The 115343-nt window shown below is 37.0% G+C and carries 110 protein-coding genes, 2 tRNA genes, 1 pseudogene and 4 other annotated features (1 of these 117 only partly in view); of the genes and pseudogenes, 98 read left to right on the top strand and 15 right to left on the bottom strand.

Annotated features, from left to right (window positions below; all coding sequences use genetic code 11):
- The 9 genes from AC1DMU_RS03915 to AC1DMU_RS03875 form a co-directional block, all read left to right on the top strand.
- Positions 1–558, top strand: the end of a protein-coding gene (locus AC1DMU_RS03915; protein ID WP_088064519.1) for an MFS transporter. Its footprint begins 765 nt before the window's first position; only the last 558 of its 1323 coding nucleotides appear in the window; its start codon lies off the left edge, out of view; its stop codon occupies positions 556–558.
- Between the two features lie 210 nt (positions 559–768).
- Positions 769–1578: a glutamate racemase gene (gene racE, locus AC1DMU_RS03910; protein WP_088064518.1), complete on the top strand. Its 810-nt coding sequence runs from the start codon at positions 769–771 to the stop codon at positions 1576–1578.
- Between the two features lie 131 nt (positions 1579–1709).
- Entirely contained in the window at positions 1710–2759 is a 1050-nt protein-coding gene (gene gerM, locus AC1DMU_RS03905; protein WP_088064517.1) for a spore germination protein GerM, read from the top strand.
- A 128-nt stretch (positions 2760–2887) separates the two neighbouring features.
- Positions 2888–3625, top strand: coding sequence for a ribonuclease PH (gene rph / locus AC1DMU_RS03900; protein ID WP_001261765.1), 738 nt, complete (start codon positions 2888–2890; stop codon positions 3623–3625).
- An 11-nt stretch (positions 3626–3636) separates the two neighbouring features.
- The gene (locus AC1DMU_RS03895) at positions 3637–4245 is read left to right on the top strand and encodes an XTP/dITP diphosphatase (RefSeq protein WP_000815937.1); all 609 of its coding nucleotides are present in this window, start codon (positions 3637–3639) and stop codon (positions 4243–4245) included.
- A 13-nt stretch (positions 4246–4258) separates the two neighbouring features.
- Positions 4259–4762 carry a metallophosphoesterase gene (locus tag AC1DMU_RS03890; protein ID WP_088064516.1) on the top strand — a complete coding sequence of 168 codons (504 nt, stop codon included), beginning with the start codon at positions 4259–4261 and terminating at the stop codon, positions 4760–4762.
- 109 nt (positions 4763–4871) lie between these two features.
- Positions 4872–4945 (top strand) — tRNA-Gly (locus AC1DMU_RS03885).
- A 1-nt stretch (position 4946) separates the two neighbouring features.
- A tRNA-Arg gene (locus tag AC1DMU_RS03880) sits at positions 4947–5020 on the top strand.
- A gap of 412 nt (positions 5021–5432) precedes the next feature.
- A complete protein-coding gene (locus tag AC1DMU_RS03875) occupies positions 5433–5633 on the top strand; it encodes a hypothetical protein (protein WP_000124458.1) in 201 nt (66 codons plus the stop codon).
- A gap of 85 nt (positions 5634–5718) precedes the next feature.
- On the opposite strand, the gene AC1DMU_RS03870 is transcribed toward AC1DMU_RS03875, so the two are convergent.
- Positions 5719–6333 carry a PH domain-containing protein gene (locus tag AC1DMU_RS03870; RefSeq protein ID WP_000473869.1) on the bottom strand — a complete coding sequence of 205 codons (615 nt, stop codon included), beginning with the start codon at positions 6331–6333 and terminating at the stop codon, positions 5719–5721.
- A 518-nt stretch (positions 6334–6851) separates the two neighbouring features.
- Here AC1DMU_RS03870 and AC1DMU_RS03865 point away from each other — a divergent pair.
- From AC1DMU_RS03865 to ysxC, 7 genes are all read left to right on the top strand, one after another.
- Positions 6852–7100 (top strand): hypothetical protein, encoded by a 249-nt coding sequence (locus AC1DMU_RS03865; protein WP_001983650.1) that lies wholly within the window; start codon positions 6852–6854, stop codon positions 7098–7100.
- Positions 7101–7297: 197 nt separating this feature from the next.
- Positions 7298–8296 carry a hypothetical protein gene (locus AC1DMU_RS03860; protein ID WP_000358261.1) on the top strand — a complete coding sequence of 333 codons (999 nt, stop codon included), beginning with the start codon at positions 7298–7300 and terminating at the stop codon, positions 8294–8296.
- A gap of 309 nt (positions 8297–8605) precedes the next feature.
- Complete coding sequence (tig, locus tag AC1DMU_RS03855) at positions 8606–9883, top strand: trigger factor (protein ID WP_000729261.1); 1278 nt, start codon at positions 8606–8608, stop codon at positions 9881–9883.
- Positions 9884–10147: 264 nt separating this feature from the next.
- Positions 10148–11407, top strand: coding sequence for an ATP-dependent protease ATP-binding subunit ClpX (gene clpX, locus AC1DMU_RS03850; RefSeq protein WP_000472285.1), 1260 nt, complete (start codon positions 10148–10150; stop codon positions 11405–11407).
- Positions 11408–11513: 106 nt separating this feature from the next.
- Positions 11514–13184, top strand: coding sequence for an ATP-dependent protease LonB (gene lonB, locus AC1DMU_RS03845; protein ID WP_000119166.1), 1671 nt, complete (start codon positions 11514–11516; stop codon positions 13182–13184).
- A 184-nt stretch (positions 13185–13368) separates the two neighbouring features.
- Complete coding sequence (gene lon / locus AC1DMU_RS03840; protein WP_000097312.1) at positions 13369–15699, top strand: endopeptidase La; 2331 nt, start codon at positions 13369–13371, stop codon at positions 15697–15699.
- Positions 15696–16292 (top strand): ribosome biogenesis GTP-binding protein YsxC, encoded by a 597-nt coding sequence (ysxC, locus tag AC1DMU_RS03835; RefSeq protein ID WP_000869124.1) that lies wholly within the window; start codon positions 15696–15698, stop codon positions 16290–16292. The genes lon and ysxC overlap by 4 nt, the downstream gene beginning before the upstream one ends.
- Positions 16293–16328: 36 nt before the next feature.
- Here ysxC and AC1DMU_RS03830 read toward each other — a convergent pair whose 3' ends face one another.
- Together AC1DMU_RS03830 and AC1DMU_RS03825 are read right to left on the bottom strand one after the other, a co-directional pair.
- Positions 16329–16745: an organic hydroperoxide resistance protein gene (locus tag AC1DMU_RS03830; protein ID WP_048541345.1), complete on the bottom strand. Its 417-nt coding sequence runs from the start codon at positions 16743–16745 to the stop codon at positions 16329–16331.
- 2 nt (positions 16746–16747) lie between these two features.
- Positions 16748–17200: a MarR family winged helix-turn-helix transcriptional regulator gene (locus tag AC1DMU_RS03825; RefSeq protein WP_088064515.1), complete on the bottom strand. Its 453-nt coding sequence runs from the start codon at positions 17198–17200 to the stop codon at positions 16748–16750.
- 415 nt (positions 17201–17615) lie between these two features.
- On the opposite strand from AC1DMU_RS03825, the gene hemA reads away from it, so the two are divergent.
- From hemA to pheA, 32 genes are all read left to right on the top strand, one after another.
- The gene (gene hemA, locus AC1DMU_RS03820) at positions 17616–18950 is read left to right on the top strand and encodes a glutamyl-tRNA reductase (RefSeq protein WP_000547847.1); all 1335 of its coding nucleotides are present in this window, start codon (positions 17616–17618) and stop codon (positions 18948–18950) included.
- A gap of 17 nt (positions 18951–18967) precedes the next feature.
- The gene (locus AC1DMU_RS03815; RefSeq protein WP_000008998.1) at positions 18968–19801 is read left to right on the top strand and encodes a cytochrome c biogenesis protein; all 834 of its coding nucleotides are present in this window, start codon (positions 18968–18970) and stop codon (positions 19799–19801) included.
- Between the two features lie 15 nt (positions 19802–19816).
- Positions 19817–20746 (top strand): hydroxymethylbilane synthase, encoded by a 930-nt coding sequence (gene hemC, locus AC1DMU_RS03810; protein WP_088064514.1) that lies wholly within the window; start codon positions 19817–19819, stop codon positions 20744–20746.
- 2 nt (positions 20747–20748) lie between these two features.
- Complete coding sequence (gene hemD / locus AC1DMU_RS03805; protein WP_476941470.1) at positions 20749–21501, top strand: uroporphyrinogen-III synthase; 753 nt, start codon at positions 20749–20751, stop codon at positions 21499–21501.
- 20 nt (positions 21502–21521) lie between these two features.
- A complete protein-coding gene (gene hemB / locus AC1DMU_RS03800; protein ID WP_476941469.1) occupies positions 21522–22511 on the top strand; it encodes a porphobilinogen synthase in 990 nt (329 codons plus the stop codon).
- On the top strand, positions 22511–23800 hold the full coding sequence (gene hemL / locus AC1DMU_RS03795) for a glutamate-1-semialdehyde 2,1-aminomutase (protein WP_088064511.1): 1290 nt from the start codon (positions 22511–22513) through the stop codon (positions 23798–23800). The genes hemB and hemL overlap by 1 nt, the downstream gene beginning before the upstream one ends.
- 109 nt (positions 23801–23909) lie before the next feature.
- Positions 23910–24887 (top strand): stage VI sporulation protein D, encoded by a 978-nt coding sequence (gene spoVID, locus AC1DMU_RS03790; RefSeq protein ID WP_048541357.1) that lies wholly within the window; start codon positions 23910–23912, stop codon positions 24885–24887.
- A 62-nt stretch (positions 24888–24949) separates the two neighbouring features.
- Positions 24950–25975: a spore coat protein YsxE gene (ysxE, locus tag AC1DMU_RS03785; protein WP_088064510.1), complete on the top strand. Its 1026-nt coding sequence runs from the start codon at positions 24950–24952 to the stop codon at positions 25973–25975.
- 158 nt (positions 25976–26133) lie between these two features.
- Positions 26134–26366: a binding site (T-box leader), on the top strand.
- A gap of 38 nt (positions 26367–26404) precedes the next feature.
- Positions 26405–29050: a valine--tRNA ligase gene (locus tag AC1DMU_RS03780; RefSeq protein ID WP_088064509.1), complete on the top strand. Its 2646-nt coding sequence runs from the start codon at positions 26405–26407 to the stop codon at positions 29048–29050.
- 92 nt (positions 29051–29142) lie between these two features.
- Positions 29143–30444 (top strand): bifunctional folylpolyglutamate synthase/dihydrofolate synthase, encoded by a 1302-nt coding sequence (locus AC1DMU_RS03775; RefSeq protein WP_088064508.1) that lies wholly within the window; start codon positions 29143–29145, stop codon positions 30442–30444.
- 165 nt (positions 30445–30609) lie between these two features.
- A complete protein-coding gene (locus tag AC1DMU_RS03770; protein WP_088064507.1) occupies positions 30610–31572 on the top strand; it encodes a stage II sporulation protein B in 963 nt (320 codons plus the stop codon).
- Between the two features lie 221 nt (positions 31573–31793).
- Positions 31794–32369 (top strand): Maf family protein, encoded by a 576-nt coding sequence (locus tag AC1DMU_RS03765; protein WP_088064506.1) that lies wholly within the window; start codon positions 31794–31796, stop codon positions 32367–32369.
- A gap of 47 nt (positions 32370–32416) precedes the next feature.
- The gene (gene radC, locus AC1DMU_RS03760; RefSeq protein WP_087957065.1) at positions 32417–33094 is read left to right on the top strand and encodes a DNA repair protein RadC; all 678 of its coding nucleotides are present in this window, start codon (positions 32417–32419) and stop codon (positions 33092–33094) included.
- 157 nt (positions 33095–33251) lie between these two features.
- Complete coding sequence (gene mreB / locus AC1DMU_RS03755) at positions 33252–34271, top strand: cell shape-determining protein MreB (protein ID WP_000466737.1); 1020 nt, start codon at positions 33252–33254, stop codon at positions 34269–34271.
- Positions 34272–34312: 41 nt separating this feature from the next.
- Positions 34313–35164, top strand: a complete 852-nt coding sequence (gene mreC, locus AC1DMU_RS03750; RefSeq protein WP_088064479.1) for a rod shape-determining protein MreC — start codon at positions 34313–34315, stop codon at positions 35162–35164.
- Positions 35165–35178: 14 nt separating this feature from the next.
- Positions 35179–35724 carry a rod shape-determining protein MreD gene (mreD, locus tag AC1DMU_RS03745; protein WP_000975757.1) on the top strand — a complete coding sequence of 182 codons (546 nt, stop codon included), beginning with the start codon at positions 35179–35181 and terminating at the stop codon, positions 35722–35724.
- Between the two features lie 35 nt (positions 35725–35759).
- The gene (gene minC / locus AC1DMU_RS03740) at positions 35760–36446 is read left to right on the top strand and encodes a septum site-determining protein MinC (RefSeq protein ID WP_000391511.1); all 687 of its coding nucleotides are present in this window, start codon (positions 35760–35762) and stop codon (positions 36444–36446) included.
- Between the two features lie 2 nt (positions 36447–36448).
- Positions 36449–37246, top strand: coding sequence for a septum site-determining protein MinD (minD, locus tag AC1DMU_RS03735; protein ID WP_000503312.1), 798 nt, complete (start codon positions 36449–36451; stop codon positions 37244–37246).
- Positions 37247–37379: 133 nt separating this feature from the next.
- Positions 37380–38126 carry a stage IV sporulation protein SpoIVFA gene (gene spoIVFA / locus AC1DMU_RS03730; RefSeq protein WP_088064478.1) on the top strand — a complete coding sequence of 249 codons (747 nt, stop codon included), beginning with the start codon at positions 37380–37382 and terminating at the stop codon, positions 38124–38126.
- Positions 38119–38979 (top strand): stage IV sporulation intramembrane metalloprotease SpoIVFB, encoded by an 861-nt coding sequence (spoIVFB, locus tag AC1DMU_RS03725; protein ID WP_088064477.1) that lies wholly within the window; start codon positions 38119–38121, stop codon positions 38977–38979. Before spoIVFA ends, spoIVFB begins: the two co-directional genes overlap by 8 nt.
- Positions 38980–39046: 67 nt before the next feature.
- Positions 39047–40435: an Rne/Rng family ribonuclease gene (locus AC1DMU_RS03720; RefSeq protein ID WP_088064476.1), complete on the top strand. Its 1389-nt coding sequence runs from the start codon at positions 39047–39049 to the stop codon at positions 40433–40435.
- Positions 40436–40512: 77 nt separating this feature from the next.
- Positions 40513–40590 (top strand) — a sequence feature (ribosomal protein L21 leader region).
- Positions 40591–40604: 14 nt separating this feature from the next.
- A complete protein-coding gene (gene rplU / locus AC1DMU_RS03715; protein ID WP_000270907.1) occupies positions 40605–40913 on the top strand; it encodes a 50S ribosomal protein L21 in 309 nt (102 codons plus the stop codon).
- A gap of 11 nt (positions 40914–40924) precedes the next feature.
- Positions 40925–41269, top strand: a complete 345-nt coding sequence (locus tag AC1DMU_RS03710; protein ID WP_001973720.1) for a ribosomal-processing cysteine protease Prp — start codon at positions 40925–40927, stop codon at positions 41267–41269.
- A 3-nt stretch (positions 41270–41272) separates the two neighbouring features.
- A complete protein-coding gene (rpmA, locus tag AC1DMU_RS03705) occupies positions 41273–41563 on the top strand; it encodes a 50S ribosomal protein L27 (protein WP_000944957.1) in 291 nt (96 codons plus the stop codon).
- Between the two features lie 63 nt (positions 41564–41626).
- A complete protein-coding gene (locus AC1DMU_RS03700; RefSeq protein WP_088064475.1) occupies positions 41627–42175 on the top strand; it encodes a sporulation initiation phosphotransferase B in 549 nt (182 codons plus the stop codon).
- Positions 42175–43458, top strand: coding sequence for a GTPase ObgE (obgE, locus tag AC1DMU_RS03695; RefSeq protein WP_000497119.1), 1284 nt, complete (start codon positions 42175–42177; stop codon positions 43456–43458). The genes AC1DMU_RS03700 and obgE overlap by 1 nt, the downstream gene beginning before the upstream one ends.
- A 137-nt stretch (positions 43459–43595) precedes the next feature.
- The gene (locus AC1DMU_RS03690; protein ID WP_000276710.1) at positions 43596–44303 is read left to right on the top strand and encodes a response regulator transcription factor; all 708 of its coding nucleotides are present in this window, start codon (positions 43596–43598) and stop codon (positions 44301–44303) included.
- Positions 44293–45375 carry a HAMP domain-containing histidine kinase gene (locus tag AC1DMU_RS03685; RefSeq protein ID WP_046956287.1) on the top strand — a complete coding sequence of 361 codons (1083 nt, stop codon included), beginning with the start codon at positions 44293–44295 and terminating at the stop codon, positions 45373–45375. Before AC1DMU_RS03690 ends, AC1DMU_RS03685 begins: the two co-directional genes overlap by 11 nt.
- A gap of 93 nt (positions 45376–45468) precedes the next feature.
- On the top strand, positions 45469–46245 hold the full coding sequence (locus AC1DMU_RS03680; RefSeq protein WP_000114530.1) for an ABC transporter ATP-binding protein: 777 nt from the start codon (positions 45469–45471) through the stop codon (positions 46243–46245).
- Complete coding sequence (locus AC1DMU_RS03675; RefSeq protein WP_088064474.1) at positions 46220–48142, top strand: ABC transporter permease; 1923 nt, start codon at positions 46220–46222, stop codon at positions 48140–48142. The genes AC1DMU_RS03680 and AC1DMU_RS03675 overlap by 26 nt, the downstream gene beginning before the upstream one ends.
- 49 nt (positions 48143–48191) lie before the next feature.
- Complete coding sequence (locus AC1DMU_RS03670) at positions 48192–50105, top strand: ABC transporter permease (RefSeq protein WP_088064473.1); 1914 nt, start codon at positions 48192–48194, stop codon at positions 50103–50105.
- A 96-nt stretch (positions 50106–50201) separates the two neighbouring features.
- A complete protein-coding gene (gene pheA / locus AC1DMU_RS03665; protein WP_088064472.1) occupies positions 50202–51053 on the top strand; it encodes a prephenate dehydratase in 852 nt (283 codons plus the stop codon).
- Between the two features lie 112 nt (positions 51054–51165).
- On the opposite strand, the gene AC1DMU_RS03660 is transcribed toward pheA, so the two are convergent.
- The 3 genes from AC1DMU_RS03660 to AC1DMU_RS03650 all read right to left on the bottom strand — a co-directional run bounded on the left by AC1DMU_RS03660 (position 51166) and on the right by AC1DMU_RS03650 (position 53581).
- The gene (locus AC1DMU_RS03660) at positions 51166–51813 is read right to left on the bottom strand and encodes an MOSC domain-containing protein (RefSeq protein ID WP_048541383.1); all 648 of its coding nucleotides are present in this window, start codon (positions 51811–51813) and stop codon (positions 51166–51168) included.
- A gap of 83 nt (positions 51814–51896) precedes the next feature.
- On the bottom strand, positions 51897–52439 hold the full coding sequence (locus AC1DMU_RS03655) for a transcription repressor NadR (RefSeq protein WP_000812272.1): 543 nt from the start codon (positions 52437–52439) through the stop codon (positions 51897–51899).
- Positions 52439–53581 carry an IscS subfamily cysteine desulfurase gene (locus tag AC1DMU_RS03650; protein WP_088064471.1) on the bottom strand — a complete coding sequence of 381 codons (1143 nt, stop codon included), beginning with the start codon at positions 53579–53581 and terminating at the stop codon, positions 52439–52441. The genes AC1DMU_RS03655 and AC1DMU_RS03650 overlap by 1 nt, the downstream gene beginning before the upstream one ends.
- 152 nt (positions 53582–53733) lie before the next feature.
- On the opposite strand from AC1DMU_RS03650, the gene nadB reads away from it, so the two are divergent.
- The 5 genes and pseudogenes from nadB (at position 53734) to AC1DMU_RS03625 (ending at position 60274) form a co-directional block, all read left to right on the top strand.
- Positions 53734–55263, top strand: coding sequence for an L-aspartate oxidase (gene nadB, locus AC1DMU_RS03645; RefSeq protein WP_088064470.1), 1530 nt, complete (start codon positions 53734–53736; stop codon positions 55261–55263).
- Between the two features lie 19 nt (positions 55264–55282).
- Positions 55283–56116: a carboxylating nicotinate-nucleotide diphosphorylase gene (nadC, locus tag AC1DMU_RS03640; RefSeq protein ID WP_088064469.1), complete on the top strand. Its 834-nt coding sequence runs from the start codon at positions 55283–55285 to the stop codon at positions 56114–56116.
- 30 nt (positions 56117–56146) lie between these two features.
- Positions 56147–57253 (top strand): quinolinate synthase NadA, encoded by a 1107-nt coding sequence (nadA, locus tag AC1DMU_RS03635; RefSeq protein WP_088064468.1) that lies wholly within the window; start codon positions 56147–56149, stop codon positions 57251–57253.
- A 226-nt stretch (positions 57254–57479) separates the two neighbouring features.
- Positions 57480–57636, top strand: a pseudogene (gene safA, locus AC1DMU_RS03630) (SafA/ExsA family spore coat assembly protein); the annotation flags it as partial.
- A gap of 1990 nt (positions 57637–59626) precedes the next feature.
- Positions 59627–60274 carry a YhcN/YlaJ family sporulation lipoprotein gene (locus tag AC1DMU_RS03625; protein ID WP_001093539.1) on the top strand — a complete coding sequence of 216 codons (648 nt, stop codon included), beginning with the start codon at positions 59627–59629 and terminating at the stop codon, positions 60272–60274.
- Between the two features lie 33 nt (positions 60275–60307).
- Here AC1DMU_RS03625 and AC1DMU_RS03620 read toward each other — a convergent pair whose 3' ends face one another.
- Complete coding sequence (locus AC1DMU_RS03620; protein ID WP_088064466.1) at positions 60308–60751, bottom strand: branched-chain amino acid ABC transporter substrate-binding protein; 444 nt, start codon at positions 60749–60751, stop codon at positions 60308–60310.
- Positions 60752–61184: 433 nt separating this feature from the next.
- On the opposite strand from AC1DMU_RS03620, the gene AC1DMU_RS03615 reads away from it, so the two are divergent.
- Positions 61185–61715 carry a BofC C-terminal domain-containing protein gene (locus AC1DMU_RS03615; RefSeq protein ID WP_087985316.1) on the top strand — a complete coding sequence of 177 codons (531 nt, stop codon included), beginning with the start codon at positions 61185–61187 and terminating at the stop codon, positions 61713–61715.
- 10 nt (positions 61716–61725) lie between these two features.
- On the opposite strand, the gene AC1DMU_RS03610 is transcribed toward AC1DMU_RS03615, so the two are convergent.
- A complete protein-coding gene (locus tag AC1DMU_RS03610; RefSeq protein WP_088064465.1) occupies positions 61726–62670 on the bottom strand; it encodes an iron-hydroxamate ABC transporter substrate-binding protein in 945 nt (314 codons plus the stop codon).
- Between the two features lie 188 nt (positions 62671–62858).
- Between AC1DMU_RS03610 and ruvA the strand changes: the two genes are divergently transcribed.
- Genes ruvA through yajC form a run of 6 tightly spaced genes read left to right on the top strand, consistent with a single transcriptional unit; the run spans position 62859 to position 67192 of the window.
- Positions 62859–63476 (top strand): Holliday junction DNA helicase RuvA, encoded by a 618-nt coding sequence (gene ruvA / locus AC1DMU_RS03605; RefSeq protein ID WP_088064464.1) that lies wholly within the window; start codon positions 62859–62861, stop codon positions 63474–63476.
- A 5-nt stretch (positions 63477–63481) separates the two neighbouring features.
- Positions 63482–64483 carry a Holliday junction branch migration DNA helicase RuvB gene (gene ruvB / locus AC1DMU_RS03600; RefSeq protein WP_088064463.1) on the top strand — a complete coding sequence of 334 codons (1002 nt, stop codon included), beginning with the start codon at positions 63482–63484 and terminating at the stop codon, positions 64481–64483.
- Positions 64480–64680 carry a DUF2905 domain-containing protein gene (locus AC1DMU_RS03595; protein WP_000138162.1) on the top strand — a complete coding sequence of 67 codons (201 nt, stop codon included), beginning with the start codon at positions 64480–64482 and terminating at the stop codon, positions 64678–64680. Before ruvB ends, AC1DMU_RS03595 begins: the two co-directional genes overlap by 4 nt.
- Positions 64681–64699: 19 nt before the next feature.
- On the top strand, positions 64700–65752 hold the full coding sequence (gene queA, locus AC1DMU_RS03590) for a tRNA preQ1(34) S-adenosylmethionine ribosyltransferase-isomerase QueA (protein ID WP_048541404.1): 1053 nt from the start codon (positions 64700–64702) through the stop codon (positions 65750–65752).
- A gap of 12 nt (positions 65753–65764) precedes the next feature.
- Positions 65765–66904, top strand: a complete 1140-nt coding sequence (tgt, locus tag AC1DMU_RS03585; protein ID WP_000125362.1) for a tRNA guanosine(34) transglycosylase Tgt — start codon at positions 65765–65767, stop codon at positions 66902–66904.
- A 27-nt stretch (positions 66905–66931) separates the two neighbouring features.
- Positions 66932–67192 (top strand): preprotein translocase subunit YajC, encoded by a 261-nt coding sequence (gene yajC / locus AC1DMU_RS03580; protein WP_001068064.1) that lies wholly within the window; start codon positions 66932–66934, stop codon positions 67190–67192.
- A gap of 36 nt (positions 67193–67228) precedes the next feature.
- On the opposite strand, the gene AC1DMU_RS03575 is transcribed toward yajC, so the two are convergent.
- Positions 67229–67612: a TIGR04086 family membrane protein gene (locus AC1DMU_RS03575; protein WP_000349129.1), complete on the bottom strand. Its 384-nt coding sequence runs from the start codon at positions 67610–67612 to the stop codon at positions 67229–67231.
- 103 nt (positions 67613–67715) lie between these two features.
- On the opposite strand from AC1DMU_RS03575, the gene AC1DMU_RS03570 reads away from it, so the two are divergent.
- A complete protein-coding gene (locus AC1DMU_RS03570) occupies positions 67716–68363 on the top strand; it encodes a DUF421 domain-containing protein (protein WP_000455380.1) in 648 nt (215 codons plus the stop codon).
- Positions 68364–68392: 29 nt separating this feature from the next.
- On the opposite strand, the gene spoVB is transcribed toward AC1DMU_RS03570, so the two are convergent.
- Entirely contained in the window at positions 68393–69952 is a 1560-nt protein-coding gene (spoVB, locus tag AC1DMU_RS03565; RefSeq protein WP_048541409.1) for a stage V sporulation protein B, read from the bottom strand.
- A 186-nt stretch (positions 69953–70138) separates the two neighbouring features.
- Here spoVB and AC1DMU_RS03560 point away from each other — a divergent pair, with 186 nt between their 5' ends.
- The 11 genes from AC1DMU_RS03560 (at position 70139) to AC1DMU_RS03510 (ending at position 84682) form a co-directional block, all read left to right on the top strand.
- On the top strand, positions 70139–70423 hold the full coding sequence (locus AC1DMU_RS03560; RefSeq protein ID WP_000890214.1) for a post-transcriptional regulator: 285 nt from the start codon (positions 70139–70141) through the stop codon (positions 70421–70423).
- Positions 70424–70693: 270 nt separating this feature from the next.
- A complete protein-coding gene (secDF, locus tag AC1DMU_RS03555; protein ID WP_088064462.1) occupies positions 70694–72958 on the top strand; it encodes a protein translocase subunit SecDF in 2265 nt (754 codons plus the stop codon).
- A 156-nt stretch (positions 72959–73114) separates the two neighbouring features.
- Positions 73115–74008 carry a cation diffusion facilitator family transporter gene (locus AC1DMU_RS03550; RefSeq protein ID WP_000409733.1) on the top strand — a complete coding sequence of 298 codons (894 nt, stop codon included), beginning with the start codon at positions 73115–73117 and terminating at the stop codon, positions 74006–74008.
- A gap of 101 nt (positions 74009–74109) precedes the next feature.
- Positions 74110–76449, top strand: coding sequence for a single-stranded-DNA-specific exonuclease RecJ (recJ, locus tag AC1DMU_RS03545; RefSeq protein ID WP_088064461.1), 2340 nt, complete (start codon positions 74110–74112; stop codon positions 76447–76449).
- A 47-nt stretch (positions 76450–76496) separates the two neighbouring features.
- Entirely contained in the window at positions 76497–77009 is a 513-nt protein-coding gene (locus tag AC1DMU_RS03540; protein ID WP_000346221.1) for an adenine phosphoribosyltransferase, read from the top strand.
- 210 nt (positions 77010–77219) lie between these two features.
- Positions 77220–79403 (top strand): GTP diphosphokinase, encoded by a 2184-nt coding sequence (gene relA, locus AC1DMU_RS03535; RefSeq protein ID WP_001262796.1) that lies wholly within the window; start codon positions 77220–77222, stop codon positions 79401–79403.
- Positions 79404–79420: 17 nt separating this feature from the next.
- Positions 79421–79861: a D-tyrosyl-tRNA(Tyr) deacylase gene (locus AC1DMU_RS03530; RefSeq protein WP_001266955.1), complete on the top strand. Its 441-nt coding sequence runs from the start codon at positions 79421–79423 to the stop codon at positions 79859–79861.
- Positions 79862–80130: 269 nt separating this feature from the next.
- Positions 80131–80307, top strand: a complete 177-nt coding sequence (locus AC1DMU_RS03525; RefSeq protein WP_001242605.1) for a hypothetical protein — start codon at positions 80131–80133, stop codon at positions 80305–80307.
- Between the two features lie 54 nt (positions 80308–80361).
- Positions 80362–80592: a binding site (T-box leader), on the top strand.
- Positions 80593–80661: 69 nt separating this feature from the next.
- Positions 80662–81933: a histidine--tRNA ligase gene (gene hisS / locus AC1DMU_RS03520; RefSeq protein ID WP_033656406.1), complete on the top strand. Its 1272-nt coding sequence runs from the start codon at positions 80662–80664 to the stop codon at positions 81931–81933.
- A 12-nt stretch (positions 81934–81945) separates the two neighbouring features.
- Positions 81946–83721 (top strand): aspartate--tRNA ligase, encoded by a 1776-nt coding sequence (gene aspS, locus AC1DMU_RS03515; RefSeq protein WP_046958824.1) that lies wholly within the window; start codon positions 81946–81948, stop codon positions 83719–83721.
- A gap of 193 nt (positions 83722–83914) precedes the next feature.
- A complete protein-coding gene (locus AC1DMU_RS03510) occupies positions 83915–84682 on the top strand; it encodes a tRNA threonylcarbamoyladenosine dehydratase (RefSeq protein WP_000903181.1) in 768 nt (255 codons plus the stop codon).
- A 429-nt stretch (positions 84683–85111) separates the two neighbouring features.
- Here the strand turns inward: AC1DMU_RS03510 and AC1DMU_RS03505 are convergent, their stop codons facing one another.
- Complete coding sequence (locus tag AC1DMU_RS03505) at positions 85112–85753, bottom strand: RsfA family transcriptional regulator (protein ID WP_088064459.1); 642 nt, start codon at positions 85751–85753, stop codon at positions 85112–85114.
- Between the two features lie 37 nt (positions 85754–85790).
- The gene (locus AC1DMU_RS03500) at positions 85791–87077 is read right to left on the bottom strand and encodes a replication-associated recombination protein A (RefSeq protein WP_000812941.1); all 1287 of its coding nucleotides are present in this window, start codon (positions 87075–87077) and stop codon (positions 85791–85793) included.
- Positions 87078–87369: 292 nt separating this feature from the next.
- Between AC1DMU_RS03500 and cymR the strand changes: the two genes are divergently transcribed.
- From cymR to AC1DMU_RS03465, 7 genes are all read left to right on the top strand, one after another.
- Positions 87370–87786, top strand: a complete 417-nt coding sequence (cymR, locus tag AC1DMU_RS03495; RefSeq protein ID WP_000704116.1) for a cysteine metabolism transcriptional regulator CymR — start codon at positions 87370–87372, stop codon at positions 87784–87786.
- Positions 87787–87821: 35 nt separating this feature from the next.
- Positions 87822–88967 (top strand): cysteine desulfurase family protein, encoded by a 1146-nt coding sequence (locus AC1DMU_RS03490; RefSeq protein WP_000439914.1) that lies wholly within the window; start codon positions 87822–87824, stop codon positions 88965–88967.
- 16 nt (positions 88968–88983) lie between these two features.
- Positions 88984–90099, top strand: coding sequence for a tRNA 2-thiouridine(34) synthase MnmA (mnmA, locus tag AC1DMU_RS03485; protein ID WP_001038022.1), 1116 nt, complete (start codon positions 88984–88986; stop codon positions 90097–90099).
- Between the two features lie 110 nt (positions 90100–90209).
- Entirely contained in the window at positions 90210–90869 is a 660-nt protein-coding gene (locus AC1DMU_RS03480; protein ID WP_000066396.1) for a tetratricopeptide repeat protein, read from the top strand.
- 96 nt (positions 90870–90965) lie between these two features.
- Positions 90966–93302: an SF1B family DNA helicase RecD2 gene (gene recD2 / locus AC1DMU_RS03475; protein ID WP_088064458.1), complete on the top strand. Its 2337-nt coding sequence runs from the start codon at positions 90966–90968 to the stop codon at positions 93300–93302.
- 127 nt (positions 93303–93429) lie between these two features.
- Positions 93430–93618, top strand: coding sequence for a hypothetical protein (locus AC1DMU_RS03470; RefSeq protein ID WP_000469281.1), 189 nt, complete (start codon positions 93430–93432; stop codon positions 93616–93618).
- Between the two features lie 18 nt (positions 93619–93636).
- Positions 93637–93765, top strand: a complete 129-nt coding sequence (locus AC1DMU_RS03465) for a YrzQ family protein (protein ID WP_001053553.1) — start codon at positions 93637–93639, stop codon at positions 93763–93765.
- 35 nt (positions 93766–93800) lie between these two features.
- Here the strand turns inward: AC1DMU_RS03465 and AC1DMU_RS03460 are convergent, their stop codons facing one another.
- On the bottom strand, positions 93801–94013 hold the full coding sequence (locus AC1DMU_RS03460) for a hypothetical protein (RefSeq protein WP_000242555.1): 213 nt from the start codon (positions 94011–94013) through the stop codon (positions 93801–93803).
- Positions 94014–94189: 176 nt separating this feature from the next.
- On the opposite strand from AC1DMU_RS03460, the gene AC1DMU_RS03455 reads away from it, so the two are divergent.
- Complete coding sequence (locus AC1DMU_RS03455; protein WP_048541428.1) at positions 94190–95257, top strand: AI-2E family transporter; 1068 nt, start codon at positions 94190–94192, stop codon at positions 95255–95257.
- Positions 95258–95295: 38 nt separating this feature from the next.
- On the opposite strand, the gene AC1DMU_RS03450 is transcribed toward AC1DMU_RS03455, so the two are convergent.
- Positions 95296–95640 (bottom strand): PH domain-containing protein, encoded by a 345-nt coding sequence (locus AC1DMU_RS03450; protein ID WP_060488234.1) that lies wholly within the window; start codon positions 95638–95640, stop codon positions 95296–95298.
- A gap of 211 nt (positions 95641–95851) precedes the next feature.
- Positions 95852–96071: a binding site (T-box leader), on the top strand.
- Between the two features lie 40 nt (positions 96072–96111).
- Between AC1DMU_RS03450 and alaS the strand changes: the two genes are divergently transcribed.
- The 12 genes from alaS to AC1DMU_RS03390 all read left to right on the top strand — a co-directional run bounded on the left by alaS (position 96112) and on the right by AC1DMU_RS03390 (position 108200).
- Positions 96112–98754, top strand: a complete 2643-nt coding sequence (alaS, locus tag AC1DMU_RS03445) for an alanine--tRNA ligase (protein ID WP_088064457.1) — start codon at positions 96112–96114, stop codon at positions 98752–98754.
- Positions 98755–98830: 76 nt separating this feature from the next.
- A complete protein-coding gene (locus tag AC1DMU_RS03440) occupies positions 98831–99097 on the top strand; it encodes an IreB family regulatory phosphoprotein (RefSeq protein ID WP_000348590.1) in 267 nt (88 codons plus the stop codon).
- 3 nt (positions 99098–99100) lie between these two features.
- Positions 99101–99514 (top strand): Holliday junction resolvase RuvX, encoded by a 414-nt coding sequence (gene ruvX / locus AC1DMU_RS03435; RefSeq protein ID WP_001221204.1) that lies wholly within the window; start codon positions 99101–99103, stop codon positions 99512–99514.
- Positions 99515–99526: 12 nt separating this feature from the next.
- A complete protein-coding gene (locus AC1DMU_RS03430) occupies positions 99527–99805 on the top strand; it encodes a DUF1292 domain-containing protein (RefSeq protein WP_000392245.1) in 279 nt (92 codons plus the stop codon).
- Positions 99806–100025: 220 nt separating this feature from the next.
- Positions 100026–101096: an endolytic transglycosylase MltG gene (mltG, locus tag AC1DMU_RS03425; RefSeq protein ID WP_087985288.1), complete on the top strand. Its 1071-nt coding sequence runs from the start codon at positions 100026–100028 to the stop codon at positions 101094–101096.
- A 202-nt stretch (positions 101097–101298) separates the two neighbouring features.
- Entirely contained in the window at positions 101299–101940 is a 642-nt protein-coding gene (locus tag AC1DMU_RS03420) for an O-methyltransferase (RefSeq protein ID WP_046956307.1), read from the top strand.
- A 7-nt stretch (positions 101941–101947) separates the two neighbouring features.
- Entirely contained in the window at positions 101948–102877 is a 930-nt protein-coding gene (locus tag AC1DMU_RS03415) for a peptidase U32 family protein (protein WP_000742789.1), read from the top strand.
- An 18-nt stretch (positions 102878–102895) separates the two neighbouring features.
- Positions 102896–104176 carry a peptidase U32 family protein gene (locus AC1DMU_RS03410; RefSeq protein ID WP_000217969.1) on the top strand — a complete coding sequence of 427 codons (1281 nt, stop codon included), beginning with the start codon at positions 102896–102898 and terminating at the stop codon, positions 104174–104176.
- A gap of 18 nt (positions 104177–104194) precedes the next feature.
- Positions 104195–104833 (top strand): uridine kinase, encoded by a 639-nt coding sequence (gene udk, locus AC1DMU_RS03405; RefSeq protein ID WP_000537082.1) that lies wholly within the window; start codon positions 104195–104197, stop codon positions 104831–104833.
- 279 nt (positions 104834–105112) lie between these two features.
- Positions 105113–105589, top strand: a complete 477-nt coding sequence (gene greA / locus AC1DMU_RS03400; protein ID WP_000179964.1) for a transcription elongation factor GreA — start codon at positions 105113–105115, stop codon at positions 105587–105589.
- A 92-nt stretch (positions 105590–105681) separates the two neighbouring features.
- Positions 105682–107436, top strand: a complete 1755-nt coding sequence (locus tag AC1DMU_RS03395) for a peptidoglycan D,D-transpeptidase FtsI family protein (RefSeq protein WP_088064456.1) — start codon at positions 105682–105684, stop codon at positions 107434–107436.
- A 116-nt stretch (positions 107437–107552) separates the two neighbouring features.
- Entirely contained in the window at positions 107553–108200 is a 648-nt protein-coding gene (locus AC1DMU_RS03390; RefSeq protein WP_476941468.1) for a YrrS family protein, read from the top strand.
- 34 nt (positions 108201–108234) lie between these two features.
- Here AC1DMU_RS03390 and AC1DMU_RS03385 read toward each other — a convergent pair whose 3' ends face one another.
- The gene (locus AC1DMU_RS03385) at positions 108235–108450 is read right to left on the bottom strand and encodes a YrzA family protein (RefSeq protein ID WP_000010984.1); all 216 of its coding nucleotides are present in this window, start codon (positions 108448–108450) and stop codon (positions 108235–108237) included.
- A 136-nt stretch (positions 108451–108586) separates the two neighbouring features.
- Here AC1DMU_RS03385 and AC1DMU_RS03380 point away from each other — a divergent pair, with 136 nt between their 5' ends.
- The 6 genes from AC1DMU_RS03380 to AC1DMU_RS03355 all read left to right on the top strand — a co-directional run bounded on the left by AC1DMU_RS03380 (position 108587) and on the right by AC1DMU_RS03355 (position 115295).
- Complete coding sequence (locus AC1DMU_RS03380; RefSeq protein ID WP_088064455.1) at positions 108587–109225, top strand: class I SAM-dependent DNA methyltransferase; 639 nt, start codon at positions 108587–108589, stop codon at positions 109223–109225.
- A gap of 14 nt (positions 109226–109239) precedes the next feature.
- Positions 109240–109935, top strand: a complete 696-nt coding sequence (gene mtnN, locus AC1DMU_RS03375; protein ID WP_048531328.1) for a 5'-methylthioadenosine/S-adenosylhomocysteine nucleosidase — start codon at positions 109240–109242, stop codon at positions 109933–109935.
- A gap of 82 nt (positions 109936–110017) precedes the next feature.
- Entirely contained in the window at positions 110018–110941 is a 924-nt protein-coding gene (locus AC1DMU_RS03370; RefSeq protein WP_088064454.1) for an O-acetylserine dependent cystathionine beta-synthase, read from the top strand.
- Between the two features lie 3 nt (positions 110942–110944).
- Positions 110945–112078 carry a bifunctional cystathionine gamma-lyase/homocysteine desulfhydrase gene (locus AC1DMU_RS03365; RefSeq protein ID WP_046956311.1) on the top strand — a complete coding sequence of 378 codons (1134 nt, stop codon included), beginning with the start codon at positions 110945–110947 and terminating at the stop codon, positions 112076–112078.
- Between the two features lie 259 nt (positions 112079–112337).
- The gene (gene adhE, locus AC1DMU_RS03360; RefSeq protein WP_088064453.1) at positions 112338–114941 is read left to right on the top strand and encodes a bifunctional acetaldehyde-CoA/alcohol dehydrogenase; all 2604 of its coding nucleotides are present in this window, start codon (positions 112338–112340) and stop codon (positions 114939–114941) included.
- A gap of 126 nt (positions 114942–115067) precedes the next feature.
- Positions 115068–115295, top strand: a complete 228-nt coding sequence (locus AC1DMU_RS03355) for a YrhC family protein (RefSeq protein WP_048541451.1) — start codon at positions 115068–115070, stop codon at positions 115293–115295.
- The last annotated feature ends 48 nt before the right edge of the window (positions 115296–115343 follow it).

Raw genomic sequence — 115343 nt, 5'->3', positions numbered from 1 at the left:
TTTCTTCGTTTAATAGCGGTCGGATTTATAATGAATGTGGCGTTATGTGCTAGTTTATTATTACCATTGCTGTTAGGAAGAGAGCACGGATTGTCTCCATTCGTTATCGGAATTGCATTGTTTATTGCATCACTCTTTGGTATTGTATCTAGTTTTATTACTGGAAAAATTGTCCCTTCCTTTGGAAATGTGAATATGATTTATGTAGCGTCTGTCATTATGATCGTTGGCTTTTTAATTTTAGGGTTTATTCCGAATGGGAACATAGTCGTTATTGTAGTGGCGATTATTTTAACATTTATGAGTTATTCAGCTATTCAAGTATCATTAAACACATTTATACCGAAAACATTACATCCAACTAAAGTTGGAGTCGGTCTTGGTTTATATAATTTAATTAACTTTTTCGGTATGGCATTTGGACCAGCTGTAGCGAGCAAAATTATGGAATCTACAAATAGTTATCGTTTGAATTTTATTTTAATTGTCATTTTAATTTCTTCTCATTTCTTCTTATTAATAGGAATGTCTTCTTTCCAAAAAAAGATGGAGCGATAAATACGCATTTTATATAGAAGAAACCGACTTTCATATAGAAGGTCGGTTATTTTTCTGTCTTGCAAATTATGAAAAAAAGGAGCAAAATAAAAAAGGTCCTAGTCTATACAGGTACAAATGAAAATTTTCATACAGAAGCAGTTTAAGTTAGCGAACTTAAAGTGTGTAAAATATAATGATAAAAAAAGATGATGAATGAGAAAACGGGTGATGAAGTTGAATAGAGCAATCGGTGTTATCGATTCAGGAGTTGGCGGTTTAACAGTAGCGAAGGAATTAATTCGTCAGTTGCCGAAAGAGCGTATTATATATTTAGGGGATACGGCACGTTGCCCTTATGGTCCACGTTCTCGAGAAGAAGTGCGTCAATTTACGTGGGAAATGACGGAGCATTTACTAGATTTAAATATCAAAATGTTAGTTATTGCGTGTAATACAGCAACTGCGGTTGTATTAGAAGAGATGCAGAAACAATTACCAATTCCAGTGGTAGGAGTTATTCACCCAGGATCACGTACAGCTTTAAAAGTGACAAACACGTATCATGTTGGGGTTATCGGAACGATTGGAACGGTGAAAAGTGGTGCATACGAAGAAGCGCTAAAGTCTATTAATAACCGTGTTATGGTAGAAAGTTTAGCGTGTCCGCCTTTCGTTGAGCTTGTAGAGAGTGGGAATTTTGAAAGTGAAATGGCGTATGAAGTTGTACGAGAAACATTGCAACCGCTGAAAAATACTGATATTGATACACTTATTTTAGGTTGTACACATTATCCAATTTTAGGTCCTGTTATTAAAAAAGTAATGGGAGATAAAGTACAACTCATTAGTTCAGGTGATGAAACAGCGCGCGAAGTAAGTACAATTTTATACCATAGTAAAATGTTGAATGAGGGAGAGGAACAAAGTGATCATCTCTTCTTAACGACAGGAAAAATAGGCCTATTTAAAGAAATTGCATCAAAATGGTTCGGTCAACCGATTGAAAATGTGAAACATATTCATTTAGAAAAAGAATAATAGTAGAATCCATATAATTGAGCTCCTGAGAAATCAGGAGTTTTTTTGTTTATAGGAAGCACAGCTTGTTCTAAAAAGTGAAACAGCTCGTATACATAATAGTACAAACTTAGATTTTAGGGGGGAATGGCATGCCTAAATCCACTTTTAAATGGGTTGTTGGTGCTACTGTGAGCGCTGTTTTACTAACAGGGTGTGGCTTTATAAATCAGGAGAAAGCAACGGAACAAATTGATCCGCCAAAACAAGTTACGTATACAGAGGGTGGAAAGAAAGAAGTAGCTAAGAAAGATAAGCAAGGACAAACGGTGAATAGAGAACTATACCTTGTTGATAAAAATGGTTATGTTGTACCGCAAACGTTAGCTATACCTACTCCGAAAGTGAATGAGGTCATTCAGCAAACGTTAGAGTACCTTGTGAAAGATGGACCGGTAACGAATTTATTACCGAATGGGTTCCGTGCAGTCATTCCAGCGAATACATCGATGACACTAGATTTGAAAAAAGATGGGACGGCAGTCATTGATTTCTCTAAAGAAATGAAAAACTATGCAAAAGAGGAAGAGCGTCAGATGGTTGAGTCAATAGCCTGGACGTTGACGCAATTTAAAGAAATAAAACAAGTGCAGTTCCAAATAAATGGTGAGAAATTGGCAAAGATGCCTGTTGGTGGTACACCGATTGGTGAAGGGGTGAGCCGTGCTAATGGTATCAACTTCGATGATGAACAAGTAGCGGATGTAACAAATACAAAACCGGTTACACTTTATTTTATGGCACAAAATAATAATAAGCAGCAATACTACGTACCAGTAACACGCCGCGTTGTAGAAGGAAAAGAAAATGATTATGCAGCAATTATAGATGAACTTGTAAAAGGACCGATTCATCAATCGCTTCTGAATGATTTTAATCCAGGAGTTAAGTTGATTACGAATCCGAAGTTACAAGATGGAAATCTTACATTAAACTTTAATGAAAATATATTTATAAACCCAGATAAAAATATGATTTCAAATTACGTATTGAAGTCGTTAGTTTTATCTTTAACAGAAAAGAAAGGCGTGAAAAGTGTTTCTATTGAAGTAAATGGTAAAGCGAATCTTATAGATGAAAAGGGCGGAAAGTTAATAAAACCTGTCGATCGTCCAGAAAACGTGAATACAGGTAGTTTTTAATCTTCAATAATTTGATATACTTAAGTAAGAAAGGGGAATTGCTTTTTGGGTTCCTCTTCTTTTATTGTATACATATCATACATTTAAATTTGGCTATACTAACAAGTAGTTATGAGGAGGTTATTTTTATGCGAGTAGATGGTAGAGAGAAAACAGAATTACGCCATATACATATTCATACGAATTATTTAAAACATCCAGAGGGATCAGTATTAATTGAGGTTGGGGATACAAAGGTAATTTGCTCAGCGACAATTGAAGAGCGTGTCCCACCGTTTATGCGTGGAGAAGGAAAGGGCTGGGTAACAGCTGAATATGCGATGATTCCACGTGCAACAGAACAACGTACAATTAGGGAATCAAGTAAAGGGAAAGTAACAGGACGTACAATGGAAATCCAGCGCTTAATTGGACGAGCATTACGTGCGGTAGTTGACTTAGAAGCACTTGGTGAGAGAACGGTTTGGATTGATTGTGATGTTATTCAAGCGGATGGTGGAACGAGAACTGCTTCTATTACAGGTGCATATGTAGCAATGGTATTAGCGTTTGAGAAGTTATTACAAGCAGAAAAAGTATCTAAAATTCCAGTAAAAGATTATTTAGCAGCAACGTCAGTAGGAATTGTTGAAGAGCAAGGTGTTGTTTTAGATTTAAACTACGCAGAAGATTCTAAAGCAGACGTTGATATGAACGTAATTATGACTGGAAAAGGTCAGTTTGTTGAAGTGCAAGGAACTGGAGAAGAGGCGACGTTTAGCAGAGCGCAGTTAAATGAATTACTTGATGCTGCGGAACAAGGTATCTTCCAACTAATCGACATGCAAAAAGAAGCGTTAGGTGACATCGTATCTCATATAGAGTAGAGGTGGAAAGTATGAAACAAGTTGTTGTAGCGACAAAAAATATGGGGAAAGTACGTGAATTTGCTGAGTTATTTGAGCGATTTGATTTAGAAGTAAAATCATTGCACGATTTTCCTCATATTGAAGAAGTCGAAGAAACTGGTGAAACATTTGAAGAAAATGCGATCTTAAAAGCGGATAGTCTGAGTAGACAGCTGAATGCGATCGTAATCGCGGATGATTCAGGTCTTATTGTAGATGCTTTAAATGGAAAACCAGGCGTGTATTCAGCTCGTTTTGCTGGAGAGCCGAAAGATGATCAAGCGAATATTGATAAAGTGTTACAAGAATTAAATGAAATAGCGTTTGAAAAGCGTAAAGCTCGTTTCTACTGTGCATTAGCAGTGGCTTTCCCTGAAGGGGATAAAAAGCCTGTCATTGTAAACGGGACGTGCGAAGGGTATATTTTAGAGCAGCGCCGCGGGGAAAATGGCTTTGGATATGATCCGATTTTTTATGTGGAAGAATATAAAAGAGCGATGGCGGAACTAAGTTCAGATGAGAAAAATGCCATTAGCCACCGTGGACGTGCTCTTCGTAAGCTAGAAGAAAAAATCCCTGAATGGTTTTTAGGAGAATAAGGGAGAGAGATTGATGAAAGCTTTAATCTTAAGCGATAGTCATAGCTCCGTGAAGGAATTACAGCAGTTGAAAGAGAACTATGAAGGAAAAGTAGATGTCATGATTCATTGCGGTGATTCAGAGCTAACGCCTGCTCATGAAGAGCTGCAAGGTTTCCATGTTGTAAAAGGGAACTGTGATTATGCTAACTTTCAAGATGAAATTGTAACTGATGTAGATGGCATTCGTTTCGTAGTTGTGCACGGACATCGTCATAACGTGAAAATGACATTACAAACATTAGCGTACCATGCGGAAGAGGTAGGGGCGCAAGTTGCATGCTTCGGACACTCTCACGTATTAGGTGCAGAATTAATCGATGGCGTTTTATTTATTAATCCAGGCAGTATTTTATTGCCACGTCAGCGTGTAGAAAAGACATTTGCTTTATTAGAAATGGATGAAAATCAAATGGAAGTTCGTTTTGAAACATTAGACGGACAACTAGTTGAACAAGCAGTTTTTAAAAGAGGATAAGAAAAATTATCCTCTTTTAAAAAAGGTGTTGACTTTATGTATGGTTATACATATAATAAATATTGTCGATAGGGCAACAGCGCTAACGAAGAAAAATAAAATAACATATGCGGGTGTAGTTTAGTGGTAAAACAAGAGCCTTCCAAGCTCTGGTCGAGAGTTCGATTCTCTTCACCCGCTCCATGTCCCAGTAGCTCAGCCGGATAGAGCATACGCCTTCTAAGCGTACGGTCGGGAGTTCGAATCTCTCCTGGGACGCTAAAAAAACCTTGTTATCTTTTGATAACAAGGTTTTTTGTTTGTTTAAAAATTGATGTATGTGCAAGAGGTGTAAAAAATATAAAGTAACATATGATAATTATTATATACAATAGATTAAAGTGCATTAAGAAAAGAGCGCTATTTATGCGCCCTATTTCTCTTGTTTAATTTAAAGAATCAATAGGCTTATGATGAAACTTAAATCCATATCTATATTATCCCAATTGTTCACTTAGAATGTTATAAAACTTTTTACCATTCTAGTACGATTAAGCAGCCGTTATCGGAACTTATCCCCGACAGTGTGTTACAATTAATAGAAGCGGAAAACGAGAATCTCCAATTGACTGGACGTGTGATTGGTTGGACAGTTTAAGAAGGTTGTATAAAAAAGGGAGATGGCGCAAAGATGGCTAGATCAAATGAGAATGATTTAACAGAGAAATTGGCAGAAGGTCACCGGAAATATGGTGATGGCAACTTTACAGTACAGAACATCGGTGATGAAACTAACCCAGATTGGACTGTCGTAAAAAATGTGAGGAAGGGATCGGCAGGCATTCGTGAAGGAGAAGATATATTAAGACTGCGATCAAAATATATAAAATAGTACGGAAATGGGCGGAGTAGGAGTTCAAATCTCTCCTGGGACGCTAAGAAACCCTTGTTATCTTTTGATAACAAGGGTTTCTTGTTTAGTTATTAATAAACTTCTCAAATACAAAACCATAATCTTTCACGTTATATTGTTTCTTCGTATCAACGAGCCAGTTAAAGGCGATCTCGTTCATTTCTTTAAATTGTTCTGCTAAATTTACTTGTGCGTTTGAAATACGGCTGAAAGCGTTAGATGCCATATCTAGACTTTTATGTGCATACTGTAATGTAATATCGTTGTCGTATGAAATTTCTTCTATTTTAAGTAAAGCCTTATATAAATCTTTTAATTCTTCAATATGTTTTTTATGAACATCAATTGAATAATGCTCATCCCCCATCTGGAACTTAATTTCTACGTCTAAATCAATCGTTCCTGCAGTTTCAAGTGCTACGTTTTTAATTTGATACTTACTATAACTAAAGCGGCGTAGTGTACGTTTTTTACTTGTTGCACTTGTACCATCTAGGTGGATTAATCCTTTGTTTGTGAAACAATATTCATCTGATTTTGATTTGATTAAAAAATAAATTTTCTCCCCATCTTCATGCATCACGTAATCATCAGCATCAACTTTATCGTAATCTTTCGGTGTAATGACAGAACCTACATCGCTTAGCCCTAATACATCTGCAGCCATTTTTTTAAACATACATAATCCCCCTTTTAAATTAAATTCTTAATTGTATAAAAATATATTAACACGATTTCAATAAAGTGTTTTCTTATAATTAAAAACATTTGAAGGTAAGTTAAGAAAAGTAACAAATAATTATTTCAACCCTAAGTTATTTAGTAAATCTATCAGTTTAAGAGTGGATTCTCCGAAAAATAACCAGGAGAAAAAGTTAATTTTGCAAGTAATTATAGAGAAATTCCGTGAAAACCTCTCAAGTAATATGAGGTTTTTTTCTATCCATTTTGAAATCTTACAATTCTGTAAGGTAACTGTAAGGAAGTTCGATGGTAACAAATTGCTAATCCTCTATAATAAAGGTAACAACGATAAAACGAGGAGGAAGAAATGATGAAAGGATTAATTGTAACGGGTTTAACAGTTGCTTTTGGATTTGTAGCGTATGAGAAATTAACGTATGTAGTTGATGTTGTAAAACATTTAATCGCTTAGTAAAAAAACTGCCATGAGAGGGAAAGGGAATGAGTGAATGAATGGAATGGTTATTTGGAATTATAGGTACTTGTAGTGTAGTGTTATTGTTCTTTGTCCCGAGTGGTATACTTAGTTCGACAACGAGTTTGTTCTTCTTAAGTTTGTTTGCTTGTACGATGCTTATTATTATGTTTTTAATGAAGCGAAGTAAACCAATCTTCTATTTTAGCATGATTGTTATGGCAATTATTGTTCTCCAAATTATTACCCTTGTTATATACCCCACTATTATAAAAGCTTTCCATTAATGATGAATCCTCTGCTTTAATTGCTGAGGATTTTTATTTGTACATTTTTAATTTTTAGTAAGGATTTGTTTATATCGAAATATAAAAATTAAATATTTCCATATTTCAAACAAAGGGTTTTGGGATGTTGTGTTCTTATTACTCATTTGATATATTTACTTTAAAGATAATTAAAATCTAGAAAAAGAGGCGGACGTATGGATAAAAAAGAAAATACGGTCGTATTGTTTCCACAACTATCAGAGCGATATATTGATGAAGGTTTTTTAGCACTGAAAGAGCGGAAATTCGAAGATGCATTGCGCTGCTTTGAAATATTACGTCAGTATAATGCAGAAACGGAACAAACGGAACTCGCTTCTGTTATTTGTTTGTTAGAATTAAAACATATGGAAGAAGCGAAAGACAAATGTGAACAGTTACTTGAAACAGGAGCTGTATTATTTGGTGATATTCTTGAAACATATGTGACGATTTTAGTTCAAACAAATGATTATGAAGGTGTCATTGAAATCGTTGAAAAGGTTTTGCAAACGAAAGATGTAATGCCTGAGCAAAAGGAAAAATTAGCACAGCTCGCTTTATTTGCAGAAGGTATGTTAAGTGAAGTAGATACGTCACTAGTCGATTCGAATTTTGAATTGGATGAGTTTACTAATGAAATGTTTGGAGAAAACTTTGGACAAAAGCTAAGAGCGATTCAGCAACTTTCGTTAAAAGACTTGGATCTTGCATTACCTATTTTAAAGAAATTTTTAATAGACGAAAAACAGCACCCTTATTTGAAAACTTCTATTTTATATAAAATGATAGAAAATCAAATAGAAGAAGAGATAGAGGTAGAAAAGTTTGGGAATACGATTAAGGTGATTCCAGCATTTACAGGTCATAATGAGGAGCAATCCGATAACATTATACATACATTATCAAGCCGATTAGAGCAAAATTATCCCGATATATTTGATGCGATGGTTACATATTGGAAAGAATTGCGAATTAGCGTTTTCCCATTCGCTCTATTAATGGATAAAGTGGAGATTTGGGCTGCTGTTTTAGAGAGAATTGGAAGAAAGCGTTTCGGATTGACTATTGATGAAGAAGAGCTTATGACAGCGTATAATATTGAATTAGAAGAGTTTCATATTGCCTATCAATGGTTATTACGTGTTGAAAGAGAAGGATATTTGCCCGTATAATTATGAAAAAGAATCGTTCGGTTCTTGAAACGAGCATATTCTATGTTATAATGTAAGGGTTGCAAAAGGCAGAAATCTGCCTGTTTGTAAGAGAAGAGAAGTGTAAATCTCTTACTTAATATGTTTCATATTATTCTCGAACAAAATATACCGTAGTTGTCTTTTAGACAATTAGTAGATTGGAACATTATATCTGAAAGCTTTTGCTAGAGGATTATTTGTACTTTTGTTATTTCAAAAAAGAGATAATGAAGATTTTAATCTATAGAGGTATGTGCATACATTATTATAGTTGGAGGGAAAGAATAAATGGCTGCAAAATGGGAAAAATTAGAAGGTAACGTAGGCGTTTTAACAATCGAAGTTGATGCTAAAGAAGTAAACAACTCTATCGACGCTGCGTTCAAAAAAGTAGTACAAACAATTAACGTACCAGGTTTCCGTAAAGGGAAAATGCCTCGTCCGTTATTCGAACAACGCTTTGGTATCGAATCTTTATACCAAGATGCTTTAGATATCATCTTACCAAAAGCATACGGTGAAGCGATCGATGAAGCTGGTATCTTCCCAGTTGATCATCCTGAAATCAACATCGAGAAGTTCGAAAAAAATGCTAACCTTATCTTCACTGCAAAAGTTACAGTGAAGCCTGAAGTTAAATTAGGCGAGTACAAAGGTTTAGCAGTAGAAAAAGTTGAAACAACTGTAACTGACGAAGATGTAGAGAACGAATTAAAATCTTTACAAGAGCGTCAAGCTGAACTAGTTGTTAAAGAAGAAGGAACTGTTGAAAACGGTGATACAGCTGTAATCGACTTCGAAGGTTTCGTTGATGGCGAAGCATTTGAAGGCGGAAAAGGCGAAAACTATTCTCTTGCAATCGGTTCTGGTACTTTCATCCCTGGTTTCGAAGAGCAAGTAATTGGTCTTAAATCTGGTGATTCTAAAGAAGTTGAAGTATCATTCCCAGAAGAGTACCACGCTGCTGAATTAGCTGGTAAACCAGCTACATTCAAAGTAACAATTCACGAAATCAAAACAAAAGAACTTCCTGAGTTAAACGACGAGTTCGCTAAAGAAGCTGACGAAGAAGTTGCAACTCTTGATGAATTAAAAACAAAACTTCGTACAAACTTAGAAGAAGGCAAAAAGCACGAAGCTGAGCACAAAGTACGTGACGAAGTAGTAGAATTAGCTGCTGCTAACGCTGAAATCGAGATTCCAGAAGCTATGATCGACACTGAGTTAGATCGTATGGTTCGTGAATTCGAGCAACGTTTAAGCCAACAAGGTATGAACCTTGAGCTTTACTACCAATTCACAGGTACTGACGCTGACAAGTTAAAAGAGCAAATGAAAGAAGACGCTCAAAAACGCGTAAGAATCAATCTTGTTCTTGAAGCTATCATTGAAGCTGAAAACATCGAAGTTACTGAAGAAGAAGTAACTGCAGAAGTTGAAAAAATGGCTGAAATGTACGGTATGCCAGTAGACGCTATCAAGCAAGCTCTTGGAAGCGTAGACGCTTTATCTGAAGACCTTAAAGTGCGTAAAGCTGTAGACTTCTTAGTAGACAACGCTGCATAATAAAATAACAAGGCGCGATTTTAATCGTGCCTTGTTTTATAAATATAGAAATATATTTATAAAACTTTTCGATGAAGAAGGAAAACTTCCTTTACAAGTCGAATATACATATTTCAAAAGTTTTAAAATTTTTTTATTTGTACATAACTAGTCATATTATTTGTATTTCTCGCCACGTAGTGACATAATATGTATTTACATACGATACATTTATCGTGTACATACGAAGGCAAGAGGTTAGCACTTTGTAAGGGGTGTGAAAATATGTTTAAATTTAATGATGAAAAAGGTCAATTAAAATGTTCTTTCTGTGGTAAAACACAAACGCAAGTTCGAAAGTTAGTTGCAGGTCCAGGTGTTTACATTTGTGACGAGTGTATCGAACTTTGTACTGAAATTGTACAAGAGGAGCTTGCGAAGGACGAAGAAGTAGAATTCAAAGATGTACCGAAACCGGTAGAAATTCGTGAAATCTTAGATGAGTATGTCATCGGACAAGATAACGCGAAAAAAGCACTAGCGGTAGCGGTATATAACCATTACAAACGCATTAATTCTAACAGTAAAATTGATGATGTAGAATTAGCGAAGAGTAATATTTCACTTATTGGGCCAACTGGTAGTGGTAAAACATTATTGGCACAAACATTAGCGCGTATTTTAAATGTTCCATTTGCAATCGCGGACGCAACATCTTTAACAGAAGCTGGATATGTAGGGGAAGATGTAGAAAACATCTTACTAAAATTAATCCAAGCAGCTGATTATGATGTAGAGAAAGCGGAAAAAGGAATCATTTATATTGATGAGATTGATAAAGTGGCACGTAAGTCCGAAAATCCATCAATTACACGTGATGTATCTGGTGAAGGTGTACAGCAGGCACTTCTGAAAATTTTAGAAGGTACTGTAGCGAGCGTTCCACCTCAAGGTGGTCGTAAGCATCCGCATCAAGAGTTCATTCAAATTGATACAACGAACATCCTATTCATTTGTGGTGGAGCGTTTGATGGCATTGAGCCAATTATTAAACGTCGCCTTGGTGAGAAAGTAATTGGATTTGGTGCTGAGAAGAAAAATGCTGATGTAAATGAGAAGCATGTTTTATCTCACGTTTTACCAGAGGATCTTTTAAGATTCGGTTTAATTCCGGAGTTTATCGGTCGTCTTCCAGTTATTGCGAACCTAGAGCCGCTTGATGAAGATGCTCTTGTAGATATTTTAACGAAACCGAAAAATGCACTTGTTAAGCAATTCCAAAAATTATTGGAGCTTGACGATGTTGAGTTAGAGTTTGAAGAAGGTGCACTAGTTGAGATTGCGAAAAAAGCAATTGAACGTAAAACAGGTGCTCGTGGACTTCGTTCTATTATTGAAGGCTTAATGCTTGATGTAATGTTCGAACTTCCATCTCGCAAAGATATCGAGAAGTGTATTCTGACGAAAGAAACAGTAGCTGATAATGAACCGCCGAAATTGGTGTTACAAGACGGTACTGTACTTGATACAAAAACATCTGCATAGTGCGAAGAAGAAACAGCAATTTTTATAATTGCTGTTTTTCTTTATGTTTAGCTATGTTCCTCCGCGGAAATACTAAATGGTAAAACATTGCGGGAGGAAATAAATTATGAGCTGGACAAATATATTTTTACTTGTTCAACTTGTTTTTGGTGTAATTGTCGGATTGTATTTTTGGCATTTACTTCGAAATCAGCGAACACAAAAAGTTTCAATTGATCGAGAATCGAAAAAAGAATTAGAACAGCTTCGTAAAATGCGTGAGATTTCTTTAACAGAGCCGCTTGCGGAGAAGGTACGTCCTACATCCTTTTTAGATATTGTAGGGCAAGAGGACGGGATTAAGTCGTTGAAAGCGGCTCTTTGTGGTCCGAATCCGCAACATGTAATTATATATGGTCCGCCAGGTGTCGGGAAGACAGCGGCAGCACGCCTTGTATTGGAAGAAGCGAAACGCAATCCGAAATCTCCATTTCGTACGAATGCAACATTTATCGAACTTGATGCGACGACAGCAAGATTTGATGAACGCGGTATTGCAGACCCATTAATTGGTTCAGTCCATGATCCGATTTATCAAGGGGCAGGTGCAATGGGGCAAGCGGGTATCCCACAGCCGAAAAAAGGGGCTGTAACAGATGCGCATGGTGGTATTTTGTTCATTGATGAGATTGGTGAATTACATCCAATTCAAATGAACAAAATGTTAAAGGTGTTAGAAGATCGGAAAGTATTTTTGGAAAGTGCGTACTATAGTGAAGAAAATTCGATGATTCCAACGTATATACATGATATTTTTCAAAAAGGTTTGCCAGCCGATTTTCGCTTAGTTGGGGCGACGACACGTTCGCCAGAGGAGATTCCTCCTGCTATTCGGTCACGCTGTTTAGAAGTGTTTTTCCGTGAGTTAGATACAGAAGAGATTCAAAAAGTAGCGAAGAATGCAGCTGATAAAGTGGAAATGCAAATAGGTAAAAATGGTGTTGAAATGATCGGGATGTATGCAAGAAATGGACGAGAAGCAATTAACCTTGTACAAATTTCTGCTGGTATGGCAATAAATGAAGAACGTTCTTTCATTAAAGATGAAGATATAGAGTGGGTTGTTCACTCTAGCCAACTTACACCGAAATATGAAAAACGTATTTATCCTATTCCGAGAATCGGTCTTGTAAATGGACTTGCTGTATACGGACCAAATACAGGCGCGTTATTAGAAATTGAAGTAACAGCAATCAAGGCGAAAGATAAAGGGTCGGTAAATGTTACCGGGATTGTGGAAGAGGAAAGTATTGGTAGTCAAACGAAATCCATTCGCCGTAAAAGTATGGCGAAAGGTTCTGTAGATAATGTATTAACAGTACTTCGTTCTCTAGATGTGTTGCCAGAAGGGTACGATATACATATTAATTTTCCAGGTGGTATCCCAATTGATGGGCCTTCGGCAGGTATTGCTATGGCAACAGGTGTATATTCAGCAGTGCATCGTACGTATGTGAGTAATGAAGTAGCGATGACCGGTGAGATAAGTATACACGGGGAAGTGAAACCTATTGGTGGTGTGTACGCAAAAATAAAAGCTGCGAAAAAAGCAGGTGCTAAGAAAGTCATCATTCCTGCTGAAAACATGCAACCGTTTTTGTATACAATAAAAGGAATTGAAATCATTCCTGTTCGTAAGTTAAAAGAAGTATTTGAGCTAACATTTATGCAGGAAAATATGCATCGAGACCTTGATATACATACTACTGTAGACGAAACAGATGCACAATCAATGTGAGAATGAACGATAATAAAATTTGCCAGACTTCGTTTAAGTTTGTATGCTTAAGCGGAGTCTTTTTTCCTTTTTAAAAGGGAGAAAAAACGAGGGATTTACAATTGCGGAAAATCTCTGCAATTGCATCTAGATGTATTGTAATATAAAATAGTTGAACAGGAGTTTAATTTATTATGGAGGTGCTATGTCTAGTATGAATACGAATGAAAGAATCGTACCCCTCCTACCATTAAGAGGCGTTCTCGTATATCCAACGATGGTTCTGCATCTTGATGTAGGACGTGATAAATCGATACAAGCACTAGAGCAGGCGGCAATGGATGAAAATATCATCTTTTTAGCGATGCAAAAAGAAATGAATATCGATGATCCGAAAGAAGATGACATATATAGTGTAGGTACAGTGGCGAAAGTGAAGCAAATGTTAAAATTGCCGAACGGTACGCTTCGTGTCCTTGTAGAGGGTTTACATAGAGCTGAAGTAGTAGAGTTTATCGAAGAAGAGAATGTAGTGCAGGTTTCTATCAAAACGGTAACTGAAGAAGTGGAAGATGATCTAGAAGAGAAAGCTCTTATGCGTACATTACTGGAGCATTTCGAACAATATATTAAAGTTTCGAAAAAAGTTTCAAATGAAACATTTGCAACGGTAGCTGATGTGGAAGAGCCAGGAAGATTAGCTGATTTAATTGCTTCTCACTTGCCGATTAAAACGAAGCAGAAACAAGAAATCTTAGAGATTGTATCTGTGAAGGAACGATTACATACACTTATTTCAATTATTCAAGATGAACAAGAGTTACTTAGTTTAGAAAAGAAAATTGGACAAAAAGTGAAACGTTCAATGGAGCGCACGCAAAAAGAATATTTCTTACGTGAGCAAATGAAGGCGATTCAAACTGAACTTGGTGATAAAGAAGGTAAGGGCGGGGAAGTTGAAGAACTTCGTGAGAAAATTGAACAATCAGGAATGCCTGAAGAAACAATGAAGGCTGCACTGAAAGAATTAGACCGTTATGAAAAGTTACCAGCAAGTTCTGCGGAGAGCGGTGTTATTCGTAATTATATGGATTGGTTATTAGCACTTCCGTGGACAGAAGCGACAGAAGATATGATTGATCTTGCTCATTCTGAAGAGATTTTGAACAAAGATCATTACGGGCTTGAGAAGGTAAAAGAGCGCGTACTTGAATATTTAGCTGTGCAGAAGTTAACGAATTCATTAAAAGGACCTATCCTTTGCTTAGTAGGACCTCCTGGGGTCGGGAAAACATCGTTAGCGCGTTCGATTGCAACATCATTAAATCGTAATTTTGTCCGTGTATCCCTTGGTGGTGTACGTGATGAATCTGAAATCCGTGGTCACCGTCGTACGTATGTTGGAGCGATGCCAGGACGCATTATTCAAGGTATGAAAAAGGCGAAAACAGTTAATCCAGTCTTTTTATTAGATGAGATTGATAAAATGTCTAACGACTTCCGTGGAGATCCATCAGCGGCATTACTTGAAGTGTTAGACCCAGAACAAAACCATAACTTCAGTGATCATTACATTGAAGAACCGTATGATCTATCGAAAGTTATGTTTGTAGCAACTGCGAATACACTTTCAAGTGTTCCAGGTCCGTTGCTTGACCGTATGGAAATTATTTCAATTGCTGGCTATACAGAACTTGAAAAAGTTCACATTGCCCGTGAACATTTATTGCCGAAACAATTAAAAGAGCATGGCTTACGAAAAGGTAATTTACAAGTACGTGATGAAGCGCTTCTTGAAATTATTCGTTATTATACACGTGAGGCCGGTGTTCGTACGCTAGAGCGTCAAATTGCAAAAGTTTGTCGTAAAGCAGCAAAAATTATCGTTACAGCAGAACGTAAGCGTATTGTAGTAACAGAGAAAAACATTGTTGATTTACTTGGTAAGCACATATTCCGTTATGGGCAAGCTGAAAAAACAGACCAAGTTGGTATGGCAACAGGGTTAGCGTATACAGCAGCAGGCGGTGATACACTTGCGATTGAAGTGTCTGTAGCGCCAGGTAAAGGGAAATTAATTTTAACAGGGAAACTTGGGGATGTTATGAAAGAATCCGCACAAGCAGCGTTTAGCTATATTCGTTCTCGTGCAGAAGAACTTCAGATTGATCCGAATTTCCATGAGAAAAATGATATTCATATTCATGTTCCAGAAGGAGCAGTTCCAAAAGATGGACCGTCAGCAGGTATTACGATGGCAACGGCACTTATTTCTGCACTAACAGGTATTCCTGTTAGTAAAGAAGTGGGGATGACAGGTGAAATTACACTTCGTGGTCGTGTATTACCAATTGGTGGTTTAAAAGAAAAAACATTAAGTGCTCACCGCGCAGGCTTAACAAAAATTATTTTGCCAGCAGAAAACGAGAAAGATTTAGATGATATTCCAGAAAGCGTAAAAGAAAACCTTACGTTTGTGCTTGCATCTCATTTAGATGAAGTATTGGAGCACGCATTAGTAGGAGTGAAACAATGAAAGTAACAAAAGCAGATATTGTAATTAGTGCTGTTAAACCAGAACAATATCCAGACAGTGATTTACCAGAAATTGCATTAGCAGGTCGTTCAAATGTCGGGAAGTCTTCCTTTATTAATAAAATTTTAAATCGTAAAAAGTTAGTACGTATTTCTTCTAAACCAGGGAAAACGCAAACGTTGAACTTCTTCTTGATCAATGAGATGATGCATTTTGTTGACGTTCCAGGTTATGGATATGCGAAAGTATCTAAAACAGAGCGCGCAGCATGGGGCAAGATGATTGAGACTTACTTTACAACACGTGAGCAATTAGACGCAGCTGTATTAGTAGTTGATTTACGTCACCAACCAACAAATGATGACGTGATGATGTATGATTTCTTAAAGCATTATGAAATCCCAACAATTATTATTGCGACGAAAGCCGATAAAATTCCGAAAGGGAAATGGCAAAAGCATTTAAAAGTTGTAAAAGAAACGCTTGCTGTTGAAATTGGCGATGAAATCGTTCTATTCTCTTCTGAAACAGGACTTGGAAAAGAAGAAGCGTGGAAGGCAATTCATAGAATGACAAAAACAAAAAACGCGTGACGAATGTCGCGCGTTTTTTTTATTTACTAAATTTTTTTATCGTACGTTTAATGTAACCTCAATATTACCTCTTGTTGCTTTCGAATAAGGACATACACCGTGAGCGGCTTCTACAAGTTCTTGTGCTTCGTCATGAGAGACGCCAGCAACATGTACATCAAGTACAGCAGATAGGCCGAAACCACCATCTGTATCTTTTCCGATAGAAACGTGAGCAGTTACTTCTGTACTTTCTACTTTCACACGTTTTGTACGAATGACAAGTTGTAATGCACTATCAAAACAAGCGGCATAACCAGCAGCAAATAGTTGTTCTGGATTCGTTGCCTCTCCGCCTGCACCACCTAGTGCTTTCGGCATTTTTACATCAAGATTTAATATGCCATCATCTGAAATTACTTTTCCGTTTCGTCCACCTGTAGCAGTTACTGAAGCAGTATATAATTTATCCATGTTTATTCCCCTTTTCTATCATTAATTGTTTTCATTGTTTCAATTAGTTTATTTAATTGAATTAATAAAGAACGATATTCTTGTTCTGTAATTCCTAAATTTGTTGCCATTGTTGTCGGCAATGAACAAGCCTTTTCTTTTAAATCTTTACCTTGTTCTGTTAATTTAATACAAACTTTGCGCTCATCTTCTTTGGAACGAACGCGTTTTACAAGTTTTAATGATTCCATTCGTTTTAACATAGGTGTTAACGTACCGGAATCTAAAAATAGACGTTCTCCAATTTCTTTTACTGTTAGTCCATCTTGCTCCCATAGTACGAGTAAAGTAATGTACTGGGGATACGTAATACCCATATCTTCTAAATATGGTCGATAAAAGCGGGTAACTTCTTTAGAACAGGCGTAAATAGAAAAACAAAGTTGGTTATCTAGATGTAAAGAATTCTCTGTCATACATAACTCCTTTCTAATTAAGTTGTGCACAATTTAATTTTATAAAATCAATATAACGAAAAAGAAATACAATGTCAAATACATTGTATTGAGAAAGTTTGTGCTACAATTTGGAACAATCATACATATTTTTCTTCATGATGAAAGAAGATAGGAAAGATGATGTTATAATTCATATGGAATAGTTTCCATCACTTGATTATGAGGGCTTTTTTTGGTAACGTACAAATAGAGTTATTAATTTATAATCATTATAAAGTAGAAAGTCTTTATTAGTTTTACTGAATCTCCTTTATTACATACGGAGAATAAATAAAAAATAATCGGTTGTTCACACGATTGTCAGATTCATAAGAGGAAAGTTGTATTATGATAGTAGATAAAGTGATAAAACGGGTGAAGGGGGACATGCTGCGTGCATATTCTTGTTGTTAGTGTAAATTATCGAACAGCCCCTGTAGAATTTCGTGAGAAACTCACATTTCAGGCAGCAGAGCTAGAGCAAGCAATGACTACATTACAAAATCAAAAGAGCGTGTTAGAGAATGTCATTGTATCAACTTGTAATCGCACTGAGATTTACGCTGTTGTCGATCAATTACACACGGGACGGTATTATATTAAGAAGTTTTTAGCTGATTGGTTTCAGCTTGAAATAGAAGAAGTCGCACCATATTTAACTATTTTTGAACAAGACGGTGCAATAGATCATTTATTCCGCGTGACGTGCGGTTTAGATTCTATGGTAGTTGGAGAAACACAGATTTTAGGCCAAATAAAAGATAGCTTTTTAGAAGCGCAACAAGTAAAAGCGACAGGCACAATTTTTAATGAGTTGTTTAAGCAGGTGGTTACGTTAGCGAAACGTGCGCACTCAGAAACGACGATTGGTGAAAGTGCGATGTCTGTTAGCTATGCTGCTGTTGAGCTCGGAAAGAAAATATTTGGTGAGTTAACAGATTGTCATGTGCTTATTCTTGGTGCTGGTAAGATGGGTGAGCTGGCACTGCAAAACTTATATGGAAGCGGTGCTCGAAAAGTAACCGTCATGAATAGGACGTTTACGAAAGCGGAAGTAATGGCTGAGAAATATATGGGACATGCAAAGCCTTTAAGTGAATTGCAATGTGCATTATTAGAAGCAGATATTTTAATTAGTTCAACTGGTGCATCTGAATATGTCATTACGAAAGAGATGATGACAAAGGTAGAGAAAATGCGCTCTGGTCGTCCGTTATTTATGGTGGATATTGCAGTGCCACGTGATATTGATCCAGCGATTGATGAACTAGAAGGTTCTTTCTTATATGACATTGATGATTTGCAAGGAGTAGTGGAAGCAAATCGTGCTGAGCGTTTGAAAGAAGCAGAGAAAATTCAATTTATGATTGAAGAGGAAATTGTTTTATTTAAAACGTGGTTAAGTACACTTGGTGTTGTTCCGTTAATAGCAGCTCTTCGTGATAAGGCACTTGCTATCCAAAGTGAAACGATGGAAAGCTTGGAACGAAAAATACCGAATCTTAGTGATCGTGAGAGAAAAGTAATTAGTAAGCATACGAAAAGTATTATTAATCAATTATTAAAAGACCCAATTTTAGTAGCGAAAGAAATTGCTGCTGAAGAGGGAGCAGACGAAAAATTAGCGTTATTTGCAAAGATTTTCGACTTAGAAATGGAAGATGTAGAGAGTTGTGCGGAAGAAGTAGAACATAAAAGAGCGTGGACACCATCCGTTCCATCTTTATAATTTGGAAGGATGATCGGATGAGTTTTTTAAATAACAGTATTATTTATCATATTGCAATTATTTTATATGCTTGTAGCATTAGTTTATATTTTATAGATTATTTCCAAAGTAACCGAAAGGCGAACCGATTTGCTTTTTGGTTACTTTCGATTGTATGGGTTCTGCAGTCTATCTTTATGTTACTTAGGGCTACAGATTCAGAAACGAACCCTATATTAACTTTATTATCAGGGATTTATTTTTATGTTTGGCTATTGATTACGATGTCGTTAGTCATTAATCGATTTATGAGAATTGACTTTCTAGTCTTTTTTACAAATGTTGTCGCATTTGGCGTAAGCGCTTTTTCTATTTTTACACCGCTCGGAAAGATGTCGCCGGTACTGGCAGAGCAATTAGTTTCAGAACTTGTATATGTACATGTCGGTATGGCTATTATTTCTTATGCAACTTTCACTGTATCGTTCATTTTTTCTATTATGTATTTATTGCAATATCGCCTATTAAAAAAGAAAAAATGGAATGCGAGATTAAGAAGGTTAGGGAATTTACCGAAGCTAGAATCGATGTCTTACGGATTAAATTTATTTTCTGTTCCATTTTTCTTATTAGCTATTTTATTAGGATGCATATGGGGATATACGAAATTGGACAATTTCCATTGGTATGATACGAAAGTAATCGGATCTTTTGTCGTTCTATTTGTATATTGTGCTGGCCTGTATTTACGAGTGGCAGATGTGTTGCAAGGGAAGAAAATCGTGCAGTGGAACATCGGAGCATTTCTCGTAATGCTAATCAATATTTTTCTATTAAGCAGTTTATCCAATTTCCACTTTTGGTATTTATAATGAGGAGAGAGAATTATGCGCAAAATTATTGTAGGGTCACGAAAGAGTAAATTAGCATTAACGCAAACAAACTGGTTTATTGATCAGTTAAAAGCACTAGGTTTACCATATGAATTTGAAGTGAAAGAAATCGTCACAAAAGGTGATGTTATTTTAGATGTTACTCTTTCAAAAGTAGGCGGAAAAGGCTTGTTTGTTAAAGAGATTGAACATGCGTTACTTACGAAAGAAATTGATATGGCTGTACATAGTATGAAAGATATGCCGGCCGTACTTCCAGAAGGATTAATGATTGGTTGTACACCGAAGCGTGTTGACCCTCGTGATGCTTTTATCTCAAAAAGCGGAGCAGCGTTTAAAGAGTTAGCAGAAGGCGCTATTTTAGGTACGAGTAGTTTAAGACGCAGTGCACAATTATTAGCTGCGAGACCAGATTTACAAGTGAAGTGGATTCGAGGAAATATCGATACACGTTTACGTAAATTACAAGAAGAAGATTACGATGCAATCATTTTAGCAACAGCTGGGTTACAAAGAATGGGCTGGGATAATGAAGTTATTACAGAACATTTAGATGAGACGTTATGTGTACCTGCTGTAGGACAAGGTGCATTAGCGATTGAATGCCGTGAGGATGATAAGGATTTACTACAGTTGTTAGCGCATATGAATGATGCAGTAACAGAAAGAACAGTGGCGGCAGAACGAGTATTTCTTCATAAACTTGAAGGTGGCTGCCAAGTTCCGATCGCTGGATATGCAACTCTTACAGAAAATGATGCAATCGAATTAACAGCTCTTGTCGGTTCTATGGACGGTTCTATTTTATTGAAAGAGACAGTAGTAGGAACTAATCCAGAGGAAGTAGGATTAGAGGCTGCGGACCGTTTAATTAAACAAGGCGCCAAAGAACTCATTCTTGCTGCAAATAAGGGGCAACAATAAATATGAACGCTCTCGCTGGCAAAACGGTATTAATTACACGTGCCCAGCATCAAGCGAAACAAATGAGTGTAGCGGTGAAAGAAAAGAGCGGAATTCCATTGGAAATTCCGCTTTTGCGTATGGAAGGTATGTCTCRTAGGCAAATTCAACATATAGCAGGGCACCTGCATTCGTATGACTGGGTTATTTTTACGAGTAAAAATGGAGTAGCTTTTTTTCTAGATAGTTTGAGAAAGAAGCTACCCGCAAAGACTAAAATTGCTGCAGTAGGCGTGAAAACAAGGTTAGAGTTAGAAAAGCGGGGCTATCAAGTGGACTTCGTTCCAACTGCATTTGTTGCAGAAGTATTTGCAGAAGAGTTTGTAAAAAGACTAAGTGGAAACGAGTGCATTTTATTTCCGAAAGGGAATTTAGCAAGAGATGTAATTCCAGTTGCACTTCGCGAAATTGGTGTTTCTCTAGATGAGCTAATCGTATATGGTACGAAAGAGAATGTAGGGAAAAGGCAAGAGCTTATAGTAGCGTTAGAAGTAGGGAAAGTAGACATTATTACATTTACAAGCCCTTCAACTGTTACTAGTTTTGTTCGTTTACTTGAGGGTACAAACTGGAGAGAATGGACAAAAAACTGTACAATTGCTTGTATAGGGCCTATTACGGAAAAAGAGGCGATCCTTTATTTTCCACATGTTATTATGCCGAAAGAGTACACTGTAGAAGCATTACTACAATGCATTTGTGAATCTATAAAATAAAAGAATGGGGATAGAAATCTATGAACTCTTTACAATTTAATCGTCATCGTCGCTTAAGACAAAGCGGTAATATGCGTGCGCTTGTGCGTGAAACGTTTTTACATACGGAAGATTTTATTTACCCTATTTTTGTATTAGAAGGAGAAAATGTTCGTAATGAAGTGCCTTCTATGCCAGGCGTATATCAAATATCTTTAGATTTATTGCAAGCTGAAATGCAAGAGGTTGTTGATTTAGGTATTCGTTCTGTTATTGTATTTGGTTTACCTGCTGAAAAAGATGAAGTTGGATCATCAGCATACTGTGATCATGGAATTGTGCAACGTGCAATTAAGCAAATTAAAGGTGAATTCCCTGAGCTAGTAGTAGTTGCAGATACATGTTTATGTCAATTCACAAGCCATGGTCATTGCGGTGTAATTGAAGATGGTATTATTTTAAATGACGAGTCTCTTGCAGTTCTTGCGAAAACAGCTGTAAGCCAAGCGAAAGCAGGAGCGGACATTATTGCGCCATCAAACATGATGGACGGATTCGTAACAGCAATTCGCCATGCATTAGATGAAAATGGTTTTGGACACGTACCAGTAATGTCGTACGCTGTGAAATATTCATCAGCATTTTACGGACCATTCCGTGAAGCGGCGCACGGTGCCCCGCAATTTGGTGATCGTAAAACATATCAAATGGATCCAGCGAACCGTATGGAAGCATTCCGTGAAGCAGAATCAGATGTAATGGAAGGGGCAGATTTCTTAATTGTAAAGCCAGCTCTTTCTTACTTAGATATCGTTCGTGATGTGAAAAATAACTTTAATTTACCAGTCGTTGCTTATAACGTAAGTGGTGAATATTCGATGATTAAAGCAGCAGCGCAAAATGGTTGGATTAATGAAAAAGAAGTTGTACTTGAAAAATTAATTAGCATGAAACGTGCAGGAGCAGATTTAATTATTACGTATCATGCAAAAGATGCAGCAAGATGGTTACAAGAAGGAGGCGCTAAATAATGAAAAAGTTTGATAAGTCGATTGCGGCGTTTGAAGAGGCGCAAGATTTAATGCCTGGTGGCGTAAATAGCCCCGTTCGTGCTTTTAAGTCTGTTGGTATGAATCCGTTGTTTATGGAGCGCGGAAAAGGCTCTAAAGTATATGATATCGATGGAAATGAATACATCGATTACGTATTATCATGGGGTCCTTTAATTCATGGTCATGCGAATGATCGTGTTGTTGAAGCTTTAAAATCTGTTGCTGAAAGAGGAACAAGCTTCGGTGCCCCAACGGAAATTGAGAATAAATTAGCGAAACTTGTTATTGAGCGCGTACCATCAATTGAGATTGTACGTATGGTTAACTCTGGAACAGAAGCGACAATGAGTGCGCTACGTTTAGCTCGTGGTTATACAGGACGTAATAAAATTTTGAAATTCATCGGTTGTTACCACGGTCATGGTGATTCGTTATTAATTAAAGCGGGTTCTGGTGTGGCGACGCTAGGTTTACCAGATAGCCCAGGTGTACCAGAAGGTGTAGCGAAAAATACGATTACCGTAGCGTATAACGATTTAGAAAGTGTGAAATATGCTTTCGAACAATTTGGTGATGATATTGCTTGTATAATTGTAGAACCAGTAGCAGGAAATATGGGTGTTGTTCCTCCGCAACCAGGATTTTTAGAAGGTCTTCGTGAAGTAACAGAGCAAAATGGTGCATTGCTTATTTTTGATGAAGTCATGACAGGATTCCGAGTTGCTTATAATTGCGGACAAGGTTATTACGGTGTAACACCTGATTTAACTTGTTTAGGTAAAGTAATCGGTGGTGGCTTACCAGTAGGAGCATACGGTGGTAAAGCAGAAATTATGCGCCAAGTTGCACCGAGCGGACCGATTTACCAAGCAGGTACTTTATCAGGTAACCCACTTGCAATGGCAGCAGGTTATGAAACGTTAGTACAGTTAACGCCAGAATCATATGTAGAATTTGAGCGTAAAGCTGAAATGTTAGAAGCTGGCTTACGTAAAGCGGCTGAAAAACATGGCATTCCGCATCATATTAACCGTGCGGGTTCTATGATTGGTATCTTCTTTACAGATGAACAAGTTATTAATTACGATGCAGCAAAATCTTCAAACTTAGAATTCTTTGCGGCTTACTATCGTGAAATGGTAGAACAAGGTGTATTCTTGCCACCATCTCAATTCGAAGGTCTATTCTTATCGACAGCACATAGTGATGCAGATATTGAAGCGACGATTGCAGCAGCTGAAATTGCAATATCAAAATTAAAAGCTTAATTGTTGAAAGAAAATCGCTCTCCATAAGGGGAGCGATTTTTTTTATTCATAAAGTCAGCTTTCCATACATAAATCTGTAATGACATATAGTTTGGGAGGGGGAAAAGAAGTGGCAACAGATCATTCATTACGTTTTTCATTAAAAGAATCTGTTTGGTTCCAAAAAGGACAGGAAGTCGAAGAACTTTTGTCAATTTCGTTAGATCCAGACGTTGAGATAGAAGAGCTTGATCATGAAGTTATCGTGAGAGGGCAATTAGATTTAACGGGAGAGTATGTTGCGCGGCAAGATGATTCGGCTTATTCATTAAGAGATTTATCGCCAGCGAAGTCGATTGATTATGTAGAAACAAGGGAAGATGGGGTTAATGAACTTGTTCATTCCTTTCCGCTTGAAATATCAATTCCGAGAAACCGTGTGAAAGTAATTGAAGAACTATATGTATCTATTGAGGAATTTGATTATGAATTAAAGGAAAATGGTTGCTTACAATTATTAGCGGATATATCTATCACTGGTTTATGTGATGAAGAAAGGATCGAGGATGAAGAGGAAGAAACAGCGTATGCTGAGTTAGAGGCTGATTCCGCACAAGAAGATGAAAATAGACCCGCCATGCACGTAGAAGAACCAGTCTATAAGGAATCAGATGAGTGGGAAGATTACGCATTTGAACCGTTTCAACTAGAGGAAAGAAAAGAGCAGGAAGTAGAGGAAGAGGAAATAGAAGAACATGAATTTGTGGAGCGTGAAGAGGAGAAAGAATCAACGCCACAATTTGAATTGTTCGGAAGAAAAGATTTCAAGAAAGAAAAAGCGAAAAAACAAGAAGAGCAAGAAGAAGAAACGTATTCACAGCGAGATGAAAATGCACTTTATTTAACGAAAATATTTACGAAAGAACCGGAAGAAGAATTTACAAAGTTAAGAATGTATTTCGTGCAAGAAGGGGATACAATCGAATCTGTTGCAGACCGTTATGAAACGTCTGTACAAAACTTATATCGTGTCAATCAAACAGAAGATATATATTTAACTGCGGGACAAATTATTTATATTCCTGTTTCAAGGGCAAAAGCGAAATAAGTGAGTGTTTTCACTCACTTATTTTCCTAAAGGCAATGTTTTGAATAGAAAGGGTTATTCGTATGGATATTGAATTACGAAATCGCTATGAACCCATTGTAAGGCAATATAGATTGGATACACAGCATATGGAAGAGCACGGAAGTGTAACGAAAATTTACACGAATCAAGGTCCGTATGCGCTCAAGAAAATAGAAGACGGAAAGTTAGAGAGGAATAACTTTTTGCACCATATTCAATATTTGAAGGAGAACGGTTTTTCAAATTATGTACCTATATACCATGCGACGGATGGAAATTATATTTTAAGTGACGGGACGTATAATTATTATTTAATGCCTTGGTTAGAACGTGCGGAAGGCAACGGCGAGGATAATGATCAATACCATAAAATGTTTCAAACTCTCGGGACGTTACATCAAAAAACGGTGAAAGAAGAAACGTATACAGAAGAAGATTTAGAAAAACATTATACAAATATATCCGATCGCTGGGAGAATGATGGTGAGATGTTAGAAGAGTTTCTCGTAGAATCTGAAGCGAAGTGGTATATGTCTCCGTTTGAATTGCAATATTGTACGTACTATCATCATGTAATGAGGGCGCGTGAGTTTGCAATGAAGCAATTAACTGAGTGGAACGATGCGATGAAAGAAAAAGAAAAAACACGTATTACTTTTGTACATGGTAACGTATCGCTTAATCATTTCTTATTTGATTATGAACGGAATGGCTATTTTATTAGTTTAGAAAAATCTAAGTTTGCCACACCGGTGCAAGATATAGTAGGGTTTTATTCTCGGTCTTTAAATACGTATCCAATTGCGCGAAGTGATCGGTTTGAATGGTATCAAATGTACCAAAAAAATTTCCCTTTTACGAAAGAAGAGCAACTACTCATGTTTGCATATATGACGTATCCATCGCAATTTATTCGGCAAATCCAGTCTTATAAGAAAAGAAGAGAGAGTCGCAATGAGGAAAATGAACTGCTCGGAGTAAAGAGCTTACAACAATCGCATTGGCTCGTTAGCAATATAGAATATTTCCTTTCGCAATTACAAGCTGCTCAGCAAGGGAGCGGATAAAGTGATGGGGTCTTACTGCCCGCAAATAGCGGGAGAAAGAAGATAAGTAGAGGATGCTACTTATCTTCTTTTTTTGCCCAAAAAGCCGTAGTATTAAATTTATCTTGACGAATAGGGTTTCGTTTTTTACACTATTGTATATAATAATTAACAATCATATAAATGCCTTGAAGGGGAAGAGTATAACAAGAAACGTCTTCAGAGAGGAGAATCATTAGCTGGGAGATTCTCTAGATAGTTATGTTAGAAGGTAGCCCTGGAGCATCTTTTCTGAACGGAATAGTTCTCATTAGGAAAAGACGGATTTGTCCGTTATCAAATTAAGAGTATAAGCAAATTCCTGAATTTGTTTGTAAATAAAGGTGGTACCGCGATGTCCCTCGTCCTTTTTTGGATGAGGGGCATTTTTTATTTTAAGGAGGGAAAATAATGTCAAACACGGAAAAGAATTTACCAACTAAATATGATCATATGTCCGTTGAAGAAGGCCTTTATCAATGGTGGCTTGAAGGCAAATATTTCGAAGCAACAGGAGATGAGAAGAAACAACCATACACAATTGTAATTCCACCTCCGAACGTAACTGGTAAGTTACACTTAGGTCATGCTTGGGATACAACTCTTCAAGATATTTTAACTCGTACGAAGCGTATGCAAGGTTACGATGTATTATGGCTTCCAGGAATGGACCATGCGGGTATCGCAACACAAGCGAAAGTAGAAGGGAAACTTCGTGAAGAAGGTATTTCACGTTACGATCTTGGCCGTGAGAAATTCCTTGAAAAAGCTTGGGAATGGAAAGAGGAATACGCGTCTCACATTCGTCAACAATGGGGGAAAGTTGGTTTAGGATTAGACTATTCTCGTGAACGTTTCACATTAGACGAAGGTTTATCTGATGCGGTTAATAAAGTATTCGTTCAATTATACGAAAAAGGCTTAATTTACCGCGGTGAATATATTATCAACTGGGACCCAGCAACACGCACAGCTCTTTCTGATATTGAAGTAATTCATAAAGAAGTTCAAGGTGCATTCTACCATATGAACTATCCGTTAACAGATGGTTCTGGTCATATTCGTCTTGCTACTACTCGTCCAGAAACGATGCTTGGTGATACAGCAGTAGCAGTTCATCCAGAAGACGATCGTTACAAACATTTAATCGGGAAAACAGTTACACTTCCAATCGTAGGCCGTGAGATTCCGATTATTGCTGATGAGTACGTAGAAAAAGATTTCGGAACAGGCGTTGTAAAAATTACACCAGCTCATGACCCGAATGACTTTGAAGTAGGTAACCGTCATGACTTACCACGTATCTTAGTAATGAACGAAGATGGATCAATGAACGAAAAAGCTGGTAAGTATAACGGTATGGATCGTTTCGAATGCCGTAAAGCGTTAGTGAAGGACTTACAAGAAGCGGGCGTATTAGTAGAAATCGAGCCTCATATGCATTCAGTAGGTCATAGTGAGCGTAGTGGTGCAGTTGTTGAGCCTTACTTATCAACACAATGGTTCGTAAAAATGGCTCCACTTGCTGAGAAGGCAGTAGAGCTTCAACAAAAAGAAGAAGAGAAAGTAACGTTCGTACCAGAACGTTTTGAAAACACATACTTACGCTGGATGGAAAACATTCACGACTGGTGTATTTCTCGTCAATTATGGTGGGGACACCGTATTCCAGCTTGGTATCATAAAGAAACTGGTGAAGTATACGTAGGTACAGATGCACCAGCAGATATTGAAAACTGGAATCAAGATAACGATGTACTTGATACATGGTTCAGTTCAGCGTTATGGCCATTCTCAACACTTGGTTGGCCTAATGAAGATGCAGCAGACTTCAAACGTTACTATTCAACAGATGCATTAGTAACGGGTTATGACATCATCTTCTTCTGGGTATCTCGTATGATTTTCCAAGGTTTAGAGTTTACAGGCGAGCGTCCATTTAAAGATGTATTAATTCACGGTTTAGTTCGTGATGAGCAAGGACGTAAAATGAGTAAATCTCTTGGTAACGGTATTGATCCAATGGATGTTATCGAGAAGTACGGTGCAGATGCAATGCGCTATTTCTTATCAACAGGAAGCGCACCAGGTCAAGATCTACGTTTCAGTATGGAAAAAGTAGAGTCTACTTGGAACTTCATTAATAAAATTTGGAACGCATCACGTTTCGTATTAATGAACATGGATGATATGAAGTATGAAGAAATCGATTTAACTGGTGAAAAATCAGTTGCGGATAAGTGGATTTTAACTCGCTTAAACGAAACAATCGAAAGCGTAACGCGTAACATGGATAAATATGAGTTCGGTGAAGCTGGTCGTTCATTATACAACTTCATTTGGGACGATTTCTGTGACTGGTACATTGAAATGGCGAAACTTCCACTATACGGTGAAGATGAAGCAGCTAAGAAAACAACTCGTTCTATTTTAGCTTACGTATTAGACCAAACAATGCGTCTATTACACCCATTCATGCCATTCGTAACAGAGAAGATTTGGCAACATTTACCGCATGAAGGCGAATCTATTACAGTAGCAGCATGGCCAACAGTTCGTGAAGATTTACAAGATACAGAAGCTGCGGCAGAAATGCACCTTCTAGTTGATATCATTCGCTCTGTTCGTAACATCCGTGCAGAAGTTAATACGCCAATGAGCAAAAAAGTTCAAATGCAAATTAAAGCAAAAGATGAGGCTGTACTTGCTCAACTTACGAAAAACAGCTCTTACATTGAGCGTTTCTGTAACCCAAGCGAATTAATAATTCAAACGGATTTACAAGCACCAGAAAAAGCAATGACTGCAATCGTATCAGGTGCAGAGTTATTCTTACCGTTAGCTGATCTTATCAATCTTGATGAAGAGAGAGCACGTCTTGAGAAAGAATTTGAGAAGTTCGACAAAGAAGTAGAACGTGTACAGAAGAAACTTTCAAACCAAGGTTTCGTAGCGAAAGCTCCTGCAGCAGTTATTGATGGAGAGCGTGCGAAAGAGCAAGACTACCTAGAAAAACGTGAAGCAGTTCGCCAACGTCTAGCAGATCTTGAAAAGTAAAATATTTTTTAGAGGCTCACTATATTGGTGAGTCTCTTTTCTTTGCGTATAATAGGGGTATGAAGGTTGTCTTTTGAAAGGGGAAAGCATACGTGATACATACATACGAAGAAGCGATAGGGTGGATTCATAGCCGATTGAAGTTTGGTATTAAACCGGGATTAGAAAGAATGAAATGGATGCTAGAAGAGCTCGGAAATCCAGAGCGTCACATAAAATGTGTTCATCTTGCTGGTACAAATGGAAAAGGTTCAACGTTAACATATATGCGCTACATGTTAGAAGATGCAAAATATAAGATAGGAACATTTACCTCTCCATATATTGAAACATTTAACGAACGTATTAGTGTGAACGGGACACCAATTGCAGATGAAGAGATTACTGAACTTGTAAAGATGGTAAAGCCAGTCGTTGAAAAACTAGATGGGACGGATTTAGGGGAAGCGACTGAGTTTGAAATTATTACTGTTATGGCAATTTGTTATTTCGGTAAAGTTAATTTCTGTGATGTTGTTTTATTTGAAACAGGGCTTGGAGGGCGCTTTGATTCTACGAATGTTATTCATCCTGTTCTCACGATTATTACAAATATCGGCCACGATCATATGCATATTTTAGGGAATACACTAGGAGAAATTGCATATGAAAAGGCGGGGATTATTAAGTCTGGTGTTCCGGTTATTACTGGTGTACAAGATGAGGAAGCATTGCAAGTCATTCAAAAAGTTGCAAAGGAAAATCATGCAAACTTATACGAGATGGGCAAGCATTTTACAGCGTTACATAAACAGTCTGGCGAAGATGGAGAACGGTTCGATTTCACTTGTCCTTTCGCCACTTTTGAAGATGTGCGAATCTCAATGAAAGGTGTTCACCAAGTAGGAAACGCAGCACTTGCACTTATGGCAGTCATGTATGTCAAAACATACTTATCATTTTTAATTGAGGAAGTAGAAATAAGAACTGGATTACAGGAAGCGTATTGGATTGGTCGATTTGAAAAACTGCAAAGCAATCCAGATATTATTATAGATGGTGCCCATAACCCAGAAGGTATCGAAAGTCTTGTGAAAACAGTAGAATCATATTACAAAGATAAAAATGTAATAGTTTTATTTACTGCCCTAGGTGATAAACAATTGCATAATATGGTAGATCAATTAGAAACCATTGCCGATGAAATTATTTTTACAACATTCGCCTTTGATCGTGCTATTTCTGCTGACAAGCTTGCATCGTATTCAAAGAAAGAGTCAAAACTAGTTTTTGAAAATTGGAAAGAGGCAATTGATACGAAGGTTGAAATGATTGGAGAAAATGATGTTTTTATCATAACAGGTTCTCTTTATTTCATTTCGGAAGTTCGAAAATATATTCGCGAGAAAAACTAGATAGTCTTTGCTATCTAGTTTTTTTGTTCTACAAATGAAGTCAAATGCATACATATAAGATAAATATATAGGGTTATTTGGCGAATTCCTCTGACAAATATCTCGTTTTTTTGTGAAATGAATATGATATGATGCGGACAACGATAAGAGGTGAGGTGTGAGTGTATGGACAAGCAATCACGAACGATCTCAGTGAAAGTGAATGGAACAGAAGCGAAGTATGAGGAGAAGAAGAAAGATGAATTTGAATGGATGGTAGTAGAAAGTGAAAGACCGAAAAACGTTGTTCCGTTTCAAAAAGCGAAATTGGTGTCTAAGGAAAAAAAACGAAAGAAGTGGAGCAATACGTTAATTGCAATCGTTGCCACTGCGATTGTTATTGGTACGGCTTTTGGGATGGGAATGCTACAGTTACTTAAAGGACAAGGTGCGACAGGGGGAAGCGAAGTAACAGCTTCGAAGCAGATGCGAAATGAAGAATCAAAGGTGGGCGGAACGGCAGAACAAACACCGGCACCAAAAGAGGAAAAACAAAAAGCACAGACAGGAACGTCATTAGATCCAATGAAATTATTTTTTGTGCAAGGAGGGATTTATTCTTCCGAAGAAAAGGGACAGGCCGCTCTTGAAGAGTGGAAAGGTAATGGAGGCGTTGCAGCTTTAAAATCGAGCGGTGATAAGTATGCATTAGTTGTTGGTATTGCTAGCGATGAACAAGGCATAAATCAATTAATGACGCAGTATAAAAATGATAATGTCTCCGTATTGAAAAAGAACTGGGATATAACAGATAAAGCGTTACTTAAAGATGATAAAGAAGTTGGGGCATTTTTAACAAAAGTACAGCCATTATATACTCATTTAGCAAAATATGCTTCCAGCGTACAAGCTAGTGGAAAAAGTAATGCGAAAGATATAGGGGCGATTGAAAAAGAGTGGAAAGCGATTGAAAAAGAAGGGAAAAGTATGAAGCAAGAAGAAGCGAAGAAATTGTATATGTATACGTCAGTAGCTGTGCAAACAGTGAAGGACGGAAAAGATGATAAGGAATCTTTGGCGAAACTAAATCAAGTTATTATTGATGGTATGCTTTCGTATGAAAAAATTGTTTCACAAAAGGCGAAATAATAGGATAATGAAATGATGAGGGAAGAAGTGTAGGTACTTCTTTCTTTTCTTTTGAATTTATAGTAAAGTGCTTTCTCTATGGCAGAAATATAATTGTATGTTAGTAAAGAGGTATTATTTTATATAGAGAAGATAATATTTCTTTCATTTGTGGACAAACTATTCCTTTGATACGATTGTTGTAAATGAGTCTGCTTCATGTGAGAAAGGAAGGAGAAAATATGAAAAAAATTATTTTAGCTTCAGGGTCACCTCGCAGGAAGGAATTACTTGAGTTAGCTGGTGTGCCATTTGAAATTATTGTAAGTGAAGTAGAGGAAAAGATTGGTGCGTATTCCTCACCTTCTGATATTGTTATGTCACTTGCTTTGCAAAAAGCATCTGCGGTAGCAGAAACGAATAGTGATCACATTGTGTTAGGTGCAGACACAATTGTTACATATGAGTTGCGTATACTTGGAAAGCCTTCTAATGAGGCTGAGGCGAAAGAAATGTTGCAATTATTATCAGGGAAAACACATGAGGTGTATACGGGTGTTGCAATTATAGCGAAAGACAAAACAGTCACTTTTTACGAGCGTACAGAAGTTACGTTTTGGGAATTAACAGAAGAAGAAATTGACGCATATGTTGCATCGAAAGAGCCTCTTGATAAAGCAGGAAGTTATGGGATTCAAGGTAAAGGGTCTATTTTTGTTCAACATATTCAAGGGGACTACTATAGTGTAGTCGGGTTACCAATTTCCCGTCTTGTTCGGGAATTAAAACAATTCAATATTGATGTAACCCATGCGTAAAATTGCATGGGATTTTCTTTGAGAGAACAAATAAAAGGGGTGGAGAAATGAACGGTATTCGTGATGTTGTCAAAGAAGAACAGCCACGGGAGCGTTTATTGTTAGAAGGAGCTGGAAGTTTATCGAATCGGGAGCTTCTTGCAGTGTTACTCAGAACAGGTTCTAAAGAAGAAACAGTTTTAAAGTTATCAGATAAAATTTTACATCACTTTGACGGTTTACGTATGTTGAAAGATGCAACGTTAGAAGAGCTTGTCAGTATACATGGTGTTGGGGTTGCGAAGGCAACCCAGCTTATAGCTGCTTTTGAACTCGGTAGAAGAATGGTGCGTTTAGAATATCAAAATAGATATAGCATTCGAAGCCCAGAAGATTGCGCGAGATATATGATGGAAGAAATGCGTTTCCTGCAGCAGGAGCATTTTGTATGTTTATATTTAAATACAAAAAATCAAGTTATACATAGGCAAACAATTTTCATTGGAAGCTTAAACACATCAATTGTACATCCAAGGGAAGTATTTAAAGAAGCGTTCCGCCGTGCAGCAGCCTCTATCATATGTCTTCATAACCATCCCTCAGGAGACCCCACGCCGAGCCGAGAAGATATTGAAGTAACAAAACGCTTAGTAGAATGCGGCCGAATTATCGGAATTGAAGTGCTTGACCATATTATAATAGGCGACCATAAATTCGTGAGTTTAAAGGAAAAAGGTCATATTTAAGACTATGCTTTTTACTTATTTTGTTTTATAATGTGATTTATGAGTTTTTTGTAGAAATTTATCTACAAAAAGGATAAAGATATAAAAAACGTACTGTTTTTATAATATAAATTAAGAAAAAATGAGTCCGTGAAAACAAGAAAGGAAGATAAATAATATGTTTGGATTTGGTGGATTTACTCGCGATCTTGGAATAGATTTAGGAACTGCGAACACGCTTGTATATGTAAAAGGAAAAGGTGTAGTTTTACGTGAACCTTCAGTAGTAGCGTTACAAACTGATACGAAACAAATCGTTGCTGTAGGTAGCGATGCAAAACAAATGATTGGTCGTACACCAGGAAACGTTGTGGCACTTCGCCCGATGAAAGACGGTGTAATTGCTGATTACGAAACGACAGCAACAATGATGAAATATTACATTCAACAAGCTCAAAAATCAAATGGATTTTTCTCACGTAAACCATACGTAATGGTATGTGTACCATCTGGTATTACAGCTGTCGAAAGACGTGCAGTAATTGACGCGACTCGTCAAGCTGGTGCTCGTGACGCTTATCCAATTGAAGAACCATTTGCAGCAGCAATTGGTGCAAACTTACCTGTTTGGGAACCAACTGGTAGCATGGTTGTTGATATCGGTGGCGGTACAACAGAAGTTGCAATTATTTCTTTAGGTGGTATTGTAACAAGTCAATCAGTTCGTGTTGCTGGTGATGATATGGACGATTCAATCATTCAGTACATTAAGAAAAGCTACAACTTAATGATTGGTGAAAGAACAGCTGAAGCATTGAAATTAGAAATCGGTTCTGCAGGCGAGCCAGAAGGTATTGAGCCTATGGAAATTCGTGGTCGTGATTTAGTAAGTGGTTTACCAAAAACAGTACTAATTCAACCAGAAGAAATTGCAGATGCATTAAAAGATACAGTAGATGCAATTGTAGAATCTGTTAAAAATACGTTAGAGAAAACTCCACCTGAATTAGCGGCAGACATCATGGACCGTGGTATCGTATTAACAGGTGGCGGAGCATTACTACGTAACTTAGATAAAGTGATTAGTGAAGAAACAAATATGCCAGTCCTTGTTGCAGAAGATCCATTAGATTGCGTAGCAATTGGAACAGGTAAAGCATTAGACAATATCGATCTTTTCAAAACTGCTGCTCGATAATATTGCAAAATAAAAATCAATGAAATTAAGAGGGTGTGAACGTGCCACAGTTTTTCTTAAACAAAAGATTAATTGTTTTGTTAGTTAGTATTATTCTTCTCGTGGCATTGATTGGAATCTCATTGAAAGAACGGAACAGTTTAACATGGCCAGAGCAGTTTGTTAAAGACACTGTCGGTGTTGTAGAACGTGTATTCCAAAAGCCAGCGAAATACGTAGCTGGATTCTTCGAAAATGTAGAGGATGTAAAGCGCACGTATGAAGAGAATAAAGAATTAAAAGCAAAATTAGATAATTATGCAGGTCTATCAGGGAAAGTAAAACAATTAGAAGATGATAACAAGAAGTTACAAGAGTTAACGGGTAAAAAAGAGTTGAATAGCCAATATACTGAAATTCCATCTACTGTTGTTTCTCGTAATCCAGATAAATGGTACGATTTAATCGGAATTGATAAAGGAGCACAGCAAGGAATTAAAAAAGATATGGCTGTAGTAACTTCACAAGGTTTAGTTGGACGAGTGAAAAGTGTATCTCAGTTTACATCATCAGTAGAGTTGCTAAGTTCTATGAGCCGAACAAATCGTGTTTCTGCTATCGTACAAGGTGATGAGAAAATCTTCGGATTGATTGAAGGTTACGACAAAGAAAAGCACTTACTTCTTTTCACAAAGATCGGCTCTGATGCAGACGTGAAAAAAGATCAACTAGTAGTAACATCTGGACTTGGTGATATTTTCCCGAAAGGTCTTGTAATTGGAACAATCGTTGATGTTCAGCCAGATCCATACGGCTTAACAAAAACAGCTTATGTAAAACCGGCCGCTGACTTGAATGACGTAGAGCATATTATGGTTGCTAAACGTGCAACGCCTTCAGCGCCATTAGAATAGGAGGGGGAGAAGAGATGATGAAGATTCTAAAAAGAGCAGCTCTTCCTCTTTTGCTCCTTTTTGTTTTTCTATTTGAAAATATGTTTGCTACTATTGTTCCAACAGAGGTTTTTTGGAAAGACAGTATAGCAGCACCTCATTTCTTTATAATTGTGTTATGTTTTATTACTGTGTACTATAGTCCGGTCCAAGGGATTTATTACGGACTCTTATTTGGTTTCTTATTTGATACCGTATACACAGAACTTGTCGGTATATATATATTTGCGTATCCGATTTTAGCTTATTTAGTTTATAGTGTGATGAAGATACTACAATTGAATTTATTTATTGTTGCTTCTATTGTACTAGCTAGTATTGTAGCACTAGAGTATTATGTGTATGGATTTTTAACTTTGTTAGGACGTACTCATATGTCAGCGTATGTCTTTTTCACAGATCGTCTCCTGTCTACTTTATTGCTAAATGCAATTTTCTTATTGATAGTTTGTTTCCCACTGAGACGATATTTAGTGCGTCTTTCAAAAGCGATGGAAGAAAAAGAAAAAAGGATTTTCTAATTTTATGTCGAATTGAATCGGTGGGGTGAACTTTAGTGGAAGAAAAAAAGCAACAAAATGTAACAATAAAAGGGACAAAAGACGGAATAACGCTTCATTTAGATGATTGTTGTTCATTCTCTGAATTACTGGAGGAACTGGATGAAAAGCTTTCTACACATTACTATGATGGTGATGGGCGCTCTTTAATTGAAGTGCATGTGAAAGTGGGAAATCGTTATTTAACAGAAGTCCAACAAGAAGAGATTCGTACGTTAATTCGTAATAAAAAGAATCTTGTTGTGGATTCAATTGAAAGTGATGTTATAACGAAAGCAGAAGCAATAGCTTGGAAAGAAGAAACAGAAATTGTCCCTATTTCCAAAATTGTTCGCTCTGGACAAGTTTTACATGTAAAAGGAAATTTATTGTTAATTGGAGATGTTAATCCAGGCGGAACGGTTATCGCTGGGGGGAATATTTTTGTCGTAGGATCATTAAGAGGAATTGCGCATGCTGGGTATTATGGGGATTCGGATGCTGTAATCGCTGCATCTGATATGAACCCGATGCAACTTCGAATTAGTGATGTGGCAATGCGGGCTCCGGAAGAGAAAGAAGACGGAGCGGAGGCGGCAGAATGTGCGTATATTAATGAGAACAATCACATTGTTGTCGATCGACTGCAACTTCTCACTCATCTTAGACCTAATTTAACAAAGTTAGAAAGGGGAATTGTATAGCTGTGGGAGAGGCAATAGTAATTACATCTGGAAAAGGCGGAGTAGGTAAAACTACAACGTCTGCGAACATTGGTACAGCCCTGGCGTTATCTGGAAAGAAAGTGTGCTTAATTGACACAGATATCGGTCTTCGAAACTTAGACGTAGTAATGGGGCTGGAAAATCGTATTGTATTTGATCTTGTTGATGTCGTTGAAGGGCGTTGCCGTTTACCTCAGGCGCTTATTAAAGATAAGCGTTTTGATGATCTTTATTTATTACCTGCAGCACAAACGAGTGATAAATCAGCGGTAACACCTGAACAAATGGATGAATTAATACAAGTATTACGTCAAGATTATGATTACATATTAATTGATTGTCCTGCGGGGATTGAGCAGGGATTTAAAAATGCGGTAGCTGGTGCGGATAAAGCAATCGTTGTTACGACGCCAGAAGTATCCTCAATGCGCGATGCGGATCGTATTATCGGGCTTTTAGAAAAAGAGGATATTGAACCACCAAAACTTGTTATTAATCGTGTGCGTAGTCATATGCTTCATGAGCAGGATATGTTAGATGTTGATGAAATCGTACGTACATTGTCAATCGAGCTTCTTGGTGTTGTCGAGGATGATGATGAAGTTATTCGTGCTACAAATACAGGTGAACCTGTAGCGTTGCAACCGAGCGGAAAAGCAGCGTTAGCTTATCGTAATATTGCAAGACGCTTGTTGGGTGAGAATGTACCATTGCAAGCATTTGGACAAGAAAAGGTATCGGTATTTACAAAGATGAAAAACTTCTTTGGAATCCGTTAAAAGCACTTCGCACATATGCGAAGTGCTTTCTTTTTTCTTCACACGAATATCTTCCTTTCCTAGCTCATACATATGTACAAACTGTATACAACTGTTTCTATGTAAATTAGCTTAACGAAAGAAAGGAGACAGTATGAAGAATAGACGTGTAGAAGAAATTAAAAAACGGATTGCGAAAAGGAAGGCAGAGCAAGAAAGGATGGAGGAAGAGCAGTATTTTGCTGGAGGGAATTTTGATAGTGAAACAGTATTTATTGAAGAAGGAGAAAAGGAAATTCATCCTTTATTTCGAAAAGAAGTATTTTTCTTCAAATTTTTGTTATCAGCAATATTAGTTCTTTCTGTCGCTATTTTATATAAGAATGCACCCTCTTCTTTCGACGGTGCTAAAGCTGTTACAGAAAAAGTGATGAAAGAAGAATTTCAGTTTGCTACTGTAGCGAAATGGTACGAAAAGCAGTTTGGAAAACCACTCGTATTTTATTCACCTACTGAGAAAAAAGAAGGAACGATTCAGCAAAAAGATTATGCCATCCCTGCTTCTGGAAAGGTAATGCAAGGGTTTCAAAAAAATGGCCAAGGTGTATTTGTTCAAACAGCTACAAATGCAACTGTTGAGTCAGTGAATGAAGGGCTAGTTGTTTTTGCAGGTAAGAAAGAGGAACTTGGTAATACGGTTCAAATTCAGCATGCAGATGGAACAGAATCGTGGTATGCGAATTTAAATGACATGACAGTGAAATTATATGATTACGTTTCAAAGAAACAAAAAATTGGAACGGTGAATAATGATGCAAATAATAAAAATGGTAAGTTTTATTTCGCGATAAAAAAGAATGAAAAATTTATTGACCCGATTCAGGTGATTTCATTTGATTAAATATAGAGAAGTTTTAACGAAGATTTCAGTGCATCCGTTGTTTTGGGTTATTATTGTTATTGGTATTTTTACGGCTCGTTTTAAAGAGTTAATACTGTTATTTTGTATCGTTCTTATCCATGAACTTGGGCATGCCTTTGCGGCGGCACACTACAATTGGCGTATTAAAAAGATTCAACTTTTACCGTTTGGTGGTGTGGCTGAGCTTGAGGAACACGGGAATAAGTCATTGAAAGAGGAACTTGTTGTTGTAATTGCAGGGCCTATACAACATATTTGGATGATGGTGGTAGGTTATATAGTGTTTGAAGCTGGTTGGCTGGGTGCGGATTTATATTATTTCTTTATATGGAATAATATAATTATTTTAGCATTTAATTTACTACCTATTTGGCCGCTTGACGGTGGGAAAGTATTGTTTAACGTATTATCATATCGTTTTCCTTATTTACAAGCACATGAAAAGATGATGAAATTATCATGTGTTTTTTTTAGTGTAATACTAGTGTGGCAGTTACTTTGGAATAGTAACAATATTATGATGTGGGTACTACTCATATTTTTAGCGGTGTCGTTATATCAAGAGTGGAAACAAAGACAGTATTCTTTTATGCGTTTTTTATTGGAACGTTATTATGGGAACAAAAGAGGAATTGAAAAGATTGCACCTATTGAAGTGCAATCAGAAGATCATTTATATAAGATATTCACAAAATTTCGTAGAGGGTATAAGCACTCTATTATCGTCCATGGAAAATATAAAGAACATTACACATTGGATGAAAATGAATTACTCTATGCGTATTTTACTGAAAAACGAACAACTTCATCTGTTGAAGAATTAATCGGTTAGTGTTGACGATAGCACTAACCTTTTATTATTGTAAAAGCAAAGAAGATTATAAAGTGAGGAAAGAATTTTGAAAACGTTATATATGAACTATGCAGGATCGGAAAAACGCGTTGCAATTGAAGAGAAGAAAAAAATTGTTGAGTTTTTATGGAAACGAAATGAAGAACAAGAGATTGTTGGGCATATTTATGTTGGACGTATCGTAAGAACGATTGCTGGAATGAACGCAGCTTTTGTAAACATCGGTTTAGAAAAACATGCGTACCTTTCATACGATGATGTACCATCTTCTTATCGTATACATGAAGGGCAAGCGGTACTCGTGCAAGTTGTGAAAGAGGCAATTGATACGAAAGGGCCGAAATTAACGGCAAACATAGAATTTACCGGGAAATATGTCGTTTATATGCCATATGATGAAATGCGTGCGATTTCTCGAAAAATAAAAAATAATAAAAGAAGGCAACAGCTACTCCAAATTGAGGTAGAAGGGACAGGAGGTTATATTTTCCGCTCTGCTTCTGAAAAAGGAGAAATTGAAGAAATACAAGCTGAAATGCAAAGGTTACAGCAGTTATATGAAGAGCTAAAAAGAAAAGAGGGGCAAGGAAAGGCACCGTTACTACTTCATCGACCGGCGACCTTTTTAGATCGTGTATTCCAAGAGAATCCGATTGAAACGATTGAAAAAGTAGTTGTAGATACAAGAAGTATAGTAAAAGAATTAGAAGAAAAGGTCGGAAAAGAAAAAGTATCTTTTTATAATGAAAAATCTTCAATGTTTAACCATTTTGGAATAGAGCGTGAGATCGAGAAAGCACTTCAAAAAATTGTGTGGCTCCCGAATGGTGCTTATTTAATTGTGGAACAAATGGAGACGATGACTGTAATTGATGTGAATACGGGCAAGTTTACTGGAAAACAGAATTTACAAGATACAGTCCTTCGTACAAATGAAGTGGCAGCTGAAGAGATTGCACGTCAATTAAGACTGCGTGATATCGGTGGTATGATATTAATTGATTTTATTAATATGAAAAGAAGAGAAGATAAAGAAAAGGTAAGAGAATGTCTGATGGCTGCTATGCAAAATGATCGCACATATACAAGAGTGCTCGGTTTTACAGAGTTAGGGATTTTGGAGATGACACGTAAACGTAAGAAACATTCTTTACGCGACGTATTACTAGAAGAGTGTGTACCTTGCAAAGCGACGGGGTATGTAATGTCATATGAAACAATTGCGTATGAGTTAGAGAGAGAGCTAATCACATATGGAAATATAGAGGATGAGGCAGTATTAATCGCTGCGCCTAAAAATTTGCAAAAACAATTTTTGCAAAAAGAATTACAAAAAAATATTCCATTTGAAATTTATTTCAAAGATGATATGATCGAAAAGTACGCAATTATTCGTTTTGGAAGTAAAACAGAAATTGTAGAACGGAAAAAATAGTTAGCAGAACATTTATTGACAACCGTCTATGATTCATGATAACATCTTTATGTTATAGTTTATAGCACCTAAACGGCTATATGCTACAACCGCACAAGACAGGTTCCCTAAAGACATTTATGTCTACCTCGTTTTTGGCGAGTCTTAGTAATTAAGAGGAGGTGCAAGTATGTACGCAATTATCGAAACAGGTGGAAAACAAATTAAAGTTGAAGCTGGTCAAGCAATCTACATTGAAAAATTAGATGTTGAAGCTGGTGAAACTGTTACTTTTGACAAAGTTCTTTTCGTTGGTGGCGAAAACGTTAAAGTTGGTAGCCCAGTTGTAGAAGGTGCAACAGTTACTGCGAAAGTTGAAAAACAAGGTCGCGCTAAGAAAATCATCGTTTTCAAATACAAAGCGAAAAAGAACAATCGTAAGAAACAAGGTCATCGTCAACCTTACACTAAGCTAGTTGTTGAAGCTATCAACGCTTAATCCAGGTTAACATGATTAAAATTACGATAAGTCGCACGAAATTAGGAAGTATCCAATCATTTAAAATGACTGGGCATGCCGATTATGCGCCACATGGACAAGATCTTGTCTGTGCTGGAACTACAGCGGTTGTGTTTGGTTCTATAAATGCAGTGGAAGAACTTTGTAATGTGCAGGCAACTATTGAACTCGGAAGTGATGGCGGATTCTTAACGTATGAATTGCCTAATGATTTAGACGTTCATGCAGCAGAAAAAGCACAAACGCTTTTAGAAGGATTGGTTGTTTCGCTTAAGACGATCGAACTTGATTACGGAAAGTATATCCGTTTAATAGAAAAAGTGCAGGAGGTGTAACGTATGTTAAGATTAGATCTTCAGTTTTTCGCATCTAAGAAAGGTGTAGGTAGTACAAAGAACGGTCGTGACTCTCAGTCAAAACGTCTTGGTGCTAAACGCGCAGATGGTCAAACGGTTTCAGGTGGTTCAATTCTTTACCGTCAACGCGGTACAAAAATTTATCCAGGTGTTAACGTTGGTCGTGGTGGCGATGACACTTTATACGCGAAAGTTGACGGCGTAGTACGCTTTGAGCGTCTTGGCCGTGACCGCAAACAAGTGAGCGTATATCCTGTTGCTCAAGAAGCATAAGAACTCACGGAAAACTCTAACCTGAGTGCAGGTTAGAGTTTTTCTATATTAAGGGGTATCTAAATGAATGAAAAATGGACAATTATAGATGCATTGCGTCATTCAAGACATGATTGGCTCAATCGTATGCAGATGGTGAAAGGAAACCTTTCCCTTGGAAAAGTGGAAGAGATTCATAGTCTCATCGATCGTTTTGTCCAAGAAGCGAGACAAGAATCCAATCTGATAGGGCTATCAATGCCTTTATTTTCAGAGTGGATTTTAACATATAATTGGAAACAGCAGCCGTGCTTATTGGAGTACGAAGTATTAGGGAAATTACATAACTTATCTCACTTAGATGAGACTGTATGTATATGGACGAATCAATTTTTCTCAATACTTCAGCATAGTTTAGACGTATATGTTGAAAATTATGTTTGTATCACAATTGAATGTGACGCGGATAATGCTCGTTTCTTTTTTGATTTTCGTGGTAAGCTAACGAGTGTAGAAGAACTACAGAATTGGCTTGCGAACCAAAACAATAAATGGTATTCCATTTCTTATACAGTACGAGACGAAGAAGTCTCAGTTATATTACAACCAATCGAAAAAAGTGTGGTGAAATAATGTTTGTAGATCAGGTCAAGATATATGTAAAAGGCGGCGACGGTGGTAACGGAATGGTTGCGTATCGTCGTGAGAAGTATGTACCTAAAGGTGGCCCAGCAGGTGGCGACGGTGGTAAAGGTGCAGATGTTGTTTTTGTTGTTGAGGAAGGCTTACGTACATTAATGGACTTCCGCTACCAACGTCATTTCAAAGCTGATCGTGGTCAGCATGGAATGAGTAAAGGTCAGCATGGTCGTAAATCTGAAGATTTAATCGTAAAGGTTCCACCGGGAACAATAGTAAAAGATGAAAAAACAGGTGAAATTCTTGCCGATTTAGTAACGCATGGACAAACAGCTGTAATCGCAAAGGGTGGCCGCGGTGGTCGTGGTAACTCACGTTTCGCAACACCGACGAACCCAGCGCCAGAAATCGCTGAGAACGGTGAACCAGGTCAAGAACGTGATGTCACGCTAGAACTTAAAGTGCTAGCAGATGTTGGACTTGTTGGATTCCCAAGTGTAGGTAAATCTACATTATTATCTGTTGTATCATCAGCGCGTCCGAAAATTGCAGAGTATCACTTTACAACAATCGTTCCGAATCTTGGTGTTGTTGAAACTGGTGATAACCGCAGCTTCGTTATGGCTGACCTTCCTGGACTAATTGAAGGTGCACATGCCGGCGTCGGACTTGGACACCAATTCTTACGTCATATTGAGCGTACACGTGTAATCGTGCACGTTATCGATATGTCTGGTTTAGAAGGCCGTGAGCCATATGAAGATTATGTAACAATCAATAGTGAACTAAAAGAATACAATATGCGTTTAACTGAGCGTCCACAAGTTGTTGTTGCAAACAAAATGGATATGCCAGGTGCAGAAGAAAACTTACAAGCATTTAAAGAAAAATTGGGAGACGAAGTGAAAATTTTCCCAATCTCAGCTGTAACGAAACAAGGTGTTCGTGACTTACTATTTGAAGTAGCGAACTTATTAGAAACAACACCAGAATTCCCAATGTACGATGATGTAGAAGAATCTGAAGCAAGTGTAATGTACAAATTTGAATCTGAATCTAATTTTGAAATTACACGCGAAAGTGATGGCACATTTGTTATTTCTGGTTATGATATTGAGAAAACATTCAAAATGACAGACTTCTCACGTGATGAATCTGTACGCCGATTTGCTCGTCAAATGCGTGGAATGGGTATTGATGAAGCCCTTCGTGCACGTGGTGCAGTAGACGGAGATATTGTAAAAATTCTTGAATATCAATTTGAATTTATCGATTAAGACTGCCGAAATATGGCAGTTTTTTTTTATTGTAAATGTCTGATTCATATAGGAAAAAATACCCACTAATTAAATTTTCAATTTATAATAGAACAAGGAGTGGCTTTGGAAGAATTTTTTATGGGGAGAAAACGAACATGTATAAAATATTAATTGTAGAAGACGATGAAAAAATAGCGGGAATATTAGAGGAGCATTTAGAAAGGTATGGCTATCAATCATTTAGAGCAAGTGATTTACGTCATATAAAAGATGAGTTCGTGAAAATAAATCCTCATCTCGTATTACTGGATATTAATTTACCATATTTTGATGGTTTTTATTGGTGTCGTCAAATTCGTACTGTATCGAATGCGCCGATTATTTTTGTTTCTGCAAGAACAGGGGAAATGGATCAAGTAATGGCGATCGAGAATGGCGGAGATGATTACATTACGAAGCCATTCCATTTAGATATTGTAATGGCTAAGGTGAAAAGTGCACTTCGCCGTGGCTATGGTGAGTATGCCTCTGTTGCTGAGAGTGATTGTTTAGGTGTAAATGGACTGTTGTTATTTCCGTCCCAGCACATTGTTGAGTGGCAGGGGCAACAAACGGAGCTGACAAAAAATGAATTTTACTTATTAGAATGTTTAATGAAACAAGCAAATCAATATGTAACGCGTGAAGAACTGTTAGAAGCCCTGTGGGACGAGGTAGCTTTTGTTGATGATAATACATTAACCGTAAATGTAAAACGCGTAAGGAAGAAACTAGAGGAGCTAGGCATTCAAAATGCAATTGTAACGAAACGCGGATATGGTTATGCGCTTCTTACAGAGTGGGGCGAAGGGCATGAAGGTTAAAAATTACCTCATGGACCGTTTTTCTTTACTTCTTTCTTATATTATTAGCCTTTGTTTATTTGGGCTCGTTTTGCAGTTGCAAAGTCTTTTAGAAAAAAGATCCATTGATTGGAGTACGTGGTTATATGGGCTTTTATTAGGGACAGTTGTATTTACTGTATACCTCATTTACGATTATCGAAAACGAAGTGTATTTTTAAAAAGAATCGAAAAATATGTTGCTAGCGGAAATACATTACACGACTCTTTACTTATTGATACTTCTTATACGTCAGAGCAAGAGATGGTTGTTGAATCGTTTACGCTATTAAGACAGCAATATATGAATGAAGTTCATAAACAACATGCGAAAGAACAACAGCAAATGATATTTATGAACCAATGGATTCATCAAATGAAAACACCAGTATCGGTTATAGAATTGCTATTGCAAAAGTTTGGTAAAGAGCATCGTGAAGCAAGAGCAACAGTTGAAAGTATTCGTGAAGAAAATAATCGTATACTAAATGGTTTAGATTTAGCGTTACATATGGCAAGGTTAGAGCAATTTGCGAAAGATTATAAAGTAGAAGTAGTAAATGTGATAGATATCATCAGGGGTATTATTAATGAAAATCGAAAATCTTTCATTCAATCGTCGGTATTTCCGAAAGTAATGTTTGATGAAGATACCTGTATGGTTGCATCTGATAGAAAATGGCTCAGTATTGCTATAGGGCAAATTGTTGTAAATGCAATTAAGTATACGAAAATTTCAGAAGCAGAGAAAAAGGAAATTCAATTTCAAATTGAAGAGAAAGATCAAAAGGTGTTACTACATATTAAGGACAATGGAATTGGTATTCCAGAGCAAGATGTAAAACGTATATTTGATCCATTCTTTACGGGAATAAATGGCCGTAAAACGAGAGAAGCGACTGGAATGGGTTTATATATTACGAAGGAAATTTGCGATAATTTACATCATGGAATGTATGTGCAATCGGCTGAAGGGGAAGGGACAACATTCACGTTCCAATTTGCAAAAGATGAAGAATATCATACATTAATGAGAAAAATGACAAAACTGTAAGATAACAAAACGTTTTGTAAGGGAAATCACTCGTTTCTTTTTCTTATTTTTCTTATAGTAAGTGTAAGAAGAAAACACATAGGGGGACTAGAAATGAGTGTTCTTGAAGTAAAAGGATTAACAAAAGTGTACCAATCAAAAGGTTCAGTAGCGACGACTGCTTTAAACGATATAAATTTTAAAATAGAAGAAGGCGAATTTGTAGGAATTATGGGGCCTTCAGGGAGCGGGAAAACAACGCTTTTAAACTTATTAGCAACAATTGATAAGCAAACTTCAGGTCATGTGCTTGTAAATGGTGAAGAAATTAATCAAATGCGTGCTGCAAAATTAGCGGAGTTTCGTCGTACACATTTAGGATTCATCTTCCAGGATTTTAACTTACTTGATACGTTATCGATTAAAGAAAATATCATTTTACCACTTGTAATGGCGAAGAAATCTGTAAATGAAATCGATGCGAAAGTGCTTGAGATTGCAAAGTTTTTAAACATCGAAGAAATTTTAAATAAAAAAGTATATGAAGTGTCAGGCGGACAACAACAACGTGCAGCAGCAGCGAGAGCGATCATTCATGAACCTACGCTAATTTTAGCGGATGAGCCAACTGGAAACTTAGATTCGAAGTCAGCAAAATCATTAATGAGTGCATTGCAAGATTTACATGAACAAAAGAAAGTGACAATTGCAATGGTAACGCATGATCCAGTAGCAGCGAGTTATTGCGAACGTATTCTTTTCATTCGCGACGGAGAAATTTTCTCAGAAATACATAAAGGAAGAACGAAACAAGCCTTTTTCCAAGAAATTCTGGACGTACTTGCGATGCTAGGAGGAGAATATCATGAACTTTCGCCAGCTCGCGCTTAATAACGTAAAAGGAAATTGGCGTAATTATAAAGCTTTCCTTATTAGTAGCTGTTTATCGATTGTCGTATTTTTCATGTATGCTTCCTTTATTTATCATCCAGATGTCGTAAGTGGTAATATTATTATGAGAGAGATGATTTCAAAAGGGCTAGAATCGATGAATTATATTGTAGTCATCTTCTCAGCACTCTTTATTTTATATGCAAATTCAACATTTTTACGAGCAAGAAAAAAAGAGTTTGGTCTATTAACATTAATAGGTGGAACAAAATCTCAACTTGGCCGAATGATTATATTAGAACAGCTTATGTTAGGTAGTATTGCAATTGTAGTAGGTATTGGGCTTGGTATGCTTTGTTCGAAATTATTTTTCCAAGCATTAAGCGTAATATTGAAAATAGATAAAACACTTCCACTCGTATGGAATAGTAAAGCAATTCTTATGACAGCAGGTGTATACTTTATTCTATTTTTAATCCTATCATTGTTTAGTGTTTGGACAGTAGGACGCTTGCAAATTATTGATTTATTAAGAGAAGCAAGAAAACAAAAAGTAGAACCTTTTGCATTTACATCGTTATGTGTAGTTGGTATAGGATGTATTATTGTTGCATATGTACTTAGCTTCCAAGTGACATTTATGAATTTTATCATTCTGTTTTTACCGATTGTAGGGCTGACGATAGGCGGAACTTATTTACTGTTTACACAAGGTAGTACAGTCGTATTAAAAGCATTGCAAAAAAGAAAAAAATCTTTTTATACATACCCAAATATGTTCGTACTTAGCAATCTTATTTATAAAATGAAAGATAACGCTCGTTTTCTATTTGTAATTTCTATTATTACGGCGGTTGTATCTTCAGCAGTTGGTACACTGTACGTATTTTTTGAGGATATGAGTTATAAGGCAGCAACTAGTACCCCGCATGCTATTTCGTATGAGGAAAAGGGAATAAATACGCATAATGTCATAAAAGAAGGGAAAACAAAAGAATTAATAAAAAAACACGGATTTGAAGATGCACGAGAAGTAACGTACGTAAAACTTCCTGGAAGTCAAAAAATCACGATGTTTAACGGTGAACATGAAGTGCCAATGGCGATTGTTTCAGAAAAAGAATATAACGCTGAAGTACGTAAACAAAAGAGAGAGCAAGTTAGAGAAGTTCATAATGCACCAGGTAGTGCAACGATGGTCATAATGGATATAGCGAACGACATGATGAAGATAGATCGTTCAAAACCGTATGAATTTAAAATGAACGGCCAAACGCAGTCTGTTCAATTAAATGAGCCAACTCCATTTTCTGTTTTTAATGATAGTGAATATCTCATTGTGAATGATCAAGATTTTGAGAAATACGCAAAGCTTGTACAGGATGAAGAAAAGACGAAATATTACGGTTATTATATAGAAGACTGGAAAAGTACGGAAGACCTTGTGTTAGATTTGAAAAATGAAATTGCACCAGATAAGCAAATGGAACTAAACAACTCAGTGCTTGCTTATAAAGATATAAGGGAATCAGGAGCAATTACGATGTTTATCGGTTTCTTCGTAGCTGTGCTGTTCTTTTTCTTCGCTTGTAGTATGACATACTTTAAATGGTTTAACGATAAAGAACAAGATCGTATTCAATTTAAATCGTTAAAGAGAATAGGTATGACAGATAAAGAAATTCGCAAAATTGCAATTCGACAAATGGGCGTTATCTTCTTTATCCCAATTTTAATCGGTGCAATTCATAGTGGATTTGCTCTTCATACGTTAGGGAAAATGCTTTATATCGATTTGTGGAAATCAGGAGCGATTGTAATTGGGACGTACGTTGTAGCTTCTGCGATTTACTTTATGATTGCACAAAGAGGATATTTGAAACACGTGCAAAGCTAGAGAAACCTCTAGCTTTTTGCCTATGTAGTAAGTTATAGGGGGACGATAGATGAACATTCGGCAACTAGCGCTACAAAATATAAAAGGAAATTGGCGTAATTATAAAGTGTTTTTCTTAAGTAGTTGCTTTGCAATATTCGCGTCTTTTGCATACATGTCTGTCATTGTACATCCGTATATGCAAGAGACGATGTGGTATCAAAACGTACGCTGGGGACTTATCATATGTAATGTTATAATTATTTCTTTTTTTGTCATATTTATTTTGTACTCTACTTCTATTTTCATAGAGGCACGTAAGAAAGAATTAGGATTATACATGTTAATGGGAGCAACGAAATCTAACGTAATAGGAGTAATTATGACCGAGCAAATATTGATCGGGGTATTTGCTAATATTTTCGGTATTGGGCTTGGTATGATCTTTTTAAAGCTCTTCTTCATGGTGTTTAGTATGTTACTGGGGCTTCCGAAAGAACTCCCTGTCATATTTGACGTGAGAGCAATCGGGGGAACGTTTATTGTATATATGGTCGTATTTGTTGTCTTATCTTTTATAAGTGCTTTGCGTATATGGAATATAAAAATCATTCGGTTATTAAAAGAATTTCGCAAGGATAGAAAAGAGAAGAAAACATCAATGCGGCTTTGTATATTCGGATTTATTTGCTTAGGTATAGGATATGCGTTAGCGTTACAAGCGACTATACCAACGATAGCATTCTATTTTTTTCCTGTGTCTATACTTGTCTTTTTCGGAACGTATTTTTCTTTTACACACGGCACTGCTCAAATATTAGAAATAATAAAACGAAATAAAAAGATTATGTATACATATCCGTATTTATTTATAGTGAATCAATTGTCACATCGAATGAAGGAAAATGGTCGTTTTTTCTTTCTAATGTCAATGGCAACGACGTTTGTAGTTACGGCAACAGGTACGGTGTTCTTATATTTTTCTGGTATGCAAGATATGTGGAGGGACGGGGGCGTGCACTCATTTTCTTACATAGAAAAAGGTACTTCTTCTCACGAAGTCTTTGCGGAAGGAACGGTTGAACAATTATTGCACCAATATGGGTATGATAACTTTCAATCTATGAGTTTTGTTGGAGTGTATGCATCTTTTCAGTCCAATAAGGAAGAAACAGAAGTAGCGCCGCTCATTAAAGAAAGTGAATACAATCAAGAGGCAAGAAAACAAAAACAGAAAACGTATCATCCTAAAAAAGGAACAGTTACACTCGTTTATTATAATAAATACAATAATTCGAATGTATATAATCAAAAAGAGATTCAATTGCAAGTAACGAATCAACCATATCAATTCGTATTTAACGGTCAGAAAGAAGGGGTTCAATTTAACCATCATCCTTTGCACATTAATGGTCTGTTCTTCGTCATGCATGATGAAGACTTTGACAGTATAGCAAATAAGGTTCCTGATTCTGAAAAAATGATATATAGAGGCTATACATTACCAAATATCGAAAATACGAAAGAATTAAATGAAGATTTACGGAAACATATGAAACAAGATAAAGATAATGCATTTCGAAGTAATATGGAGTTATATGTGAATATGAAATCGTTCGGTGATATTACTCTATTTATAGGATCATTCATTAGTATATTATTCTTTCTTACTTCATGTAGTATCGTATATTTTAAATGGTTTCATAATATTGCATCTGATCGAAAGCAGTACGGGGCACTTGCTAAGCTTGGAATGACGAAGGAAGAAGTGTGGAAAATTTCTCGTTGGCAATTATGTATGTTATTTTTTGCGCCAATTCTAGTTGGGAGTATGCATAGTGCAGTTGCGTTATATACGTTTCATAATACGCTTTTTATGGATGGTTCATTAAGAAAAGTAGGTTTGTTTATTCTGTATTATATCGCTGCATGCATCATGTATTTCTTTTTCGCTCAAAGAGAATATAGGAAACATTTAGACTAGCGAATGCTAGTCTTTTTTTAATATTCGAAATTTACATAGAAGAATATAAAAAAGTATGGTATAACAGTAAGAAAACGAAAAAGAGGGGAAAAGACGATGATTCGAGTAGGATATTTAGGACCAGAAGCAACATTTACAAATATGGCGGTGAGTCGTTTTTTTCCGGAAGCAGAGCATGTACCGTATCGAACGATTCCAGATTGTATGGATGCAGCTGCAAATGGAAATGTAGATTATGCAGTGGTACCACTAGAAAATGCGATAGAAGGTTCAGTGAATATAACAGTTGATTACCTCGTACATGAACAACCACTTTCTATTGTAGGAGAAATTACAGTACCAATTCAGCAACATTTACTTGTACATCCGCAGTATGCAGAAGTTTGGGAAGAAGTATATGCAGTGCACTCTCATCCACACGCTATTGCACAATGTCATAAGTTTTTAAATGAAGAATTAAAAGGGGTAACCGTCCGAGATATGACATCAACAAGTGCAGCTGCGCAATATGTGAAAGAACATCCTGAAGAAAAAATCGCTGCCATTGCAAATGAAGCGGCCGCAGAAAAATACAGTTTAACAATTGTAAGGCGTGATATTCATACGCACAAAAACAATCATACACGCTTCCTAGTGCTCCATAAGAAAAAGAAAGCCATACTCCCAAATAACGGAGAAAACCGCGGAGAGAAAACGACGCTTATGATAACGTTACCTGCTGATTATGCAGGGGCACTATATCAAGTGTTATCAGCTTTCGCATGGAGAAAATTAAATCTATCAAAAATCGAATCGCGTCCGATGAAAACAGGACTAGGAAATTACTTTTTCTTAATTGATGTCGATAAAGCATATGATGATGTATTATTGCCAGGCGTAACGATGGAACTTGAAGCGCTCGGTTTTTCTGTTACTGTGCTGGGGAGTTATTGTTCTTATTGGTTGTAAGAGAGGTGGATGAACTGTCGACATTTCCCTTCTAATTGCTGGTATAATTTCATCGGATAATACATTTTGTGATAGATAAATAGAATCCCACCTATAAATGGTGGGATTCTATTTATTTTAACTTCGCAAGACGATCCTCTAACTGCCCACGCCAAATATCGGCTAGTTCTGGAACAGCAAGAATCTTTTCGATGCCATCTTTATCTTTTCTATTATGAAAATAAATTTCGTTAGAGAACAAAACAGAAACATTGCGCGGTTGACGTTCTAGTAATGTAATTTTAGAATCTTTACGTACAGTACCTTCTTGAAGAACGCGACATAGATAACCAGTAAATCCAGTTGCTACAATGCGCGGCAGTATGCCAGGAATACCAAGGCGTTTTGAAATTGTGCTACAAGGTACTCTCGCTTGTGTCACTTGAATGATTGCTTCACCTAGTTGATATGTATCTCCGATGCAAACATCACGCTCTAACATATTTGTTACGGTAATGTTTTCGCCAAATGTGGAAGCTGGAAGCGTAGTTTGAAATTCTTCTTCCCATAGTGCGTAATGTTCGTGTGGGTACACACAAACTGCGCGGTCAGGTCCCCCGTGGTGTTTTAAATCCGCTACATCATCACCACGAAATCCATCTTTTGAGAGAAAAGCTTCTTCTGCAAGTTCTTTACATATACCAGTAATCATTTCTTTATCTTCGCTATATTTCATTTGTTTTGGTTTGCCAATGCTAAAGTGAACGAGTTCAATTCCCATGTTTGATCCCCTTTACAATTGATTACAATATTATATCACTAAAAAAGCACAGAGAATGATAAAAACTCTGTGCTTTACATGAATTAATAAACGAGAAATCCTGCTTTATCTAGTGCCTCGCAAGCAGCGTCTAATTTCTCTTTTGAATCTGCCTCAATTGTATGTAAGTGAATACCATCTGTTAGTTGCGAAAGATAGGAAGCATTCGTGTTTTCAATTTTTTGTAAATATTGCTCTACATCAAAGCGATTACTTACCATGATGGACGCTGTTAAGTCACCGTATACAGGATGCTCAACTTTTACATCTTTAATCGTAACGCCGTGGTCAACAAGCATTGTAAGTTCTTGACGTACTTCCGCTGGTTTATGTTGGCATACAATTACGCGTTCGAAAGCTTGTTGTTTCTCTTGTGGTTTTAAATATAAATACCCTTGAGCAGTCGCAATAATTGGTTCGTTTCGTGCTTTAAGCAAGGAAATATCTTGCACGATAACTTGTCTACTTACATTTGTCTTTTTCGATAGTTCATTCCCAGATAACGGTTCATTTGCAGCGAGAAGCCACTGAAGGATAAGTTGTCGTCTTTCTTCACCTAAAATCTTTTTTTGTTCATTTTGTTTCATTATGATTTAACACCTCTATAAAATTGATTTCCAATTGTGTGTAGTGCATGAATAGTAGTATCAATTTGATCTTTCGTTGTTTGTTGTCCGAAAGAGAAGCGAACATATTGTTTTGCCTCTTCATACGTTTTTCCAATTGCAAGCATTGTTTTCGAAGGTTCTTGTTTACCGACTTGGCAAGCACTTCCAGTGGAAATGGCAATACCATGGCGATTACATTCTAGCATTGTATATTGACCTTCTATTCCTTTTATTGTAACCCCAACAATATGTGGTAAACAAGAAGTAGAATGACCTTCTACTTGAATTTCTAGAGGAAGCGCTTGTAAATGTCTTAAAAAGTAGGATCGTAACTCTTTAAAACGTAAGCTCTCTTCTTGTTGATTTTTTAATATATTCTCAGCAGCTGTTAAAAAAGATGCGATGCCAGGAACGTTTACTGTACCTGGGCGAAATCCTTTTTCATGAGAAGTTCCCGGAAATATTTGTGCCCAGCGAACTTGGGGATTTATATAGCAAGCGCCAACACCCTTTGGTCCGTATATTTTATGTGCTGAAACAGAGAGACTATCAATTCCCATCTCAAAAACATTGATAGGAAGTTTACCAAATGTTTGTACACAATCTGAATGAAATAAAACGTTATATTTTTTTAAAAGTGCCCCGATCTCTGTGATGTTTTGAACGGTTCCAATTTCAGAGTTTCCATGTTGTATGCTTGCTAGAACAGTATTTTCTGTAATGGCTGTTTCTAAATCATCTAAATGAATTAGCCCACCTTCATCAACAGGAATTTCAGTAATTGTATACCCTTCTGATTGTAAGGATTGAAAATAACTTCGAATGGATGCATGTTCCATAGGTGTCGTAATAATGTGCTTTTTATTTCGAGCATTGAGAAGGGATTGAATCGCAAGGTAGTTGGATTCCGAGCCGCCGCTTGTGAAGAATACCCCTTGTTCCTTTCCGCCAATCATTTCAGCAAATGTTTTTCGGCAAACTTGTAATAAAGAAGAGGCTGTTCCTCCAATATCATGTAAACTTTGTTCATTTCCGAAGTATTGCGATGCTGCTTTCATATATGTGTGTAATGCTTCTTCACTCATAGGTGTAGTAGCTGCATAGTCAAGATATATCATCATGTAAGTTCCTCTCCCTAGTAAGAGTTACATTTCTTGTATTTTTTAAATGGTATTGAAAATAAGAATTATAAAAAAACTCTTGTCATTATTTTAAAACTATGTAAATATAGGTGTCAAGACAGTTGAAAAGTGTAAAGTAGGAGGCAACAATTATGCCAAGTGCAGATGTCTTAATTATTGGAAGTGGCGTTGCGGCACTTCGTGTTGCGAAAGAGATTTGTCACGAAAAGAATGTGATTATTATCACAAAGGAAACAAATCGTAATAATAATACATATTTAGCGCAAGGTGGAATTGCCGCAGCAGTTGCAACATATGACAATCCAAATGATCATTTTGAAGATACGTTAGTAGCAGGATGTCATTATAACAATGAAGATGTGGTCCGTTATTTAGTCGAGGAAGGACCGAAAGAAATGAATAATCTCATTGAAAATGGAATGAAATTTGATGGAGATGAAACGGGTCCTCATCTTGGAAAAGAAGGCGCACATCGAAAGCGTCGTATTTTACATGCAGGTGGCGATGCAACAGGAAAGAATTTATTAGAGCATTTCATTCAAGAAGTAGCTCCGCACGTTACGGTAGTGGAACAGGAAATGGTGCTCGATTTTATTATAGAAAATGATAAATGTGTTGGAGTTTTAACAAGAACTAGTGAAGGGAAGTTGAAGCGTTACGTTGCAGATTATACGGTGTTAGCAACAGGTGGGATTGGCGGTTTATACGCCTTTACTTCTAACGATAAGACAATTACGGGTGATGGACTTGCGATGGTGTACCGCGCAGGCGGGGAGCTCGTAGATTTAGAGTTTGTACAGTTTCATCCAACAATGTTATACGCGAACGGGCGATGCTGCGGCCTCGTCTCTGAAGCTGTCCGTGGTGAAGGAGCTGTCCTTATGAATGGAAAAGGGCAGCGTTTTATGATGAATATACACCCTGATCACGATCTCGCACCACGTGATGTAGTAGCAAGAGCGATTCATGAGCAGCTTTTGGCGGGTGAACAAGTGTATTTGAATATCGAGTCTATTCAAAATTTCGAAGGACGTTTTCCGACTGTATCATCATTGTGTGAAAAGAATGGTGTCGATATAAATGAAAAACGCATTCCAGTCGTACCCGGTGCTCATTTTCATATGGGCGGCGTGAAAACGAACTGTGATGGGGAGACGTCCATTCCAAATTTATATGCGGTCGGTGAAGTAGCTTGTAATGGTGTTCATGGAGCAAATAGATTAGCAAGTAATTCATTATTAGAAGGTCTTGTGTTTGGAAAAAGAATAGGACAACATATTTTAACGAAAGCGACAAAAGAAAGCTGGAACAACGTGGCTGGGAAGGAAAAGAAGTTTATCGTTCTGAATCATTTGCCGGCGAAAGAAGAAATACAAGAATGCATGATGAAATATGTTGGGATTGTGCGAACAGAGAAAAGTTTATCTTATGCAAAGAGATGGCTTAGTAAGTACGGTGTTCGAAATATGATATTACAACATGATGCTCTTACAAATGAAGAGATAACGCTTATTAATATGTTAACAGCCTGTGAGCTTATAGTCGTGTCAGCTTTGCAAAGAGAAGAAAGTATTGGTGGCCATTATCGAAGTGACTATCCAGATAGAAATAGCGTAAAAAAAGAGATCGTTCGAGTGAAAAGAAAACTACAACTTGTGTGATGAAGGGAAGAGGGGCTCTATGAACACGATAAAAGTGAAAGAAGCATTAAATCGATTTTTTCTAGAAGATATAGGAGAAAGAGATGTAACATCTCAGCTTATTTTTCCAGACAATTTACTTTCAAAAGGAACGTTTCTTGCGAAGGATACAGGTGTCTTTGCGGGGCGTTTAGTAATTGAAGAAGGATTTAAATTAATTGATGAAAAAATTGAAGTGGAGCTTCATAAAAAAGATGGAGATCTTGTAGAAAAGGGCGAAATAATAGCAACTGCGCAAGGACCAATTGCTTCGTTATTGACGGCAGAGCGCGTTATATTAAACGTTATCCAGCGTATGAGCGGGATAGCTACGATGACACATAAAGCTGTTCTTGCTTTAGATAGCGGCCATACACGTATTTGCGATACGCGAAAAACGATGCCAGGGCTACGCATGTTTGATAAGTATGCAGTCGTGTGCGGAGGCGGATTTAATCACCGTTTCGGTTTATATGACGGTGTCATGATTAAAGACAATCATATTACTTTTGCTGGTTCTATTACGAAAGCTGTTACATCGGTGAAAGAAAAATTAGGACATATGGTGAAAGTAGAAGTGGAAACAGAAACGGAGGAGCAAGTGAGAGAGGCTGTAGCTGCTGGTGCAGATATTATTATGTTTGATAACCGTACGCCAGATGAGATCCGGGAGTTTTCAAAGATTGTACCAAGTGCCATCGTTACGGAAGCATCAGGAGGCATTACAATTGAAGATTTATCGAAATATGGAAAAACAGGGGTCGATTATATTTCACTTGGAGCGTTAACACATTCAGTGAAAGCACTTGATATTAGTTTCAATATTGAGGCGTAAGGAAAGTGGCTTAGAGGGGGAGAAAGGAATATGAGTATTTTAGAAAAAGTGCAACCGATTGAAACGATGTTACCAGAGCGTTATTACACGATGACAACAGAAGAAATGGAAAAGCGTGTTCGTGAAATTAAAGAAAAAATGGGGAAAACACTATTTATTCCAGGACATCATTACCAAAAAGATGAAGTGGTACAATTTTCTGATGCAGCAGGAGATTCACTTCAGCTTGCACAAGTTGCAGCGAGCAATAAAGAAGCGAAATATATTGTATTTTGCGGTGTACACTTTATGGCAGAAACAGCAGATATGTTAACGACAGATGATCAAATCGTTATTTTGCCAGATATGCGTGCAGGTTGTTCGATGGCAGATATGGCAGATATTGAACAAACAGAAAGGGCATGGAAAGAGCTCGCAAAATTATTTGGAGATACGATGATTCCGTTAACATATGTTAACTCTACAGCTGCAATTAAAGCGTTTTGTGGTCGTAATGGCGGAGCAACAGTAACTTCTTCTAATGCAAAACAAATGGTGTCTTGGGCGTTTACACAAAAAGAGCGTCTTGTCTTTTTACCGGATCAACATTTAGGAAGAAATACAGCTTACGATTTAGGTATCCCATTAGATAAAATGGCAGTATGGGACCCACATACAGATTCATTAGAGTACGATGGAGATATAGAAGAAATTCAAGTGATTTTATGGAAAGGGCATTGTTCGGTTCATCAAAACTTTACAGTGAAAAACATTGAGAACGTACGGAAAAATCATCCGGATATGAATATTATTGTACATCCAGAATGTTGCTATGAGGTCGTTGATGCTTCGGATTACGCAGGATCAACGAAATATATTATTGATATGATTGAAGCAGCGCCACCTGGAAGTAAATGGGCAATTGGTACAGAGATGAATTTAGTGAACCGAATTATTCAGCAACATCCAGATAAAGAGATTGTTTCACTTAATCCATTTATGTGTCCGTGTTTAACGATGAATCGAATTGATCTGCCGCACTTATTATGGGTGCTTGAAACGGTAGAAAGAGGAGAAGAAATTAACGTTATTAGCGTAGATAAACAAGTGACTGAAGAAGCGGTTCTTGCATTAAATCGTATGTTAGAGCGTGTGTAAAGCAACGGTATTTCTGTTGCTTTTTTTCATGCATATAATCATAACAAGAACAAAATGGGCATACATTGTTTTGAAGAAATCATTGTGATTTTCTTATGCTTATTCCACTTCTAATGATATTGAAAATCGAAGAAGTGATACAAGTGAAAAGAAGTTAGCGTTATTTAGAAAGGGTTACTTCATGAGATTTGTTACTTATAGATAAGTTATACAGGAGGGGGAAAATTTGAAAATTCATATCGTGCAAAAAGGGGATACCCTTTGGAAAATTGCGAAAAAGTACGGAGTAGATTTTGATACGTTGAAAAATACAAATACACAACTTAGTAATCCAGATTTAATCATGCCAGGTATGAAAATTAAAGTACCATCAAACAGCGTTCACGTGAAACAACATGCTGGAGCAGGTTCATCACCTCCAAAACAATACGTAAAAGAAGTACAACAAAAAGAATTTGCAGCAACGCCAACTCCGCTTGGAATAGAGGATGAGGAAGAAGTTACGTATCAATCAGCGCCGATTACACAGCAACCTGCTATGCAACAAACACAAAAAGAAGTGCAAGTAAAACCACAGAAGGAAATGCAAGTGAAACCACAAAAAGAGGTACAGGTAAAACCACAGAAGGAAATGCAAGTGAAACCACAAAAAGAGGTACAGGTAAAACCACAGAAGGAAATGCAAGTGAAACCGCAAAAAGAAGTGCAGGTAAAGCCACAAAAAGAGGTGCAAAAAGAAAAGCCAATTCAAATAGAAAAACCAGTTGAAAAACCGTCTGTTATTCAAAAACCAACTGTTATAGAAAAACAAAAACCAGCAGAAAAAGAAAACACAAAGTTTTCGGTAAATGTATTACCACAGCCGCCGCAACCACCAATAAAAGCAAAAAAAGAATATAAAATTTCAGATGTAATTAAAAAAGGAAGTGAGTTAATTGCTCCTCAAATTACTAAAATGAAACCTAATAACATCATTTCTCCGCAAACGAAAAAAGATAATATCGTGTCACCGCAAGTAAAGAAAGAAAATGTAGGAAATATCGTGTCACCACAAGTAAAGAAAGAAAACATAGGAAATATCGTGTCACCGCAAGTAAAGAAAGAAAACATAGGAAATATCGTGTCACCGCAAGTAAAGAAAGAAAATATAGGAAATATCGTGTCACCGCAAGTAAAGAAAGAAAATGTAGGAAATATCGTGTCACCGCAAGTAAAGAAAGAAAATGTAGGAAATATCGTGTCACCGCAAGTGAAGAAAGAAAATGTAGGGAATATCGTGTCACCAAATGTAACGAAAGAGAATGTAGTTATTCCACAAGTAATACCGCCAAATATTCAAATGCCAAACATCATGCCAATGTTGGATAATAATCAACCACCAAATATAATGCCAATCATGGATAATAACCCAATACCAAACATCATGCCGATCATGGATAACAATCAAATGCCGAATATGATGCCAATCATGGATAACAACCAAATGCCAAATATGATGCCAATCATGGATAATAATCAAATGCCGAATATGATGCCGATAATGGATAACAATCAAATGCCAAATATGATGCCGATAATGGATAACAATCAAATGCCAAATATGATGCCAATCATGGATAACAATCAAATGCCAAATATGATGCCAATCATGGATAACAATCAAATGCCAAATATGATGCCAATCATGGATAACAATCAAATGCCAAACATGATGCCAATCATGGATAACAATCAAATGCCAAATATGATGCCAATCATGGATAACAATCAAATGCCGAATATGATGCCGATAATGGATAATAATCAACCACCGAATATGATGCCATATCAAATACCATACCAACAGCCTATGATGCCGCCAAATCCGTATTATCAACAACAAAATCCATATCAAATGCCATATCAGCAAGGGGCACCGTTTGGACCGCAATATACGTCTATGCCAAATCTAAATATGATGCCAATGGATAATAATATGCCACCGCTCGTGCAAGGAGAGGAAGATTGTGGATGCGGAGGAGAGAGTAGGCTATATAGTCCGCAACCTGGAGGACCACAATACGCGAATCCTTTATATTATCAACCAACTCAATCGGCATATGCGCCACAGCCAGGAACGATGTATTATCAACCAGATCCACCAAATGTATTTGGGGAGCCGGTTTCAGAAGAAGAGGACGAAGAGGAAGTTTAAAAAAGGCGGGATTATTCCCGCCTTTTTTGTATGTAGAGTCGTTCTGAAAATGGAAGATTTACATCAAATGTTAGAAAATCCCCAGTGAAATATTAACAGTGTAAAAACCTTCTCTGTTACTCATCATAAGAGGGAGCTTTTCAGAAGAGAAGTTCATTCTAACAGAGGGGGTTTTTGTATTGAATACGAAAGTAAAAGTGATTGCTGCTTCTTTGTTAGTTACCAGTGCATTAGCTGCATGTGGTACACCAAAAGATAACAATGCAATGGATGGACGTAACTACAACTATAAGCATACATCTTATAATGATACACACCAGTATCGTGATAATGTAGCGCGTAATGATCGCTATACAGATTATGTAACATATAGAAATGGTCGTAACGATACAGGATATAACAATTATTACCGCGATGTAAATTACAACGGACAAATTGCTAATCCGCATCCAACTCGTAATATTACAATGAACAATTCATACATTAACAATGATGGTAAAACAGCTGAAAGAATAACGAATCGTGTGAAACGTATGAATAACGTAGACCGCGTGTCTACAGTTGTATATGGAAACGATGTAGCGATTGCAGTAAAACCACGTAATACAGTGACAAATGAAACGGCGATGGCGAACGAAATTCGTCAAGCGGTTTCAAATGAAGTTGGAAACAGAAACGTATATGTTTCTGTAAGAAATGATATGTTTACTCGTGTCGATGCAATGAGTACACGCCTACGTAATGGTACAGTTACAAACGATTTTAATCGTGATATAGGGAATATGTTCCGAGACATTCGTTACGGTTTAACTGGTACTATGCGATAGCGAAACAAAAGAGGAAGGGGTAGCCCTTCCTCTTTATTCATCGTTGTCGTGTAAACGACGTTTTTTAATGAAATAACTAATGGAATAAGAAATTAAAAAGCATATAAAGAAAATACTACCTGTTAGAATAGCCTCAAAGAGAGGTCTTTCTGGACTGAAAATGATATAAATAATGGCTATAATAGTTCCTGCAATAAGAGAGCGTACAATAATTTTGTAATAAGGAGTTAACTTTATATCCTTTTCGCCTTCTTCTACATCGATAGAAACGCTTAACTGTAAATAACTAAGTACGATACTTGTAAGGATAAATAATAACCATAATGGAGATTTCGTAGCTTGATCCATTCCTTCAGTGAATCCGATATATCCTAAAATGCCAATTATACCAAGCGATTGAAAAAGAAAGGCAATACGTATGTTTTTTAATGTTTTCAGAATGAGACGTTCATCCTTTATTTTTTTCACAATATCCATCTCCTGTTTATTATGATTTCGCTATTATATTAATTGTAACATATATATTGCATTTATCAATTTATAATTTACACGAATTTCGTTTGAGTAAAAGAGGAAATAAAATATTTTTATAAACATGTTGCACTTATACTTTATTAATGTTATATTAGCAAAGCGATGAGCTAATTTACGTAAGACGAGAGATATGCTTAAGTGCTAAACACGCGAATGTGGTCGCCTGGTCTCTCGCCGTAAACGCATCAAGACGCCTGCTTTGCAGGCGTCTTTCATTTTATATAAAAACAAATGCTAATGCAGATAAAGATAAAACTTTATCTGCATTTTTTTATTTTCGAGAGAAATGTAATATGGTCATTTATATGGATAAAACCTCCATTTCCGGAAAAACTACTAATGAAAGTTTGATCTTGCCTAAAAGAGGTGAACGGAAATGAAATGGATACTGATTACGATGCAAGCTTTCGTTATGATGTTTTGTTTCGTTTATGAAACGAATGTGAAGGCGGAAGGGCCAGTACCAGAAGTAACAGAAAAAGAGCCTGAAGTTACAATTTTATTAGAGCGAATGTATGTTGATGGAGAAGTAAGTGAGGAAATCTTTACAGAAAAAGTAGCGGACTTAGAAAAGTTTTTACAGCAGTATAAAGAATGGCAGCTCGTTGATCGTGATGATGTACAAATTGTATTACAAAAGAAAGTTGATGATATTTCTCCGTTATTAAAGACGAGCGGTTATTTTGGTGTGTCAGAGGAAGGGATATTACAAATTTTCAAAGGTGTACCGAAAAGTGATAATGCGATTCATTCCTTCTTTCAAATTGATATGAAAAAGCTTGAGAGCTATGAGCGTGCGAAGTTGAAGCGTGGTATTCGTATTAAATCAAAAGAAGGTTTTGTGAAGACGATTGAAAAAATGAAGCAATACGCAGTGCAAAATAAGAAAAAAAGCAGCTCATGGTGAGCTGCTTTTTTTACTTGTTTTTATCTAAAATTTGTTTTGCGATTTCATCAATTAGCATATCTTTTCCGATTGGATTGAAAGCTTTCGTATTGAAGAGTTCATTTGATACTTCATATACGTGATTGTTTTTAACTGCTTTATTGTCTTTCCAAACGGCACTGTTTTTGTAGTCTTCGTAAACTTTATCAGCTTCGCCGCCAAAGTTTACAATAAACATTTGATCAGGTTGGAATGCAACAAGACCTTCTAACGATACTTGTGCCATCGTTTGTTTTAAATCTGTACCTTTTGTTGCTGGAAGTTTTAAGTCATTAAAGATGATGTCACCGTATCCGAAGCTACCGTATACACGGAAGTTTTGTGGTGTAACTGCGACGAACATAAAGTTCTCATCTTTTGTTTTTTCTTTAATTTTTTTAGATAAAGAGTCTGCTTTTTTATCGTAGTCTGCAATCCATTTGTCTGCTTTCTTTTCTTCGTCAAATAGTTTACCTACTTCTTTAAACTTACCGCGCCAGTCTTCTAAGTTTGTTTCTAAAACAACTGTTGGTGCAACCTTTTCTAATTGATCATAGATCTTCAATTGACGATTATTTAAAATAATTAAGTCTGGTTTTAATGCAGTAACAGCTTCTAGATCAACTTTAGGTGCCCAGTACCACCCTACTGCTTTTACTCCGTCTAATTTTTCTGTTAAATGATTTTGGATTTTATCTTTATATGTGTTTGCTGTACCAACAGGTTTGTGTCCAAGAAGTAATAATTCTTCTGTTGATCCAGACAGGTCAACAATTCTCTTTGGATTTACTGGAATTGTAGCCTCCCCTTTAGTGTGTTTTACAACTTTTGTTTTCAGTTGTTCTTTCGCTTTCGATTCTTCTTTTTGAGAAGAACAGCCAACGATAGAAAGAACAACTAGCATAATAGTAAATAAAATAAATAGCTTCTGTTTCATCCTGATGTAACCCCTTTAATTAATATTGATAATCATTATCGACTTCTGTATATTAAGGTGCTTCATACTTTCTGTCAATGGAAAATAACAGAAGTTTCAAATAGGGAACATTTGTTGGGGTAGTCTCGCTTTTCTATCATTAAATATGTTAAAATGGAATACATGATTTAAGAGGGAGAGATCGTATTTTGTTTGAATATGTTACAGGTTACGTGGAGTATGTAGGACCGGAATATGTCGTAATTGACCATAATGGAATTGGTTATCAAATTTTCACACCAAATCCGTATGTATTTCAAAGAAATAAGCAAGAAATCCGTGTCTATACATATCATTATGTGAGAGAAGATATTATGGCACTTTACGGGTTTAAAACACGTGAAGAGCGTTTATTATTTACAAAGTTGTTAGGTGTGTCTGGTATTGGACCAAAAGGCGCTCTTGCAATTTTAGCGTCTGGTCAAACAGGACAGGTCGTTCAAGCGATTGAACACGAAGACGAGAAGTTTTTAGTGAAGTTCCCGGGCGTCGGAAAGAAAACAGCACGCCAAATGATTTTAGATTTAAAAGGAAAACTAGCTGATGTCGTGCCAGATGCATTTGTTGATTTATTCTCAGACACAGAACGTTTTGATGAGAAGAAAGGTTCATCAGTTGAGCTTGATGAGGCGCTGGAAGCTCTGCGCGCACTTGGATACGCAGAACGAGAAGTTTCTCGCGTTGTACCAGAGTTATTAAAAGAATCATTAACGACGGATCAGTATATTAAAAAGGCACTTAGTCTTTTACTAAATGGTAAGAGGTGAGTATAATGGACGAACGTCTCCTTTCAGGGGAATCTGCATATGAAGATTCGGATTTAGAATATTCATTACGGCCACAGACGCTCCGTCAGTATATTGGCCAAGATAAAGCGAAACATAATTTAGAAGTGTTTATTGAAGCAGCGAAAATGCGTGAAGAAACGTTAGATCATGTGCTTCTATATGGACCACCAGGACTTGGTAAAACGACGCTTGCCAATATTATTGCCAATGAAATGTGCGTAAATGTTAGAACAACTTCAGGTCCAGCAATTGAAAGGCCGGGAGATTTAGCAGCTGTATTAACAGCACTTCAGCCGGGTGATGTATTATTTATTGATGAAATTCATCGTTTGCATAGGTCAATTGAAGAAGTGTTATATCCTGCGATGGAAGATTTTTGCCTTGATATCGTAATTGGAAAAGGGCCATCAGCACGGTCTGTACGTTTAGATTTACCGCCATTTACATTAGTTGGAGCAACGACCCGTGCGGGGGCATTATCAGCGCCGCTTCGTGACCGTTTCGGTGTACTTTCAAGATTAGAGTATTACACAGTAGATCAGCTTTCTGAGATTGTTGAACGTACAGCAGAAGTATTCGAAGTTGAAATTGATTCGTTAGCCGCACTAGAAATTGCAAGACGTGCTCGTGGTACACCTCGTATTGCGAATCGTTTATTACGACGTGTACGAGATTTCGCACAAGTTCGTGGTAACGGAACGGTTACGATGGAAATTACACAAATGGCGTTAGAACTACTGCAAGTAGATAAATTAGGTCTAGATCATATCGATCATAAATTACTGCTTGGTATTATTGAGAAATTCCGTGGTGGCCCAGTCGGGTTAGAAACGGTTTCGGCAACGATTGGAGAAGAATCTCATACGATTGAAGATGTATATGAGCCATATTTATTACAAATTGGCTTTTTACAACGAACGCCAAGAGGCCGAATCGTAACGCCGCTTGCATATGAGCATTTCGGAATGGAGATGCCAAAAGTATGACGGAGATGCCAAAGCTGCTTATTACAGCTGGTATTTTGCTCATTGTTGTTGGATTAGCTTGGAAGTTCATAGGAAGGCTTCCAGGCGATATTTTTGTGAAAAAAGGTAACGTTACCTTTTATTTTCCTATCATTACATGTATTGTGTTAAGTATTGTATTATCTTTTATTATGTATATAATAAATCGATTTAAATAAGAAATAGGTGGATATAGTTATGGATATTAATCTGTTTGATTTTCATTTACCAGAAGAACTTATTGCACAAATCCCATTAGAAGATCGTGAGACATCAAGATTAATGGTGTTAGATCGTGAAACAGGCGATATTGAGCATAAACATTTTACAGACATTCTTTCTTACTTACATGAGGGGGATTGCTTAGTTTTAAATGAAACGAAAGTTATGCCTGCTCGTTTGCACGGTGTGAAAGAAGATACAGGCGCGCACATTGAAGTACTTCTTCTAAAACAAGAAGAAGGCGATAAGTGGGAAACGCTTGTTAAGCCAGCGAAACGTGTAAAAGAAGGAACTGTTATCTCTTTTGGCGAAGGGAAATTAAAAGCAACTTGCATAGGAACTGCAGATCAAGGTGGACGTCATCTTGAATTTTCATATGACGGCATCTTCTATGAAATTTTAGATGAACTTGGGGAAATGCCACTTCCTCCATATATTAAAGAGACGCTAGAAGATCGCGATCGCTATCAAACAGTATATGCGAAAGAAATCGGTTCAGCAGCAGCGCCGACTGCGGGACTTCACTTTACAGAAGAGTTACTGGAGAAGTTAAAACAAAAAGGCGTCGGGTTAGCTTTCATTACACTTCACGTAGGACTTGGAACATTTAGACCAGTTTCTGCAGATACGATTGAAGAACACCATATGCACGCAGAATATTACCATATGTCTGAAGAGACAGCTGCGTTATTAAATCGCGTGAAAGAGAATGGTGGACGTATTATTACGGTAGGTACGACTTCAACTCGTACGTTAGAAACAATTGCGACAGATCATAACGGTAAGCTTTGTGCTGCTTCTGGATGGACAGACATTTTTATGTACCCAGGTTATGAATTTAAAGCAATTGATGGTTTAATTACAAACTTCCATTTACCGAAATCAACATTAATTATGCTTGTAAGTGCATTTGCAAATAGAGATAATGTACTTCATGCTTATAATGAAGCAGTAAAAGAAAAATATCGTTTCTTTAGCTTCGGTGATGCAATGTTCGTTGCATCTCACGCTAAAATGGGAAACAAATAAAAGGAGTAAATTATGACAGCAATTCGTTATGAATTTATTAAAACTTGTAAACAAACAGGTGCCCGTTTAGGACGTGTACATACGCCGCACGGTTCATTTGATACACCAACATTTATGCCAGTTGGTACACTTGCAACAGTTAAGACAATGTCACCAGAAGAATTAAAAGCAATGGATTCTGGCATTATTTTAAGTAATACGTATCATTTATGGCTACGCCCAGGTCACGAAATTATTCGTGAAGCAGGTGGTTTACATAAATTTATGAACTGGGATCGTGCGATCTTAACGGACTCTGGTGGTTTCCAAGTATTCAGTTTAAGTGACTTCCGTCGTATTGAAGAGGAAGGCGTTCACTTCCGTAACCACTTAAATGGAGATAAATTATTCTTATCACCAGAAAAAGCGATGGAAATTCAAAATGCATTAGGATCGGATATTATGATGGCATTTGATGAGTGTCCACCTTTCCCGGCTACTTTTGAATATATGAAGAAATCTGTAGAACGTACAAGCCGCTGGGCAGAACGTTGTTTAAAAGCGCATGAACGTCCACAAGATCAAGGTTTATTCGGTATTGTACAAGGCGGAGAGTTCGAAGAGCTTCGTCGTCAAAGTGCAAAAGACCTTGTTTCAATGGACTTCCCTGGTTACGCTGTAGGTGGTTTATCTGTAGGTGAACCGAAAGATATTATGAACCGTGTACTTGAGTTTACAACACCACTTCTTCCAGATAATAAGCCACGTTACTTAATGGGAGTAGGTTCTCCTGACTCGTTAATCGATGGTGCAATTCGTGGTATTGATATGTTTGACTGCGTACTTCCAACTCGTATCGCTCGAAATGGTACATGTATGACAAGTGAAGGCCGTCTAGTTGTAAAAAATGCGAAATTTGCAAGAGACTTCGGTCCGCTTGATCCAAATTGTGATTGCTATACATGTAAAAATTACTCTCGTGCGTACATTCGTCACTTAATGAAATGTGATGAAACGTTTGGAATTCGTTTAACGTCTTATCACAACCTTCATTTTCTGTTAAACTTAATGGAGCAGGTGAGACAAGCTATTCGTGAAGACCGTCTTGGCGATTTCCGCGAAGAATTCTTTGAACAGTATGGCTTTAATAAACCGAATGCTAAAAACTTCTAATACATAATTTAAAAGGAGGAACAAAAGATGAATCCAGGTATGATGAATATCGTTATGATCGTTGCGATGTTTGCGATTTTCTATTTCTTATTAATTCGCCCGCAACAAAAGCGTCAAAAAGCAGTTGCTCAAATGCAAAATGAGTTAGCAAAAGGTGATGCTATCGTAACAATCGGTGGTTTACACGGTACAATCGAATCAGTAGATGAGACGAAAATCGTTATTAAATCTGGTGGTTCACACTTAACTTTCGATCGTAATGCGATTCGTGAAGTTGTGAAAAACTAATGAGAAAGGCCCTGCATGAAATGTGCAGGGCCTTTTTTAGTTGTTTTGTTTTGACATATTTACCCCGAAAATACCACCGAGTGTACTCGCGCCCATTAATGCTAATTGATAAAGTAACTGGGAGTTCGATAAAGTTTGAGAGAAGCCTAAATAGTTAACTAGAAAAACAAGTATAGCGAATGTAAGACCTGTTGTGAAACCTACTAGCCAACCTTTCCCTTGTGCTTTTTTGCCGGCAGTAAATCCGGATATAAGCATAGATAAAAGAGCTAGTATAAAAATAGTAACGGCTAATGTCTCTTCAGTCATATCTGTAAACTTTAATAAAAGAGCCATAACCATGCTAATAATTGATGCAAAAATTAATAAGGTAATGATACCAAAGCCGATTGCGGTTGATAATTTTTTCGTTCCATCCATTTATACATTCCCCCTTTTTAATACAAGCATATTTTCTTTTTGCCCAAGTTAGACTAGTTTATTTTTTATAGGGGAGTCTATACGTAAAAAAGGAGATGTAGAAATGGAATGGGTATCAATCATTGGCCGGACGATGCTTTTGTATATCATCATATTAATTATTTTTCGTCTTATGGGTAAACGTGAAATTGGAGAGTTAAGTGTATTAGATTTAGTCGTATTCATTATGCTTGGGGAAATGGCTGTAGTCGCAATTGAAAATACCGATAAATCACTTTGGCACCAATTAGTTCCGATGACTTTTCTTATGTGTATACAGATTATTTTGTCAGTCATTTCATTAAAGTTTCAACGATTTCGGCATTTAATAGAAGGTGAGCCGGCTATTCTTGTAAATGCGGGGAAAATTGATGAAAAGAAGATGAGAAAGCAGCGTTATAATATAGATGATTTATTGATGCAATTAAGGGAGCAAGGAGTTGGAGATATCCGAGATGTAGAATACGCTATTTTAGAACCATCTGGGAAGTTATCTGTCTTTCAAAAACAAAAAGGTAAACAGGATACATTGCAGTTTACTCTTCCTCTTATTATTGATGGAGAAATTCAATTGAATCATTTACAAATGATTGAACATACAGACGAATGGCTCATTGGAAAATTAAAAAACTTAGGTTATAACGATATCACACAAATTTTATACTGCAGCTTTCAAAACGGACAATTTTTTGTTGATTTGAAAGAAAACTAGAGGCTTACTATATGAAATAGTAAGCCCGTTTACTTCAAAAATGAAAGTTTTCGAATGATTGGAAGTCGACTTAACTCTTCTTTTCGAATGAGTTTGAAAGTGAAGAGGAGGATAATATAAACGATTGTTGTTAAAGTGATTTCCCATAATGTTTGTACGCCGAGTGAATGAGAGAAAATTATATATTTATGAAGGTAAAAACCGAAAGCGCCTGCAATACCGATAGCAAGTCCGCCGAAAATGTAGTCTTTTGCGTAAATGGTAAATGTAATTTTCTTTAAAACAGTAGCGTAATGAAGGAATGTTACCGTCACTATATTTGCTGCAATTGCAAGGGCAACCCCCATCATTTGAAAATCTGGCCTTGAAGCTAGTACAAAAATAACGATTAATTTCACGATGGCGCCAATAAATGTATTCATCATTGCAGCTCTTGCTAAGTTTAAAGCTTGTAAAACAGAGGTAAGTGGACTTTGAAAGTAATGAAATAAAAAGCAAGGTGCAAGAAGCTGGATAAATGCTGTTGCACTATCCGATCCATACATAAGAGTTAAAATAGGAGAAGCGAATACGTATAATATAACGACTGACCACCCACCAGTAATTAATGAGATCCGAAGAGCTTGTTGGAGGCGGTGTTCCACTAATTTATGCTGTCTTTTAGCCATCGCTTCACTAATAGATGGAACGAGTGCTGTAGAAAGAGCGTATGTAATAAAGGCTGGCAGTGATAGAAGTGGGAATGCATAACCGTTTAATATACCGTATTGCTGGGTTGCGACAGAGGCAGCAACTCCGGCAATCGCTAAGCTTTGCATAACAACGATAGGTTCAAAAAAATATGAAACGGAACCGATTAAACGACTTCCTGTAGTTGGAAGAGCAATATCCATAAGAGAATAAAATGTACCCTTGCTCTCCTTTACAGTAGTGAAAAATCCAGAGCGTATAGATAAATGTTTTTCGCGCTGGAATAAAGTGAGTAAAAATAATAACGATGCAACTTCACCGAGAACGGCTGATAACATAGCGCCAGCTGCAGCATATTCTACACCGTAAGGTAAAAATAACTGAATGCATATAGCGATAATTGTAATGCGGACAACTTGTTCTATAACTTGAGCATAAGCGCTAGGTTTCATATTTTGTTTCCCTTGGAAATAACCGCGTAAAACAGAAGAAACAGCAATAACAGGAACGACAGGTAAAATGGCCATTAATGGATAGTACGTTCGTTCATCAGTTAATAATGTTTTTGCTAAAATAGGTGTGAGGAGCATAATTCCAATTGTTAAAATGATACTAATAACGGATGTAACAGCTAATGATACTGTTAATATTTTTTTAACTCTTTGTTTATCGTTCACAGCTTCCGCTTCTGCTACAAATTTTGCGATTGCGACAGGAAGGCCGATTTGTGTTAATGTAATTGCTAGAATGAATGTAGGAACGGCCATCATATAAAGGCCAACACCTTCTTCCCCTAAAATACGTGCCATTACAATCCGGTTAATAAATCCAAGGATTTTGGTAATAAATCCGGCTATCATTAAAATAAATGCGCCTTTTAAAAAGCTTTGTCTCGTCATGGTCTTCTCCTACCTTCTCAAAATCAGTGGAATGATTTACAATAATTTATATGCACGTATGAGACAAGAATGACAAGCATTTAAGAGAGTGAAGTATGAGAGTGCTCTTGAAAGTAGTTATTGCTGTCCATTAGAGCGGGATTAAAAGCGACTTTTCGTGCTGAAATAAGAAGGAGATGTTTATGTATGTTAGAAAAAGAGGCTTTGGTAGAATCATACCGCGGACAGTTACAAGTCGTTTTAGAAAGCAAAGTAGAAGAGTTTCACATGTTCGGTTATGACCGAGTAACAGATGATGATATTTGGAAGTTTCTTAAAGTGAAGAAGTGGAAAAAAATAAACGGTGATGTTAGATTATATGAATTAGTAAATGATGTATTAAGAGTAAGTACTAATGAATATATGAATTATTTAACTGTTGAAGCATATCAAGCGCCACTTTGGTCATTTGATGAATATGAAAATAAATAACCGACTGCAATTGGTTTGTTCTTCCTTTTGCAGTATAATGATAGGTATTGATAATGAGGAAATAATTATGTCTAAGATTATATATAAAGGGGGTAGTGAAGAGAAAAAATAAATAATGAAAGTGTAGGTATTGTGAAAAACTTACCGACACAGCTAGTGATGAACTAGCAAAATTATAGAAAGGAAGTCTACTAACTAGGCGTATGCACACGTGTAAAAGTAAATCGTAAGAGATTTATTTAAAGTGTTAGTAGCAGAAAGAGGGTACATATGGCAAAGCGTGGTACGAGAATTGCCGCCTTTTTCCTCATCGTTTTATTAATCGGTGGAGTAATTGGTGCGGCAGGAAAAGACATAGCAAAAGGAATTAGTCTAGGACTAGACCTTCGCGGTGGTTTTGAAATTCTATATGAAGTAAAACCAGCCAAAAAAGGTGATAAAATCGATCGAGACGTACTTGTAAGTACAGTAGGCGCTCTTGAAAATCGTGTCAATGTTCTCGGTGTAAGTGAGCCGAACATTCAAATCGAAGGGCAAGATCGAATTCGCGTACAACTTGCTGGTGTACAAGATCAGCAAAAAGCACGTGAAATGTTATCAACACAAGCGAAATTAACATTCCGTGATGTAGATGACAACCTTCTTATGGACGGAACGGATTTAAAAGGCGGCGGAGCGAAGCAAACATTTGATGACCAAGGCCGTGCGAGCGTAGGTCTTACACTAAAGAGCGCTGAAAAATTCCGTGAAGTAACTGAAAAAATTTCAAAAATGCCACCACCAACGAATTTAATGGTAATTTGGCTTGATTTTGAAGAAGGAAAAGATTCGTACAAAGCAGAATCTGCAAAACCGAATCCAAAGTTCTTATCAGCAGCAACAGTAGACCAAGTATTTAACCAAGCTGAAGTATCTATCGTAGGTGGAAACTTCACAGTTGAAAGTGCGAAACAACTTTCATCTTTATTAAATGCAGGTGCACTTCCTGTTGATTTAAAAGAAATGTATTCAACATCTGTTGGAGCGAAGTTTGGTCAACAAGCGTTAGAGCAAACAATTTTCGCTAGTGCGATTGGTATCGCTCTTATTTTCTTATTTATGCTTGTATTCTACCGTTTACCAGGAATTGTAGCGGTTATTATGTTAGGTTTATACATTTTCGTTACATTACTTGTCTTTAACTGGATGCATGCAGTTCTTACGTTGCCAGGTATTGCGGCGTTAGTGCTCGGGGTAGGTATCGCAGTTGATGCGAATATTATTACGTACGAGAGACTGAAAGAAGAGCTGAAAATTGGTAAGTCAATGATGTCAGCATTTCGTGCGGGTAACCATCGTTCATTAGCAACAATTCTAGATGCGAACATTACGACACTTGCAGCAGCTGGTGTGTTATTTGTTTATGGTAATAGCTCTGTAAAAGGATTCGCAACAAGTTTAATCGTAAGTATTTTAGTTGGTTTCGTTACGAACGTATTCGGTACTCGTTTCTTACTAGGATTACTTGTAAAGAGCCGTTACTTCGATAAAAAACCAGCATACTTTGGTGTGAAACAAAAGGATATTATTCCATTAACAAAAGGTGTAGTACATCCACCGACAAGATTTGATCGTATTAACTTCGTAAATATCGGTCATAAATTCCTTGTTTTCTCGATTGTAGTTGTAATTGCAGGTGCAATTATTTTACCAATTTTCAAATTGAATCTTGGTATTGATTTTGCGAGTGGTACACGTATCGACTTGCAATCAAAACAATCAGTTACTGTATCAGATGTTCATAAAGATTTTAAAGAATTGAACATTGATGTGAAGGAAGAAAATATTGTACCTACTGGAGATGACAATAAAGGTTTCGCCGTTCGTACTTTAGGTGTTCTATCAAAAGATGAAATTGCGAAAACAAAAACATTCTTCCATGATAAATACGGTACAGATCCAAACGTAAGTACAGTTTCACCGACAATCGGTAAAGAGATTGCACGAAATGCATTTATCGCAGTATTAATTGCTTCTGCGGTTATCATTTTATACGTAAGTATTCGATTCCGATTTACGTACGCATTATCTGCAGTGCTTGCATTATTACATGATGCGTTCGTTATGATTGTTATATTTAGTATTTTCCAATTAGAGGTAGACTTAACGTTTATCGCTGCGGTATTAACAATCATCGGTTATTCTATTAATGACTCGATTGTTACATTTGATAGAAACCGTGAATTATACAAACAGAAAAAACGAGTTCGCGATATAAAAGACTTAGAAGAAATCGTAAATGCAAGTATTCGCCAAACGCTTGGTCGTTCAATTAACACCGTATTAACAGTGTTATTCCCAGTAATTGCGTTACTTATCTTCGGTAGTGAGTCACTACGTAACTTCTCGTTTGCGTTACTTGTTGGATTAGTTGTAGGTACGTACTCTTCTGTTTTCGTTGCTTCTCAAATTTGGTTAATGCTTGAAAACCGTCGTTTGAAAAAGGGTAAAAACAAGAAAAAGGTTGAGAAAGTAGAATCTGAACCGCAAGTATAAAAAAGATGATGTCTCTTTATGAGGCATCTCTTTTTTCGTTTGTGGATACAATAAGATAGCAACTTTTTAATAGAAGGGATATGGAAAAAATTGGTGTTGTTATCACTGTTTTTGTTACAATAAAAAGATAGGTTAAGAAAAGAAGGGATTTTAATTATGGAAAAAGATGAACGTTTTAAACAGGCCGAGTTTGGTGCTATTGTCGGGATCGTTGGTAATATTATATTAGCGATTGTAAAGGCGGTAATTGGTTATATTGGGAACAGTAAAGCGCTATTAGCGGATGCCGTGCATTCTGCATCAGATGTAATTGGTTCGCTAGCTGTATTGTTTGGATTGCGAGCAGCGAAGCAACCGCCCGATGAAGATCATCCGTACGGTCATGGTAAAGCGGAATCGATTTCAGCAATTATTGTTGCAGTATTATTATTTATTGTGGGAATCGAGATAGCGATTTCGTCTATAAAAGCTTTTTCGCAGGAACTAGAACCACCGAAGGGAATTACGATTTTTGCTGTTGTTCTTTCAATTATCGTGAAAGAAGGAATGTTTCAATATAAATTCCGATTAGGGAAGAGGGTAAACAGTGATGCAATTATTGCAAATGCATATGAACATCGTTCGGATGTATTTTCTTCAATTGCAGCTTTAATCGGTATTTGTGCAGCGATTATTGGTGGTAAGTTCGGGTTAGATTGGCTTGTATATGCCGATCCAATTGCAGGATTATTTGTTTCACTTCTTGTTGCAAAAATGGCATGGAGTATTGGGGCAGAAGCAATTCATGCAACGCTTGATCATGTTCTTCATGAGGAAGATGTTGTTCCGCTTAGAGAAGCAGTACTTCAAATAGACGGTGTGAAAAAAATCGGTTCTTTATATGCAAGGGAGCACGGTCATTACGTTATTGTCGATATTAAAGTTTCTGTAGATCCATACATTACTGTAGAAGAAGGGCACCGCATTGGAAAGCATGTGAAAGAAACGCTTATGGAACAAGATAACGTACAAAATGTGTTTGTACATATAAATCCGTATTCTCCAAATTAAACATTATTAACATTTTAGTATATAGATATTGCAGCGTAGTTTGCATTATATTGTCACCCCTTAATCTGTCTTGTATAATGAACAGGTTAAGGGGTGATTTCGTGTTACAACCGAAGACGCGTTGGAAAGAAAAAGAATATAATGACGAGCGAGTGAGTGAATTAGCAAGTAAATTAAAATTATCACCACTTGTCGTTTCGTTATTCCTCGGTAGAGGACTAGATACAGAAGATAAGATTTTAGATTTTTTAAATACAGAAAATCAAGAATTTCATGATCCATTTTTATTAGAAGGAATGGATAGAACGGTAGAACGTGTCAATAAGGCGATTCAAAATGGAGAGCAAATATTAATATTTGGTGACTACGATGCGGACGGAGTAAGTAGTACGACTGTGTTATATCTTGCTTTGCAAGAATTAGGTGCAAATGTAGAATTTTATATCCCAAACCGTTTCACAGAAGGTTATGGACCAAACGAAGAAGCATTTCGTTGGGCGCATAGCGCAGGATTCTCACTAATTATTACTGTCGATACTGGTATCGCAGCAGTACATGAAGCGAAGGTAGCGAAGGAGCTTGGAATAGATCTTATTATTACAGATCACCATGAGCCACCACCAGAATTGCCAGAAGCACTTGCGATTATTCATCCGAAATTAGATGGCGGTGTATATCCGTTTCACTATTTAGCTGGTGTAGGTGTTGCATTTAAAGTTGCACATGCACTACTAGGTCGTGTACCAGAACATTTATTAGAAATTGCAGTAATTGGTACAGTAGCCGATTTAGTGTCACTTCATGGTGAGAATAGATTGCTAGTGAAGCGCGGTTTAAAACATATGCGCATGACGAAAAATATCGGACTAAAGGCGCTATTTAAAGTTGCTAACGTTTCGCAAAGTGAAATTACAGAAGAGAGCATTGGATTCTCACTCGCACCGCGTATTAATGCAGTTGGCCGTTTAGAAGATGCTACGCCGGCTGTACATCTTTTATTATCAGATGATCCAGAAGAAGCGAAAGAGCTAGCTGAAGAAATTGATGAGCTGAATAAACTGCGAAAAGATATTGTAAAGCAAATTACAGAAGAAGCTATCGCTGAAGTGGAAAATAATTTCCCCCCAGAAGACAATAAAGTACTAGTACTGGCAAAAGAAGGCTGGAATCCAGGTGTAATTGGAATTGTCGCATCTAAATTAGTGGAACGTTTTTATCGTCCAACGATTGTATTATGCATTGATCCTGTAAAAGAAACAGCAAAAGGTTCAGCACGTAGTATTGCAGGATTTGATTTGTTTGCAAACTTGTCAGATTGTAGAGAGTTATTGCCACACTTCGGAGGGCATCCGATGGCAGCGGGAATGACGCTACATATGAATGATGTAGATGAATTGCGCCGCCGCTTAAATGAACAAGCAGAGGTAATTTTAACAGAAGAAGATTTTATTCCAATTACAGCTGTTGATGTCTTTTGTAAAGTGGAGGATGTAACACTGGCAGCAATTGAAGACATGCAAAAGTTAGCGCCATTTGGTGTTGGAAATCCAAAACCGCGTATTGCAGTGAAGGATGCAGAGTTAGAAAGTATTCGTGCAATCGGATCAGATGGCTCTCATTTGAAAATGGCTCTTCGCGATGGACAAGCGACACTGGATACAATCGGATTTGGATTTGGTGCGTATGCGAAAGAAATTTCTCCAGTTGCAAAGGTATCTGTAATAGGAGAAGCATCTATCAATGAATGGAATAATTTTAAGAAGCCGCAATTAATGGTACAAGATATTGCTGTAGAGGCGTGGCAATTATTTGATTGGCGTAGTATGCGTAACGTAGAAGCGAATGTATCAGAACTTCCGAAAGAAAAAATAACGATGGTGTATTTTTCTGAAGAGGTATTGAATAAATTTTCTTTAGAAGACTTTAAAGAGCATATGATGCATGCATCAGAAGTAACTCATTTAGACGATCAATACATCGTGTTACTTGATTTGCCAAAAGGAACAGATGAATTACGAGATTTATTTAAAGTGGGGTTCCCGTCGCGAATTTATACGCTATTTTATCAAGAGAATAATCATTTATTTAGTACTGTTCCAACGAGGGAACATTTTAAATGGTACTATTCTTTCTTGAGCCAAAAAGCACCATTTTCTTTAAGACAATATGGAGAACAACTATGTCGACATAAAGGTTGGTCAAAAGATACAGTAAATTTCATGACACAGGTGTTTTTTGAGTTAGAATTTGTTACAATAAAAGATGGCGTCATTTTTATGGCAGACAAAAAACAAAAGCGTGATTTAATTGAATCGAACACATATCGTGAGAAAATGAACCACTTACAATTAGAAAAAGAATTGGTTTATAGCACATATCAGCAACTATATACATGGTTTGAAACGATTCGTAATCATAAAGAAGTAGAACAGTTAGGGTAAAGGATTTGTATTTACAAACCTTTTAGATCTGAGGAGGATTCAGAAATATGGATTTCAAGCAACATATCGCAATTGTACCGGATTATCCAAAAGAAGGTATTGTATTTAAAGACATTACACCGTTAATGAACGATGGTAAAGCATACAAAGCAGCAACAGATGCAATCGTTGAGTATGCAAAGAAAAGAGACATTGACGTTGTAGTAGGGCCAGAAGCACGTGGCTTTATTATCGGTTGCCCAGTTTCTTATGCGTTAGAAGTAGGTTTTGCACCAGTTCGTAAATTAGGGAAATTACCACGTGAAGTAATTACAGTTGATTACGGTAAAGAATATGGTAAAGATGTTTTAACAATCCATAAAGATGCAATTAAGCCAGGTCAACGCGTATTAATTACAGATGATCTATTAGCTACAGGTGGAACAATTGAAGCGACAATTAAGCTAGTTGAAGAACTTGGCGGAGTTGTAGCAGGAATTGCATTCTTAGTAGAGCTTACTTACTTAGATGGTCGTAAAATGTTAGATGGTTACGATGTATTAGTATTAGAAAAATACTAATCACTATATAGGTAAAACTACGGTGATAAAAAGTACCCGTGAATCTCTTGGAGAGGAGCGGGTACTTTTGTATAATTGCACAAAAAAATAAGGTAAAATGTCAGTAAAATCTTTTCCTTTTCACAATTCACAATCATTAGGTTATAATGATAGAATATAATTTATTCTACTTAATTAAGATAAAGTCAATTTTCAATAAAAGGTGATTCGATGGCAAATGAGCAGGTACTAACAGCTGAACAGGTACTCGAGAAAGCAAGTCAATATTTAGCAGATGAAGATATTGAGCTAGTGGCACGTGCCTATGAATATGCACGTGATGCGCATAGCGAACAATACAGAAAATCGGGTGAACCGTACATTATTCATCCAATTCAAGTTGCAGGTATTTTAGTTGATTTACACATGGATCCAGCTACAGTATCAGCAGGTTTCTTACATGATGTAGTGGAAGATACAGAAATTACATTAGAAGATATTGAACGGGAATTTAATAAAGAAATTGCTATGCTTGTCGATGGTGTAACAAAGCTCGGAAAGATTAAATATAAATCTCATGAGCAACAACAAGCAGAAAACCATCGCAAAATGTTTATTGCAATGGCTCAAGATATTCGAGTTATTTTAATTAAACTAGCTGATCGTCTTCATAACATGCGTACATTGAAACATTTGCCTCAAGAGAAGCAGCGTCGCATTGCAAATGAAACGTTAGAAATCTTTGCACCTTTAGCACATAGACTCGGAATTAGTACTATTAAATGGGAGCTAGAGGATACGTCACTTCGCTATTTAAATCCACAGCAATACTATCGTATTGTAAATTTAATGAAGCGTAAACGTGCAGAGCGTGAAGAATATTTAGACGAAGTAATGACTGGTATTCGTGAGAAATTAAAAGAAGTTGCAATTCAACCTGAGATTTCTGGAAGACCAAAGCATATTTACAGTATTTATCGTAAAATGGCACTGCAAAATAAACAGTTCAATGAAATTTACGATTTATTAGCTGTACGTGTCGTTGTAAATAGTATTAAAGATTGTTATGCGGTACTTGGAATTATTCATACGTGCTGGAAACCGATGCCAGGTCGTTTTAAAGATTATATTGCGATGCCGAAAGCAAATCTATATCAATCTCTTCATACGACTGTAATTGGGCCGAAAGGTGATCCGCTTGAAGTGCAAATTCGTACGAAAGAAATGCATGAGATTGCAGAATTCGGGATCGCGGCGCACTGGGCGTATAAAGAAGGAAAAACAGCAGAAACAACAGGTACATTAGAGAAGAAACTTACATGGTTCCGTCAAATATTAGAATGGCAAAATGAAGCTTCTAATGCAGAAGAGTTTATGGAGTCATTAAAAATTGATTTATTCTCTGACATGGTATTCGTCTTTACACCGAAAGGCGACGTAATGGAATTGCCACTTGGATCTGTTCCGATTGACTTTTCGTATCGTGTCCATTCGGAGATTGGAAATAAAACAATTGGTGCAAAAGTAAACGGCAAAATGGTGACGCTTGATTATAAATTAAAAACTGGTGACATCATTGAAATTTTAACATCGAAACATTCGTATGGGCCAAGTCAAGACTGGGTGAAACTTGCTCAAACATCTCATGCGAAAAACAAAATACGTCAATTCTTTAAGAAGCAACGTAGAGATGAAAATATTGAAAAAGGCCGTGAACTTGTTGAAAAAGAAGTGCGTAGCCTAGAGTATGAGATGAAAGAAGTGTTAGCTCCTGACAATTTAAAACGTGTTGCCGAGAAGTTCAATTTTGCAAATGAAGAAGATATGTTTGCAGCAGTTGGATATAGCGGGATTACAGCGTCGCAAATTGTTACGCGACTAACGGACAAATTCCGTAAGCAACGTGAAGAAGAAGAAATCGTTGAAGTTAAAGAAGTTCGTAAACCGATGAAAATTCGAAAATGGGATTCTGGCGTTAAAGTAAGTGGTGCGGATAATTTATTAATTCGTTTATCAAAATGCTGTAACCCAGTACCAGGTGATGATATCGTTGGGTATATTACGAAAGGCCGAGGTGTATCGATTCACCGCCGTGATTGTGTAAATGTTCATACAGAAGAAGCTATAGAACGTTTATTGGAAGTAGAGTGGGAAGGTAGTCCTGAAAAAGAAATTGAGTATAACGTTGATATTGAAATTTCAGGTTACGATCGCCGTGGCTTATTAAATGAAGTATTACAAGCTGTTACAGAGACGAAAACGTATATTTCGGCAGTTTCTGGTAGAAGTGACCGTAATAAGATGGCGACAATTAATATGTCAATCTCTATTCGTAACTTACAGCACTTGAAAAAAGTAGTAGAACGCATTAAACGTGTTCCAGAAATTTATGCAGTACGACGCATGATGCATTAATAGGGAGTGTAGAAAAGATGAGAGTTGTTTTACAACGATCAAAAGAAGCGTCTGTCACAGTAGACGGTGAGATCGTAGGACAAATTCCGTTCGGTTTAACATTACTAGTTGGCATTACGCATGAAGATACAGAAAAAGATGCAACTTACATTGCAGAAAAAATTGCGAACTTACGTATTTTTGAAGATGAGAGTGGAAAGATGAACCATTCTGTACTTGATGTAGAAGGACAAGTTCTATCAATTTCGCAATTCACATTATACGGAGATTGTCGCAAGGGAAGACGTCCCAACTTTATGGATGCTGCCAAACCTGATTATGCAGAGCGTTTATATGATTTCTTTAATGAGGAAGTTCGTAAGCAAGGATTGCATGTAGAAACAGGGAAGTTCGGAGCAATGATGGATGTTTCTTTAATCAATGATGGTCCGGTGACCTTAATTGTGGATAGTAAATAGTGTTGCTTAAAAAAGAGGGGATTATATAATCCCTTCTTTTTTATACATTGTTGTATGTTTTGTTCATTTATCTCGCTATTTGTGGGAGATCCACTGCCCGTCGAAGCCTGATTAGTGAGGGCTAATAATGAGTGGCGATGGACAAAACCCTTATTCATTAAAGTTTTACTTTATTTGGAATTAATAGCTGTTTCAGTTATGTATAACTCTTTCATCAATATGGAACAATAAAAAGTAAAACATCTATATTGAATGTGAGGGATATACGTATGCGTATGAACGAAAAAGGGCATTCTGTTACAAATGGTGCAAATCAACTGTTTAACGTAAATTTTCATGATTTTATTTCAAAAGAGCAAAACAATACTTCAATGGAACTTGCTTCTGAGTTTGGGATTTCTCTTCAAGATGTAAAGCGTCTAAAGAAGCAGATTGAACGCTCTTAGAGTACTTGACAATCCTACTCAACAAACGTATAGTAATTTTATATTTACATATGAATATAACCGTTGATAGAGAAGAGTAAATGAGACACACATGGAAAGAGAAGAAATGTCTTAGGCTGAAAACATTTCTGCATGATGACTGATTGAATGACACTCTAGAGGTTTCAACTTGAACGGCATATATGCTTAGTAGGGATGAACGCACATTTAAGCGTTATTAAAAAAGTGGAAGCATACGTGCTTCAATTAGGGTGGCACCACGGGTATAATACTCTCGTCCCTACTGTTCAAACAGTAGAGGCGGGAGTTTTTTTATTTTTATTAAGATTAAAACAATTTGAGGAGGAACTGAATATGTCTATTCAAATCCCACGCGGAACGCAAGATATTCTTCCAGGCACTGTTGAGTTATGGCAGTATATCGAAGGGCAAGCACGCGAAATTTGCCGTCGTTACAACTATAAAGAAATTCGTACACCAATTTTTGAACACACTGAGCTATTTTTACGTGGTGTTGGTGATACGACAGATATCGTACAAAAAGAAATGTACTCATTCCAAGATCGTGGAGAGCGCAGTTTAACATTACGTCCAGAAGGTACTGCACCTGTTGTACGTTCTTACGTTGAAAACAAAATGTTCGGTGATGCAACACAACCAACGAAATTATACTATATTGGTCAAATGTTCCGTTACGAAAGACCACAAGCAGGTCGCTATCGTCAATTCGTACAATTCGGTATTGAAGCAATCGGTAGTAACGATCCTGCGATTGATGCAGAAGTAATTGCACTTGCTGTAGAGTTTTACCGCGGCATGGGCTTAAAAAATATTAAAGTTGTATTAAACAGCTTAGGTGATGCGGCGAGCCGTCAAGCGCACCGTGATGCGTTAATCGCACACTTCGAGCCACGTATCGGTGAGTTCTGTTCTGACTGCCAATCTCGTTTAGAAAAGAATCCTCTTCGTATTTTAGATTGTAAGAAGGACCGTAACCATGAATTAATGGGAACAGCACCATCTATTACAGAATACTTAAACGAAGATTCAGCAGTATACTACGACAAAGTTCAAGAACTATTAACGATGATGGATGTTCCATTTGAAAAAGATCCGAACTTAGTACGTGGTTTAGACTACTACCAACACACTGTTTTTGAAATTATGAGTGAGGCAGAAGGTTTCGGTGCTATCACTACATTAAGCGGTGGTGGACGTTATAACGGGCTTGTACAAGAAATCGGTGGACCAGAAATGCCAGGTATCGGTTTTGCGATGAGTATCGAACGTTTAATTATGGCGCTAAAAGCTGAAAACATCGAATTACCAATTGAACATAGTATTGATTGCTACGTTGTAGCGCTTGGTGAAAAAGCGAAAGACCATGCTGCGAAAGTTGCGTTTGATCTTCGTAAAGCTGGATTATCAGTTGAAAAAGATTATTTAGACCGTAAAATGAAAGCACAATTTAAATCAGCAGATCGTCTAAAGGCGAAATTTGTAGCTGTATTAGGGGAAGATGAGCTAGATAAAGGCATCATTAACTTAAAAGATATGGCAACAGGGGAACAAGAAGAAGTAGCATTAGATGTATTTGCTTCATACGTAGCAGAGAAATTAATATAGGGGGAACTTACAGTGGCTGAAAGAACACATGCATGTGGAAAAGTAACAGTAGAAGCAGTTGGACAAACAGTTCAATTAAAAGGTTGGGTACAAAAACGCCGTGATTTAGGTGGATTAATCTTTATCGACTTACGTGACCGTACAGGTATCGTGCAAGTTGTATTTAACCCAGAAACATCAAAAGAAGCGTTAGAAATAGCAGAAACTATTCGTAGTGAATACGTATTGCACGTAGAAGGTACAGTTGTTGAGCGTGGTGAAGGCGCAATTAATGACAATATGGCAACGGGTCGTATTGAAGTACAAGCAACGAAAGTAAACGTATTAAATGCAGCAAAAACAACGCCAATCATTATTGCTGATGATACAGATGCATCAGAAGATGTGCGTTTAAAATATCGTTATTTAGACTTACGTCGTCCTGCAATGTTTAACACATTCAAAATGCGTCACGACGTAACGAAAACAATTCGTAACTTCTTAGACACAGAAGAGTTCTTAGAAGTGGAAACACCAATTTTAACGAAGAGTACACCAGAAGGAGCTCGTGACTATTTAGTACCAAGTCGTGTACATGATGGTGAATTCTATGCGTTACCACAGTCTCCACAATTATTTAAACAGCTTCTTATGGTCGGCGGATTTGAGCGTTACTATCAAGTAGCACGTTGTTTCCGTGACGAAGATTTACGTGCAGACCGTCAACCAGAATTCACGCAAATCGATATCGAAGCTTCATTCTTAACACAAGATGAAATTTTAGATATGATGGAGCGCATGATGACGAAAGTTATGAAGGATGCAAAAGGTGTAGAAGTGAGTGCACCATTCCCTCGTATGAAATATGCTGATGCAATGGCTCGTTACGGTTCTGATAAGCCAGATACACGCTTTGAAATGGAACTAACAGACCTATCTGAATTTGCAGTAGGTTGTGGTTTTAAAGTATTTACAAGTGCTGTAGAAAGCGGCGGACAAGTAAAAGCAATTAATGCAAAAGGTGCTGCGAGCAAATACTCTCGTAAAGATATCGATGCATTAACTGAATTCGTAAAAGTATACGGTGCAAAAGGTCTAGCTTGGCTTAAAGTGGAAGAGGACGGCTTAAAAGGACCGATTGCGAAATTCTTCGGTGAAGAAGAAGCAAACGCGTTAATGGCTACATTAGAAGCTACTGCTGGCGACTTATTACTATTCGTAGCAGATAAGAAGAGCGTTGTTGCAGATAGCTTAGGTGCACTTCGTTTACGTCTAGGTAAAGAGCTTGAGTTAATTGACGAAAGTAAATTTAACTTCCTATGGGTAACGGATTGGCCACTTCTTGAGTACGATGAAGATGCAGATCGTTACTTCGCAGCTCACCACCCATTCACAATGCCATTCCGTGAAGATGTTGAGTTATTAGAAACGGCACCAGAAAAAGCACGTGCACAAGCATATGACCTTGTATTAAATGGTTATGAGCTTGGCGGTGGATCACTTCGTATTTACGAGCGTGACGTACAAGAAAAAATGTTCAAAGCACTTGGATTCTCACAAGAAGAAGCACAAGAGCAATTCGGATTCTTATTAGAAGCATTCGAATACGGTACTCCACCACACGGTGGTATCGCATTAGGTTTAGACCGTCTTGTTATGTTACTTGCAGGCCGTACGAACCTTCGTGATACAATTGCATTTCCGAAAACAGCAAGCGCAAGCTGCTTATTAACAGAAGCTCCAAGCCCAGTAGCAGAAGCACAGCTTGAAGAGTTAAACTTAAAATTAAGCTTAAAAGAAGAAAAGTAAGAATAAAGTCTAGATGGTTATACTATAGCCGTCTAGACTTTTTTTGAGAGGTTGTTTAAAAAGTCCGGTTTACACTATGTTTTTATTCTCGAAATATGTATTTTTAGGAATTCTATAACTTTTTCTATACAAATAGTCGGAAAAACGCTAGAATACATGATAGACCATTTTTGTAATAGGAGTGTAGAGCTGAATGTTACATCAATTTTCACGTAATGAATTAGCCTTTGGTAAAGAAGGACTTGAAATATTAAAAAATAGTACAGTCGGTATTTTAGGAATTGGCGGCGTAGGGTCATTTTCGGCAGAGGCGTTAGCACGTTCTGGCGTAGGACGTCTCGTATTAGTCGATAAAGACGTTGTAGATATTACAAACGTAAACCGTCAAATTCACGCGTTAGTATCTACTGTAGGACGTTCAAAAGTAGAATTAATGAAAGAGCGTATCGCAGACATTAATCCAGAGTGTGAAGTAATTGGACTAGAAATGTTTTATACTGATGAAACATATGAAGAGTTCTTCAAACATGGATTGGATTTCGTAGTAGATGCATCTGATACGATTACGTTCAAAATTCATTTAATTAAACAATGCTTACGTCGAAAAATTAAAATTATCTCATGCATGGGTGCAGCAAATAAAATGGACCCAACTCGTTTCCGTATTGCGGACATCTCTAAAACACATACAGATCCAATTGCGAAAGTAATTCGTACGAAGCTTCGTAAAGATGGTATTAAAAAAGGTGTAAAAGTTGTCTTCTCTGACGAAAACCCAATCGTAATTCGTGAAGAAGTACGTAAAGAAATCGTACCAGACGAAAATGCAAAAATTCGTAAAGCGAAATTACCACCTTCATCAAATGCATTCGTACCATCTGTGGCAGGCCTAATCATGGCAAGTCACGTTGTACGTGAACGTATTAAAAACGTTGAAGTGAAGCGTGTAGGGCAAGAATAAAAAGAAAGCATATATCCGTCAAGGGTATATGCTTTTTCTATTATGTTTTAAAGAATTGCATATATTTGCAATACTAATAATTCGAATGTAAGTAATCCTAATAAAGAATAATCGTATTTATCCGACTTATAGGCGGAAGTCTTTTTTAAACTCTTAATGGTAAAAAGGCCTAATATTAGAACGAGAATACCGAGTGTTATTTTGAAGACTATTAATGAAATAGCAACCATCTCCTTTCAAACATATATCTTTATAGTAACATTTAAGTAAGTAATATCCAATTATTCCCTGGTGTTTCCTTGTGTGAACTTGAGGTCTATTGTTGTCAATTTTTTCTATAAATCTATATAATTATATTCACAAATATTATTTTTACCGAAGAAAAAAAGATGCCACACAGTCAGAAACCCCGACTAGGTGACATCCTTTTTAATTTTCTGCAGAATAAATAATATCTAAATTTCCATTTTGATCTGTTTTGAAAATTGGAGCGATCTGTTCCTCTTGTTCTTCAACCGAAACGAGTTTTCGAGCACGGTCCATAATTCTAACAAGCATTGCATAATCTTCTTCGATTGCTTGTTGTTTTTTTGAGAGTACCGCTAATTTTGCTTCCAGTTCATGATTCGTTTTTTTCAAAGTCGTGAGCTGAGCTTGTAATACTTCATTTTCAGTTTGTAACTTTGCGAGTGAAGGGTTGGTATGCTCTAAGTTTTGCAAAAACGAGATGACATGTTGCATTGTAAGATTCTGTTTGTTTGGCATAATATCTTCTGAAAACTCGGCATCAATTACGAGTTGTTTCGTTTGCGTGAAATGCTCTTTTTCTATTTTAGCTTCAGAGCGTTTTAATTCTTTACGTTGTTTTTTTGCAAGTTGCACCGCATCTTCGTAATTCGGTCTTACTTCAGCATTCCATCTAAATCCGCAAGCTGCGGAAGTGCGGTTCAATGTATCGCCGACTTCATCGAATGCTTTTATTTGTGTGCTACCGCTGCGAATATGTCGTAAAACAGTTTCTGCTAAAAGGAGATCGTCTTCTTTTGTCCATGCATCTTGACGTGTTTTCATAAGCGAAGCCTCCATAATGGTGACGTTTTCGCTTAGGTTACCCTTTATTTTTCGTTTTATTCGAACTTTGTAATCTTTCATATACAGTAGAAAGTGCTTGCTCAAATTTCCCTGTCGTTTTCGGTTTATAATATTGTTTGTTTTTTATTTTATCAGGTAAGTATTGTTGTTGTACCCATCCATTTGGATGGTCGTGTGGATACAAGTATCCAATGCCTCTTCCAAGTGATTCTGCGCCTTTGTAATGACTATCTTTTAAATGACTTGGAATGTCGCCTGTTTGACCGTTACGTAAATCGTGTAATGCAGTATCAAGTGCTTTGTAAGCTGAGTTTGATTTTGGTGATAAGCAAAGCTCGATAACAGCATTTGCAAGTGGTATGCGTGCCTCCGGGAATCCAACTCGTTCCGCTGATTCTATAGCTGCTAGTGTACGCGGTCCGGCTTGTGGGCTAGCAAGTCCGATATCTTCATATGCCATAATAAGAAGACGTCTACCAATGCTTTGTAAATCACCAGCTTCAATAAGACGTGCTAAATAATGAAGTGCTGCATTTACATCACTTCCGCGCACCGATTTTTGAAATGCCGATAATACGTCATAATGAGCATCTCCACCTTTGTCGTGAACGAAGCTCTTTTTTTGCAAGCATTCTTCTGCAATTTCTAGCGTAATTACCGCAGCTTTTTCGTCCGTTGTAAAGCTAGATAAAACAGCTAGTTCAAGTGCATTATAAGCAGAACGCATATCTCCACCAGATGCATTTGCAAAGTGATGTAATGCTTCCGGCGTAACCGTTACATCATATTCCCCAAGACCTTTTTCTTTATCTTCAAGTGCTCGTTTTAAGCCAATTAAAAGATCATCTTCTGTTAATGCGTGTAATTCGAAGATTTGACAACGACTTCGAATAGCAGAATTAATAGCATGGAACGGATTACTCGTTGTTGCACCGATTAAGGTAAGGAGTCCGCTTTCTAAATGAGGTAATAGAAAATCCTGTTTTGCTTTATCTAGACGGTGTACTTCATCTAAAATTAAAACGAGGTGTCGATGCATCTTTGCTTCTTGTACAACAACTTCCATATCTTTTTTATTATGAGTAACAGCGTTTAATAGGCGAAAAGGGGTTCCAGTACTTCCTGCAATTGCGCTCGCAATGGATGTTTTTCCTGTGCCTGGAGGGCCGTATAAAATCATAGATTGAAAATGATTTGCTTGGACCATTCGCCATAAAATTTTTCCTTCACCAACTAAATGTTGTTGTCCGATAATTTCTTGAATATTTGTAGGGCGCATTCGATGTGCGAGTGGCTGTTTCATTTTTACCGTCTCCCTTAATGTATAATCTCTTTCTATCGTATCATTTTTTTTAGTGGAATTTGAAATAGGATGCTGTTTTGTGGGAAAAATGAATATAAATATTTTCATTTTTCTTTCAATTGTAATAATTTCCGAGTTTTTCAATGTGATTTTATGTTATCATTTTGATACACAAGTTGAAATTTCTTATAATACTATATTATGCTATAATTTCATAGGATTTTAAATTGTGTTCTTTTATAAATAAGATATAACCAATAGAAGTGAAAATTTGAAAAGAGGTGCAAAATAGATGAAGATTTCAACGAAAGGCCGCTACGGCTTAACAATTATGATCGATCTTGCAAAAAAGTTTGGTGAAGGTCCAATTTCCTTAAAATCAATTGCGCAGGCACATGATTTATCGGAACATTACTTAGAGCAATTAATTTCACCACTTCGTAACGCTCGTCTAGTAAAGAGTACGCGCGGGGCATATGGCGGATATGTATTGTCTGATCAGCCAGCTAACATTACAGCTGGGGATGTAATCCGTGTATTAGAGGGTCCGATTAGTGTTGTAGAAATGATAGAAGAAGAGGAACCGGCACAACGCCAATTATGGATGCGTGTTCGTGATGCGGTGCAAGAAGTGTTAGATAGTACAACGTTAGAAGATTTAGTACGTTATGAGGAAGAAAATCACGGGGGCTATATGTTTTACATTTAATTCCTTGTGAAACGATTTGGAAAGAAGGAGATTTAATGGAACGCATTTACTTAGATCATGCTGCGACATCTCCGACTCACCCAGAAGTGGTCGAAAAGATGATTCCATATATGACAGAAACATTCGGGAACCCGTCTAGTATTCACTTTTATGGACGTCAAACGCGCCATGCAGTAGATGAGGCGAGACGCGCGGGAGCACGTAGCATTCATGCGAATCCGAATGAAATTATATTTACGAGCGGTGGTACAGAAGCTGATAATTTAGCGCTTATAGGTGTAGCACGTGCGAATCGTCATAAAGGTAACCATATTATAACGACGCGAATTGAACATCATGCAATTTTGCATACGTGTGAATTGTTAGAGCGCGAAGGGTTTGAAGTGACATATTTACCTGTTGATGAAACAGGACGCGTTCAAGTTTCTGACATACAAAATGCATTAACAGAAGAGACGATTCTCGTATCCGTTATGTTTGGGAATAATGAAGTCGGGACGATGCAACCAATCGCGGAAATAGGGAAGTTGCTAAAAGAGCATCAAGCTTATTTTCATACAGATGCGGTACAAGCTTACGGATTAGTAGAAATAGATGTGAAAGAGTTCGGCATTGATTTATTATCGATTTCAGCTCATAAAATTAATGGACCAAAAGGTGTAGGGTTCCTATATGCTGGTGCAAATGTGAAATTTGAACCGTTATTAATAGGCGGGGAGCAAGAAAGAAAACGCCGTGCTGGTACTGAAAATGTACCGAGTATCGTTGGTTTGCAACATGCAATTTTGTTAGCTGAAAAAACGCGTGAGCAAAAAAATGCCCAATATGAAGAGTTTAAAGATATAATGGTATCTGTCTTCAAAAATGAAGACATTACTTTCGAGGTAAACGGAAACTTAGAATATCGCTTACCACATGTGCTTAATATCAGTTTTACAGGAATGAACATTGAACCGTTCCTTGTGAACTTAGATATAGCTGGCATTGCAGTGTCAAGTGGCTCGGCGTGTACAGCTGGTTCGATTGATCCATCACATGTATTAGTAGCGATGTTCGGAAAAGACTCCGATCAAATACGTTCATCCGTACGCTTTAGTTTCGGACTTGGAAATACGAAAGAGCAAATTGAGAAAGCGGCGTACGAAACAGTGAAAATCGTGAAGCGATTAACACAAAATTAGCATGGGAGGTGACATGATGAACAAACTACCTCAAGAAACACGCGTTGTCATCGGGATGTCCGGTGGCGTCGATTCATCTGTAGCAGCTCTTTTATTAAAAGAGCAAGGTTATGATGTAATCGGAATTTTTATGAAAAACTGGGATGATACAGATGAGAATGGTGTCTGCACAGCAACAGAAGATTACAATGATGTAATTGAAGTGTGTAACCAAATTGGCATTCCATATTATGCAGTAAACTTTGAAAAACAATACTGGGATAAAGTATTTACGTACTTCTTAGATGAGTACCGAGCTGGTCGTACACCAAACCCAGATGTAATGTGTAACAAAGAAATTAAATTTAAAGCATTTTTAGAGCATGCGATTGCGCTTGGTGCTGATTATGTAGCGACAGGTCATTATGCACGCGTTGCTTATATGGACGGCGAATATAAAATGCTTCGCGGCGTTGATGATAATAAAGACCAAACGTATTTCTTGAATCAATTAAGCCAAGAGCAATTATCAAAAACAATGTTCCCATTAGGTGAATTAAAGAAACCGCAAATTCGTGAAATGGCGACAGAAGCTGGTTTAGCGACAGCGGCGAAGAAAGATAGTACTGGTATTTGCTTTATCGGTGAGCGTAACTTTAAAGATTTCTTAAGCAACTATTTACCAGCGCAACCAGGTGTGATGCAAACATTATCTGGTGAAGTGAAAGGGAAGCATGACGGTTTAATGTACTATACAATTGGACAACGTCATGGCCTTGGTATTGGTGGTAACGGTGATCCGTGGTTTGCTGTTGGGAAAAACTTGAAAGAAAACATTTTATATGTTGATCAAGGATTCCATAACGAGCTTCTATATGGTGATGAAGTTATTGCTACGAATATCGGCTGGGTAAGTAATGAAGCGAAAGAAAAAGAATTTAAGTGCACAGCGAAATTCCGTTATCGTCAAGAAGACAATAAAGTAACGGTTCAAATCGTTGATGAAAATACAGTTCGTATTCTTTGTGATGAGCCAATTCGTGCAATTACACCAGGACAAGCAGTTGTTTTCTATGATGGAGATGAGTGCTTAGGCGGTGCTACAATTGATGAAGTATATCGTAGTGGTAAGAAATTGGATTATTTAGGATAAAATGAGAAGCCTCTGCCGATTAGCGGTTAGAGGTTTCTTTTACATAAAGCGAATTTTCGTTCGCTTGGAAAATACATTCTTTGTTATAATTTGTTGTAGAGGTGAAGGACATGTCAAACAAACTTGAAACAGGTATTCAATATATGCAAGAAGGAAACTGGGAAGAAGCTGCTAAAAATTTCACAGAAGCAATCGAAGAAAATCCGAAAGATGCGCTTGGATACATTAATTTTGCGAACTTATTAGATGTACTAGGTGATAGTGAAAGAGCAATTTTATTTTATAAACGTGCATTAGAATTAGATGATAAATCTGCGGCTGCTTATTATGGATTAGGAAATGTATATTACGGTCAAGAGCAATTTGCAGAGGCAAAGGCTGTATTTGAACAAGCGATGCAAGCGGGATTACAATCAGCTGATGTAACATTTATGTTAGGTATTACACATGTGCAGCTTGGAAATGATCGTCTTGCACTTCCATTTTTACAAAGAGCAACAGAATTAGATGAAAACGATGTAGAGGCTGTGTTCCAGTGCGGACTTTGCTTTGCACGTTTAGAACATATTCAAGAGGCGAAACCTTATTTTGAAAAGGTATTAGAAATGGATGAAGAGCATGCAGATGCGTATTATAATTTAGGTGTTGCGTACGTATTTGAAGAAAATAACGAGAAGGCTCTTACTTTATTTAAGAAAGCAACTGAAATTCAGCCAGATCACTTTTTAGCTGGTAATGGTGTTCGTTTATTGGAGCAAGAAGCTGAATAAGATGAAAATATAGTTTAATGGGTAGTTATCCCTCATCTAAATAGGTGGGGGATGTACTGCTCATTAAAGTGAAACGAACCGGAAAGGAGAGGAAAGATGGGAAATCAACATGCAATGGATTTGTTTGAGGAAGATAAAAAGTTTATAAAAGCGCAAGTTCTTCACACCATTTTCCACAACGAAGAAAACCTCTATTCCGTTGTCAGTATGAAAGTCATTGAGACGAATGAAACGTACGACGAAAAAAAAGTGATGATAAACGGTCATTTTCCCCGCATGCATGAAGATGAAGTGTTTACATTGACAGGGCATTTTAAAGACCATCCGAAGTATGGGAAACAATATTTAGTTGAAACATTTAAGAAAGAATTGCCGCAAACAAAAGCTGGTATGGTGCAATATTTAGCGAGTGATTTATTTAAAGGGATAGGAAAGCGTACAGCTGAAAAAATTGTGGATCATCTTGGGGAACATGCCATCTCTAAAATTATGGATGATCCGGATGCGTTAAATGGTGTTGTCAATAAGCAAAAAGCTCAAGAAATATATGAGACAATTGTTGAACATCAAGGACTAGAGAAAGTAATGAGTTTTTTAAATGGTTACGGTTTTGGAACGAAGCTTTCTATTAAGATTTACCAGCAATATAAAGAGATGACATTAGAAGTGATTCGTAATAATCCGTATAAGCTTATTGAAGAAGTGGACGGGATTGGATTTGGAAGAGCGGATGATATAGGACGTGCGTTAGGTATATCGGGTAATCATGATGACCGTGTACGTGCGGGTTGTTTTTATACGTTAGAGAATGTTTCTTTGCAACTTGGTCATGTTTATATGGGAAAAAATCAACTTGTAAGAGAAACGATGTCACTTTTAAATAATCAAGAAGGAAGAGTGACCGAGGAAGACATTGTAGCTTGCGTTGAAATGATGCAAAGTGAAGGGAAAGTTATCATAGAAGAAGAACGAGTGTATTTAGCATCGTTATTCTACTCAGAAAAAGGTGTTGTAAAGTCTATTCACAGGCTTATGAATCAGGAGGAAACACCCTCATTTCCTGAAGCAGAAGTGTTAAAGACGTTAGGTCAAATTGAAGAACAACTGAATGTACAGTATGCACCGTTTCAACAAGAAGCGATTCAAACGGCACTTCATAAACCGATGATGTTATTGACAGGTGGACCAGGAACAGGGAAAACAACAGTTATTAAAGGAATTGTTGAAATGTATGCGTCACTTCACGGGCTATCGTTAAATCCGAATGAATACAGTGACGATAATCCATTTCCGATATTATTAACGGCCCCAACAGGAAGAGCAGCGAAGCGAATGAGTGAATCAACGGGGCTTCCAGCTTGTACAATTCACCGTTTACTTGGCTGGACCCCAGAAGGGTCTTTCCAGCGTAATGAAACGGATCCGGTACAAGGGAAATTGCTTATTATTGATGAATTTTCAATGGTTGATATTTGGCTTGCAAATCAGCTGTTTAAATCATTGCCGACTAACATTCAAGTTATCGTTGTAGGTGATGAAGATCAATTACCATCTGTAGGACCTGGACAAGTGTTGAAAGATTTATTGAATGCAGGTGCAGTTCCAACAGTGAAGCTTACTGAAATTTATCGTCAAGCGGAAGGCTCATCTGTTATTCAACTCGCCCATGCGATAAAAAATGGAACGCTTCCACCAGATTTAGCGCAAAATCAAAAAGATCGTTCATTTATCGGCTGTACAGGAGCTCAAATTGTTGAGGTTGTTAAGAAGGTTTGTGAAAATGCTAAGACAAAAGGGTTTAGCGCAAGAGATGTACAAGTACTGGCCCCGATGTATCGTGGCCCTGCCGGTATTAATGTACTAAACGAAGCGTTGCAAGAAGTGTTTAATCCGAAAAGGGAAAAGAGTAAAGAAATTGCTTACGGTGATGTTGTATACCGAAGAGGCGATAAAGTACTGCAACTCGTTAATCAACCGGAGAGCCAAGTGTTTAATGGTGATATCGGAGAAATTGTTTCGGTGTTTTATGCGAAAGAGAACGTTGAACAACAAGATATGATTATCGTTTCATTTGATGGAATTGAGGTAACGTATACAAAGCCAGACTTAAATCAAATTACACATGCCTATTGCTGTTCGATTCATAAATCGCAAGGTAGTGAGTTTCCGATTGTGATTATGCCGATAGTGAAAAGTTACAATCGTATGTTACGTCGTAATTTAATTTACACTGGTATTACAAGAAGTAAAAAGTTCCTCATTATTTGCGGGGAGGAAGCAGCTTTCCAATCTGGTGTAAATCGCCTTGATGATGCAATGCGTCAAACGACTTTAGCGAATCGTTTGCAAGAATCACAAGGAGAAGTACAGATGGTAACAGTTAATGGCGAAGAAATGGACGTGGAAAACATTTCACCGTATGATTTCATGTAACAAGGTGAAATTATATAGTGAAACTTTCAAACGTATATCGTTGAAAGGCTCCAGTAATGTATAAATGAATGCGGTTTGGACATAATGGCGAATAGAATCTGGGAGACTGTAAGGAGATGAAAGCCATATGTTCATTTGTCCAAATTGCAAAGGGAAAGACATTGGAAAAATAGGTGTCAACCAATTTTATTGCTGGAATTGTTATATCGAATTATCGGTTTCAAAAGGGAAAATCCATACGCATCAAGTAGAGGAAGATGGTTCATTAAGCTCTCTTGATGATTTATTTGATGAGAACGAAAGAACGATCGGATAACGAAAAGGGGGATTTACTTTGAATCTACGCAATTCATTAATCGCATTAGGTGTTGGAGCGGCAGCATATCAATATGCTCGCAAGCAAGATGTATTTTCAAAACGCAATATGAAAAAAGCACGTAAGATGATTAAATCTTATTTATAAGCGCAAAAAACTCCCTTCATAATAAGGGAGTTTTTTTATGCACTTGTATGTAAATATAAAAGTCCAATTTCAGAGAAGAGATACGATAGGCCGTAACATCCAACGCCAAGCATTCCGTAATGAAATAACTGCTTCGCCCTTTCTTTTCGGGAGGAACGAATAAAGAAACCTTTCCAAATCCCAAACCCGATACAAACCCATTCAAGAATCATAAAAAGTGCTGATAATACGAGCATAAATAAAACCATTATTAGCCCTCCTGATTATATTGTTTCATGCTGCATTCTCAGGGGTGGTTGTCCTTGTTATGTTATGTATATGTATGTCTTTACAAAACAGTATGGTCTGCACGAAAAGATTTTAAAACTTTTGCACATAACCTACCCTGTTTATTTTCAAAATAAAGGTGGAGGAGGTTTTTCGTGTGAAGAATCTTAAAATCATTTGGATATATCGTTTAGGGTTATTGTTACTTGTATTTCTTTGTTTACTTGTCTTTTTAAAAATTAAGCCGCTATGGGCACCGATTATTTTTGTATTTAAAGTGGCAATTACACCGTTTCTTATTGCATGCTTTATTGCGTATTTATTGCATCCTTTAATTGAAAAAATTCATAAAGAGGGGATGCCACGTACACTTGCTATCTTGCTTATTTACATCCTTTTCTTTGGCGGAATTGGTTATGGGATTTATAAAGGAACGCCAGTTGTTATTAAACAGTTACAAGAGATTAATGAACAATTTCCGCAGTTTACAAAAATGTATGATTCTTGGATGGATGGCGTCACAGAACAAACAGCAAATTTCCCATCATTTATTCATGAAAAGGTGAAACAAATTTTTGTTGGTGTAGAAACGAAGATACAATCACTTTTAAATAAAGTGATGAGTACGGCTCGTGGCGTACTGGATTCGTTGCTTATTATTTTCTTAATACCGTTCATTGTATTTTACATATTAAAAGATTACGGTGAATTTTATCACATCTTTTGGAAACTAGTCCCAAGTAAGTGGCGTAGTACAGGGCAAATGCTGGCGAAAGAAATTGATAAGTCACTCGGAAGTTATATTCGAGGACAGTTATTTGTTTGCTTAGTATTAGGGGGAGTATCTGTTCTTTCCTTTTGGTTTATCGGTATGAAATATCCACTATTACTCGGCATTATTATTGGGGTAACGGATATAATCCCGTACTTCGGTCCTATTTTAGGGGCGATTCCGACATTGATGATTGCGGCAACGGTATCAACGAGTTTACTCATTAAGGCGGGAATTACGATTGCTATTTTGCAGTTTTTGGAAAGTAACATTTTATCACCTTACATCGTTGGTAAGTCACTTCGTATGCATCCTGTTATTATTATGCTTGCATTACTAGTTGGAGGAGAGATAGCTGGGATTGTAGGATTACTAATATCAGTTCCAATTTTAGCGGTTATTCGTACAGTGATTGTTCATGTAAGACCTCTTTGGAAAAAAGAAGATGTGTAATATGAAAGCCCTCTACTTATAAAAGTAGAGGGCTTTCATTATTTAGAGAGTTGCTCGTGTATTTGTTGAACGAGAGAGCTTACATCATTTGTTTGAATATGCTTTATTTTTTTCCATTCATTATCGTACATAAATATAATTTGATTGCTGAAAAGCCGCTTTTGCTCTTTTAGATTAGAAATGTTTGCAAAAGAGTACTCTTCAAATATTGGGTTCTTACTTACATCTGGTCCATAAAAGAAGAGCCGTTTGTTCGTTAAAATTAACAGTCCTGGTCTTGCAACGGAACGATAAATAAATATATCTAATGAACATGCAGTGTAAAATAATATCGTTTCGTCAGTCGTTAATATGTTTTTAGCCTTGTTCAATAAAGTTGTCATTTTGCTCACTCCTTTATTATTGATAATTTAATTATAACAAAAAAATAATATTCTGAAAAAAATATAGAGGTAGTACAATTTATTAATAAATGCATAATATATTGAAAGGCTGTTAAGAATGAATAGTAGAATAACTATGGTTAATGCAATATAAATGATTATCTACATTGACAAACTTAAGAGAATTCTATTATATTTAGTCATATAATACATTAAATCAATGACGGAAAAAGTACGTTACAGTCCATTTATAGAGAGAAGCTTCCATATGGCTGAAAGAAGCTTTAAATGAAGGGTAACAGAAAGCTAATCCTGAGAGCAGCTAATCACTGCCGTCTTGCCACGTTACGGCACCATGAGGTGATGAATTGATTGTTATAATAATCAATTCATAATTAGGGTGGTATCGCGAGTTAACTCTCGTCCCTTTTATAGGGGCGGGAGTTTTTTATATTTAAGGAGGAAAATACAATGAAACAACTAACAGGCGCACAAATTCGTCAAATGTTTTTAGACTTTTTCCAAGAAAAAGGACATGCAGTAGAACCTAGTGCATCACTAGTTCCGCATGAAGATCCATCTCTGTTATGGATTAACAGTGGTGTAGCGACATTAAAAAAATATTTTGATGGACGTGTAATCCCGCAAAATCCACGTATTACAAATGCCCAAAAATCAATTCGTACAAACGATATTGAAAACGTAGGGAAAACAGCTCGCCACCATACATTCTTTGAAATGTTAGGAAACTTCTCAATCGGTGATTACTTTAAAGAAGAAGCAATTACTTGGGCTTGGGAATTCTTAACGAGCGACAAATGGATCGGATTCGATAAAGAATTACTATCAGTTACAATCCATCCAGAAGATGAAGAAGCATTCACAATTTGGAATGAAAAAATGGGTGTTCCAAAAGAGCGCATCATCCGTTTAGAAGAAAACTTCTGGGATATCGGTGAAGGACCAAGCGGACCGAATACAGAGATTTTCTATGACCGCGGAGAAGCTTATGGTAATGACTTTAGTGACCCAGAATTATATCCAGGCGGAGAAAACGAGCGTTACTTAGAAGTATGGAACCTTGTATTCTCTCAATTTAACCATAATCCAGACGGTTCATATACACCGCTTCCTAAGAAAAATATCGATACAGGGATGGGTCTAGAGCGTATGACATCTATCGTTCAAGATGTACCTACAAACTTTGATACAGACTTATTCATGCCGATGATTGGCGCAACAGAATCAATTTCTGGTGAGAAGTATCGTAATGGTGACTTAGAAAAAGATATGGCGTTTAAAGTAATTGCTGACCATATCCGTACAGTAACATTTGCTGTAGGTGACGGTGCTCTTCCATCTAACGAAGGCCGTGGTTATGTATTACGTCGTTTATTACGCCGCGCGGTTCGTTATTCGAAGAAATTAAACATCAACCGTCCATTCATGTTTGAATTAGTGCCGGTTGTTGGAGAGGTAATGAAAGACTTCTACCCAGAAGTACTTGAAAAGAAAGATTTCATAGCAAAAGTTGTGAAAAATGAAGAAGAGCGTTTCCATGAAACACTTCATGATGGGGAAGCAATTTTAGCTGAAGTTATCACAAAAGCAAAAGAAGAAAAAACAACTGTTATTTCTGGAGTAGATGCGTTCCGTCTATATGACACATATGGTTTCCCGATTGAATTAACAGAAGAATATGCAGAAGAAGCTGGTATGACAGTTGATCAGGAAGGCTTTGAAAGTGAAATGGAAAAACAACGTGAGCGCGCACGTGCTGCTCGTCAAGACGTTGATTCTATGCAAGTTCAAGGCGGTGTCCTTGGAGAAGTGAAAGTAGCGAGCGAGTTCGTTGGTTACGGTACAGTTGCAACAGAAAGTAACGTTGTTGCACTTGTGAAAAACGGCGAATACACAGATAGCTTACAAGCTGGTGAAGAAGGGCAATTAATGCTTGATGTAACACCATTCTATGCTGAGAGCGGTGGACAAATTGCAGACCGTGGTTACCTTCTTGCTGACGGCGTGAAAGTACTTGTAAAAGACGTACAAAAAGCACCAAATGGTCAAAACTTACACAAAGTTGTTGTTGAAGAAGGTACATTAACGAAAGATGCGGCTGTGAAAGCTATTATCGACACGAAAAACCGTAGTAGCGTTGTGAAAAACCATACAGCAACTCACTTACTACACCAAGCATTAAAAGACGTACTTGGAACGCATGTTAACCAAGCAGGTTCTCTTGTAACTTCTGAACGTTTACGCTTTGATTTCTCTCACTTCGGTCAAGTACAAGCTGACGAATTAGAAAAAATTGAGCGTATGGTAAACGAGAAAATTTGGGAAAGTATTGATGTTGAGATTTCTCAAAAAGCAATTGAAGAAGCGAAAGAAATGGGCGCAATGGCATTATTCGGTGAAAAATACGGTGATGTTGTACGCGTTGTACAAGTAGGCGATTATAGCTTAGAGCTTTGCGGTGGTTGTCACGTTGATAACACAGCTTCAATTGGTATTTTCAAAATCGTTGCTGAGTCTGGTATCGGTGCAGGAACGCGTCGTATTGAAGCAGTAACTGGTAAATCTGCATACGAATTAATGAACGATCAAGTAGGTTTATTAAAAGAAGCAGCAGGAAAAATGAAAACAAACCCGAAAGATATTTTAACAAGAGTGGATGGTTTATTTGCTGAAGTAAAACAACTTCAAAAAGAAAACGAATCTCTTGCTGCAAAATTAAGCAATATTGAAGCTGGAAACTTAACTGATTCAGTAATGACAGTTGATGGCGTAAAGGTATTAGCAGCGAAAGTAAACGTTGCAGATATGAACAACTTACGTACGATGATGGATGACCTGAAAAATAAATTAGAGTCTGCAGTTGTCGTATTAGCGTCTGTAAATGATGATAAAGTAAACATCTTAGCTGGCGTAACGAAAGATTTAATTAGCCAAGGTTACCATGCTGGTAAACTTGTGAAAGAAGTAGCTTCTCGTTGTGGCGGCGGTGGTGGTGGCCGTCCTGACATGGCTCAAGCAGGCGGTAAAAACCCAGCGCAAGTTGAGGAAGCTTTAGCATTTGTACAAGAGTACGTTAAATCTGTTTCAAAATAAAGAGATAGTAGTGTACAATGGTAGGGAGAGGAGAAGTTCTTCTCCCTATACTTACTATATAAGTGAGGTGCTTGAAATGGACGGTTTTGATAAAACAATGAAGTTTAGCATTCAAGATGAAAAACAGAGTGTCCATGTAAATGATGTACTTTTAACTGTGTATGATGCACTTCAAGAAAAAGGCTATAATCCGATTAACCAAATCGTCGGTTATTTATTAAGTGGAGACCCAGCATACATACCTCGCCATAAAGATGCACGAAGCATCATTCGCAAGCTTGAACGTGATGAGTTAATTGAAGAGCTTGTGAAGTCGTACTTGAAACATCATCGTGAGGAGTAGTTTATGCGGATATTAGGTTTAGATGTAGGTACAAAAACAGTCGGAGTTGCAATGAGCGACGAAATGGGCTGGACAGCGCAAGGGCTGGAAACAATCAGGATTAACGAAGAACGAGGCCACTTTGGTTTTGACCGTATTTCTGAGTTAGTAAAGCAGTACAATGTGGACAAAATAGTAGTAGGTTTACCTAAAAATATGAATGGTACAATTGGCCCACGTGGTGAAGCGTGCCAGCAATTTGCAGAAAACCTGCGAAATCTGTTACAATTAGAAGTTGTAATGTGGGACGAGCGTTTGTCAACGATGGCAGCGGAACGTCTGCTCATTTCAGCTGATGTGAGTCGTAAGAAGCGAAAACAGGTAATCGATAAGATGGCTGCAGTCGTAATCTTACAAGGATTTTTAGATAGTAAATAAGAGGTGACCAAAATGGAAGAAAATCAAATTACAATTGTAGACGAAAAAGGTAACGAACATTTATGTGAAATTATTTTCACTTTTGATGCTGAAAAATTTGGCAAAAAATCATACGTAGTCTTCTCTCCAATCGGTGAAGTAGACGAAGATGGAGACCCAATTTATGATGCAATGGCTTATGAGCAAAATGAAGAAGAGGGCGGAAGTTTACTTCCAATCGAATCTGAAGAAGAGTGGGAAATGGTACAAGAAATGTTCAACACTCTAGCTGATGAGCAAGAAGCTGAATAATAAGTACTGAAAAGGTGGACGACATATAGTCCACCTTTTTTTATATGTAAAATGAAAGATTTTTTGTCGAAACCGTGTAATCCTTTGTAGTATAATGAGACGGATTGTAGAAAAATAAAATGTCTATCTAAAAAAAGATAAATAAATTTATTGTGTTTTTATATCGTGTTGTATAGAAAGATATACATACGGTCTACAATTTAATTAAGGAGGAAGAGTGTTGATAGAGAATCAAGTGAAAAAAAAGCGTAGACGTCTTTTTTTATTTTCGATTATTGCACTGCTTTTAGTTTGTGGTTCAGTCTATGCGTATATTTCATCCGCATTAGGACCAGTTGATAGCGGGAATAAAAAAGAGATTGAAGTAGAAATTCCAAAAGGATCATCTACTAGTAAAATTGGTGAGATTTTAGAAGAAAAAGGTGCTGTGAAAAACGGTACAGTTTTTAGTTTTTATACAAAGGCTAAATCTAAAAATTTACAAGCGGGTACATATTTATTAAATCCTTCAATGAGTGCCTCAGATGTTATTGAACAAATGTCATCTGGTAATGTACATCGTCCAGCTCTTTATAAAGTGACGATAAAAGAAGGTGCACAAGTAACTGAAATTGCAGAAACGGTTGCAAACGAATTAAAGTGGAATAAAGATGATGTCGTACGTCAATTAAACGATAAAGCATTTATTCAAAAAATGCAGCAAAAGTATCCGAAGTTGTTAACGGATAAAATCTTTGATAGCAATATTAAATATCCATTAGAAGGTTATTTATATCCTGCGACGTACTCTTTCTATAAAAAAGATACGACGTTAGAAGAAATTGTAATTCCAATGCTTGAGAAAACGAATGCAATCATTGTTCAAAACGAGGCAAAAATGAAAGCGAAAAACTGGGATGTTCATCAGCTTTTAACATTGTCTTCACTTATTGAAGAAGAGGCAACAGGCTTTACAGATCGTCAAAAAATCTCTAGTGTCTTTTATAATCGTTTGGAAAAAGGTATGCCCCTGCAAACTGATCCAACGGTATTATATGCACTTGGAAAGCATAAACAACGTGTATTATACGAAGATTTAAAGGTAAACTCACCGTACAATACGTATGTTGTGAAAGGATTGCCGGTTGGTCCGATTGCAAACTCTGGTAAACATTCAGTGGAAGCGGCGTTAGAGCCTGCACAAACAGATTATTATTATTTCTTAGCTGCACCAACTGGTGAAGTGTACTATGCGAAAACATTGGAAGAGCATAATGCATTAAAGCAAAAATATATTACGAAAAAACAGTGAAATGGGGAGGGATAGCGAAAAATGTCGCACATCCCTCTTTTTTGTGGTAAAATATATCGGGTTAAAAACTGGCAGAAGAATCGTTTTTAATATCAAAACGGGACGTACAAGCTAAGGATGAAGCTGGCTTGTATTTTTATTGCATTCTATGTGTGAAAAGACGTCATAGAGGCACTTCTCCATGTAAATAAGGAGGACCATTATGGAGGATGCAGTTAACGAGTACCTATTATCATTTATTGATCCGAAAGATAAATTAATTCTTGAAATGGAAGATTATGCGAAAGAAAATCATGTGCCGATTATGGATCGACTTGGAATGGAATTTATGTTGCAATTTTTACGTTTAATTGGACCAAAAAGCATTTTAGAGCTTGGTACAGCAATTGGTTATTCTAGTATTCGTATGATGCAAGCTATTCCAAATTCTCGCATTGTGACAGTTGAACGCAATCGTGAGCGATATGAAAAAGCACTTGAATATATAGAACGTTCATCAGTTAAAGAGCGTATTTCTGTTATTTACGGTGATGCGTTAGAAACAGGTGAGCAAGTAGAAGAACATGGAACGTTTGACGTTATTTTTATTGATGCAGCAAAAGGACAATATCGTCGCTTTTTTGACTTATATGAACCGTTATTAAACCCTGGTGGGGTAATTATTTCAGATAATGTTATGTACCATGGTCTTGTAACGACAAAAGAGAAAATTGAAAACAGACGTACACGTGGTTTAATCCGTCGTATTAAGACGTACAATGAATGGCTTATGAACCATGAAGGATATGATACAACGATTTTCCCAATTGGTGATGGAGTAGCTGTTAGTAAAAAGAGAGGGTGACCAAGGTATGAAGAAACCTGAATTGTTAGTAACGCCAAAAGCAGTAGTGGATATCGAACCTCTTGCGAAAGCAGGAGCAGATGCGGTAATGATCGGTGAGCAAAAGTTCGGTTTACGTTTAGCAGGGGAATTTTCACGTGAAGATGTGAAACAAGCTGTGAAGATTGCGCATGAAAATGGTGTGAAAGTATACGTAGCAATGAACGCTATGTTCCACAATGATAAAGTAGACGAATTAACAGATTATGTTGCATTTTTAAACGAAGTAAGTGTAGATGCAATTGTTTTCGGAGACCCAGCAGTATTAATGGCGGTCCGAGAAGTAGCGCCAAATATGCAATTGCACTGGAATACAGAAACAACAGCAACAAACTGGTTTACTTGTAACTACTGGGGACAAAGAGGAGCAAAACGCGCTGTATTAGCTCGTGAGCTTAGCTTAGATGAAATTGTTGAATTAAAAGAAAATGCTGAAGTGGAACTTGAAGTACAAATTCACGGTATGACTTGTATGTTCCAATCGAAGCGTTCCTTAGTAGGAAACTACTTTGAGTATCAAGGACGTAATCTTGACATTGAAAAGAAAAAATATGAAGAGAATATGTTCTTATATGACCCAGAGCGTAACAATAAATATCCAATTTATGAAGATGAAAATGGTACTCACATTATGAGTCCAAACGATATTTGTTTCATCGATGAGTTAGAAGAACTAATTGACGCTGAAGTCGCTAGCTTAAAAGTTGATGGTGTACTAAAAAGCTCTGCATACATTATTGAGGTAACGAAGAAATATCGTAAAGCAATTGATTTATGTGTAGAAGATCGTGATGCGTATTATGACGTGAAAGACGATTTATATAAAGAGATAGAAGAAATGCAACCAGTAAATCGTCCGTTAGATACAGGATTCTTCTTTAAAGAGACGGTTTACTAAACGAGGAGGGTGTAGGAAATGACTGTACAAGAAATTTCACGAGTAATCGATGGCAAACGCGTTATTGTGAAGAAACCTGAACTGTTAATCCCTGCGGGTAACTTAGAAAAATTAAAAGTAGCTATCCATTATGGGGCAGATGCTGTATATTTAGGTGGACAAGAATTTGGTCTTCGTTCGAATGCAGGTAACTTTACACTGGAAGAAATGGCAGAAGGTGTTGAATTTGCAAAGAAATATGGAGCAAAAATATATGTAACAACAAATATCTTTGCACATAATGAAAATATGGACGGGCTAGAGGAATATTTAAAAGGGATTGAAAAAGCTGGCGTAACGGGAATTATCGTTGCTGATCCGCTTATTATTGAGACTTGTAAACGTGTAGCGCCTTCTGTTGAAGTGCATTTAAGTACACAACAATCACTATCCAACTGGAAAGCAGCACAGTATTGGAAAGAAGAAGGTTTACATCGTCTTGTATTAGCTCGTGAAGCAAGCTATGAAGAAATGAAAGAAATTAAAGAAAAAGTGGATATTGAAATTGAAGCGTTCGTCCATGGTGCAATGTGTATCGCATATTCAGGCAGATGTACGTTAAGTAACCATATGACAGCACGTGACTCTAACCGTGGTGGTTGTTGTCAATCTTGCCGTTGGGACTATGATTTAGTTCAAACAGTATCACAACATAAAGATGCAAAAGAGCTTCCTCTATTCCAAGAAGAAGATGCTCACTTTGCAATGAGTCCAAAAGACTTAAATTTAATTTTATCAATTCCCAAAATGATTGAAATTGGAATTGATAGCTTAAAAGTTGAAGGACGTATGAAATCAATCCATTACGTAGCAACTGTAGCAACGGTATACCGTAAAGTAATTGATGCGTATTGTGCGGATCCGGATAATTTTGAGTTTAAACAAGAATGGTTAGATGAGCTTGATAAATGTGCAAATCGTGATACAGCTCCCGCATTCTTTGAAGGGGTTCCAGGACATCAAGAGCAAATGTTTGGAAATCATAGTAAGAAAACAACGTATGATTTCGCTGGTTTAGTGTTAGATTATAATGAAGAAACAGGCATCGTAACGATTGAGCAACGTAATCATTTCAAACCAGGACATGAAGTGGAGTTCTTTGGGCCAGAAATAGAAAACTTTACGCAGACGGTGGAGAAAATTTGGGATGAGGATGGAAACGAATTAGATGCAGCGAGACATCCGCTGCAAATCGTGAAATTCAAAGTGGATCAACCAGTGTATGTGAATAATATGATGCGCAAAAGCATACTTCAATAAGAAAGAGTTGATAGTCGAATGGGGACGAATAAGCCTGTTGTAATTGGAATTGCTGGTGGTTCGGGATCAGGTAAAACGAGTGTAACGAAAGCGATTTTTGACCATTTTAAAGGTCATTCTATTTTAATCTTAGAGCAAGATTATTATTACAAAGATCAAAGCCATTTACCAATGGAAGAGCGTTTAAAAACAAATTATGATCATCCGCTTGCGTTTGATAATGATCTGTTAATTGAACATTTGCAGCAGTTACTTGCATATGAGCAAATTGATAAGCCTGTATATGACTATACATTGCATACGCGTTCAGAAGAAGTTATTCCAGTTGAGCCGAAAGATGTAATCATTTTAGAAGGAATTCTTATTTTAGAAGACCCACGTCTTTGTGAGTTAATGGACATTAAGCTATTCGTTGATACAGATGCAGATCTTCGTATTTTACGCCGCATGCAGCGTGATATTAAGGAACGCGGCCGTACGATGGATTCAGTTATTGATCAATACGTAAGTGTTGTACGTCCAATGCACAATCAATTTATTGAGCCTTCTAAGAAATTTGCGGATATTATTATCCCTGAAGGTGGACAAAACCATGTTGCAATTGATATTATGGTGACAAAAATTGCAACAATTCTTGAACAAAAAGTAAATTTGTAATAGCATAGTAAAAGATATACGATAGGAAGGGATTTTTTCCCTTCCTATCGAATACAATGAAACATGCAACCTCATCTATATATAGGTGAGGGCATATTTATATCAACTTTCCATACATATCTTCTTTATATAAAGAGGAATTGGGAATACGGGGTTGTATGTGACAACTCCGCTAGTACAGGCGTGCTAGAAACCTCCGCTATACATATAAGTGGGGGAGTTTTCATATGGAACTCCTCTTTTTTTTCGGGGGATTGGTATATAAAAGGAGTGGAAAATATGGCAACAGAAAAAACATACCCTATGACGCAAGAGGGTAAGCAAAAGCTAGAGAACGAACTTGAAGATTTAAAAACGGTAAAACGTAAAGAGGTTGTAGAGCGAATTAAGATTGCACGTAGCTTCGGAGATCTTTCTGAGAACTCTGAGTATGATGCAGCGAAAGATGAGCAAGCGTTCGTAGAAGGACGTATTACACAATTAGAAAACATGATTCGTAACGCAGTTATCATCACAGATAACGGCGAAGAGTCTACAGTTGTTACATTAGGTAAAACAGTAACATTTAAAGAGTTACCAGGTGGAGATGAAGAATCTTACACAATCGTAGGTAGCGCAGAAGCAGATCCATTTGAAGGAAGAATTTCTAACGATTCTCCAATTGCAAAAAGCTTATTAGGTAAGCAAATTGGTGAGAAGGTAGCAATCCAAACTCCAGGTGGAGAAATGCAAGTAGAGATTATCTCTGTAAAATAATAAAAAATCACTCGTGTAAAAGCGAGTGATTTTTTTATTTGTATAAAAGATGAAACACTCCGTCCAAACTATAATAGACGAGGTGTTTTTTTATGAAAATAAAACGGAGAATTACAATTGTTTTAATTTTTTTTATATGTATCATGTTTATTTTACTTTGTCGTTTAATTCAAATACAAATTATAGATACAGAATCATTTACAGATCGTAAGATAAATTTAATTGAAAAAAGTGTTACACAACGGACGCAGTCCATTACGGTAGATGATGGACGAGGCCATTTTATAGATCGGAACGGTAAGGGAATAGGTGAGAAAAAGTATCCTGTTTTAATTGTTTTTCCATTTCTACAAATAAAAAATGACATGTTAGAGAAAATTGCGCATATCATTGGTGTGTCGAGACAAGAGATTGAAAGTCAAATGAAAGACAAGAAAAGTGCATTTATCATGCAAAGGGGAAATGGTCCATTTCGCTTGGCACGAGAGCAGATGGAGAAGGTAAATCAATTAAATGTATTAGGTATTGTAGCAGCTGAAGTTCGTTTACGGCAAACTGGCAGGGTGAATCATTTAATTGGCGATGTGGGGGAGAATGAACGAGAATTTCAAAAACGATACGGAGAAGTAAGAAAAATTTCAAGGCAAACGCCAATTGGTATTTCAGGATTGCAGCAATCATTTGATGAATTTCTTTTGACCGATGGAGAGGCAAAAGTATTGTATCAAGTGGACCGACAAGGGGAACCGATTTTTGGAAAACAAGCGAAATATACTGCGCCTGGAAATCCGTTTTATCCAGTGACGATTCAAACAACTTTACATAACAGGTTACAGCAAAAAGCAGAAGAAGTGGTTGAAGCAAGCGAAATAAAGAAGGGGGGATTAGTATTACTTGATGTAAAGACAAATGAAATTTTAGCGATGGTCAGTAAACCATCTGTGCAGGTGAAGGATGAGCGTTTATATACAACTACACTTGAAAATCAAATGTTGACACCACATTTTCCCGGTTCTGTTTTTAAAACAATAGTTGCAGCGGCAGTGATTGATCAAAATGAAAATGTGTTTAATCGTACATTTAATTGTAATCAAGATTTATATGGTGAAGACCACCCACAAGTTATGATGGGTACACTTAGTTTTAAAGAGAGCTTTGCTAGAAGCTGTAACAGGACATTTTCAGAGTTAGGTAATGAGCTAATACAAAAGGATAAGATGGTGTTAGAAACTTACGTAGCAGCGTTAGGAGCCGCTAGTAAGGTTGGATGGAAAGGTTCTGTATTTCATACAACTCATTTTGAGCAAATGCCAGAGGAGAAGAGGGTTACGATTTGGGGTAGTGAAGGAAATAAGAATAGTAAAAAGGCGGTAGCGCAAACAGCAATTGGACAAAAAGATGTACGTATGTCACCTCTAGCGATTGCAAATATGATGGCGACGATTGCTAGAGGTGGAGAAAAGATGGAAGTGAAAGCTGTGGAAAAAATAATGTATAAAAATGGAACGGACTTCTATACATTTGAAGACCATACATTAGGTGGAAAACAGCTTTCCTATGAAACGGTGAAAACATTACAAGAGTTATTAAGGGGTGTTGTAACAACGGAGAAAGGAACAGGAGCAGCATTCAGGTCATTACCACTAAGTGTTGCCGGAAAATCTGGGACAGCGCAAACAGGAAAAGGGATGAAAGTGAATCGTTGGTTTGCGGGTTATTTTCCATATGAAAATCCAAGATATGCTTTAGTTGTCGTGGATATAGAAACGAATAGCAATGTAAATAAAGTTACACCTATTTTCAAAGCTATCGTAGAATCAATCTATCGATTAGAGAATGAAAAGTAATCTTGCAATTCATAGTGAAATGTTTTCATTTCGTGAAAATATTATTGTAAATGTTCAACCTTTCTAGATTTAATGTTACAATAGCAAGTATGAAAAACTGCATGGAGGTTTGAAGAATGGCAGGAGGATCTAGATTCCAACAGAAACAACAAAAACGTCGTCAAAACGGTGTTTTAAATATTGCAATTGCAATTGTATTAATATTAGTAGCTATTGTATCATATCAATTGTTTGTTCCTGAAAGAAAAGAACAAGCGTCTTCTAGTGATAAAAAAGTAGCTCAGCAAACAACAAAAGAGAATAAGTCTGAGAAAGCTAAAGGCAAAGAAGAGACGAAGAAGAACGAGCAAGATAAGGCAGAGGCTAAGAATAAGGAAGAAGAGAAGCAAAAGGCTGAAGAAGAACAGAAAAAAGCTGAAGAAGAAGCGAAAGCTAACGAGAAAGTACCAGCTGAAAAAACACAGCCAAAGGCAACTGACGCTTATACGAAGTCTTCTTGGAAGCCAGTAGGTACAGAGCAAGGTGCAACACCTGCGATGACGTTTAAAAAAGGTACAGCAGATTGGAATGAGATGAACCAAGCAATTTCAGCTGCAATTGACGTTCCAGTAGAGCAATTAGTTATTCATCGAATCGGAAATAACGGTAAAAATAAAGCTTACGGTAACATACAAGATAAACAATCAGGTAAAAAATATTATGTAAATATTGATTGGGTAGAGAATGAGGGCTGGAAACCAGTACTTGTTCAAACTCTAAACTAAAAAAGAGAGGCTCCTTAGGAGCTTCTCTTTTTTGTTAACGCAATTTTTTTAATTTAAAATGAACAACCGCGCTATAATACGGTCTTTTGCTTTCAGGATCCATAACCATTTGATGTGAGATGTGATGAACTTCAAGCATAAGTGCTTTATTATTATCAATTTGTTCACTAATTTTTCGTTCTAAAGAAGCTAAGTCTCCCGCTTCAAAAAATTCTACTTTATCTTCTAACATTTCAAAGGTAAATGACATGAAGACGGCCCCTCTCCTGTTTAATCAACTATAGTGTAACAAAGAAAAGAAGGAAATACCATGTACATTTCAATTGACATTTTTAGAAAGAGGGCATATTATACTGATAAAACCGATAAGAAAAAGGGGGATTTTTATGGGTACAGAATTTAATGGTTTATTTGATGAGTGGGCTCATACGTACGACTCATTTGTACAAGGCGAAGATATACAATATAAAGAAGTTTTCGCCCATTATGAGGACATTCTAGAGGATGTAGTTAACAAGTCATTTGGTAATGTATTAGAATTTGGTGTTGGTACTGGCAATTTAACAAATAAATTATTGTTTGCTGGACGCACAGTTTACGGTATAGAACCGTCACGTGAAATGCGCATGATTGCAAAAGAGAAATTGCCAAAAGAATTGTCCATTACAGAAGGTGATTTTCTTTCGTTTGAAGTCCCAAATTCAATTGATACCATAGTAAGCACCTACGCATTTCATCATTTAACAGATGATGAAAAAAATGTAGCGATTGCGAAGTATAGTCAATTGCTAAACAAAGGTGGTAAAATAGTGTTTGCTGATACGATATTTGCAGATCAAGATGCATATGATAAAACTGTTGAAACAGCAAAACAAAGAGGTTTCCATCAGTTAGCAAACGATTTGCAAACGGAATACTATACACGTATTCCAGTCATGCAGTCTATTTTTGAAAACAATGGCTTCCATGTAACGTTTACGAGATCAAATCATTTCGTTTGGGTAATGGAGGCAACTAAGCAATAGAAAGAGGGATTAGATTGAGAATTGCTGTAATTGGAGCAATGGAAGAAGAAGTACGTATTTTACGTGACAAATTAGAACAAGCAGAAACAGAAACGGTTGCGGGTTGTGAATTTACGAAAGGACAATTAGCAGGACACGAAGTAATCTTGTTAAAGTCTGGTATTGGTAAAGTAAATGCAGCGATGTCAACGACAATTTTATTAGAAAGATATAAGCCTGAAAAAGTAATTAATACTGGTTCAGCTGGTGGCTTCCATCATTCTCTAAACGTTGGAGATGTAGTTATTTCAACAGAAGTTCGTCATCATGACGTAGATGTAACAGCATTTAACTATGAGTATGGTCAAGTACCAGGAATGCCGCCTGGATTCAAGGCTGATGAAGCATTAGTTACATTAGCTGAGAAATGTATGCAGGCAGAAGAAAATATTCAAGTTGTAAAAGGTATGATTGCAACAGGTGATTCATTTATGAGTGATCCGAACCGCGTTGCAGCAATTCGTGATAAATTTGAAGACCTTTATGCAGTAGAAATGGAAGCAGCAGCTGTTGCACAAGTATGCCACCAATATGAAGTTCCGTTTGTTATTATTCGTGCGCTTTCTGATATTGCAGGTAAAGAATCAAATGTTTCATTTGATCAATTTTTAGATCAAGCAGCTCTTCATTCTACAAACTTTATCGTAAAAGTACTAGAAGAGTTAAAGTAATGTAACAAAAAGGCAACTGTCTCATATAAAGAAAATACATACAGTTGCCTTTTCTTTATTGGCAAATAAGGGGGAGAACACGATGAATGTATATCGTGGAGTTCATGAGTTGATTGGTCATACACCAATTGTAGAAATTACTCGTTTTTCACTTCCAGAAGGGGTCCGTTTATTTGCAAAGCTTGAATTTTATAACCCAGGTGGAAGCGTTAAGGACCGTTTAGGAAGAGAATTAATCGAAGATGCGCTAGAAAAAGGGCTTGTTACCCAGGGTGGAACAATTATTGAACCAACTGCTGGAAATACTGGTATTGGACTGGCACTTGCAGCGTTACAACATGATTTACGCGTTATTGTTTGTGTACCAGAGAAATTTAGTATTGAAAAACAAGAATTAATGAAAGCACTAGGCGCAATGGTCGTGCATACACCGACTGAGCAAGGAATGACCGGCGCAATTGCAAAAGCAAAAGAATTAGTAAATGAAATACCGAATTCATACTCTCCAAGTCAGTTTGCGAATGAAGCAAACCCGCGTGCTTATTTCAAAACACTAGGTCCTGAACTGTGGGATGCACTGAACGGAGAGATTAACACATTTGTTGCAGGAGCAGGAACTGGTGGTACATTCATGGGAACTGCATCTTATTTGAAAGAAAAAAATATAGATATAAAAACGGTTATTGTCGAACCAGAAGGATCTATTTTAAATGGTGGTAAAGCTGGTTCGCATGAAACAGAAGGGATTGGCCTTGAATTTATCCCGCCATTTTTGAAAACATCTTATTTTGATGAAATTCATACAATTTCTGATCGAAATGCATTTTTACGAGTGAAGGAATTAGCGCAAAAAGAAGGACTGCTCGTTGGGAGCTCTTCCGGAGCAGCATTTCATGCAAGTTTACTTGAAGCAGAGAAAGCGGCGCCAGGTACAAATATTGTAACGATTTTTCCTGATAGTAGTGAGCGTTATTTAAGTAAAGACATATACAAAGGATGGGAATAAAAAATGAGAGCAAAGACAAAGTTAATTCATGGTATTCGCATAGGAGAACCTTCAACTGGATCTGTAAATGTACCGATTTATCAAACAAGTACGTACAAACAAGAAGCAGTTGGTAAGCATCAAGGATATGAATATTCACGTACAGGCAACCCAACACGTGCAGCTTTAGAAGAAATGATTGCAGTATTAGAAAACGGTCATGCTGGTTTTGCATTTGGTTCAGGAATGGCTGCTATTACAGCTACAATTATGTTGTTCTCAAAAGGTGACCACGTTATTTTAACAGATGATGTGTATGGTGGAACGTACCGCGTTATCACGAAAGTATTAAATCGCTTCGGCATTGAGCATACATTTGTAGATACAACAAACCTAGAGGAAGTTGTAGAAGCGATTCGTCCAAATACGAAAGCGATTTATGTGGAAACACCAACGAACCCATTACTGAAAATTACTGATATTAAGAAAATATCTACTCTTGCTAAAGAGAAAGATTTATTAACAATTATCGATAACACATTCATGACGCCATATTGGCAGTCGCCGATTACTTTAGGAGCAGACATTGTACTTCATAGTGCAACGAAATATTTAGGAGGTCATAGTGACGTAGTTGCAGGCCTAGTAGTTGTAAATAGCCCGCAATTAGCAGAAGACCTTCACTTTGTACAAAACTCAACAGGAGGCATTCTTGGCCCACAAGATAGCTTCTTACTACTTCGTGGTTTAAAAACATTAGGAATTCGAATGGAAGAGCATGAAACGAATTCACGTGCAATTGCTGAGTTTTTAAATAACCATCCAAAAGTAAATAAAGTATATTACCCAGGTCTTGCATCACATCAAAACCATGAACTAGCGACAGAACAAGCAAATGGATTTGGTGCTATTATCTCATTTGATGTAGATAGTGAAGAAACATTAAATAAAGTACTAGAGAACTTACAATACTTTACACTTGCTGAAAGTTTAGGGGCAGTAGAAAGTTTAATTTCTATCCCATCTCAAATGACACATGCATCAATCCCAGCAGATCGTCGTAAAGAGCTAGGAATTACAGATACATTAATTCGTATTTCTGTCGGTATTGAAGACGGTGAAGATTTAATTGAAGATCTAGCACAAGCGTTAGCATAGTAAAAATGCACTGCTCATATAGGCAGTGCATTTTTATTACATCTTTTTGTGAAAAACTTCACAAAATAGACATACACAAATGAAATCATTTCATGTATATTAAGTTCATGAAGTGTTACTCACGAACAAACTTGTGAAATATTTCACAAACAATGAGGTTCATGTAGGAAAGCAACTCTATTTTTTTTGCGCTAATCGGGACTCATTATGACCTATAGGGTCTTATTTAGTCCATGATAGCAGAATAGGAGGAATTTACATGGTAGTCAAAGAGAAAGTTGTAAATGAAATGCAGGAAGTAAAAGAGATGATTGATACGTTAGTGAATAACGGTCGAAAGGCTTTACAAGCATTAGAAAGTTTTACACAAGAGCAAATTGACAACATTGTTCATGAAATGGCATTAGCAGGTGTTGATCAACATATGCCGCTTGCGAAGTTGGCTGTTGAAGAAACAGGTCGTGGTGTATATGAAGATAAATGTATTAAAAATATTTTTGCTACTGAATATATTTGGCATAGCATAAAAAAAGATAAAACAGTAGGGATTATTCACGAAGATCCTCATGAAGAAATAATAGAAATTGCGGAACCTGTCGGTGTAGTAGCTGGGGTAACGCCAGTAACGAATCCAACGTCGACAACAATGTTTAAAGCATTAATCGCGATGAAAACGAGAAATCCAATTATTTTCGCATTTCATCCTTCAGCACAAAACTGTTCCATTGCAGCGGCGAAAACAGTATATGATGCAGCGGTGAAGGCCGGGGCACCAAAACATTGTATTCAGTGGATTGAAAGACCTTCTGTCGAAGCAACGAAACAATTAATGAACCATGAAGGTGTTGCGCTTGTTTTGGCAACTGGAGGAGCAGGTATGGTGAAATCAGCTTATTCTACTGGAAAACCAGCGCTAGGTGTAGGTCCTGGTAATGTACCATGCTATATAGAGAAATCAGCGCATATAAAACGAGCTGTTAATGATTTAATTTTATCAAAAACATTTGATAACGGTATGATTTGTGCATCAGAACAAGCAATCATTGTAGACAAGGAAATTTATGATGATGTGAAAAAAGAAATGATTGCAAACAATTGTTACTTTGTAACAGAAGAAGAGAGAAGAAAATTAGAAAAGCTTGTTATTAATGAAAATACATGTGCAGTAAATAGTGATATTGTAGGGAAATCAGCACAGTACATTGCCGCATTAGTTGGAATTACTGTGCCTGAAAATACAAAAATGCTTGTAGCTGAAATACAAGGTATCGGAGGAGCATATCCACTATCTCGTGAGAAACTGAGTCCAGTATTAGCTTGTGTAAAAGCAAATTCACTAGAAGAGGGACTTACATATTGCGAAGACATGTTAGACCTTGGTGGTTTAGGACATTCAGCAGTCATTCATTCTACAAATAAAGAAGTACAAAAACAATTTGGATTACGTATGAAAGCTTGCCGTCTTATTGTAAACGCTCCTTCATCACAAGGTGGAATCGGTGATATATATAATGGATTTATTCCATCACTTACGCTCGGTTGCGGCTCGTATGGGAAAAACTCAGTTTCTCAAAACGTAACAGCGACGCATTTATTAAATATAAAAAGGTTGGCAAATAGAAAAAAGAATATGCAGTGGTTCAAATTACCACCAAAAATTTATTTTGAAAAACATGCGACAGCATATTTAGCAAATATGCCTAACATTTCACGTGCATTTATTGTAACGGATCCAGGAATGGTTGAGCACGGATATGTAGATACGGTTACGCATTATTTACGTAAACATGCAAATGATGTAAAAGTCGAAGTTTTCTTTGAGGTCGAGCCAGATCCATCAGATGAAACTGTGTTTAAAGGTGCGGAAATGATGAGAAGTTTTAAGCCAGATGTAATTATCGCACTTGGTGGTGGTTCAGCTATGGATGCAGCGAAAGGGATGTGGCTTTTCTATGAGCAACCAGAAACAACATTCTATGGAATTAAACAGAAGTTTTTAGATATAAGAAAACGTACATGTAAATATCCGGAATTAGGAAGTAAGGCGCAGTTTGTTGCCATTCCAACAACATCAGGAACAGGATCAGAAGTAACACCATTTGCGGTTATTACAGATAAGAAAAATAATATAAAGTATCCGCTCGCGGATTATGAATTAACACCAGATGTAGCAATTGTTGATCCACAGTTTGTAATGACAGTACCACCACATGTAACAGCAGACACTGGTATGGACGTATTAACGCATGCAATCGAGGCGTATGTGTCTGTTCTAGCAAATGACTATACAGATGGATTAGCATTAAAGGCCATTGATCTCGTATTTAAATATTTACCAAGAGCATTTAAAGATGGAAATGACGAAGAAGCACGAGAAAAAATGCATAATGCTTCTGCAATCGCAGGGATGGCATTTGCAAATGCTTTCTTAGGTATTAATCACAGCTTAGCACATAAAATTGGACCGGAATTTCATATTCCGCATGGGCGTGCGAATGCAATTCTTATGCCGCACGTAGTTCGCTATAATGCTATTAAGCCAAGAAAACACGCATTGTTCCCAAAATATGAGCACTTTGTGGCTGATGAACGCTATGCACATATTGCGAGAATGCTCGGGCTTCCAGCAGGCTCGACAGCAGAAGGTGTGGAATCCCTCGTCCAAGCAATTATTGAGCTTGGAAAAAGCTTAAATATAAATATGAGTATTGCAGGACAAGGAGTTGCTAAAGACCAATTTGAAGAGGTTGTTGGATTATTAGCAGAAAGAGCTTTTGAAGATCAATGTACAACAGCTAATCCGAAATTACCTCTCATTTCAGAGTTGAAAGAAATTTATATGGAAGCATATAAAGGGGAGTAATGGGTATGAAAGAGTCGCAATAAAGCGGCTCTTTTTCATTTGGAAAACATCTCCCAGAATGGCTGTATTTACTGGTCTTTAAGTTTAATGGAATATGATACAGTGAAATAGAGGAGTGAGAATATAATGAAAGAATTACAAGGGAAAATAGAAGATTATACTCGGTTCGGACAAATCCTTCTCGCTGTAAGTACATTGTTAATGGTTGGCTTATTGATTCCGAATGGAGCAAAAGAAGCAATACAATCTTTTGTTATGATGGGGAGTACCGTTATATTTTTAAGTTTATCATTCTTTTTCTTTCAGCGTGTGAAAGTGATGCGAGAACAGTTAGAGGGAAACGAATGTGAGTAATATTATGAAATAGAGCACTACGAAAAGAACGAATCTTTTTGTAGTGCT

The sequence above is a fragment of the Bacillus sp. 01N45 genome (assembly GCF_056399205.1).
This window is presented reverse-complemented; position numbering and strand designations above follow the sequence as displayed.

Excerpts from the sequence above, each read along its gene's own strand:
- racE (WP_088064518.1), top strand. The coding sequence starts at position 769 with ATGAAGTTGAATAGAGCAATCGGTGTTATCGATTCAGGAGTTGGCGGT.
- gerM (WP_088064517.1), top strand. The coding sequence starts at position 1,710 with ATGCCTAAATCCACTTTTAAATGGGTTGTTGGTGCTACTGTGAGCGCT.
- rph (WP_001261765.1), top strand. The coding sequence starts at position 2,888 with ATGCGAGTAGATGGTAGAGAGAAAACAGAATTACGCCATATACATATT.
- AC1DMU_RS03895 (WP_000815937.1), top strand. The coding sequence starts at position 3,637 with ATGAAACAAGTTGTTGTAGCGACAAAAAATATGGGGAAAGTACGTGAA.
- AC1DMU_RS03890 (WP_088064516.1), top strand. The coding sequence starts at position 4,259 with ATGAAAGCTTTAATCTTAAGCGATAGTCATAGCTCCGTGAAGGAATTA.
- AC1DMU_RS03875 (WP_000124458.1), top strand. The coding sequence starts at position 5,433 with ATGGCTAGATCAAATGAGAATGATTTAACAGAGAAATTGGCAGAAGGT.
- AC1DMU_RS03870 (WP_000473869.1), bottom strand. The coding sequence starts at position 6,333 with ATGTTTAAAAAAATGGCTGCAGATGTATTAGGGCTAAGCGATGTAGGT.
- AC1DMU_RS03865 (WP_001983650.1), top strand. The coding sequence starts at position 6,852 with ATGGAATGGTTATTTGGAATTATAGGTACTTGTAGTGTAGTGTTATTG.
- AC1DMU_RS03860 (WP_000358261.1), top strand. The coding sequence starts at position 7,298 with ATGGATAAAAAAGAAAATACGGTCGTATTGTTTCCACAACTATCAGAG.
- tig (WP_000729261.1), top strand. The coding sequence starts at position 8,606 with ATGGCTGCAAAATGGGAAAAATTAGAAGGTAACGTAGGCGTTTTAACA.
- clpX (WP_000472285.1), top strand. The coding sequence starts at position 10,148 with ATGTTTAAATTTAATGATGAAAAAGGTCAATTAAAATGTTCTTTCTGT.
- lonB (WP_000119166.1), top strand. The coding sequence starts at position 11,514 with ATGAGCTGGACAAATATATTTTTACTTGTTCAACTTGTTTTTGGTGTA.
- lon (WP_000097312.1), top strand. The coding sequence starts at position 13,369 with ATGTCTAGTATGAATACGAATGAAAGAATCGTACCCCTCCTACCATTA.
- ysxC (WP_000869124.1), top strand. The coding sequence starts at position 15,696 with ATGAAAGTAACAAAAGCAGATATTGTAATTAGTGCTGTTAAACCAGAA.
- AC1DMU_RS03830 (WP_048541345.1), bottom strand. The coding sequence starts at position 16,745 with ATGGATAAATTATATACTGCTTCAGTAACTGCTACAGGTGGACGAAAC.
- AC1DMU_RS03825 (WP_088064515.1), bottom strand. The coding sequence starts at position 17,200 with ATGACAGAGAATTCTTTACATCTAGATAACCAACTTTGTTTTTCTATT.
- AC1DMU_RS03815 (WP_000008998.1), top strand. The coding sequence starts at position 18,968 with ATGAGTTTTTTAAATAACAGTATTATTTATCATATTGCAATTATTTTA.
- hemC (WP_088064514.1), top strand. The coding sequence starts at position 19,817 with ATGCGCAAAATTATTGTAGGGTCACGAAAGAGTAAATTAGCATTAACG.
- hemB (WP_476941469.1), top strand. The coding sequence starts at position 21,522 with ATGAACTCTTTACAATTTAATCGTCATCGTCGCTTAAGACAAAGCGGT.
- hemL (WP_088064511.1), top strand. The coding sequence starts at position 22,511 with ATGAAAAAGTTTGATAAGTCGATTGCGGCGTTTGAAGAGGCGCAAGAT.
- ysxE (WP_088064510.1), top strand. The coding sequence starts at position 24,950 with ATGGATATTGAATTACGAAATCGCTATGAACCCATTGTAAGGCAATAT.
- AC1DMU_RS03780 (WP_088064509.1), top strand. The coding sequence starts at position 26,405 with ATGTCAAACACGGAAAAGAATTTACCAACTAAATATGATCATATGTCC.
- AC1DMU_RS03770 (WP_088064507.1), top strand. The coding sequence starts at position 30,610 with ATGGACAAGCAATCACGAACGATCTCAGTGAAAGTGAATGGAACAGAA.
- AC1DMU_RS03765 (WP_088064506.1), top strand. The coding sequence starts at position 31,794 with ATGAAAAAAATTATTTTAGCTTCAGGGTCACCTCGCAGGAAGGAATTA.
- radC (WP_087957065.1), top strand. The coding sequence starts at position 32,417 with ATGAACGGTATTCGTGATGTTGTCAAAGAAGAACAGCCACGGGAGCGT.
- mreB (WP_000466737.1), top strand. The coding sequence starts at position 33,252 with ATGTTTGGATTTGGTGGATTTACTCGCGATCTTGGAATAGATTTAGGA.
- mreD (WP_000975757.1), top strand. The coding sequence starts at position 35,179 with ATGATGAAGATTCTAAAAAGAGCAGCTCTTCCTCTTTTGCTCCTTTTT.
- spoIVFA (WP_088064478.1), top strand. The coding sequence starts at position 37,380 with ATGAAGAATAGACGTGTAGAAGAAATTAAAAAACGGATTGCGAAAAGG.
- rplU (WP_000270907.1), top strand. The coding sequence starts at position 40,605 with ATGTACGCAATTATCGAAACAGGTGGAAAACAAATTAAAGTTGAAGCT.
- AC1DMU_RS03710 (WP_001973720.1), top strand. The coding sequence starts at position 40,925 with ATGATTAAAATTACGATAAGTCGCACGAAATTAGGAAGTATCCAATCA.
- rpmA (WP_000944957.1), top strand. The coding sequence starts at position 41,273 with ATGTTAAGATTAGATCTTCAGTTTTTCGCATCTAAGAAAGGTGTAGGT.
- AC1DMU_RS03700 (WP_088064475.1), top strand. The coding sequence starts at position 41,627 with ATGAATGAAAAATGGACAATTATAGATGCATTGCGTCATTCAAGACAT.
- obgE (WP_000497119.1), top strand. The coding sequence starts at position 42,175 with ATGTTTGTAGATCAGGTCAAGATATATGTAAAAGGCGGCGACGGTGGT.
- AC1DMU_RS03690 (WP_000276710.1), top strand. The coding sequence starts at position 43,596 with ATGTATAAAATATTAATTGTAGAAGACGATGAAAAAATAGCGGGAATA.
- AC1DMU_RS03685 (WP_046956287.1), top strand. The coding sequence starts at position 44,293 with ATGAAGGTTAAAAATTACCTCATGGACCGTTTTTCTTTACTTCTTTCT.
- AC1DMU_RS03680 (WP_000114530.1), top strand. The coding sequence starts at position 45,469 with ATGAGTGTTCTTGAAGTAAAAGGATTAACAAAAGTGTACCAATCAAAA.
- AC1DMU_RS03675 (WP_088064474.1), top strand. The coding sequence starts at position 46,220 with ATGAACTTTCGCCAGCTCGCGCTTAATAACGTAAAAGGAAATTGGCGT.
- AC1DMU_RS03670 (WP_088064473.1), top strand. The coding sequence starts at position 48,192 with ATGAACATTCGGCAACTAGCGCTACAAAATATAAAAGGAAATTGGCGT.
- pheA (WP_088064472.1), top strand. The coding sequence starts at position 50,202 with ATGATTCGAGTAGGATATTTAGGACCAGAAGCAACATTTACAAATATG.
- AC1DMU_RS03660 (WP_048541383.1), bottom strand. The coding sequence starts at position 51,813 with ATGGGAATTGAACTCGTTCACTTTAGCATTGGCAAACCAAAACAAATG.
- AC1DMU_RS03655 (WP_000812272.1), bottom strand. The coding sequence starts at position 52,439 with ATGAAACAAAATGAACAAAAAAAGATTTTAGGTGAAGAAAGACGACAA.
- AC1DMU_RS03650 (WP_088064471.1), bottom strand. The coding sequence starts at position 53,581 with ATGATGATATATCTTGACTATGCAGCTACTACACCTATGAGTGAAGAA.
- nadB (WP_088064470.1), top strand. The coding sequence starts at position 53,734 with ATGCCAAGTGCAGATGTCTTAATTATTGGAAGTGGCGTTGCGGCACTT.
- nadC (WP_088064469.1), top strand. The coding sequence starts at position 55,283 with ATGAACACGATAAAAGTGAAAGAAGCATTAAATCGATTTTTTCTAGAA.
- nadA (WP_088064468.1), top strand. The coding sequence starts at position 56,147 with ATGAGTATTTTAGAAAAAGTGCAACCGATTGAAACGATGTTACCAGAG.
- AC1DMU_RS03620 (WP_088064466.1), bottom strand. The coding sequence starts at position 60,751 with ATGGATATTGTGAAAAAAATAAAGGATGAACGTCTCATTCTGAAAACA.
- AC1DMU_RS03615 (WP_087985316.1), top strand. The coding sequence starts at position 61,185 with ATGAAATGGATACTGATTACGATGCAAGCTTTCGTTATGATGTTTTGT.
- AC1DMU_RS03610 (WP_088064465.1), bottom strand. The coding sequence starts at position 62,670 with ATGAAACAGAAGCTATTTATTTTATTTACTATTATGCTAGTTGTTCTT.
- ruvB (WP_088064463.1), top strand. The coding sequence starts at position 63,482 with ATGGACGAACGTCTCCTTTCAGGGGAATCTGCATATGAAGATTCGGAT.
- AC1DMU_RS03595 (WP_000138162.1), top strand. The coding sequence starts at position 64,480 with ATGACGGAGATGCCAAAGCTGCTTATTACAGCTGGTATTTTGCTCATT.
- queA (WP_048541404.1), top strand. The coding sequence starts at position 64,700 with ATGGATATTAATCTGTTTGATTTTCATTTACCAGAAGAACTTATTGCA.
- tgt (WP_000125362.1), top strand. The coding sequence starts at position 65,765 with ATGACAGCAATTCGTTATGAATTTATTAAAACTTGTAAACAAACAGGT.
- yajC (WP_001068064.1), top strand. The coding sequence starts at position 66,932 with ATGAATCCAGGTATGATGAATATCGTTATGATCGTTGCGATGTTTGCG.
- AC1DMU_RS03575 (WP_000349129.1), bottom strand. The coding sequence starts at position 67,612 with ATGGATGGAACGAAAAAATTATCAACCGCAATCGGCTTTGGTATCATT.
- AC1DMU_RS03570 (WP_000455380.1), top strand. The coding sequence starts at position 67,716 with ATGGAATGGGTATCAATCATTGGCCGGACGATGCTTTTGTATATCATC.
- spoVB (WP_048541409.1), bottom strand. The coding sequence starts at position 69,952 with ATGACGAGACAAAGCTTTTTAAAAGGCGCATTTATTTTAATGATAGCC.
- AC1DMU_RS03560 (WP_000890214.1), top strand. The coding sequence starts at position 70,139 with ATGTTAGAAAAAGAGGCTTTGGTAGAATCATACCGCGGACAGTTACAA.
- secDF (WP_088064462.1), top strand. The coding sequence starts at position 70,694 with ATGGCAAAGCGTGGTACGAGAATTGCCGCCTTTTTCCTCATCGTTTTA.
- AC1DMU_RS03550 (WP_000409733.1), top strand. The coding sequence starts at position 73,115 with ATGGAAAAAGATGAACGTTTTAAACAGGCCGAGTTTGGTGCTATTGTC.
- AC1DMU_RS03540 (WP_000346221.1), top strand. The coding sequence starts at position 76,497 with ATGGATTTCAAGCAACATATCGCAATTGTACCGGATTATCCAAAAGAA.
- relA (WP_001262796.1), top strand. The coding sequence starts at position 77,220 with ATGGCAAATGAGCAGGTACTAACAGCTGAACAGGTACTCGAGAAAGCA.
- AC1DMU_RS03530 (WP_001266955.1), top strand. The coding sequence starts at position 79,421 with ATGAGAGTTGTTTTACAACGATCAAAAGAAGCGTCTGTCACAGTAGAC.
- AC1DMU_RS03525 (WP_001242605.1), top strand. The coding sequence starts at position 80,131 with ATGCGTATGAACGAAAAAGGGCATTCTGTTACAAATGGTGCAAATCAA.
- hisS (WP_033656406.1), top strand. The coding sequence starts at position 80,662 with ATGTCTATTCAAATCCCACGCGGAACGCAAGATATTCTTCCAGGCACT.
- AC1DMU_RS03510 (WP_000903181.1), top strand. The coding sequence starts at position 83,915 with ATGTTACATCAATTTTCACGTAATGAATTAGCCTTTGGTAAAGAAGGA.
- AC1DMU_RS03505 (WP_088064459.1), bottom strand. The coding sequence starts at position 85,753 with ATGAAAACACGTCAAGATGCATGGACAAAAGAAGACGATCTCCTTTTA.
- AC1DMU_RS03500 (WP_000812941.1), bottom strand. The coding sequence starts at position 87,077 with ATGAAACAGCCACTCGCACATCGAATGCGCCCTACAAATATTCAAGAA.
- cymR (WP_000704116.1), top strand. The coding sequence starts at position 87,370 with ATGAAGATTTCAACGAAAGGCCGCTACGGCTTAACAATTATGATCGAT.
- AC1DMU_RS03490 (WP_000439914.1), top strand. The coding sequence starts at position 87,822 with ATGGAACGCATTTACTTAGATCATGCTGCGACATCTCCGACTCACCCA.
- mnmA (WP_001038022.1), top strand. The coding sequence starts at position 88,984 with ATGAACAAACTACCTCAAGAAACACGCGTTGTCATCGGGATGTCCGGT.
- AC1DMU_RS03480 (WP_000066396.1), top strand. The coding sequence starts at position 90,210 with ATGTCAAACAAACTTGAAACAGGTATTCAATATATGCAAGAAGGAAAC.
- recD2 (WP_088064458.1), top strand. The coding sequence starts at position 90,966 with ATGGGAAATCAACATGCAATGGATTTGTTTGAGGAAGATAAAAAGTTT.
- AC1DMU_RS03470 (WP_000469281.1), top strand. The coding sequence starts at position 93,430 with ATGTTCATTTGTCCAAATTGCAAAGGGAAAGACATTGGAAAAATAGGT.
- AC1DMU_RS03460 (WP_000242555.1), bottom strand. The coding sequence starts at position 94,013 with ATGGTTTTATTTATGCTCGTATTATCAGCACTTTTTATGATTCTTGAA.
- AC1DMU_RS03450 (WP_060488234.1), bottom strand. The coding sequence starts at position 95,640 with ATGACAACTTTATTGAACAAGGCTAAAAACATATTAACGACTGACGAA.
- alaS (WP_088064457.1), top strand. The coding sequence starts at position 96,112 with ATGAAACAACTAACAGGCGCACAAATTCGTCAAATGTTTTTAGACTTT.
- AC1DMU_RS03440 (WP_000348590.1), top strand. The coding sequence starts at position 98,831 with ATGGACGGTTTTGATAAAACAATGAAGTTTAGCATTCAAGATGAAAAA.
- ruvX (WP_001221204.1), top strand. The coding sequence starts at position 99,101 with ATGCGGATATTAGGTTTAGATGTAGGTACAAAAACAGTCGGAGTTGCA.
- AC1DMU_RS03430 (WP_000392245.1), top strand. The coding sequence starts at position 99,527 with ATGGAAGAAAATCAAATTACAATTGTAGACGAAAAAGGTAACGAACAT.
- AC1DMU_RS03420 (WP_046956307.1), top strand. The coding sequence starts at position 101,299 with ATGGAGGATGCAGTTAACGAGTACCTATTATCATTTATTGATCCGAAA.
- AC1DMU_RS03415 (WP_000742789.1), top strand. The coding sequence starts at position 101,948 with ATGAAGAAACCTGAATTGTTAGTAACGCCAAAAGCAGTAGTGGATATC.
- AC1DMU_RS03410 (WP_000217969.1), top strand. The coding sequence starts at position 102,896 with ATGACTGTACAAGAAATTTCACGAGTAATCGATGGCAAACGCGTTATT.
- udk (WP_000537082.1), top strand. The coding sequence starts at position 104,195 with ATGGGGACGAATAAGCCTGTTGTAATTGGAATTGCTGGTGGTTCGGGA.
- greA (WP_000179964.1), top strand. The coding sequence starts at position 105,113 with ATGGCAACAGAAAAAACATACCCTATGACGCAAGAGGGTAAGCAAAAG.
- AC1DMU_RS03395 (WP_088064456.1), top strand. The coding sequence starts at position 105,682 with ATGAAAATAAAACGGAGAATTACAATTGTTTTAATTTTTTTTATATGT.
- AC1DMU_RS03390 (WP_476941468.1), top strand. The coding sequence starts at position 107,553 with ATGGCAGGAGGATCTAGATTCCAACAGAAACAACAAAAACGTCGTCAA.
- AC1DMU_RS03385 (WP_000010984.1), bottom strand. The coding sequence starts at position 108,450 with ATGTCATTTACCTTTGAAATGTTAGAAGATAAAGTAGAATTTTTTGAA.
- AC1DMU_RS03380 (WP_088064455.1), top strand. The coding sequence starts at position 108,587 with ATGGGTACAGAATTTAATGGTTTATTTGATGAGTGGGCTCATACGTAC.
- AC1DMU_RS03370 (WP_088064454.1), top strand. The coding sequence starts at position 110,018 with ATGAATGTATATCGTGGAGTTCATGAGTTGATTGGTCATACACCAATT.
- AC1DMU_RS03365 (WP_046956311.1), top strand. The coding sequence starts at position 110,945 with ATGAGAGCAAAGACAAAGTTAATTCATGGTATTCGCATAGGAGAACCT.
- adhE (WP_088064453.1), top strand. The coding sequence starts at position 112,338 with ATGGTAGTCAAAGAGAAAGTTGTAAATGAAATGCAGGAAGTAAAAGAG.
- AC1DMU_RS03355 (WP_048541451.1), top strand. The coding sequence starts at position 115,068 with ATGAAAGAATTACAAGGGAAAATAGAAGATTATACTCGGTTCGGACAA.